Source organism: Pseudomonas sp. SYWMCR5 (genome assembly GCF_057197165.1).
In genome coordinates this window covers 170911-284808 of the sequence record NZ_JBXUNH010000001.1, presented here as the reverse complement: position 1 = coordinate 284808, position 113898 = coordinate 170911, and the positions used below count along the sequence as shown (strand labels likewise).

The 113898-nt window shown below is 63.1% G+C and carries 102 protein-coding genes and 2 pseudogenes (2 of these 104 cut by a window edge); 68 read left to right on the top strand and 36 right to left on the bottom strand.

Features of this window, described 5'->3' with window-relative positions; genetic code table 11:
- The 34 genes and pseudogenes from AC2CGW_RS01255 to AC2CGW_RS01090 all read left to right on the top strand — a co-directional run.
- Nucleotides 1-748: the 3' portion of a sensor histidine kinase gene (locus tag AC2CGW_RS01255; RefSeq protein ID WP_186666434.1), read on the top strand. Its footprint begins 470 nt before the window's first position; 748 of the gene's 1218 nt are visible here — the last part of the coding sequence; its start codon lies beyond the left edge, outside the window; its stop codon occupies nucleotides 746-748.
- Nucleotides 745-2118 (top strand): sigma-54-dependent transcriptional regulator, encoded by a 1374-nt coding sequence (locus AC2CGW_RS01250; protein ID WP_288376119.1) that lies wholly within the window; start codon nucleotides 745-747, stop codon nucleotides 2116-2118. The genes AC2CGW_RS01255 and AC2CGW_RS01250 overlap by 4 nt, the downstream gene beginning before the upstream one ends.
- A gap of 105 nt (nucleotides 2119-2223) precedes the next feature.
- Nucleotides 2224-2556 carry a flagellar hook-basal body complex protein FliE gene (fliE, locus tag AC2CGW_RS01245; RefSeq protein WP_054891884.1) on the top strand — a complete coding sequence of 111 codons (333 nt, stop codon included), beginning with the start codon at nucleotides 2224-2226 and terminating at the stop codon, nucleotides 2554-2556.
- Nucleotides 2557-2570: 14 nt separating this feature from the next.
- A complete protein-coding gene (gene fliF, locus AC2CGW_RS01240) occupies nucleotides 2571-4346 on the top strand; it encodes a flagellar basal-body MS-ring/collar protein FliF (RefSeq protein WP_186666429.1) in 1776 nt (591 codons plus the stop codon).
- Nucleotides 4339-5358, top strand: coding sequence for a flagellar motor switch protein FliG (fliG, locus tag AC2CGW_RS01235; protein WP_186666427.1), 1020 nt, complete (start codon nucleotides 4339-4341; stop codon nucleotides 5356-5358). The genes fliF and fliG overlap by 8 nt, the downstream gene beginning before the upstream one ends.
- 162 nt (nucleotides 5359-5520) lie before the next feature.
- Nucleotides 5521-6279, top strand: coding sequence for a flagellar assembly protein FliH (fliH, locus tag AC2CGW_RS01230; RefSeq protein WP_186719849.1), 759 nt, complete (start codon nucleotides 5521-5523; stop codon nucleotides 6277-6279).
- Entirely contained in the window at nucleotides 6269-7627 is a 1359-nt protein-coding gene (gene fliI / locus AC2CGW_RS01225; RefSeq protein ID WP_288376114.1) for a flagellar protein export ATPase FliI, read from the top strand. Before fliH ends, fliI begins: the two co-directional genes overlap by 11 nt.
- A gap of 6 nt (nucleotides 7628-7633) precedes the next feature.
- On the top strand, nucleotides 7634-8086 hold the full coding sequence (fliJ, locus tag AC2CGW_RS01220) for a flagellar export protein FliJ (protein WP_186666423.1): 453 nt from the start codon (nucleotides 7634-7636) through the stop codon (nucleotides 8084-8086).
- A gap of 92 nt (nucleotides 8087-8178) precedes the next feature.
- The gene (locus AC2CGW_RS01215; RefSeq protein WP_484573400.1) at nucleotides 8179-8481 is read left to right on the top strand and encodes an STAS domain-containing protein; all 303 of its coding nucleotides are present in this window, start codon (nucleotides 8179-8181) and stop codon (nucleotides 8479-8481) included.
- Between the two features lie 7 nt (nucleotides 8482-8488).
- Nucleotides 8489-10180, top strand: a complete 1692-nt coding sequence (locus AC2CGW_RS01210) for an ATP-binding SpoIIE family protein phosphatase (protein WP_186666421.1) — start codon at nucleotides 8489-8491, stop codon at nucleotides 10178-10180.
- Between the two features lie 49 nt (nucleotides 10181-10229).
- Nucleotides 10230-10577: pseudogene (locus tag AC2CGW_RS01205) on the top strand (Hpt domain-containing protein).
- A 72-nt stretch (nucleotides 10578-10649) separates the two neighbouring features.
- Nucleotides 10650-12047, top strand: a complete 1398-nt coding sequence (locus AC2CGW_RS01200) for a flagellar hook-length control protein FliK (protein WP_484573399.1) — start codon at nucleotides 10650-10652, stop codon at nucleotides 12045-12047.
- A gap of 260 nt (nucleotides 12048-12307) precedes the next feature.
- Nucleotides 12308-12805 carry a flagellar basal body-associated protein FliL gene (gene fliL, locus AC2CGW_RS01195; RefSeq protein ID WP_186666417.1) on the top strand — a complete coding sequence of 166 codons (498 nt, stop codon included), beginning with the start codon at nucleotides 12308-12310 and terminating at the stop codon, nucleotides 12803-12805.
- 11 nt (nucleotides 12806-12816) lie between these two features.
- Nucleotides 12817-13785, top strand: coding sequence for a flagellar motor switch protein FliM (gene fliM, locus AC2CGW_RS01190; protein ID WP_054891873.1), 969 nt, complete (start codon nucleotides 12817-12819; stop codon nucleotides 13783-13785).
- 45 nt (nucleotides 13786-13830) lie between these two features.
- Nucleotides 13831-14298: a flagellar motor switch protein FliN gene (gene fliN, locus AC2CGW_RS01185; protein WP_186666415.1), complete on the top strand. Its 468-nt coding sequence runs from the start codon at nucleotides 13831-13833 to the stop codon at nucleotides 14296-14298.
- Complete coding sequence (gene fliO, locus AC2CGW_RS01180; protein ID WP_484573398.1) at nucleotides 14299-14751, top strand: flagellar biosynthetic protein FliO; 453 nt, start codon at nucleotides 14299-14301, stop codon at nucleotides 14749-14751.
- Complete coding sequence (gene fliP / locus AC2CGW_RS01175; RefSeq protein ID WP_186666411.1) at nucleotides 14751-15506, top strand: flagellar type III secretion system pore protein FliP; 756 nt, start codon at nucleotides 14751-14753, stop codon at nucleotides 15504-15506. Before fliO ends, fliP begins: the two co-directional genes overlap by 1 nt.
- A gap of 22 nt (nucleotides 15507-15528) precedes the next feature.
- Entirely contained in the window at nucleotides 15529-15798 is a 270-nt protein-coding gene (gene fliQ / locus AC2CGW_RS01170; RefSeq protein WP_054891869.1) for a flagellar biosynthesis protein FliQ, read from the top strand.
- Between the two features lie 7 nt (nucleotides 15799-15805).
- Complete coding sequence (gene fliR, locus AC2CGW_RS01165) at nucleotides 15806-16582, top strand: flagellar biosynthetic protein FliR (RefSeq protein WP_186666409.1); 777 nt, start codon at nucleotides 15806-15808, stop codon at nucleotides 16580-16582.
- Nucleotides 16583-16584: 2 nt separating this feature from the next.
- Nucleotides 16585-17727 carry a flagellar biosynthesis protein FlhB gene (gene flhB / locus AC2CGW_RS01160; protein ID WP_065862046.1) on the top strand — a complete coding sequence of 381 codons (1143 nt, stop codon included), beginning with the start codon at nucleotides 16585-16587 and terminating at the stop codon, nucleotides 17725-17727.
- A 163-nt stretch (nucleotides 17728-17890) separates the two neighbouring features.
- Complete coding sequence (gene flhA, locus AC2CGW_RS01155; protein ID WP_186666407.1) at nucleotides 17891-20020, top strand: flagellar biosynthesis protein FlhA; 2130 nt, start codon at nucleotides 17891-17893, stop codon at nucleotides 20018-20020.
- 11 nt (nucleotides 20021-20031) lie between these two features.
- Nucleotides 20032-21342 (top strand): flagellar biosynthesis GTPase FlhF, encoded by a 1311-nt coding sequence (gene flhF, locus AC2CGW_RS01150; protein ID WP_411382985.1) that lies wholly within the window; start codon nucleotides 20032-20034, stop codon nucleotides 21340-21342.
- Nucleotides 21343-21417: 75 nt separating this feature from the next.
- Complete coding sequence (gene fleN, locus AC2CGW_RS01145) at nucleotides 21418-22251, top strand: flagellar synthesis regulator FleN (RefSeq protein WP_016393812.1); 834 nt, start codon at nucleotides 21418-21420, stop codon at nucleotides 22249-22251.
- The gene (fliA, locus tag AC2CGW_RS01140) at nucleotides 22248-22988 is read left to right on the top strand and encodes an RNA polymerase sigma factor FliA (protein ID WP_484573397.1); all 741 of its coding nucleotides are present in this window, start codon (nucleotides 22248-22250) and stop codon (nucleotides 22986-22988) included. Before fleN ends, fliA begins: the two co-directional genes overlap by 4 nt.
- A gap of 104 nt (nucleotides 22989-23092) precedes the next feature.
- A complete protein-coding gene (locus tag AC2CGW_RS01135; protein WP_104881405.1) occupies nucleotides 23093-23467 on the top strand; it encodes a chemotaxis response regulator CheY in 375 nt (124 codons plus the stop codon).
- Nucleotides 23468-23485: 18 nt separating this feature from the next.
- Nucleotides 23486-24274 carry a protein phosphatase CheZ gene (locus tag AC2CGW_RS01130; RefSeq protein ID WP_186666404.1) on the top strand — a complete coding sequence of 263 codons (789 nt, stop codon included), beginning with the start codon at nucleotides 23486-23488 and terminating at the stop codon, nucleotides 24272-24274.
- Between the two features lie 12 nt (nucleotides 24275-24286).
- The gene (locus AC2CGW_RS01125) at nucleotides 24287-26518 is read left to right on the top strand and encodes a chemotaxis protein CheA (RefSeq protein WP_484573396.1); all 2232 of its coding nucleotides are present in this window, start codon (nucleotides 24287-24289) and stop codon (nucleotides 26516-26518) included.
- Nucleotides 26519-26563: 45 nt separating this feature from the next.
- Complete coding sequence (locus AC2CGW_RS01120) at nucleotides 26564-27685, top strand: protein-glutamate methylesterase/protein-glutamine glutaminase (RefSeq protein ID WP_186709801.1); 1122 nt, start codon at nucleotides 26564-26566, stop codon at nucleotides 27683-27685.
- Nucleotides 27685-28425, top strand: a complete 741-nt coding sequence (locus AC2CGW_RS01115) for a flagellar motor protein (RefSeq protein ID WP_186666401.1) — start codon at nucleotides 27685-27687, stop codon at nucleotides 28423-28425. Before AC2CGW_RS01120 ends, AC2CGW_RS01115 begins: the two co-directional genes overlap by 1 nt.
- A gap of 3 nt (nucleotides 28426-28428) precedes the next feature.
- Entirely contained in the window at nucleotides 28429-29316 is an 888-nt protein-coding gene (motD, locus tag AC2CGW_RS01110; protein WP_186666400.1) for a flagellar motor protein MotD, read from the top strand.
- A gap of 50 nt (nucleotides 29317-29366) precedes the next feature.
- Nucleotides 29367-30155 carry a ParA family protein gene (locus tag AC2CGW_RS01105; RefSeq protein ID WP_186666398.1) on the top strand — a complete coding sequence of 263 codons (789 nt, stop codon included), beginning with the start codon at nucleotides 29367-29369 and terminating at the stop codon, nucleotides 30153-30155.
- Nucleotides 30155-31054: a CheW domain-containing protein gene (locus tag AC2CGW_RS01100; protein ID WP_484573395.1), complete on the top strand. Its 900-nt coding sequence runs from the start codon at nucleotides 30155-30157 to the stop codon at nucleotides 31052-31054. The genes AC2CGW_RS01105 and AC2CGW_RS01100 overlap by 1 nt, the downstream gene beginning before the upstream one ends.
- Before the next feature lie 67 nt (nucleotides 31055-31121).
- Complete coding sequence (locus AC2CGW_RS01095; protein ID WP_016393802.1) at nucleotides 31122-31601, top strand: chemotaxis protein CheW; 480 nt, start codon at nucleotides 31122-31124, stop codon at nucleotides 31599-31601.
- A gap of 1 nt (nucleotide 31602) precedes the next feature.
- Entirely contained in the window at nucleotides 31603-31998 is a 396-nt protein-coding gene (locus tag AC2CGW_RS01090) for a DUF2802 domain-containing protein (protein WP_186709803.1), read from the top strand.
- 39 nt (nucleotides 31999-32037) lie between these two features.
- On the opposite strand, the gene AC2CGW_RS01085 is transcribed toward AC2CGW_RS01090, so the two are convergent.
- Nucleotides 32038-34767, bottom strand: coding sequence for a dermonecrotic toxin domain-containing protein (locus AC2CGW_RS01085; RefSeq protein ID WP_484573394.1), 2730 nt, complete (start codon nucleotides 34765-34767; stop codon nucleotides 32038-32040).
- Nucleotides 34768-34895: 128 nt separating this feature from the next.
- Here AC2CGW_RS01085 and AC2CGW_RS01080 point away from each other — a divergent pair, with 128 nt between their 5' ends.
- Nucleotides 34896-35270 carry a hypothetical protein gene (locus AC2CGW_RS01080; RefSeq protein WP_186666390.1) on the top strand — a complete coding sequence of 125 codons (375 nt, stop codon included), beginning with the start codon at nucleotides 34896-34898 and terminating at the stop codon, nucleotides 35268-35270.
- Between the two features lie 58 nt (nucleotides 35271-35328).
- On the opposite strand, the gene AC2CGW_RS01075 is transcribed toward AC2CGW_RS01080, so the two are convergent.
- Together AC2CGW_RS01075 and fliK are read right to left on the bottom strand one after the other, a co-directional pair.
- A complete protein-coding gene (locus AC2CGW_RS01075; RefSeq protein ID WP_186666388.1) occupies nucleotides 35329-35673 on the bottom strand; it encodes an EscU/YscU/HrcU family type III secretion system export apparatus switch protein in 345 nt (114 codons plus the stop codon).
- A complete protein-coding gene (gene fliK / locus AC2CGW_RS01070; protein WP_186709806.1) occupies nucleotides 35670-37226 on the bottom strand; it encodes a flagellar hook-length control protein FliK in 1557 nt (518 codons plus the stop codon). Before fliK ends, AC2CGW_RS01075 begins: the two co-directional genes overlap by 4 nt.
- A gap of 238 nt (nucleotides 37227-37464) precedes the next feature.
- Here fliK and ccmA point away from each other — a divergent pair, with 238 nt between their 5' ends.
- The 17 genes from ccmA (at nucleotide 37465) to AC2CGW_RS00985 (ending at nucleotide 49419) form a co-directional block, all read left to right on the top strand.
- Entirely contained in the window at nucleotides 37465-38097 is a 633-nt protein-coding gene (gene ccmA / locus AC2CGW_RS01065; RefSeq protein ID WP_186666384.1) for a cytochrome c biogenesis heme-transporting ATPase CcmA, read from the top strand.
- Nucleotides 38094-38762 carry a heme exporter protein CcmB gene (ccmB, locus tag AC2CGW_RS01060; protein ID WP_186666383.1) on the top strand — a complete coding sequence of 223 codons (669 nt, stop codon included), beginning with the start codon at nucleotides 38094-38096 and terminating at the stop codon, nucleotides 38760-38762. Before ccmA ends, ccmB begins: the two co-directional genes overlap by 4 nt.
- 46 nt (nucleotides 38763-38808) lie before the next feature.
- On the top strand, nucleotides 38809-39576 hold the full coding sequence (locus AC2CGW_RS01055) for a heme ABC transporter permease (protein ID WP_186666382.1): 768 nt from the start codon (nucleotides 38809-38811) through the stop codon (nucleotides 39574-39576).
- A complete protein-coding gene (gene ccmD, locus AC2CGW_RS01050; protein ID WP_054895614.1) occupies nucleotides 39573-39749 on the top strand; it encodes a heme exporter protein CcmD in 177 nt (58 codons plus the stop codon). Before AC2CGW_RS01055 ends, ccmD begins: the two co-directional genes overlap by 4 nt.
- A complete protein-coding gene (gene ccmE / locus AC2CGW_RS01045) occupies nucleotides 39746-40201 on the top strand; it encodes a cytochrome c maturation protein CcmE (RefSeq protein ID WP_186666381.1) in 456 nt (151 codons plus the stop codon). The genes ccmD and ccmE overlap by 4 nt, the downstream gene beginning before the upstream one ends.
- An 11-nt stretch (nucleotides 40202-40212) precedes the next feature.
- Nucleotides 40213-42186 carry a heme lyase CcmF/NrfE family subunit gene (locus AC2CGW_RS01040; protein WP_411384489.1) on the top strand — a complete coding sequence of 658 codons (1974 nt, stop codon included), beginning with the start codon at nucleotides 40213-40215 and terminating at the stop codon, nucleotides 42184-42186.
- Nucleotides 42183-42719 carry a DsbE family thiol:disulfide interchange protein gene (locus tag AC2CGW_RS01035; protein WP_288376089.1) on the top strand — a complete coding sequence of 179 codons (537 nt, stop codon included), beginning with the start codon at nucleotides 42183-42185 and terminating at the stop codon, nucleotides 42717-42719. Before AC2CGW_RS01040 ends, AC2CGW_RS01035 begins: the two co-directional genes overlap by 4 nt.
- Entirely contained in the window at nucleotides 42716-43192 is a 477-nt protein-coding gene (locus tag AC2CGW_RS01030) for a cytochrome c-type biogenesis protein (RefSeq protein ID WP_186666379.1), read from the top strand. The genes AC2CGW_RS01035 and AC2CGW_RS01030 overlap by 4 nt, the downstream gene beginning before the upstream one ends.
- Nucleotides 43185-44369, top strand: coding sequence for a c-type cytochrome biogenesis protein CcmI (ccmI, locus tag AC2CGW_RS01025; RefSeq protein ID WP_484573393.1), 1185 nt, complete (start codon nucleotides 43185-43187; stop codon nucleotides 44367-44369). The genes AC2CGW_RS01030 and ccmI overlap by 8 nt, the downstream gene beginning before the upstream one ends.
- Nucleotides 44370-44381: 12 nt before the next feature.
- A complete protein-coding gene (locus AC2CGW_RS01020; RefSeq protein ID WP_484573392.1) occupies nucleotides 44382-44807 on the top strand; it encodes a hypothetical protein in 426 nt (141 codons plus the stop codon).
- A 103-nt stretch (nucleotides 44808-44910) separates the two neighbouring features.
- Complete coding sequence (locus AC2CGW_RS01015) at nucleotides 44911-45849, top strand: 2-hydroxyacid dehydrogenase (protein ID WP_484573391.1); 939 nt, start codon at nucleotides 44911-44913, stop codon at nucleotides 45847-45849.
- Nucleotides 45850-45887: 38 nt separating this feature from the next.
- Nucleotides 45888-46676 (top strand): PhzF family phenazine biosynthesis protein, encoded by a 789-nt coding sequence (locus AC2CGW_RS01010; RefSeq protein WP_186719880.1) that lies wholly within the window; start codon nucleotides 45888-45890, stop codon nucleotides 46674-46676.
- A gap of 118 nt (nucleotides 46677-46794) precedes the next feature.
- Nucleotides 46795-47199: a GFA family protein gene (locus tag AC2CGW_RS01005; protein ID WP_186666372.1), complete on the top strand. Its 405-nt coding sequence runs from the start codon at nucleotides 46795-46797 to the stop codon at nucleotides 47197-47199.
- A gap of 198 nt (nucleotides 47200-47397) precedes the next feature.
- Complete coding sequence (locus AC2CGW_RS01000) at nucleotides 47398-47736, top strand: FKBP-type peptidyl-prolyl cis-trans isomerase (protein ID WP_186666370.1); 339 nt, start codon at nucleotides 47398-47400, stop codon at nucleotides 47734-47736.
- 174 nt (nucleotides 47737-47910) lie between these two features.
- Entirely contained in the window at nucleotides 47911-48570 is a 660-nt protein-coding gene (locus tag AC2CGW_RS00995) for a hypothetical protein (protein WP_054894750.1), read from the top strand.
- 116 nt (nucleotides 48571-48686) lie between these two features.
- Nucleotides 48687-49187 carry a hypothetical protein gene (locus tag AC2CGW_RS00990; protein WP_186710971.1) on the top strand — a complete coding sequence of 167 codons (501 nt, stop codon included), beginning with the start codon at nucleotides 48687-48689 and terminating at the stop codon, nucleotides 49185-49187.
- Nucleotides 49174-49419 (top strand): hypothetical protein, encoded by a 246-nt coding sequence (locus tag AC2CGW_RS00985; RefSeq protein ID WP_186666367.1) that lies wholly within the window; start codon nucleotides 49174-49176, stop codon nucleotides 49417-49419. The genes AC2CGW_RS00990 and AC2CGW_RS00985 overlap by 14 nt, the downstream gene beginning before the upstream one ends.
- A gap of 79 nt (nucleotides 49420-49498) precedes the next feature.
- Here the strand turns inward: AC2CGW_RS00985 and AC2CGW_RS00980 are convergent, their stop codons facing one another.
- The 3 genes from AC2CGW_RS00980 to AC2CGW_RS00970 all read right to left on the bottom strand — a co-directional run bounded on the left by AC2CGW_RS00980 (nucleotide 49499) and on the right by AC2CGW_RS00970 (nucleotide 52650).
- A complete protein-coding gene (locus tag AC2CGW_RS00980; protein WP_186710972.1) occupies nucleotides 49499-50227 on the bottom strand; it encodes an aspartate/glutamate racemase family protein in 729 nt (242 codons plus the stop codon).
- 17 nt (nucleotides 50228-50244) lie between these two features.
- Nucleotides 50245-51780 carry an NCS1 family nucleobase:cation symporter-1 gene (locus tag AC2CGW_RS00975; protein WP_186666365.1) on the bottom strand — a complete coding sequence of 512 codons (1536 nt, stop codon included), beginning with the start codon at nucleotides 51778-51780 and terminating at the stop codon, nucleotides 50245-50247.
- Nucleotides 51781-52212: 432 nt separating this feature from the next.
- The gene (locus AC2CGW_RS00970) at nucleotides 52213-52650 is read right to left on the bottom strand and encodes an Lrp/AsnC family transcriptional regulator (RefSeq protein WP_063545655.1); all 438 of its coding nucleotides are present in this window, start codon (nucleotides 52648-52650) and stop codon (nucleotides 52213-52215) included.
- A gap of 132 nt (nucleotides 52651-52782) precedes the next feature.
- Here AC2CGW_RS00970 and AC2CGW_RS00965 point away from each other — a divergent pair, with 132 nt between their 5' ends.
- Both AC2CGW_RS00965 and AC2CGW_RS00960 read left to right on the top strand, forming a co-directional pair.
- Nucleotides 52783-53673 (top strand): DMT family transporter, encoded by an 891-nt coding sequence (locus tag AC2CGW_RS00965; protein ID WP_484573390.1) that lies wholly within the window; start codon nucleotides 52783-52785, stop codon nucleotides 53671-53673.
- 41 nt (nucleotides 53674-53714) lie between these two features.
- Nucleotides 53715-54644 carry a class I SAM-dependent methyltransferase gene (locus AC2CGW_RS00960; RefSeq protein ID WP_186666363.1) on the top strand — a complete coding sequence of 310 codons (930 nt, stop codon included), beginning with the start codon at nucleotides 53715-53717 and terminating at the stop codon, nucleotides 54642-54644.
- A 33-nt stretch (nucleotides 54645-54677) separates the two neighbouring features.
- Here AC2CGW_RS00960 and AC2CGW_RS00955 read toward each other — a convergent pair whose 3' ends face one another.
- The 3 genes from AC2CGW_RS00955 to hemN form a co-directional block, all read right to left on the bottom strand.
- Nucleotides 54678-55226 (bottom strand): adenine phosphoribosyltransferase, encoded by a 549-nt coding sequence (locus AC2CGW_RS00955; RefSeq protein ID WP_484573389.1) that lies wholly within the window; start codon nucleotides 55224-55226, stop codon nucleotides 54678-54680.
- Between the two features lie 53 nt (nucleotides 55227-55279).
- Entirely contained in the window at nucleotides 55280-56014 is a 735-nt protein-coding gene (gene fnrA / locus AC2CGW_RS00950) for a Crp/Fnr family transcriptional regulator FnrA (RefSeq protein WP_484573388.1), read from the bottom strand.
- A gap of 190 nt (nucleotides 56015-56204) precedes the next feature.
- Nucleotides 56205-57587, bottom strand: coding sequence for an oxygen-independent coproporphyrinogen III oxidase (gene hemN, locus AC2CGW_RS00945; RefSeq protein WP_484573387.1), 1383 nt, complete (start codon nucleotides 57585-57587; stop codon nucleotides 56205-56207).
- Between the two features lie 221 nt (nucleotides 57588-57808).
- Between hemN and AC2CGW_RS00940 the strand changes: the two genes are divergently transcribed.
- Nucleotides 57809-59038, top strand: a complete 1230-nt coding sequence (locus AC2CGW_RS00940) for a ComEC/Rec2 family competence protein (RefSeq protein ID WP_186719892.1) — start codon at nucleotides 57809-57811, stop codon at nucleotides 59036-59038.
- A gap of 23 nt (nucleotides 59039-59061) precedes the next feature.
- Here AC2CGW_RS00940 and AC2CGW_RS00935 read toward each other — a convergent pair whose 3' ends face one another.
- The 13 genes from AC2CGW_RS00935 to ccoN (AC2CGW_RS00875) form a co-directional block, all read right to left on the bottom strand.
- A complete protein-coding gene (locus tag AC2CGW_RS00935) occupies nucleotides 59062-59745 on the bottom strand; it encodes a sulfite exporter TauE/SafE family protein (protein ID WP_484573386.1) in 684 nt (227 codons plus the stop codon).
- Nucleotides 59738-59959 carry a cbb3-type cytochrome oxidase assembly protein CcoS gene (gene ccoS / locus AC2CGW_RS00930; protein ID WP_186666356.1) on the bottom strand — a complete coding sequence of 74 codons (222 nt, stop codon included), beginning with the start codon at nucleotides 59957-59959 and terminating at the stop codon, nucleotides 59738-59740. The genes AC2CGW_RS00935 and ccoS overlap by 8 nt, the downstream gene beginning before the upstream one ends.
- A gap of 54 nt (nucleotides 59960-60013) precedes the next feature.
- A complete protein-coding gene (locus AC2CGW_RS00925) occupies nucleotides 60014-62458 on the bottom strand; it encodes a heavy metal translocating P-type ATPase (protein WP_484573385.1) in 2445 nt (814 codons plus the stop codon).
- Between the two features lie 148 nt (nucleotides 62459-62606).
- Nucleotides 62607-63137 (bottom strand): FixH family protein, encoded by a 531-nt coding sequence (locus AC2CGW_RS00920; protein WP_186666353.1) that lies wholly within the window; start codon nucleotides 63135-63137, stop codon nucleotides 62607-62609.
- A 15-nt stretch (nucleotides 63138-63152) separates the two neighbouring features.
- A complete protein-coding gene (ccoG, locus tag AC2CGW_RS00915) occupies nucleotides 63153-64568 on the bottom strand; it encodes a cytochrome c oxidase accessory protein CcoG (RefSeq protein WP_065862014.1) in 1416 nt (471 codons plus the stop codon).
- A gap of 290 nt (nucleotides 64569-64858) precedes the next feature.
- Nucleotides 64859-65839 (bottom strand): cytochrome-c oxidase, cbb3-type subunit III, encoded by a 981-nt coding sequence (ccoP, locus tag AC2CGW_RS00910; protein ID WP_186666351.1) that lies wholly within the window; start codon nucleotides 65837-65839, stop codon nucleotides 64859-64861.
- Nucleotides 65836-66033, bottom strand: coding sequence for a CcoQ/FixQ family Cbb3-type cytochrome c oxidase assembly chaperone (locus tag AC2CGW_RS00905; RefSeq protein WP_054894780.1), 198 nt, complete (start codon nucleotides 66031-66033; stop codon nucleotides 65836-65838). The genes ccoP (AC2CGW_RS00910) and AC2CGW_RS00905 overlap by 4 nt, the downstream gene beginning before the upstream one ends.
- Nucleotides 66034-66038: 5 nt before the next feature.
- Nucleotides 66039-66647 carry a cytochrome-c oxidase, cbb3-type subunit II gene (ccoO, locus tag AC2CGW_RS00900; RefSeq protein WP_054894766.1) on the bottom strand — a complete coding sequence of 203 codons (609 nt, stop codon included), beginning with the start codon at nucleotides 66645-66647 and terminating at the stop codon, nucleotides 66039-66041.
- Nucleotides 66647-68089 (bottom strand): cytochrome-c oxidase, cbb3-type subunit I, encoded by a 1443-nt coding sequence (gene ccoN / locus AC2CGW_RS00895; RefSeq protein ID WP_054894767.1) that lies wholly within the window; start codon nucleotides 68087-68089, stop codon nucleotides 66647-66649. Before ccoN (AC2CGW_RS00895) ends, ccoO (AC2CGW_RS00900) begins: the two co-directional genes overlap by 1 nt.
- Nucleotides 68090-68487: 398 nt before the next feature.
- Nucleotides 68488-69429 carry a cytochrome-c oxidase, cbb3-type subunit III gene (gene ccoP / locus AC2CGW_RS00890; protein ID WP_186719900.1) on the bottom strand — a complete coding sequence of 314 codons (942 nt, stop codon included), beginning with the start codon at nucleotides 69427-69429 and terminating at the stop codon, nucleotides 68488-68490.
- Complete coding sequence (locus AC2CGW_RS00885; protein WP_054894769.1) at nucleotides 69426-69617, bottom strand: cbb3-type cytochrome oxidase subunit 3; 192 nt, start codon at nucleotides 69615-69617, stop codon at nucleotides 69426-69428. Before AC2CGW_RS00885 ends, ccoP (AC2CGW_RS00890) begins: the two co-directional genes overlap by 4 nt.
- Nucleotides 69618-69622: 5 nt before the next feature.
- Nucleotides 69623-70231: a cytochrome-c oxidase, cbb3-type subunit II gene (gene ccoO, locus AC2CGW_RS00880; protein ID WP_186666343.1), complete on the bottom strand. Its 609-nt coding sequence runs from the start codon at nucleotides 70229-70231 to the stop codon at nucleotides 69623-69625.
- 13 nt (nucleotides 70232-70244) lie between these two features.
- Entirely contained in the window at nucleotides 70245-71669 is a 1425-nt protein-coding gene (ccoN, locus tag AC2CGW_RS00875) for a cytochrome-c oxidase, cbb3-type subunit I (protein ID WP_186666341.1), read from the bottom strand.
- Nucleotides 71670-71718: 49 nt separating this feature from the next.
- Here ccoN (AC2CGW_RS00875) and AC2CGW_RS00870 point away from each other — a divergent pair, with 49 nt between their 5' ends.
- A complete protein-coding gene (locus tag AC2CGW_RS00870) occupies nucleotides 71719-72411 on the top strand; it encodes an alpha/beta family hydrolase (RefSeq protein WP_484573384.1) in 693 nt (230 codons plus the stop codon).
- Nucleotides 72412-72452: 41 nt separating this feature from the next.
- On the opposite strand, the gene ppnP is transcribed toward AC2CGW_RS00870, so the two are convergent.
- A complete protein-coding gene (ppnP, locus tag AC2CGW_RS00865; RefSeq protein WP_054894773.1) occupies nucleotides 72453-72737 on the bottom strand; it encodes a pyrimidine/purine nucleoside phosphorylase in 285 nt (94 codons plus the stop codon).
- A gap of 74 nt (nucleotides 72738-72811) precedes the next feature.
- On the bottom strand, nucleotides 72812-73351 hold the full coding sequence (locus tag AC2CGW_RS00860; protein ID WP_186666339.1) for a 3'-5' exonuclease: 540 nt from the start codon (nucleotides 73349-73351) through the stop codon (nucleotides 72812-72814).
- A 205-nt stretch (nucleotides 73352-73556) separates the two neighbouring features.
- Here AC2CGW_RS00860 and AC2CGW_RS00855 point away from each other — a divergent pair, with 205 nt between their 5' ends.
- Nucleotides 73557-74357 carry a substrate-binding periplasmic protein gene (locus AC2CGW_RS00855; RefSeq protein ID WP_186666337.1) on the top strand — a complete coding sequence of 267 codons (801 nt, stop codon included), beginning with the start codon at nucleotides 73557-73559 and terminating at the stop codon, nucleotides 74355-74357.
- A 64-nt stretch (nucleotides 74358-74421) separates the two neighbouring features.
- Complete coding sequence (locus AC2CGW_RS00850; RefSeq protein WP_186666335.1) at nucleotides 74422-75444, top strand: GNAT family N-acetyltransferase; 1023 nt, start codon at nucleotides 74422-74424, stop codon at nucleotides 75442-75444.
- Nucleotides 75445-75525: 81 nt separating this feature from the next.
- Here AC2CGW_RS00850 and AC2CGW_RS00845 read toward each other — a convergent pair whose 3' ends face one another.
- Nucleotides 75526-76059: an RNA polymerase factor sigma-70 gene (locus AC2CGW_RS00845; RefSeq protein WP_186666333.1), complete on the bottom strand. Its 534-nt coding sequence runs from the start codon at nucleotides 76057-76059 to the stop codon at nucleotides 75526-75528.
- A 317-nt stretch (nucleotides 76060-76376) separates the two neighbouring features.
- Between AC2CGW_RS00845 and AC2CGW_RS00840 the strand changes: the two genes are divergently transcribed.
- On the top strand, nucleotides 76377-89330 hold the full coding sequence (locus tag AC2CGW_RS00840; protein ID WP_484573383.1) for a non-ribosomal peptide synthetase: 12954 nt from the start codon (nucleotides 76377-76379) through the stop codon (nucleotides 89328-89330).
- 38 nt (nucleotides 89331-89368) lie between these two features.
- Here AC2CGW_RS00840 and AC2CGW_RS00835 read toward each other — a convergent pair whose 3' ends face one another.
- The 5 genes from AC2CGW_RS00835 to AC2CGW_RS00815 are packed head-to-tail and all read right to left on the bottom strand — an operon-like array spanning nucleotide 89369 to nucleotide 93669.
- Nucleotides 89369-90070 carry an ATP-binding cassette domain-containing protein gene (locus tag AC2CGW_RS00835; RefSeq protein WP_484573382.1) on the bottom strand — a complete coding sequence of 234 codons (702 nt, stop codon included), beginning with the start codon at nucleotides 90068-90070 and terminating at the stop codon, nucleotides 89369-89371.
- Nucleotides 90071-90829 (bottom strand): hypothetical protein, encoded by a 759-nt coding sequence (locus tag AC2CGW_RS00830; protein WP_484573381.1) that lies wholly within the window; start codon nucleotides 90827-90829, stop codon nucleotides 90071-90073.
- Nucleotides 90826-92025: a YcaO-like family protein gene (locus AC2CGW_RS00825; RefSeq protein ID WP_484573380.1), complete on the bottom strand. Its 1200-nt coding sequence runs from the start codon at nucleotides 92023-92025 to the stop codon at nucleotides 90826-90828. Before AC2CGW_RS00825 ends, AC2CGW_RS00830 begins: the two co-directional genes overlap by 4 nt.
- Before the next feature lie 4 nt (nucleotides 92026-92029).
- On the bottom strand, nucleotides 92030-92809 hold the full coding sequence (locus AC2CGW_RS00820; RefSeq protein ID WP_484573379.1) for a nitroreductase family protein: 780 nt from the start codon (nucleotides 92807-92809) through the stop codon (nucleotides 92030-92032).
- Nucleotides 92806-93669, bottom strand: a complete 864-nt coding sequence (locus AC2CGW_RS00815) for an McbB family protein (protein ID WP_484573378.1) — start codon at nucleotides 93667-93669, stop codon at nucleotides 92806-92808. Before AC2CGW_RS00815 ends, AC2CGW_RS00820 begins: the two co-directional genes overlap by 4 nt.
- Nucleotides 93670-94286: 617 nt before the next feature.
- Between AC2CGW_RS00815 and AC2CGW_RS00810 the strand changes: the two are divergent.
- Nucleotides 94287-94727: pseudogene (locus AC2CGW_RS00810) on the top strand (phosphopantetheine-binding protein); the annotation flags it as partial.
- Nucleotides 94728-94781: 54 nt separating this feature from the next.
- Here AC2CGW_RS00810 and AC2CGW_RS00805 read toward each other — a convergent pair.
- From AC2CGW_RS00805 to AC2CGW_RS00785, 5 genes are all read right to left on the bottom strand, one after another.
- Nucleotides 94782-97667 carry an RHS repeat-associated core domain-containing protein gene (locus AC2CGW_RS00805; RefSeq protein WP_484573377.1) on the bottom strand — a complete coding sequence of 962 codons (2886 nt, stop codon included), beginning with the start codon at nucleotides 97665-97667 and terminating at the stop codon, nucleotides 94782-94784.
- 111 nt (nucleotides 97668-97778) lie between these two features.
- The gene (gene dsbG / locus AC2CGW_RS00800) at nucleotides 97779-98537 is read right to left on the bottom strand and encodes a thiol:disulfide interchange protein DsbG (protein ID WP_484573376.1); all 759 of its coding nucleotides are present in this window, start codon (nucleotides 98535-98537) and stop codon (nucleotides 97779-97781) included.
- 1 nt (nucleotide 98538) lies between these two features.
- Complete coding sequence (locus tag AC2CGW_RS00795) at nucleotides 98539-99375, bottom strand: TlpA disulfide reductase family protein (protein WP_186708392.1); 837 nt, start codon at nucleotides 99373-99375, stop codon at nucleotides 98539-98541.
- On the bottom strand, nucleotides 99375-101105 hold the full coding sequence (gene dsbD, locus AC2CGW_RS00790; RefSeq protein WP_484573375.1) for a protein-disulfide reductase DsbD: 1731 nt from the start codon (nucleotides 101103-101105) through the stop codon (nucleotides 99375-99377). The genes AC2CGW_RS00795 and dsbD overlap by 1 nt, the downstream gene beginning before the upstream one ends.
- Nucleotides 101106-101219: 114 nt before the next feature.
- Nucleotides 101220-103148 carry a transglycosylase SLT domain-containing protein gene (locus AC2CGW_RS00785; protein ID WP_186708388.1) on the bottom strand — a complete coding sequence of 643 codons (1929 nt, stop codon included), beginning with the start codon at nucleotides 103146-103148 and terminating at the stop codon, nucleotides 101220-101222.
- Between the two features lie 235 nt (nucleotides 103149-103383).
- Between AC2CGW_RS00785 and AC2CGW_RS00780 the strand changes: the two genes are divergently transcribed.
- Nucleotides 103384-105315: an ATP-binding cassette domain-containing protein gene (locus tag AC2CGW_RS00780; protein WP_186666325.1), complete on the top strand. Its 1932-nt coding sequence runs from the start codon at nucleotides 103384-103386 to the stop codon at nucleotides 105313-105315.
- Between the two features lie 60 nt (nucleotides 105316-105375).
- On the opposite strand, the gene AC2CGW_RS00775 is transcribed toward AC2CGW_RS00780, so the two are convergent.
- Nucleotides 105376-105816 (bottom strand): universal stress protein, encoded by a 441-nt coding sequence (locus AC2CGW_RS00775; RefSeq protein WP_186666323.1) that lies wholly within the window; start codon nucleotides 105814-105816, stop codon nucleotides 105376-105378.
- Between the two features lie 109 nt (nucleotides 105817-105925).
- Here AC2CGW_RS00775 and AC2CGW_RS00770 point away from each other — a divergent pair, with 109 nt between their 5' ends.
- From AC2CGW_RS00770 to AC2CGW_RS00740, 7 genes are all read left to right on the top strand, one after another.
- Nucleotides 105926-106363, top strand: a complete 438-nt coding sequence (locus AC2CGW_RS00770; RefSeq protein ID WP_186666321.1) for a hypothetical protein — start codon at nucleotides 105926-105928, stop codon at nucleotides 106361-106363.
- A gap of 471 nt (nucleotides 106364-106834) precedes the next feature.
- Nucleotides 106835-108982 (top strand): fatty acid oxidation complex subunit alpha FadB, encoded by a 2148-nt coding sequence (fadB, locus tag AC2CGW_RS00765; RefSeq protein ID WP_186666319.1) that lies wholly within the window; start codon nucleotides 106835-106837, stop codon nucleotides 108980-108982.
- 30 nt (nucleotides 108983-109012) lie between these two features.
- Nucleotides 109013-110188, top strand: a complete 1176-nt coding sequence (fadA, locus tag AC2CGW_RS00760) for an acetyl-CoA C-acyltransferase FadA (RefSeq protein WP_186708386.1) — start codon at nucleotides 109013-109015, stop codon at nucleotides 110186-110188.
- A gap of 79 nt (nucleotides 110189-110267) precedes the next feature.
- Nucleotides 110268-110519 (top strand): DUF1653 domain-containing protein, encoded by a 252-nt coding sequence (locus tag AC2CGW_RS00755; protein ID WP_186708384.1) that lies wholly within the window; start codon nucleotides 110268-110270, stop codon nucleotides 110517-110519.
- A 100-nt stretch (nucleotides 110520-110619) separates the two neighbouring features.
- Nucleotides 110620-113229, top strand: a complete 2610-nt coding sequence (topA, locus tag AC2CGW_RS00750; RefSeq protein WP_186708382.1) for a type I DNA topoisomerase — start codon at nucleotides 110620-110622, stop codon at nucleotides 113227-113229.
- 89 nt (nucleotides 113230-113318) lie between these two features.
- Nucleotides 113319-113840 (top strand): DUF6586 family protein, encoded by a 522-nt coding sequence (locus AC2CGW_RS00745; RefSeq protein WP_186666314.1) that lies wholly within the window; start codon nucleotides 113319-113321, stop codon nucleotides 113838-113840.
- A gap of 51 nt (nucleotides 113841-113891) precedes the next feature.
- A protein-coding gene (locus AC2CGW_RS00740; RefSeq protein WP_186666313.1) for a hypothetical protein crosses the window boundary here: on the top strand, nucleotides 113892-113898 show its start. The gene runs 227 nt beyond the window's last position; only the first 7 of its 234 coding nucleotides appear in the window; the start codon lies at nucleotides 113892-113894; its stop codon lies off the right edge, out of view.

The following is a 113898-nucleotide window of genomic DNA, read 5'->3' as shown; positions in this document are numbered from 1 at the left end:
CGGCCAGTTGGTGTTGCTCAACGACCTGACTGAAACCCGTCGCCTGCAGGGGCAACTGGCGCGTCACGAGCGTCTGTCGTCGTTGGGGCGCATGGTCGCGTCGCTGGCCCACCAGATTCGTACGCCGCTGTCGGCGGCGCTGCTCTATGCCAGCCACCTGGCAGACGATGAGGGGGAGCTGGCGCTGGCAACCCGGCAGCGCTTTGCCGGCAGCCTCAAGGAGCGCTTGCACGAGCTCGAGCATCAGGTGCGCGACATGCTGGTGTTCGCCCGCGGCGAGCTGCCGCTGAGTGATCGGCTGACCCCCAAGGCGTTGTTCCAGGTGCTGCAGCAGGCTGCGCAGTCGCATGTGCAAGGGCATGCGGTGCGCTGGCAGTGTGACACGCACCTGGGCGAGTTGCTGTGCAATCGCGACACCTTGGTCGGCGCCTTGCTCAACCTGATCGAAAACGCGCTGCAGGCAAGCCCTGAGCCTGCGCGCCTGAAGGTTCACCTGTTCCGGCGCGGGCTGAGCCTGCACCTGTGCGTCAGTGACGCTGGCAGCGGAATCGACGCGCAACTGCTGGCGCGTCTGGGTGAGCCGTTCCTGACCACCAAGGCCACCGGCACCGGCCTGGGCCTGGCGGTGGTCAAGGCGGTGGTCAAGGCGCATCAGGGTAGCCTGGAGTTGCGTTCGAAGGTCGGCCGCGGCACCTGCGTGCGGGTGGTGCTGCCGCTGATCGGCGGGCAATCGACGGAGGTGTTGTGATGGTCAAGGTGTTGCTGGTCGAGGATGACCGTGTCCTGCGTCAGGCGCTGGGCGATACCCTGGAGATCGGCGGCTTCGACTACCGCGCCGTGGGCAGCGCCGAGGAAGCGCTGGATGCCGTGGCCGAGGACGCCTACGGCCTGGTGGTCAGCGATGTGAACATGCCGGGCATGGACGGCCATCAGTTGCTGGCCAGGTTGCGTCGCCATCATCCACAACTTCCGGTGCTACTGATGACCGCTCATGCTGCGGTCGAGCGTGCCGTGGAGGCGATGCGCCAAGGGGCTGCCGACTATCTGGTCAAGCCGTTCGAGCCCAAGGCACTGCTGAGCCTGGTCGAGCGGCATGCGGCGGGTCGCCTGGATGCCGAGGAAGAAGGGCCGGTGGCTAGCGAGCCGGCCAGCAGGCAGTTGCTCGAACTGGCCGCCCGTGTTGCCCGCAGTGACTCCACGGTGCTGATCTCGGGCGAGTCGGGTACCGGCAAGGAAGTGCTGGCGCGCTACATTCACCAGCAGTCGGGGCGTGCAGCGCAGCCGTTCGTGGCGATCAACTGTGCGGCGATTCCGGACAACATGCTCGAAGCCACACTGTTCGGTCACGAAAAAGGCGCGTTCACCGGTGCCATCGCGGCCCAAGCGGGCAAGTTCGAGCAGGCCGAAGGCGGCACCCTGTTGCTCGACGAAATTTCCGAAATGCCACTTGGCCTGCAGGCCAAGCTGTTGCGCGTGCTGCAGGAGCGGGAGGTCGAGCGGGTCGGCGGGCGCAAGCCGATCACCCTGGACATCCGCGTGCTGGCCACCACCAACCGTGACCTGGCGGGCGAGGTGGCGGCGGGGCGCTTCCGCGAAGACCTGTACTACCGTCTTTCGGTCTTCCCGCTGGCCTGGCGCCCACTGCGCGAGCGCAGCGCCGATATCCTGCCGCTGGCCGAGCGCCTGCTGGCCAAGCATGTCGGCAAGATGAAGCATGCGCCGGTTCGTCTGTCGGCCGAGGCGCGGGCATGCCTGCAAGCGCACGCATGGCCTGGCAACGTGCGCGAGCTGGACAACGCGCTGCAGCGAGCGCTGATCCTGCAGCAAGGTGGGGTGATCGAGGCGGCGGATTTCTGTCTGGCGGGCGCCATTCCCTTGTCGCCAGTGAGTGATGATATCACTGAGCCATCATCGCTCGAATCGTCCTCGGAGTCCAGTGGCCTGGGCGACGATATGCGTCGTCATGAGTTCCAGATGATCATCGATACCTTGCGCGCCGAACGTGGGCGTCGCAAGGAGGCCGCCGAGCGTCTGGGCATCAGCCCGCGCACGCTGCGCTACAAGCTGGCGCAGATGCGCGATGCGGGGATGGATGTCGAGGCCAGCCTGTACGGGTGAGCGCCTCTGCGGAGTGACTTTGCGAAGGCTGGCACCTTTGTTGCTTTAACCGTTTTACCCGCTGCATCAGTGTCAAAAAAATGCGGCCGCCGGAGAGAGAAGGTCATGAGCCAAGGTGTTGAATTCAATCGTCTGATGTTGGACATGCGCGCGATGCAGGCCGATGCCATGTCGCTGCCCAAGGTCGCCGCTGCGCCTGAGCTCGCCCCGGGCCAGAGCAGCTTCGCCGACATGCTCGGCCAGGCCATCAACAAGGTCAGCGATACCCAGCAGGCATCCAGCCAGTTGGCCAACGCCTTCGAGATCGGCAAGAGCGGCGTCGACCTCACCGATGTGATGATCGCCTCGCAGAAGGCCAGTGTGTCGTTCCAGGCCCTGACCCAGGTGCGCAACAAGCTGGTCCAGGCGTACCAGGACATCATGCAGATGCCGGTTTGAGGACGTATTGAGTCATGGCCGAAGCAGTCGTCGATAACGCCCCCGCCAAGAGTGGCCCGCCCGTGGCCAAGCCGCCGCTGTTCGGCATGGCGTTCCTGGAAAACATCTCGCAGATGCCCATGCTGCGTCAGGTCGGCCTGCTGGTCGGGCTGGCCGCCAGCGTGGCTATCGGCTTTGCCGTGGTGCTCTGGTCGCAGCAGCCGGATTACCGTCCGCTGTATGGCAGCCTGGCCGGCATGGACACCAAGCAGGTCATGGAAACCCTGGCCGCCGCTGATATTCCCTACACCGTCGAGCCGAATTCCGGTGCACTGCTGGTCAAGGCCGATGACCTCTCCCGTGCCCGCATGAAACTGGCCGCCGCCGGCGTGGCGCCGAGCGACGGCAACATCGGGTTCGAGATCCTCGACAAGGACCAGGGCCTGGGCACCAGCCAGTTCATGGAGGCGACCCGTTACCGTCGCGGCCTGGAAGGCGAATTGGCGCGGACCATCTCCAGCCTGAACAACATCAAGGCCGCACGGGTGCACCTGGCCATTCCGAAAAGCTCGGTATTCGTGCGTGACGAGCGCCGCCCGAGCGCTTCGGTACTGGTCGAGATGTTCCCGGGGCGCAACCTGGAAGCCGGTCAGGTGATGGCGATCGTCAACCTGGTTGCCACCAGCGTGCCGGAGCTGGACAAGTCGCAAGTCACCGTGGTCGACCAGAAGGGCAATCTGCTCTCCGACCAGTTGCAAGACACCTCGCTGACCGTGGCCGGCAAGCAGTTCGATTACACCCGGCGCATGGAAGGCCTGCTCACCCAGCGTGTGCACAATATCCTGCAGCCTGTGCTGGGCAACGACCGCTACAAGGCCGAGGTGTCCGCCGACGTCGACTTCAACGCAGTCGAGTCCACCTCTGAACAGTTCAACCCCGATCAACCTGCCCTGCGCAGCGAGCAGTCGGTGAATGAGCAGCGTGCCAGCAGCCAGGGCCCGCAGGGTGTGCCCGGTGCGCTGAGCAACCAGCCGCCGGCGGGTGCCGCCGCCCCGGAAAACGCCGCTGGCGGTGGTACGCCAGCCGGTGCCATTGCCCCGGGCCAGCCGCTGGTCGATGCCAACGGCCAGCAGATCATGGACCCGGCCACCGGCCAGCCGATGCTCGCGCCATATCCGTCCGACAAGCGTCAGCAGAGCACCAAGAACTTCGAGCTGGACCGCTCCATCAGCCATACCCGCCAGCAGCAAGGTCGCCTGACCCGCCTGTCGGTGGCCGTGGTGGTGGACGACCAGGTCAAGGTCGATGCCAATGGCGAGACCACTCGCGCGCCCTGGGGCGCCGAGGACCTGTCGCGCTTCACTCGCCTGGTGCAGGATGCGGTCGGCTTCGACGCCAGCCGTGGCGACAGCGTGACCGTGATGAACGTGCCGTTCTCCGCCGACCGCGGTGAAGTGCTCGCCGACATTCCGTTCTACTCGCAGCCGTGGTTCTGGGACATCATCAAGCAAGTGCTGGGCGTGGTGTTCATCCTGGTGCTGGTGTTCGGCGTGCTGCGCCCTGTGCTCAACAACATCACCGGTGGCGGCAAGAGTGCGGCCACCGACAGCGACATGGAACTGGGCGGCATGATCGGCCTGGACGGCGAGCTCGGCAACGACCGCGTCAGCCTCGGCGGCCCGAGCAGTATCCTGTTGCCAAGCCCGAGCGAAGGCTACGAGGCGCAACTGAACGCAATCAAGGGCCTGGTGGCCGAAGACCCGGGCCGTGTCGCCCAGGTCGTGAAAGAGTGGATCAACGCCGATGAGTGACAACCGAGCCGTTACCGCCAAGCTGAGCCGCGTCGACAAGGCGGCGATTCTCCTGCTGTCCCTGGGCGAGACCGATGCAGCCCAGGTCCTGCGCCACATGGGGCCCAAGGAAGTGCAGCGGGTCGGCGTCGCCATGGCGCAGATGGGCAATGTGCACCGCGAGCAGGTCGAGCAGGTCATGAGCGAGTTCGTCGAGATCGTCGGCGACCAGACCAGCCTGGGCGTCGGCTCCGACGGCTATATCCGCAAGATGCTCAACCAGGCGCTCGGCGAGGACAAGGCCAACGGCCTGATCGACCGCATCCTGCTCGGTGGCAACACCAGCGGCCTGGACAGCCTGAAGTGGATGGAGCCGCGTGCCGTGGCCGATGTCATCCGCTATGAGCACCCGCAGATCCAGGCCATCGTGGTCGCCTACCTCGATCCCGACCAGGCCGGTGAAGTGTTGAGCAATTTCGACCACAAGGTGCGCCTGGACATCGTCCTGCGCGTTTCGTCGTTGAACACCGTGCAACCGGCGGCACTCAAGGAACTGAACCAGATCCTCGAGAAACAGTTCTCGGGCAACTCCAATGCCGCGCGCACCACCCTGGGTGGCATCAAGCGCGCTGCCGACATCATGAACTTCCTCGACAGTTCCGTGGAAGGCCAGCTGATGGATGCGATCCGCGATATCGACAGCGACCTGTCGGAGCAGATCGAAGACCTGATGTTCGTCTTCAACAACCTGGCCGACGTCGACGACCGTGGTATCCAGGCGCTGCTGCGCGAGGTGTCCTCGGACGTGCTGGTGGTGTCGCTCAAGGGCGCGGACGAGAAGGTCAAGGACAAGATCTTCAAGAACATGTCCAAGCGTGCTTCGGAACTGCTGCGCGACGACCTGGAGGCCAAGGGGCCGGTGCGGGTCAGCGATGTGGAAGCGGCGCAGAAGGAAATCCTCACCATCGCTCGACGCATGGCCGAGGCCGGCGAGATCGTGCTCGGTGGCAAGGGTGCCGAGGAAATGATCTAAGCGATTTCGCGCACCGTGCTGACTGGCGCTGACCCTGTGGGCGCGGGCTTGCCCGCGACGGCGCCAGGCCAGGCAACGCGTTGCCCCTGCTGACGCATTCGCGGGCAAGCCCGCTCCCACGGGGATCGCGTTGGCCGAACATGGTTTCGAGAACATGACAGCATGTCCACCAAAGAACATCCCAGCGACCTGATCCGAGCCCGCGACCTCGAGGGTGTCGATGTGTGGGCACTGCCCAGCTTCGATCCGCAACCCGAGTTCGAGCCTGAGCCTGAACCCGAGGTGGTCGAGGAAGTCGAGGAAGTGCCGCTGGAGGAAGTCCAGCCGTTGACCCTCGAAGAGCTCGAGGCGATCCGTCAGGAGGCCTACAACGAAGGCTTCGCCACTGGCGAGCGCGAGGGTTTCCACAGCACGCAGCTCAAGGTACGCCAGGAAGCCGAGGAGGCACTGACGGCCAAGCTGGCAGGCCTTGAGCAACTGATGGCGAACCTGCTCGAGCCCATTGCCGAGCAGGACACCCAGATCGAGAAGTCCCTCGTGCACCTGGTCGTCCATGTCGCCCGTCAGGTGATCGGCCGCGAGCTGCGTAGCGACTCCGGGCAGATCACCCATGTGCTGCGTGAGGCCCTCAAGTTGCTGCCAATGGGCGCCGACAATATTCGCATCCACCTCAATCCCCAGGACTTCGAGCTGGCCAAGGCCTTGCGCGAGCGTCACGAGGAGAGCTGGAAGCTGCTCGAAGACGAGTCCTTGCTGCCGGGTGGTTGCCGCATTGAGACGGCCCACAGCCGCATCGATGCCACCATGGAAACCCGCATGGAGAAGGCCGTGGCGCAACTGTTCGAGCAGTCCCACGATCAATCCCTGCATCCGGCGGCACCGGATCTGTCCATTGAGCTGGATGCGCCCGATGCGCCTTGATCGCACCAGTTTCGCCAAGCGCTTGAGTGGTTATGCCGAGGCGGTGAGCCTGCCCGAGCAGCCGGTGGTCGAGGGGCGCCTGCTGCGTATGGTCGGCCTTACCCTCGAAGCCGAAGGCTTGCGCGGGGCGGTAGGCAGCCGCTGCATGGTGATCAACGACGACAGCTACCACCCGGTGCAGGTCGAGGCCGAGGTGATGGGCTTTGCCGGCAGCAAGGTCTTCCTCATGCCGGTCGGCAGTATCGCCGGTATCGCCCCGGGGGCGCGGGTGGTGCCGCTGGATGACAGCGGCCGCCTGCCGATGGGCATGAGCATGCTTGGGCGGGTGCTCGATGGCGCTGGCCGTGCCCTCGATGGCAAGGGCGGGATGAAGGCCGAGGACTGGGTGCCGCTGGATGGTCCGGTGATCAACCCGCTCAACCGCGATCCGATCAGTCAGCCGCTCGACGTGGGCATCCGCAGCATCAACGGCCTGTTGACCGTCGGTCGCGGCCAGCGCCTGGGCCTGTTCGCCGGTACCGGTGTCGGTAAGTCGGTGCTGCTGGGCATGATGACCCGCTTCACCAAGGCCGACATCATCGTCGTCGGGCTGATCGGCGAGCGGGGCCGCGAGGTGAAGGAGTTCATCGAGCACATCCTCGGCGAAGAAGGGCTCAAGCGTTCGGTGGTGGTCGCCTCACCGGCCGACGATGCGCCGCTGATGCGCCTGCGCGCAGCCATGTATTGCACGCGCATCGCCGAGTATTTCCGCGACAAGGGCAAGAATGTCCTGCTGTTGATGGATTCGCTGACCCGTTTTGCCCAGGCGCAGCGGGAAATCGCCCTGGCCATCGGCGAGCCGCCCGCCACCCGTGGCTACCCGCCGTCGGTGTTCGCCAAGTTGCCCAAGCTGGTCGAGCGCGCGGGCAATGGCGAGGCCGGCGGGGGTTCGATCACCGCGTTCTATACCGTGCTTTCCGAGGGTGATGACCAGCAGGATCCGATCGCCGACTCGGCGCGTGGCGTGCTGGACGGTCACTTCGTGCTGTCCCGGCGTCTGGCCGAGGAAGGGCATTATCCGGCGATCGACATCGAGGCCTCGATCAGCCGGGTGATGCCGCAGGTGGTGGATGCCGACCATCTGCGCCAGGCGCAGAAATTCAAGCAGTTGTGGTCGCGTTTGTCGCAGAGTCGCGACCTGATCAGCGTCGGTGCCTACGTGGCCGGTGGCGATCCGGAAACCGACCTGGCCATTGCCTTGCAGTCCAAGCTGGTGGCGTTCTTGCGCCAAGGGCTGGACGAGAGTGTCGGCATGGCCGAGAGCGGCGAGCAGTTGGGCGCGGTGTTCGCCCCGCCGGCGGGCGCCTGATAGGCCATGGCCCTGCCCAGTCGTGCCGCGCGCCTGTCGCCGGTGGTGGAGATGGCCGAGGAGGCCGAGCGTAAGGCCGTCCAGCGCATGGGCCATTTCCAGCAATTGGTGGCCCAGGCCCAGGCCAAGCTCGCCGAGCTTGAGCGTTTTCGCGAGGACTACCAGTTGCAGTGGATCAACCGCGGCAGCCAGGGCGTTGGCGGCAGCTGGTTGGTTAACTACCAGCGCTTTCTGGGGCAGTTGGAAACGGCCATGACCCAGCAGCGTCAGAGCCTGACCTGGCACCAGAACAACCTCAAGAACGCCCGTGATGCCTGGCAACAGGCCTATGCCCGGGTCGAGGGCCTGCGCAAGCTGGTGCAGCGATACCTGGACGAGGCTCGTCGGGCAGAAGACAAGCGCGAGCAGAAGTTGCTCGACGAGCTATCGCAGCGGTTGCCGCGGCAGAATCATTTCTAGCTCGACGTTGCTTCAACCCGCTGCGCTTGCGGCCTGGCTGGGCGACTGCTAAACCTTCCTGAGTCGTAGCCATCTTCGAAGGAATCGCACGCATGGCAGTCGAATCTGATTTTTCACCGGACGAAAAGCAGCTGACGATCAAGGTCAAGGGCCGTTTCGATTTTGGCAAGCATCAGGAATTTCGTGACGCCTACGAGCGCTTGGATCCGACCCCGAATTCGGTCGTGGTGGATCTCAAGGACGCGACGTATCTGGACAGCTCCGCGCTGGGCATGCTGCTGTTGCGCGATCACGCCGGTGGCGAGCGCTCGGATATCAAAGTGATCAATACCAGTTCGGACGTGCGCAAGATTCTCGCCATTTCCAATTTCGAAAAACTGTTCGACGTCAGCTGAGCCGACCATGCCCGCCGAACAGGGATTGAGGGTGCTGATCGCCGAGGACGGTGCGGCGGATCGCTTGCTGCTCGCGCAGATCGTGCGGCGCCAGGGGCACGAGGTGGTCACTGCCGAAAATGGCGAGCAGGCCGTGGCACTGTTCGCCGAAGAGCGGCCGGACCTGGTGCTGCTCGATGCCTTGATGCCGGTGATGGATGGCTTCGAGGCGGCGCGACGGATCAAGGCCATGGCCGGTGAAGCGCTGGTGCCGATCATCTTCCTCACCTCGATGAACGAGGAGCAGGGGCTGGTGCGTTGCCTGGAGGCCGGCGGCGACGATTTCATGGCCAAACCCTACAGCGCGGTGATTCTGGCCGCCAAGATCGGCGCGATGGATCGCCTGCGCCGGCTGCAGGCCACGGTGCTGGAGCAGCGCGACGAACTGGCCCGTCACCACCATCACCTGCTCAACGAGCAGCGCGTGGCCAAAGCCGTGTTCGACAAGGTCGCCCATTCCGGTTGCCTGAGAAGCAGCAATATCCGCTACCTGCAGTCGCCCTACGCATTGTTCAACGGCGACCTGCTGCTGGCTGCGTTCACACCTTCGGGCGACATGCATGTACTGCTGGGTGATTTCACTGGACACGGCCTGCCGGCGGCTGTTGGGGCGATGCCCCTGGCCGAGGTGTTCTATGGCATGACCGCCAAGGGCTATGGCCTGGTCGAGACGCTGCGCGAGATGAACGCCAAGCTCAAGCGCATCCTGCCGGTGGACATGTTCTGTTGCGCGCTGCTGCTGAACCTGAGCTTCGAGCGTGGCACGGTCGAGGTGTGGAACGGCGGCATGCCCGATGGCTATCGCTTGTCGGCCGCCGGCGAGGTGCTGTCGGTGCTGCAATCGCGGCATTTGCCGCTGGGTATCCTTGCGCCCGAGCAGTTCGACGACCGCACCGACATACTGCCGCTGACGGCGGGGGAGCGAGTGTTCCTGCTCTCCGATGGCGTGGTCGATACCGGCGATGCAAAGGATCGATTGTTTGGCGTGGAGCGTTTGCGTGAGGTGTTGGCGGCCAACCGAGACCCTGGGCAGCTGTTCGATGAAGTGATGCAGGCACTGGAGCGTTTTGGCGGTGTGCCGCGAGACGATATCAGCTTGTGCGATATCCGCATGGCTGAGCCAGGTGGCCTGGCACCCGTGGCGCCGGTGTATTCCGACAGCGGTCGTTCCAGCCCACTGGACTGGTCGTTGTCGCTGGTGCTGCATGCCGACAGCCTGAAGCGGTTCAATCCGGTTCCCTATCTGTTGCAGTTTCTTCAGGAAATCCACGGTCTGCGCCCCAGCAGTGCGGTGTTGCACAGTGTGCTCGGTGAGCTTTACTCCAACGCACTGGAGCACGGAGTCTTGGGCCTGGACTCGCGGCTCAAGCAGGATGCCGCGGGATTTGCCGAGTACTACCGCGAGCGCGGCCGGCGTCTGACAGCTTTGTCCGAGGGCTTCGTGCGAATAGCGCTGAGAGTGGAACCGATGGCGGCAGGTGGGCGTCTCACAGTGGAAATCAGCGACAGTGGCACGGGTTTTGATATCGAGAAGGTGTTGGCACGCCCGGCGTCGGAAAAAGGTTTGAGTGGGCGTGGGCTGCATCTGGTACAGCGCTTGGGCGTCCGGGCTCAATGGCTCGACCAGGGGCGGCGGGCGCGGGTTGAGTTCGGCTGGTGAGCGGCCCCGGCGATTGAGGCATAATCAAGCTTGATCAAGGAGTGAGCAAGTGACAGACGAGCATATCGATCACAAGGTCCTGAGCGACCTGCGGGAGGTCATGGAAGATGGCTACCTGCAGTTGCTGGAAACCTTCCTGGAAGACTCCGTGTGTTGACTCAGCATGTTGCACGAGGCCAAGGATGCCCACGAGCTGGGTATGGCCGCCCACAGCTTCAAGGGCAGCAGCAGCAACATGGGCGCAGTGGGCTTGGCAGGTCTGTGCCAACAGCTTGAGGAACGTGTGCGGCAACAGCCTCTGTACGGCATCGAAGACCTGATCAATCAGATTGACCAGGAATTTGTCGAGGTCCAGCGCTTCTACCGCAGCGAGCGTGAGCGGGTTTCTGCAGGCTGATGGCAAAACTGGCGCGAGTTTTGCCTGTCTTCACCCAGATACTATTTCGGTTCACTGGCGTGGAGAGTTTCAATGCCTGTCGCATCCAATCCCTTGTTGCAAGCCGGCCTCGCCAATGCGAACTCGCGGGCGACCAGTTCCGCGACGGACAAAACCTCGCAGGCAGCAGGCAATCAGGGCGGCGGCTTCGATCAGTTGATGGCGCGCCAGCAGCGTGACACGACGCCGGTGCGCAACGACAAGGCCTCGCAACCTGCATTCAAGGATAAGCGTGACTTCAGCGCCGGCGGCAAAGTCGGCAATGACAAATCCCCGTCGGTTGCCGCCAATGGCAAGAATTTGCCAGCCAGCAGCAACAAGGCCGCGCCAACCAGTGACAAGAACACGCCGAGCGACAGCACCCAGCAGGCTGGTGGCGATGATCGACAGGTTTCCACGCCTGGCAACAGTGCGCAGTCAGGCGACTCGAACTCGCTGGATGCCAACCTGGTCGCAGGGCAGGTGACCGATGCCCTGGCGGGCGCGCAGCTGATCCAGGCTCAGGCCGAGGCCGTGGCGCCCGTGCTGCAGGCCGCGATCCAGCAGCCTGCAGCGCAGGCCGAACCCTTACCTCCTGCGCTCACCGAAGAGGCCGCCAGCGACAGCGACTTCGATCCCGAAGCCGATGCCTTGGCAAACATGCCGACACTGCGCCTGGCCCTGGAGCAGAACGCCCAGGCCAAAGGGACCACTTCGGCCCATGCGTCCGCTTCGGGCGACAAGGCCGCGGCCCAGGATGACAGTGCCCAGGCCAACGTCAATACCTTGGCGAGCCTGGCGGTCAAGCCTGAGGGCGAATCCGAGCGCGGCCAATCACAGCCTGGCGAAAAAGGCTTCTCCGAGCTGTTGTCCAGTGGCCTGAAGGACGTCAAGCATGCTGACAGTGACACCCGTGTGGACGATTTCGCCAATCGCCTGGCCAACCTGACCCAGGCCGTCACACCCAAGACCGCCCACGCCGTGCCGCCGACCAACCCGCTGCACCAGCCGCTGGCGATGAACCAGGGCGCCTGGACGGAGGGCCTGGTCAACCGGGTCATGTATCTGTCCAGCCAGAACCTCAAGTCGGCCGATATCCAGCTCGAACCTGCCGAGCTCGGCCGCCTGGACATTCGTGTCAATGTCGCGGCGGACCAGGCTACCCAGGTCACCTTCATCAGTGGTCACGCCGGCGTGCGCGATGCACTGGACAGCCAGCTGTACCGCCTGCGCGAACTGTTCGCCCAGCAGGGGCTGGCCCAGCCTGACGTCAACGTCGCCGATCAGTCGCGCCAGCAGCAACAGCAAGCCCAGCAGGGTGGGTCGAACCTGTCCGGTGTCGCAGCGCGTCGGGCCGGGGAGGCGGGCGAGGACGCTGAGCTGGCCGATGCTTCACGGCCGGTGGAGCAGCAGGTGGTGATCGGCGACAGTGCGGTCGATTACTACGCCTGATCGCTCGGGGGTTGCGTCTGACACCGGTGCGGGCTTTTGTGAGCAACTGTCTTGCTCAAAATCTAGAAGCCAGCCCAAATCCCTGTGGGAGCGGGCTTGCCCGCGAAAAATACACCGCGCTGCCTGGCACGGGCTTCGCCCGTGTTCGCGGGCAAGCCCGCTCCTACCACCTCCTCAAGCCCGCTCGGCCAAATCTGGCATAACACTTGCTCTGCCACGTCATCCTTTCTTGAAACCCCGATGGACGACGGATTATTGGCATGGCGAAGAGCGACGCAGTCAAAGACCCCGCCACTAAAGGCAAACTGAAGATGATCCTGCTGCTGGTGCTGGCCCTGCTGCTGGCCGTGGGCCTGTCGGTTGGCGCCACCTGGTTCATCATGCACAAGAGCGAGCCTGCGCCTGCAGCCGATCCTGCCGTGGCCAGCGTCAAGCAAGCGGCGATCTACGAGCCCCTGGCGCCGGCCTTCGTGGTCAATTTCAACCAGAACGGCCGCCAGCGCTACATGCAGGTGAGCATCACCCTGCAGGGCCGCAACCAGGCTGACCTCGATGCGCTGAAGGTGCATATGCCGGTGATTCGCAACAATCTGGTGATGATGTTCTCCGGGCAAGGTTTCGACAGTCTGGCCAGCAGTGCCGTGGGCCAGGAAATGCTGCGCCAGAAGGCCACTGCGGTGGTCCAGGAAGTGGCGCAGAAGGAAGTCGGCAAGCCGGTCATCGACCAGTTGCTGTTCACCAATTTCGTATTGCAGTAGGAGCACACTCGATGGCCGTGCAGGACCTGCTGTCCCAGGATGAGATCGATGCCCTGCTGCATGGGGTCGACGATGGGCTGGTACAGACCGAGAGCGCTGCCGAGCCCGGTGGCGTCAAGAGCTACGACCTGACCAGCCAGGACCGGATCGTCCGCGGTCGCATGCCGACCCTGGAGATGATCAACGAGCGCTTCGCCCGTTACACCCGCATCAGCATGTTCAACCTGCTGCGTCGCTCCGCCGACGTGGCGGTGGGCGGTGTGCAGGTGATGAAGTTCGGCGAGTACGTGCATTCGCTGTACGTGCCGACCAGCCTCAACCTGGTCAAGATCAAGCCGCTGCGCGGCACCTCGCTGTTCATCCTCGACGCCAAGCTGGTGTTCAAGCTGGTGGACAACTTCTTCGGTGGCGACGGCCGTCACGCCAAGATCGAAGGCCGAGAGTTCACGCCGACCGAGCTGCGCGTGGTGCGCATGGTCCTGGACCAGTGCTTCGTCGACCTCAAGGAAGCCTGGCAAGCGATCATGCCGGTGAACTTCGAGTACATGAACTCCGAGGTCAACCCGGCCATGGCCAACATCGTCGGGCCCAGCGAGGCGGTGGTGGTCTCGACCTTCCACATCGAGCTCGATGGCGGCGGCGGCGACCTGCACGTGACCATGCCGTACTCGATGATCGAGCCGGTGCGCGAGATGCTCGATGCCGGTTTCCAGTCCGACCTGGACGATCAGGACGAGCGTTGGGTCAAGGCCCTGCGCGAGGACGTGCTGGACGTCAATGTGCCGCTCTCGGCCACCGTTGCCCGTCGTCAGCTCAAGCTGCGCGACATCCTGCACATGCAGCCGGGCGATGTGATTCCGGTAGAGCTGCCCGAACACCTGGTACTGCGCGCCAATGGCGTGCCGTCGTTCAAGGCGCGTCTGGGCTCGCACAAGGGCACCCTGTCGCTGCAGATCATCGACCCGATCGAGCGCCGCTGACGGCGAGCCGGTCGCACTACGAATTGAAAGCCTGTCGAGGACTTTATGGCTAACGAAAACGAGATCACCTCCCCAGAGGAACAGGCCCTGGCCGATGAGTGGGCGGCAGCCCTGGAAGAAACCGGTGATGCGGGCCAGGCGGACATCGATGCGCTGCTGGCAGCCGACAGTGGCCGCTCCTCCGGCGCAGGTCGCCTGCCCATGGAAGAGTTCGCCAGTTCCCCGCGGCCGAGCGAGAACGTCGGCCTGGAAGGTCCGAACCTGGACGTGATCCTGGACATTCCAGTGAGCATCTCCATGGAAGTGGGCGCCACGGAAATCAGCATTCGCAACCTGCTGCAACTGAACCAGGGTTCGGTCATCGAGCTCGATCGCCTGGCCGGCGAGCCCCTGGACGTACTGGTCAATGGCACGCTGATCGCCCATGGCGAAGTGGTGGTGGTCAACGAGAAGTTCGGCATCCGCCTGACCGACGTGATCAGCCCCAGCGAACGCATCAAGAAGCTGCGCTGAGTGAAGGGCCTGATACGCGGCGTCGCCGCCCTGGGCACATTGCTCGCCAGCGAGGTGGTGATCGCCGCGGCTGATCCCGCGCCGGTGCCGGCCAGCACGGCGACGCCGGCCGGCATGGGCGGGCAACTGGCGCAGATGGTCTTTGGCCTGCTCGTGGTGGTGGGCGCCATCTTCCTGCTCGCCTGGCTGTTGCGCCGCCTGCAGGTGGCGCAGCCGCGCGGCGGGCAGGTGATCGAGATCGTCGGCAGTCGTGCCCTCGGCCCGCGCGACCGCCTGCTGCTGGTGCAGGTGGGCAAGGAGCAGATCCTGATCGGCCACAGCCCTGGCAGCATCGAAGCATTGCACGTCATGGCCGAGCCCGTGGAAGTGCCTGCCGGCGCGCGCCAGGCGGCACCGGAATTCGCCCAGCGGCTGCTCGAGCTGATGGGCAAGGACCAGAAGGACAAGAAGTGATGAGCGGCGCGCTGCGCTTACTGTTGACCCTGGCGCTGTTGCTGGCCGCGCCCGTGGCCCTGGCCGCCGATCCGTTGTCGATCCCGGCCATCACCCTGTCCAATGGGCCGAACGGCCAGCAGGAATATTCGGTCAGCCTGCAGATCCTGCTGATCATGACGGCGCTGAGCTTCATTCCAGCGTTCGTCATCCTGATGACCAGCTTCACCCGCATCATCATCGTCTTCTCCATCCTGCGCCAGGCCCTGGGCCTGCAGCAGACACCGTCGAACCAGTTGCTCACCGGCATGGCCCTGTTCCTGACCATGTTCATCATGGCGCCGGTGTTCGATCGGGTGAATCGTGATGCCTTGCAGCCCTACCTGAACGAGCAGATGACCGCCCAGCAGGCGATCGACAAGGCCCAGGGGCCGCTGAAGGACTTCATGCTGGCGCAGACCCGGCAAAGCGACCTGGACCTGTTCATGCGCCTGTCCAAGCGTACCGACATCGCCGGTCCCGACCAGGTGCCGCTGACCATTCTGGTGCCAGCCTTCGTCACCTCCGAGCTCAAGACCGCGTTCCAGATCGGTTTCATGATCTTCATCCCGTTCCTGATCATCGACATGGTGGTCGCCAGTGTGCTGATGGCGATGGGTATGATGATGCTGTCGCCGCTGATCATCTCGCTGCCGTTCAAGATCATGCTGTTCGTCCTGGTCGATGGCTGGGCGTTGATCATGGGTACGCTGGCCGGCAGTTTCGGCGGCGTCTGAGGCCGCTCAAGGAGAGTTTTCGATGACCCCGGAAGTAGCCGTCGACCTGTTTCGCGATGCGCTCTGGCTGACGGCCCTCATGGTGGCGGTGCTGGTGGTGCCCAGCCTGCTGGTCGGCCTGCTGGTGGCGATCTTCCAGGCGGCCACGCAGATCAACGAACAGACCCTGAGCTTCCTGCCGCGTCTGCTGGTGATGCTGATCACTCTGATCGTGGTCGGTCCGTGGCTGGTGCAGAAGTTCATGGAATACATGACCGGCCTGTACAGCGGCATTCCGCAGTTGATCGGATGATGAACCCATGCTTGAGCTGAGCGCCGCGCAGATCGGCACCTGGGTCGCCACTTTCATCCTGCCGCTGTTTCGCGTGGCAGCGGTGCTGATGACCATGCCGGTGTTCGGTACGCGCATGCTGCCGGCGCGGATCCGCCTGTACGTGGCGGTGGCGATCACCGTGGTGATCGTGCCGGGCCTGCCGCCGCTGCCCGAGTTCGAGCCGTTGAGCGTGCGCGGCGTGCTGCTGTGCGCCGAGCAGATCATCGTCGGTGCGCTGTTCGGGTTTTCGCTGCAGATGCTGTTCCAGGCCTTCGTCGTTGCCGGGCAGATCGTCGCCATCCAGCTGGGTATGGCGATGGCCTCGATGGTCGATCCGGCCAACGGCGTCAACGTGGCGGTGGTCGGGCAGTTCCTGACCATGCTGGTGAGTGTGCTGTTCCTGCTGATGAACGGCCACTTGGTGGTGATCGAGGTACTGACCGAAAGTTTCACCACGCTGCCGGTGGGCAATGCCCTGGTGGTCGCGCATTTCTGGGAGATCGCCGGGCGTCTGGGCTGGGTGCTCGGTGCGGGCCTGGTGTTGATCCTGCCGGTCATCGCAGCGCTGCTGGTGATCAACATTGCCTTCGGTGTGATGACCCGCGCCGCACCTCAGTTGAACATCTTCTCCATTGGTTTCCCGCTGACCCTGGTGCTGGGGCTGGCCATCTTCTGGGTCGGCCTTGCCGACATCCTCTCGCATTATCAGCAGCTGGCCAGCGAGGCCTTGCAGTGGCTGCGTGAACTGGCACGGGCGCCCTGAGCATGGCAGAGAGCGAGAGCGGTCAGGACAAGACAGAGGAACCCACCGAGAAGCGCAAGCGCGACGCACGGGAAAAGGGTGACATCGCCCGTTCCAAAGAGCTCAACACCTTCGCTGTGACCCTGGGCGGTGCCGGTGCCTTGTTGGCCTTCGGTGGCCACCTTGCCGAAACCCTGATGACGCTGATGCGCGTGAACTTCACCCTGTCGCGCGAAGTGATAGTCGACGAGCGGGCCATGGGTGCCTTCCTGATGGCCTCGGGCAAGATGGCCATCTGGGCCACCCAGCCGGTGCTGGTGTTGCTGTTCGTCGTATCGTTCGTGGCCCCGATCGCCTTGGGAGGCTTTCTGTTTTCCGGCTCCTTGCTGCAGCCCAAGTTCAGCCGGATGAACCCGCTGTCCGGGATCAAGCGCATGTTCTCGCTGAACTCGCTGACCGAACTGCTCAAGGCGGTGGCCAAGTTCTTCCTGGTGCTGGTGGTGGCGCTGGTGGTGCTGGCCAACGACCGCGAGGCGCTGATGGCGATTGCCAAGGAGCCGCTCGAGCAGGCGATCATCCACAGCGTGCAGGTGGTGGGCTGGAGCGCCTTGTGGATGGCAGCGGGTCTGCTGCTGATCGCCATCGTCGATGTGCCGTTCCAGCTCTGGCAGACGCACAAGAAGCTGAAGATGACCAAGCAGGAAGTGCGCGACGAATACAAGGATACCGAGGGCAAGCCGGAGGTGAAGCAGCGCATTCGCCAACTGCAGCGCGAGGCGTCGCAGCGCAGGATGATGGCGGCGGTGCCCGAGGCCGATGTGATCATCACCAACCCGACGCACTATGCCGTGGCGCTCAAGTACGACCCGGAGAAGGGCGGTGCGGCGCCGTTGCTGCTGGCCAAGGGCACTGACTTTTTGGCCTTGAAGATCCGCGAGATCGGCCAGGAGCACAAGGTACAGATCCTAGAATCGCCGGCGCTGGCGCGGGCGATCTACTACTCCACGGAGCTTGAGCACGAAATTCCGGCCGGGCTGTACCTGGCAGTGGCGCAGGTGCTGGCGTACGTGTTCCAGATTCGCCAGTACCGCTCGGGTAAGGGCAAGCCGCCCGAGCCGCTGAAGAAGGATTTGCCGATTCCGCCGGACCTGCAGCGCGACAATTGATTCTGCAGGCGCGGGCTTGCCCGCGAAAAGAACACCGCGGTGGACCGCGAAAACACCGCAACAGAGCGCCTGGCCCCGCACCCAGGCAAAGTTGGAAAGCTTCTTGCAAAGCCACGCCCAAGCGCCGTCCAGGCGTCAAAGTTTTGCTTGAAGAGGATACCCGGTGGATCGCGCTCAGTTAATCAGCAACGCCCGTAACAACCTGGCCGGTCTCGGTCGGGGGAACCTGGGTGTGCCGCTGTTGCTGCTGGTGATGCTGGCAATGATGATGTTGCCCATCCCGCCGTTCCTGCTCGATGTGTTCTTCACCTTCAACATCGCGCTGTCGATCGTGGTCCTGCTGGTCTGCGTCTATGCCCTGCGCCCGCTGGACTTCGCCGCCTTCCCGACCATCCTGCTGGTGGCGACCTTACTACGCCTGGCGCTCAACGTCGCCTCGACCCGCGTGGTCATGCTCCACGGCCAGGAGGGTCACGGTGCGGCGGGCAAGGTGATCCAGGCCTTCGGCGAAGTGGTGATCGGCGGCAACTATGTGGTCGGTGCGGTGGTGTTCGCCATCCTCATGATCATCAACTTCGTCGTGGTGACCAAGGGTGCCGGGCGTATCTCCGAGGTGAGCGCGCGTTTCACCCTCGACGCCATGCCCGGCAAGCAGATGGCGATCGACGCCGACCTCAACGCCGGCTTGATCGACCAGGCCCAGGCCAAGGCGCGTCGCGCCGAGGTGGCCCAGGAGGCCGAGTTCTACGGCTCGATGGACGGTGCCAGCAAGTTCGTGCGTGGCGACGCCATCGCCGGCCTGCTGATCCTGTTCATCAACCTTATCGGCGGCATGCTCATCGGCATGCTGCAGCATGGCATGACCTTCAGCGACGCCGGCAAGGTGTACGCTTTGTTGACCATCGGTGACGGTTTGGTGGCGCAGTTGCCCTCGCTGCTGTTGTCCACTGCGGCCGCGATCATGGTCACCCGCGCCTCGGGCTCCGAGGACATGGGCAAGCTGATCAACCGGCAGATGTTCGATTCGCCCAAGGCGCTGGCTGTTTCCGGCGCGCTGATGGTGGTGATGGGGCTGGTGCCGGGGATGCCGCACATCGCCTTCCTCAGCCTCGGCCTGATGGCCGGTGGTGGCGCCTACCTGGTGTGGAAGAAACAGCAGAAGGCCAAGCTCCTGGCCGTGCAGGAAGCGCAGCGCCAACAGGATCTGCTGCCATCGCCGCAGCGCGCCATGGAAACCAAGGAGCTGGGCTGGGACGACGTGACCCCGATCGACATGATCGGCCTGGAAGTCGGCTATCGCCTGATTCCGCTGGTCGACCGCAACCAGGGCGGCCAGTTGCTGGCGCGGATCAAGGGCGTGCGCAAGAAGCTCTCGCAAGACCTGGGCTTTCTCATGCCCACCGTGCACATTCGCGACAACCTCGACCTGCAGCCCAGTGCCTATCGCCTGACGCTGATGGGGGTGATCCTGGCCGAGGCCGAGATCTACCCGGACCGCGAGCTTGCGATCAACCCTGGGCAGGTGTTCGGCACCCTCAATGGTATCGCCGCGCGCGACCCGGCCTTTGGCCTGGAGGCGGTGTGGATCGATGTGGCCCAGCGCGCCCAGGCGCAGTCCTTGGGGTACACGGTGGTCGATGCCAGCACCGTGGTCGCCACTCACCTCAACCAGATTCTGCAGAAGCACTGCCACGAGCTGATCGGCCATGAAGAGGTTCAGCAGTTGCTGCAGGTGCTGTCCAAGGCATCGCCGAAACTTGCCGAGGAATTGGTGCCGGGTGTCATTTCCTTGTCGGGGTTGCTCAAGGTCCTGCAGGCCCTGCTTGCCGAGCAGGTGCCCGTGCGTGACATCCGCAGCATTGCCGAGGCCATCGCCAACAATGCCGCCAAGAGTCAAGATACCGCCGCGTTGGTGGCTTCGGTGCGGGTCGGCTTGTCCCGCGCCATCGTGCAAAGCATTGTCGGCGTTGAGTCCGAGCTGCCTGTGATCACCCTTGAACCAAGGTTGGAACAGATCTTGCTCAATAGTTTGCAAAGGGCCGGGCAGGGTCAGGAAGACGGTGTTCTTCTTGAACCGAGCATGGCCGAGAAGTTGCAGCGTTCGCTGATCGAGGCGGCGCAGCGCCAGGAGATGCAAGGCCAGCCGGCCATTCTCCTGGTCGCCGGCCCGATCCGTGCCATGCTGTCGAGATTCGGTCGTCTGGCCGTGCCCAACCTGCATGTGCTGGCGTACCAGGAAATACCGGACAACAAGCAAGTCACCATCGTTGCCACCGTGGGCCCTAATGGCTGAGGTAGTGGGTTATGCAAGTTAAGCGTTTTTTCGCCGCCGATATGCGTCAGGCCATGAAACTGGTCCGTGATGAGCTTGGCGCCGATGCCGCGATCATCGGCAACCGGCGTATCGCCGGCGGTGTCGAACTGACGGCCGCGCTGGACTACAAGCTGTCCGCCCTGGCCCCACGCGTGCCGAATGTCGAGCTCGAGGACGAGCTGCGCAAGACCCATTCGCGCATCGCCACCGCCCAGGCCGAGCTGGACGGGCGTGGTGACGCCGAGCTCGGCAACCGGCAACTGTTTGCCGGCCTGTCGCTGACCGCGTCCGAGCCACTGGTCGAGCCGCATGTGGAAGCGCCGGTGCCTGCGCCGGCCCCGGCAGCTCCGGCGGTGGACAAGCGCGTATTCGATGCCATGCGTTCGGAGCTTTCGGGCCTGCGCGAGCTGCTCGAAGTGCAGCTCGGCTCGCTTGCCTGGGGCCAGTTGCAGGGCAGCAAGCCGCAGCAGGCCAACCTCTGGCGTCGCTTGCAGCGCCTGGGCCTGTCTGGCCCGATCGCCCGTGAACTGCTCGACCTGGCCGGTGAAATCGAAGACCCGCGCCAGGCCTGGCGCATGGTCCTGGCGCACCTGGCGCGCCTGATCGAGGTGCCTGAGGTCGAGCCGATCGAGGAGGGCGGGGTCATCGCCATGGTCGGCCCGGCCGGCATGGGCAAGACCACCACCCTGGCCAAGCTTGCGGCACGCTACGTGCTCAAGTACGGCTCGCAGCACCTGGCGCTGGTGAGCATGGACAGCTATCGCATCGGTGCCCAGGAGCAGCTCAAGACCCTCGGGCGCATCCTCAATGTGCCGGTGACCTATGTCGATCCGGGCCAGTCGCTGGCCCAGGCCCTGGAACCACTGCTGCGCAAGCGCGTGGTGCTGATCGACACCGCGGGCCTTCAGGCCAGCGATCCGGCCCTGCGCATGCAGCTCGAGTCGCTCGCCAGCCGCGGCATCGCCGCCAAGAACTACCTGGTACTGGCCACCACCAGCCAGAAGCAGGTGCTGACCGCCGCCTATCACAGCTACAAGCGCTGTGGCCTGGCCGGTTGCATCCTGACCAAGCTCGATGAAACGGGCAGCCTCGGCGAAGTGCTGAGCCTGGCCATCAGTCACGAACTGCCCGTGGCCTATCTCACCGATGGTCCGCGCATTCCGGACGACCTGCAGTTGCCGCGCAAGCACCAGTTGGTGAGCCGTGCGGTCAGCGTGCAGTTGCAGGAAGAGCCCAGCGAAGAGGCCATGGCCGACATGTTCGCTGATCTCTACCACAATCCCGATAAGCGCGCGGGTTGAAGATGAACGGCGCAGGGGGTCGACAGCGGCCCTTCAAGTGGGCGGGTCCCACGCGAGACAAGGTAAAGAACAGACATGGGTAGCATGCATCCCGTACAGGTGATCGCCGTCACCGGTGGCAAAGGTGGCGTCGGCAAGACCAACGTTTCAGTGAACCTGTCCCTGGCGCTGGCCGAACTCGGCCGCCGGGTCATGCTGCTGGACGCCGACCTGGGTCTGGCCAACGTCGACGTGCTGCTGGGGCTGACCCCCAAACGTACCCTGGCCGACGTCATCGAAGGACGCTGCGAGCTGCGCGACGTGCTGCTGCAGGGGCCGGGCGGCGTACGCATCGTGCCGGCGGCTTCGGGCACCCAGAGCATGGTGCACCTGGCGCCGGCCCAGCATGCCGGGCTGATCCAGGCGTTCAGCGAGATCGGCGACAACCTCGACGTATTGGTGATCGACACCGCTGCGGGTATCGGTGACTCGGTGGTCAGTTTTGTCCGCGCCGCGCAGGAGGTGCTGCTGGTGGTGTGCGACGAGCCTACCTCGATCACCGATGCCTACGCCCTGATCAAGTTGCTCAACCGCGATTACGGCATGAATCGCTTCCGCGTCCTGGCCAACATGGCGCAGAGCCCGCAGGAAGGGCGCAACCTGTTCGCCAAGCTGACCAAGGTCACTGACCGCTTCCTCGACGTGGCCCTGCAGTACGTCGGCGCCGTGCCCTACGACGAGTGCGTGCGCAAGGCGGTGCAGAAGCAGCGCGCAGTGTACGAGGCCTTCCCGCGCTCCAAGTGCGCCCTGGCCTTCAAGGCCATTGCGCAGAAGGTCGACAGCTGGCCGCTGCCGGCCAACCCGCGTGGGCACCTGGAGTTCTTCGTCGAGCGCCTGGTGCAGCCTACCAGTGCGGGGCCGGTGCTATGAACGCGAGCGGATTCAAGATGTACAGCAAGGCGTCCAAAGACGCCCAGTACGAGCTGGTCGAGCGCTATGCCCCGCTGGTCAAGCGCATCGCCTACCACCTGTTGGCGCGCCTGCCGGCCAACGTGCAGGTCGAGGACCTGATCCAGGCCGGCATGATCGGCCTGCTGGAAGTGGCCAACAAGTACGACGCCAGCAAAGGCGCGAGCTTCGAGACCTATGCCGGCATCCGCATCCGTGGCGCCATGCTCGACGAGGTGCGCAAGGGCGATTGGGCGCCGCGTTCGGTGCACCGCAACACGCGCATGGTCAGTGACGCGATTCGCGCCGTCGAAGCAAGAACCGGTCGTGACGCTAAAGATCACGAGGTTGCTGCCGAACTCCAATTGAGTCTCGACGATTATTACGGGATTCTGAACGATACCTTGGGCAGCCGCCTGTTCAGTTTCGACGACCTGCTGCAGGACGGCGAACACGAAGGGCTGCACGAGGACGGTGCCAGCGGCCAGATCGAGCCGTGGCGGGATCTGGAAGACGAACGCTTCCAGGCCGCACTGACCGACGCGATCGCCAACCTGCCGGAGCGCGAGCGCCTGGTCCTGGCGCTGTACTACGACGAAGAGTTGAACCTCAAGGAAATCGGGGAAGTGCTGGGGGTCAGCGAGTCGCGTGTCAGCCAGTTGCACAGCCAGTGCGCAGCGCGTCTGCGCAGTCGGTTGGGTGAATGGCGGGCACGGTGAACCCGGGTTCGATGCAGTCGTTTTCCGTGGTGCCGAATTGATTGAGCGCGCGCTTGCCAGACGAGCGCGTTTAAGACTGCTTGGAGGTCTAATTGAACAAAGATATGAAAATCCTCATCGTTGACGACTTCTCGACGATGCGGCGGATCATCAAGAACCTGTTGCGTGATCTGGGCTTCACCAACACCGACGAGGCCGACGATGGCACCACGGCCCTGCCGATGCTCGAAAGCGGTCATTACGACTTCCTGGTGACCGACTGGAACATGCCCGGCATGTCCGGTATCGACCTGCTGCGCAAGGTACGTGCCCACGACCGTCTCAAGGGCATGCCGGTGCTGATGGTGACCGCCGAGGCCAAGCGCGACCAGATCATCGAAGCGGCCCAGGCCGGCGTCAACGGCTACGTGGTCAAGCCTTTCACCGCGCAGGTACTCAAAGAAAAGATCGAGAAGATCTTCGAACGCGTCAACGGCTGAGCCATGTCTGGGGGCGCTATGGAATCAAGAAACGATTCTCTGGGGGAGTTCGAGTCGACCCTGAAGAAGCACGCCGAGCAGCTGGTGCAAAGCCTGGAGCGCGGCCAGTTCGGCGAGGCGGTGCAGCTGATCCACCAGCTCAACCAGACCCGTGACCGTGGCCTTTACCAGGAGGTCGGCAAGCTCACCCGCGAGCTGCACAGCGCCATCGTCAGTTTCCAGATCGATCCGCGCATGCCGCAGGCCGAGGAAGTGTCGCAGATCACCGACGCCACCGAACGGCTGTCCTACGTGGTCCGGCTGACCGAGAACGCGGCCAATCGCACCATGGACCTGGTCGAGCAGAGCACGCCGGTGCTCAACGACCTGGCGAGCGAGGCCCAGACCTTGTCCGTCGACTGGCAGCGCTTCATGCGTCGCGAGGTGGCGGCGCCGGAGTTTCGTGAGCTGGTCAAGCGCGTCGACAGTTTCCTGACGCACAGCGCCGAAGGTAACCGCAAGGTGGCCGGCCACCTCAACGATATTCTCCTGGCTCAGGACTATCAGGACCTGACCGGGCAGGTGATCAAGCGGGTGACCGCACTGGTCACCGAAGTCGAAAGCAATCTGCTCAAGCTCGTGTTGATGGCCAGTCAAGTCGACCGCTTTGCCGGTATCGAACATGACCACGATCAATTGCGTGCTGAAAAAGATGAAGAAAAACATCCAACTCGGGGTGAAGGTCCGCAGATTCATGCCGATAAGCGTGAAGACGTCGTGTCCGGTCAGGACGATGTCGATGATCTGCTGTCCAGCCTGGGTTTTTAGGGAGCACGTTTAATGAGCTTCGGCGCCGATGAAGAAATCCTTCAGGATTTCCTGGTAGAAGCCGGCGAAATCCTCGAGCAACTGTCCGAGCAACTGGTCGAGCTGGAAAGCCGACCTGACGATGCGGACCTGCTCAATGCGATCTTTCGCGGTTTTCACACTGTAAAAGGGGGCGCCGGCTTCCTTCAGCTCAATGAGTTGGTGGAGTGCTGCCACATTGCCGAGAACGTCTTCGACATCCTGCGCAAGGGAGAGCGCAGGGTCGATGCCGAACTGATGGATGTGGTGCTCGAAGCGCTGGATACGGTCAACAGCATGTTTGGCCAGGTTCGCGAGCGCAGCGACATCACCCCGGCCACGCCAGAGCTGCTCGCCGCGCTGTCGCGCCTGGCCGAACCGGCCAGCGCCGATGCCGTGGCACCGGTTGCCGTGGCCGCGGCCGTCGTCGAGGCACCGGCTGCCGAGGCGGACATCACCGATACCGAATTCGAACAACTGCTCGATTCCCTCGACGCGGTCAAGGCCCAGGCCGAGGCGGCCGAGCAGTCGCAGGGCGAAGCCGTTTCCGGCAGCGCTGACGAGATCACCGACGCCGAGTTCGAATCGCTGCTCGACCAGTTGCATGGCAAGGGTCAGTTCTCGCCGGAAGTCGCGGCGAGCGAGCCGGAGGCTGCAGTCGCGGCGCCGGCCGGTGACGAGATCACCGACGAAGAGTTCGAGGCGCTGCTCGACCAGTTGCATGGCAAGGGCGCTTTTGCCGCCGATGCACTGCCGAGCGTCGAAGCCACCGCCAGCACTGCCACTGCACCGGCGGCCGAACCTGTCGGCGACCATATCACCGACAACGAGTTCGAGGCCCTGCTGGACCAACTGCATGGCAAGGGCAAGTTCAGTGGCGATGCCGTTGCGGCTGAAGCGCCTGCCGTTGCCGTGGCGGCCGCACCTGCTGCCAAGGCTGAAAGCAAGCCCGTCGCCAAACCGGCGCCTGCACCCGCGCCAGCCGCCAAGCCTGCCGCCGCTGCGGCCCCTGCACGCGCTGCAGCCCCGGCTGCCGACAAGCACGGCGCCAGCGAGGCGGAAACCACGGTGCGGGTCGATACCGCGCGCCTGGATGAAATCATGAACATGGTCGGCGAGCTGGTGCTGGTGCGTAACCGCCTGGTGCGCCTGGGCCTGAACAGCGGCGACGAGGCCATGTCCAAGGCCGTGTCCAACCTGGACGTGGTCACCGCCGACCTGCAGACCGCGGTCATGAAGACCCGCATGCAGCCGATCAAGAAGGTCTTCGGCCGCTTCCCGCGCCTGGTGCGCGACCTGGCCCGCCAGCTCAAGAAAGAAATCAACCTGGAGCTGGTCGGCGAAGAGACCGACCTGGACAAGAACCTGGTCGAGGCCCTGGCCGACCCGCTGGTGCACTTGGTGCGCAACGCGGTCGACCATGGCGTCGAGACCCCCGAAGAGCGCGAGGCCTCCGGCAAGGCGCGCACCGGTCGGGTGGTCCTGTCGGCGGAGCAGGAGGGTGACCACATCCTGCTGTCGATCTCCGACGACGGCAAGGGCATGGACCCGAACGTCCTGCGCGCCAAGGCGGTCGAGAAGGGCCTGATGGACAAGGATGCAGCCGACCGCCTGAGCGAGTCGGATTGCTACAACCTGATCTTCGCTCCGGGCTTCTCGACCAAGACCGAGATTTCCGACGTGTCCGGCCGCGGTGTGGGCATGGATGTGGTGAAGACCAAGATTTCCCAGCTCAACGGCTCGATCAACATCTTCTCGGCCAAGGGCCAGGGCTCGAAGATCATCATCAAGGTGCCACTGACGCTGGCAATCATGCCGACGCTGATGGTGATGCTGGGCAACCAGGCGTTCGCGTTCCCGCTGGTCAACGTCAACGAGATCTTCCACCTCGACCTGTCGCGCACCAACGTGGTCGATGGCCAGGAAGTGGTGATCGTGCGCGACAAGGCGCTGCCGCTGTTCTACCTCAAGCGCTGGCTGGTCCAGGACCAGCAGCATGAGGAGCAGCTCGAAGGGCATGTGGTGATCCTGTCGGTCGGCACTCAGCGTATCGGCTTCGTGGTCGACCAGCTGGTGGGCCAGGAAGAGGTGGTGATCAAGCCGCTGGGCAAGATGCTGCAGGGCACCCCGGGCATGTCCGGCGCCACCATCACCGGTGACGGTCGTATCGCGCTGATCCTCGACGTCCCGAGCATGCTCAAGCGTTACGCCGCCCGGCGTATTTGATTTCGGCGGCGCGACCTGGCGGTTGCGCCGCCTAATGGAGTGTTTATGGCAGTCAAGGTCCTGGTGGTGGATGATTCCGGTTTCTTCCGCCGCCGTGTCTCGGAAATCCTCTCGGCGGACCCGACCATCCAGGTGGTCGGCACCGCGACCAACGGCAAGGAAGCGATCGACCAGGCGCTGGCGCTCAAGCCTGATGTGATCACCATGGACTACGAGATGCCGATGATGGACGGCATTACCGCCGTGCGGCACATCATGCAGCGCTGCCCGACGCCGGTCCTGATGTTCTCTTCGCTCACCCACGAAGGCGCGCGTGTCACCCTCGATGCGCTGGACGCAGGGGCGGTCGATTACCTGCCGAAGAACTTCGAGGATATTTCGCGCAACCCCGAGAAGGTCAAGCAGATGCTGTGCGAGAAGGTCCACACCATCTCGCGCAGCAATCGCCGTTTCAGCAGTTTCGCCAGTCACGCGCCAAGCCCGGTTGCCAGCGCCGCGCCCAGCACCAGCCATGCTCCGGCCAGCACCCTGGGCAGCACTGCCCCGGTTCGTGCTGCGGCACCGGTGCGCGCCGCTGCCAGCCATTCGCCGACGCCCAAGCGCAAGCCCTACAAGCTGGTGGCGATCGGGACCTCCACAGGTGGCCCGGTGGCCCTGCAGCGGGTGCTGACGCAACTGCCCGCCAGCTTCCCGGCACCCATCGTGCTGATCCAGCACATGCCGGCGGCGTTCACCAAGGCCTTTGCCGAGCGCCTCGACAAGCTGTGCAAGATCAGCGTCAAGGAGGCCGAGGACGGTGATGTGCTGCGTCCAGGCCTTGCACTGCTGGCCCCGGGAGGCAAGCAGATGATGGTCGATGGCCGTGGCACGGTGAAGATCCTGCCGGGTGACGAACGCCTGAACTACAAACCCTGCGTAGACATCACCTTCGGCTCGGCGGCCAAGACCTACGGTGACAAGGTGCTTTCGGTCGTGCTGACCGGCATGGGCGCCGACGGACGCGAAGGTGCTCGCCTGCTCAAGCAGGGCGGCAGCACCGTATGGGCCCAGGACGAGGCGAGCTGCGTGATCTACGGCATGCCCATGGCCATCGTCAAGGCCAACCTGGCTGACGCCGTGTACAGCCTGGACGAGATCGGCAAGCACCTGGTCGAGGCCTGTGTCTGATGGATGTTCTCAGCGTTATCGGCCTGATCCTGGCGTTCGTCGCCATCGTCGGTGGCAACTTCCTCGAAGGCGGGCATGTCGGCGCGCTGCTCAACGGCCCGGCCGGGCTGATCGTGATCGGCGGCACCCTGGCCGCAGCGCTGCTGCAGTCGCCGCTGTCGGCGTTCAAGCGTGCGTTGCAGATCCTGCGCTGGATCTTCTTCCCGCCACGGGTCGATCTGGCCGGCGGTATCGACCGTGTCGTCAACTGGAGCCTGACCGCGCGCAAGGAAGGCCTGCTGGGGCTGGAGGGCGTCGCCGATGCCGAACCGGACCCGTACGCACGCAAAGGTTTGCAGCTGCTGGTCGATGGCGCGGAGCCTGAGTCGATCCGCAGCATTCTGGAGGTCGATTTCCTCACCCAGGAGAGCCGTGACATCCAGGCGGCGAAGGTCTTCGAGAGCATGGGCGGCTACGCGCCGACCATCGGCATCATCGGTGCGGTGATGGGCTTGATCCATGTGATGGGCAACCTGGCAGACCCGTCGCAACTGGGTAACGGCATTGCCGTGGCCTTCGTCGCCACCATCTATGGTGTGGCCAGTGCCAACCTGATCCTGCTGCCGGTGGCCAACAAGCTCAAGGCCATCGTCATGCGCCAGTCGCGTTATCGCGAGATGCTGCTCGAGGGGCTGCTGTCGATCGCCGAAGGCGAGAACCCACGCTCGATCGAGCTGAAGCTGCAAGGCTTCATGGAGTAAGCCATGCGTCGTCGTCGCCATACCGAGGAGCACGAGAACCACGAGCGCTGGCTGGTCTCGTACGCTGACTTCATCACCTTGCTGTTCGCCTTTTTCGTGGTGATGTACTCGATCTCCTCGATCAACGAGGGCAAGTACAAGGTCATTTCCCAGGCGCTGATCGGGGTGTTCAACGACCCCGAGCGCAGCCTCAAGCCGATCCCGATCGGCGATGAACGTCCGCTGACGATCAAGCCGGCAGAACCCTTGATCAAGGACAGTGACCAGGTCGATGCGGGCCTGGGGCAGACCAGCGTCGATCCGCTCAAGACCATCACCGACCAGGTGGACGATGCCTTCGGTGACCTGATCAAGTCGAACCAGATGACCGTGCGTGGCAATGAGCTGTGGGTGGAGATCGAACTCAACTCGGCCTTGTTGTTCGGCAGCGGCGACGCCATGCCCAGCGATATCGCCTTCGAGATCATCGAGAAGGTGGCCAGGATTCTCAAACCCTTCGCCAACCCGGTGCATGTCGAAGGCTTCACCGACAATCTGCCGATCCGTACCGCCCAGTACCCGACCAACTGGGAACTGTCCTCGGCGCGGGCCGCGAGCATCGTGCGGCTGCTGGCGATGGAAGGGGTGAACCCGGCGCGCATGGCCTCGGTGGGTTACGGCGAGTATCAGCCGGTCGCCAGCAACGATACCGCTGACGGCCGGGCGCGCAACCGCCGGGTCGTGCTGGTGATTTCGCGCAACCTCGAGGTGCGCCGCAGCCTGACTGGCTCCGGCAGTGCCAATGCCACCCCGGACGCGGCGTTGCGCCGTGCTGGCACACAAAGTGCACCAGCTACGCCAGCCACGACGGTCGGGAGCAATCCCGTCAAATCTCCGTCACCGAATCTATAAAACCGTTCCCGGCGGGACATTTCGCCCATGCTGGGAGGAAGCAACGCACGATGAGAGTCTGGGCAGTAGCCAATCAAAAAGGTGGCGTCGGCAAGACCACCACTACCATCGCCCTGGCCGGCCTGCTGGCCGAGGCGGGCAAGCGCGTGGTCGTCGTCGACCTCGACCCGCACGGCTCGATGACCAGCTATTTCGGGCACAATCCCGACGCTCTGGAGCACAGCTGCTACGACCTGTTCCTGCACAAGGGCGTGGTGCCCGAAGGGCTGCCGGGGCAATTGCTGCTGCCGACCAGCCATGAGCGCATTTCGCTGCTGCCTTCGAGCACTGCACTGGCGGTGCTGGAGCGCCAGTCGCCGGGCCAGAATGGCCTGGGCCTGGTAATCGCCAAGAGTCTGGCGCAGCTGTGGCAGGATTTCGACTTTGCCCTGATCGACAGCCCGCCCTTGCTGGGCGTACTGATGGTCAACGCCCTGGCGGCCAGCCAGCAGTTGGTGATCCCGGTGCAGACCGAGTTCCTCGCGGTCAAGGGCCTGGAGCGCATGGTCGGCACCCTGGCGATGATCAACCGTTCACGCAAGCAGGCACTGCCCTTCCAGATCGTCCCGACCTTGTTCGACCGCCGCACCCAGGCCTCGCTCGGCACGCTCAAAGTGCTGCGCGACACCTACGGCGAGCAGGTCTGGCAAGGTTATATTCCGGTCGACACACGCCTGCGCGATGCCAGCCGCAACGGTGTCACGCCCTCGCAGTTCGATGGCAAGAGCCGCGGTGTGACCGCCTACCGGGCGCTGCTCAAGCACCTGCTGACGTACCGCAACGCATTGCAGGTGGCCTGATGAACCGCGCTCCGCAGATCACCAGCAAGCCGCAACTCGCCCTGCAGTCCTACCTCGACGGTCTGTTGCAGGAAGCCACTGAACCGGCCTCGGTGCCCGAGGCGCCGCTGCCGGTTGCGCAGGCAGAGGCACCTGAGCCCAGCGACGAATTCGCCGCGGCCGTGCGCGAAGAGCAGGCCCGTGATGCGCGCCGCGAACCCGCGTCGGTGGTAGCGCTCAAGCCGTTCGCCGAGCCTGTGGCCAATGTACTGCCCACGGTGTTGCCGCCGGTGCAGCCGGTGGTCAGCATGGTCGACGACCAGGTGCTGGCCGAGGCGGCCATCCCGGTGCTGACCGAAGCACAGGCCATCGAGCCGGTCGCACCGCTGGTCGAAGTTCACCTGCCGGCGCCTGCTGCACCGGTTCCACCGGCCACCGCCGATGGTCGTCCGGCCTGGGCAGCGGAGCCTTTCGAATGCCTGCTGTTCGACGTGGCCGGGCTGACCCTGGCGGTGCCGCTGGTGTGCCTGGGCTCGATCTACAGCCTGGCCGGCCAGGAGCTCACGCCGCTGTTCGGCCAACCGGACTGGTTCCTCGGCATCCTCAGTTGCCAGGCCGGCAACCTGAAGGTGCTGGACACCGCGCGTTGGGTCATGCCAGACCGCTACCGTGACGATTTCCGTCAAGGCCTGCAGTACGTGATTTCCGTGCAGGGCTACGAGTGGGGGCTGGCGGTGCATCAGGTCAGCCGCTCGCTGCGCCTGGATCCGGCCGAGATCAAGTGGCGCAGCCAGCGTGGCCAGCGCCCGTGGTTGGCCGGTACGGTGATCGAACACATGTGTGCCTTGCTCGACGTTGCCGAGCTGGCCGAATTGATCGCCAGCGGTGCGGTCAAGCAGATGAATACCAAACACAACTGAATCGGCGCCGCAGCTGCCGCGGCGACAACGAGCACACCGCCAACGGCGGATTGAGAGGGCTAGGGGAATGAAAAAGTCGTCTGCACAGGGTTCCGAAGATCCGATCCTGCAGTGGGTCACCTTCCGTTTGGACAACGAGTCCTACGGCATCAACGTCATGCAGGTGCAGGAAGTCCTGCGCTATACCGAGATCGCTCCGGTGCCGGGTGCGCCGAGCTATGTGCTCGGTATCATCAACCTGCGCGGCAACGTGGTCACCGTGATCGACACCCGTCAGCGTTTCGGCCTGATGCCGTCCGATGTCACCGACAATACCCGTATCGTGATCATCGAGGCGGACAAGCAGGTCGTCGGCATCCTGGTCGACAGCGTGGCCGAAGTGGTCTATCTGCGCCAGTCGGAGATCGAGACGGCGCCGAATGTCGGTAACGAAGAGTCGGCCAAGTTCATCCAGGGCGTCTGCAACAAGAACGGCGAGCTGCTGATCCTGGTCGAGCTGGACAAGATGATGACCGAGGAAGAGTGGTCGGAGCTGGAGAACATCTGAGGTGATCTTCGAGGCTGCGGTAATCCTTCTGGCGCTGCTGTGGGCGCTGAGCCTGTGGTTTTTCCTCAACTACAGCAAGCGCCAGCGCGAGATGGCCAGCCAGCAGGCCCAGGGCGATGCGCTACGTGACCAGCGCATCAAGGACCTGGCCAAACGTCTGGATGATTACCAGAACGTCACCGTGCGCATGGGCGAGGCCATTCACGAACTGCGCGCGGCGGTCTCGCCGCTGCCTGACAGGCTGCTGCAACTGGAGCAGCGCGATCCCAACAATGTCACCTTCTCCCAGGCCGCCAAGCTGGTGGGGATGGGCGCGAGCGTTTCCGAACTCACCGAAAGCTGCGGGCTGACCCAGGCGGAGGCTGAGTTGATGAGCAAGTTGCATCGTCGGGAATAACGGTAAAACAAGGCGATCAATCGATCGCCTTGTTTCATTTCACGTTCGTGCCCACGAGTTGCTGCCTCCCACCTTCGCCACACGACCCAGTGGCAGCAGTTCGTCGGTCAGTTTCTGAGCCTGCGGCAGGTCGACGAACAGGTACGAGTTGACCCGCGGGATACCGCACAAGTTATTGATCTGGCGCAAGGTTGCCAATCCCGGCAGGCGCTGGTCGACGACTTGGGTGAGCAGGGCGGGGCCGGTGAGCTCGCTCAACTGCTGGGCGTAGCGGTAAAAGCCGAGAGGGTCTTCGGCCACGCTGGGTTTGCTGTCGTAGAAATCGGGGCGGGCCAGGTAGCGAGTGTGCATCTCTTCGCTGATCGCTTCCAGCGTCGGGTTGCCCGGATGGCTGCCGATCAAGCTGTTGTTGAAGAGGCAGTTCATGCCCATCTTTTCGTTGGACATCGCAGGGGCCAGCAACAGGCCGTCGGGGGTGGTGCGCAGCTCGACTTGATCGACGGCTGGTGCAGGCTTGCCATCGACGATCTCGCCGGGCGTGAATAGCGTATCGTCCACGTCAATGTATACGCCACCTTCGTGATAGAGCATCTGGTAGCGCAGCACATCTGCGGCCGAGGCATAGTTGCGCGCCACGCCGCCATTGCCGTCGAGGGCCGCCTGGTACTGCGCGTGGTACTTGCTCTGGCTGAAGCTGCGGAAGAACGCTTGCTCTTCCAGCGGCAGAACCTGTACGCCGGGAGCTTGTTCGTTGAGCAGGCGCAGATTTTCCTCGAAGGCCGCAGGGGACGCATTGGACAGGAACAGGCGTAGCCGATATTCGCTGTTCTGCAGGTGGCTGGCGTTGTTGGCCAGGTTGCGAATCAGGTCCTGGTCCATCACGTTGCCGCCGACCCATAGTGAAGAGAAGGTCTTGGGAATGGGCAGGCGATTCTCGGCAAGGGTCGGAAGTTGCACCGGCAAGGGAAGGTCGATACCCAGTGCGCGCAAAGTGCTGGTGCGCATGGCGTCGGTGACCTCGCGCGGACCTTCGACGGGCTCCAGGTCTTTGCTGTGGGGCAGGGCAACATGGCGGATCGGTTCAATGCTGTTCTCATCGCCTTCGATGATGAAGGCATTCTTTTCCATGTCATAGATCATGCGCACGTTGTAGCCGCCTATGCTGGCGTCCAGGTCGTCCAGCGAACCGTCGTACTTGGGGACGCGGATCACCGAGTCGGCGACGGTCTGATCGGCCCCCGGCAGTGGCGTGACCGAGCTGTGGTTGTGGAAGTAGGGGGCGGCATCCAGTTCCGGCAGGCGTGGCGGGGTGATCGGGCTCAGTGGGTAGCCGATCTGCTCGTTCAGGCGCCGAGGAGGGACGAAGCTTTCGCTCTTGACCTCGAACAAGGTCGTGCTCTTGGCCACACCCTGGGCAACCAGCGGCAGGGCATTGAACAGGCCCCAGGCAAGGTTGCTAACGCCTGCTTGCTGGTCCTGAAGATGCTTGCCGTTGATGACCTGGTCCAGGCCCAACCCTGCCTGTGCCAGCCCGCCGATGGCGATCAAAGGTGCCAGTCCGGGAACCACCAGGGTCAGGGGGGCGACCAGATTCAGGGTGGTGTTCAGATAGCCTTGCCACCTTTTCTTCGTCACCTCGCTGTCGCTGGTGATGAGGAAGTCCGCATCGTCGTAGGTACGCTGGCGTTGGCGCTTGGCCAGGGCCTGGAACAGGTCGCCCTTGATCTTGGGATTGTACTTGCCGGGTCGGTAGTTGACGTAGGTCCGTGGCGGCCAGGTTCCGTCGTCGTTGAAAAAACCATGCTCCGGTGGCAGGTTGTGTCTGGCGGGGTAGGCGCCAAGCCCTTCCAGGGCAGTGTCCAGACCGCTGAAATCAATGCCCTGAGGGCCATCGGCGAGGCGGAAGTGGCGCTTGAGTGCGTTACGTTTACCGGCGTCCTTGCACTGTTCGCCGATCCAGTCCTTCATCGCCTCTTCGCTGGCGAATTCGAGCAGCGGCGAGCTGTTGCCAGGCATGTACAGCACGGTGAGGTCGCTTGCCACATCATTGATGTACAACAGGTCGGTGGAAGCATAGCCATAGATGCTCAGGGTGCTCAGGCGCAGCCTGCCGCGCGGTAGCAACTTGGCTGCGCGCCAGATCAGCCGTCTTGCCGGATCGCTTAGGCTGCCTTCGCTGACCTGCTTGTTGCAGGCGGCGATGAAGTTGAGCTTGCAGGATTGGCCATAGGTTTGCAGATGGGCGGCCCAATAGGTGTCGAGCAATGCCTTGTACTGCGTGTGGTAATCCAGGGCCCCGATATGGCTTTGCAGGGTTTCGGCGGAGATTGTCAGCAGCGTCGTGGAGTCGAAGCGCGAATCATCGGTGCGGCGGAACAGGCCATTGAAGACGCGGTACCAGTCACCGTTGTGGCCAATCGGTGGAGAAGGCAAGGTGTCGACGATGCGGATCTTGCCTGCAGGCAAGGTTCCGGCCCATGGGTGCTCGAACAGCGCGTCGAACACATTGTTGTTTGACTCACCCTGCCAATTCATCAGCACCGCTTCGATCAGACTGACGCGCTGGATCACCTGCGCCAGGGGTATGCCGGAACCTGGTTCACGGACATGCAGGGTCACGACCTCGATCTGATCGGGCGCCAGTTGCACGCCTTGGGCGCGCAGCCAGGTCTGTATGCTGCGGCCGACTTCATGGTCGGGACGCGGAAGGTTAGCCAGATGGTCGCGTACGTACTGCACGCCGGCGGGGTTGATTCGAGTCGAAAGCATGACATCACCTTTTGGGCAGGGGGAGACCCAGCGTGGCGCTTTCGTGGCGACGGCAGTGGTAGATATCTGCGACCCTGCCTGTGGACGGGCGTGCCATCCGCAGGTGGGCAGCGCTTTGGCTCCAACGGTTGCAGGGCGAGGGCCTCGCTGGCTTCTTCCACGGGCTGCAGCATCTGGCCAAAGGTGACGAAGCCTGGCCGACAGTAGCTGAACAGTGCATCGGGCCGGAAACGGGCGTTGCCCAGCAATGGCAGCGCATTGAACAGACCAAAGGCTTGCGCCGTCACGCCAGCGGCCTTGTCCGCGAGCGTGTTGCCGTTGATTGCCTTGTCCAGCCCCAGGCCGAACTGGGCCAGCCCTCCTGCGGCCAGCAGCGGGGTGAGTGCTGGAACCACCATGGCCACGGGGGCGAGCAGGGTCATGGCGGCATTGAGGTAGCTGCTCCAGCGCGCCTTGTCGATCTGGTGATTGCTGACGATCTGGCTGTCGGCATCGGCGTATGACCTTTGCTGCTGGCGCTTGGCAAGTTCATCGAACAGCGGTTCGGTAATGGGCGGGGTGTTAGATACTGCTGGCGTCGGGAAGGGGCAGGTGCGGTCCGGGGGTGATATCGCGCTCGCCTGGGGGCGTGTCGTCGAAATTCGCCGGTAGTTTGCCGCGCAACTGCCAGGCGAAGGCGATGATCTCGGCGATGGTCAGGTACAGGGCCTCGGGGATCTGTTCGCCCAGTTCCAGCCGGGCCAGCAGGCGCACCAGTTCGGCGTTTTCGTAGATCGGCACTTCATGTTCGCGGGCCAGGGCGAGAATCGCCTCGGCCAGTTCATCCTCGCCTTTGGCGCTCAAGGTCGGTGCCTGTGCACCGTCGTAACTCAGGGCGATGGCCTGGCGGGGGGCTTTGTTGTTCATGCGGTTTCGTCCACCCAGCGTTGTTCCAGTCGTGTGCGCGGGCCTTGCGGCGGGGTGCCGGGGTGACAGGCCAGGTCACCCACATCGAGGCCACGGGCGAGCAGGCGTTCGCGCAGGCTGCCGAGCTGGCTGTCGATCAGTTGTGCGGTCTGTGGACGCTCGGCCCACAGCTGGCCGCTGAGGCGGCCCTGGCTCAGTTGTGCCTGTACTTGCAGCGGGCCCAGTGGTGGCAGGTCGAAGGCCAGTTCGATGCGCCACAGCGACTGCAGCGGATCACGCTGCTCGCGCTGCGGGTCGGCCTGCTGCTGTGGGGTGTCCTCGCGTTGCAGCTTGGCCTGCAGCGGGATGAACTCCTGGCCGTGGCGCAAGGGGATCTCGGTTTGCCAGGTGGTCTGCTGGTTGCCGCTCTCGGTGGTGCCGGTCTGCTGCAGGCTGGCCAGTTGATGGCTTTGTACGCGCGAGATGGCGGCGGCGGCCAGGCGCAGCAATTGCTGCAGGTCGCCTTTTTCTTCCAGGCTCTGCAGCAGTCGCGAGGGCAGGGGAAAGGCACCAGGTTGAGGGCGGCTGCTGACCTGGTCGAGCATGCCCAGGGCACTGCGGGCCATGCCCGGCAGGACCTGAGCCAGGGCGGTGGCGGCCAGGGCCGGGTTGAAGGTCGGGTTGCTCGGAACACCTGGCAGGATCTGCGCCACCAGGCGCACCAGTTGTGCCTTGAGGTCCGGCGTGACAGCGGCGCCCAGCCCGCCGAGCAGCTTGGCTTCGAGAAACGCACCGCTGTTGTTCAGCGCCTGGGCGATGCTCTTGGCATCGCCCAGTTGCGTAGGGTCAGGCAGGCTGGCCAGCAGGCGTGCCGCCGTGGCACTCAGCTCGCTGTTGCCGGCAGGGGCACTGGCGATCTGCTGCAAGGCATTGAGCAAGGTTGGCAGCGAAGCCTGGCGGCTTTGTTGGGTCAGCAGTTGTTGGGCGATGGTCAGTTGATCCTGACGGCCACTCAGGGGCACGAAGCGCAGCGACTGGTCGCCTTGCACCAGCGCGCTGAGCAGGCTGCCGACCGCCAACGGGCGTGGGCTGTCGAGGGTCAGGGTGGCGCCGGCCTGGCTGCTGTTGAGCAGGCTCACCAATGAGCGGAACGCTGTGGCGCCCGGCAGCGCCTGGCTGGTCAGGACCTTGCCCTGCAGCAGGGTGCCGATCGGTATCTTGCCGGTGTCTAGCTGCGTGAGGGTAGCGATGTTGCTGGCGCTGGCCTGCTGCAAGACGACCGCCAGGCGGTTGCCGTCGGCTTGGCCGAGGGTGATCTGGCTGCCGGGGGGCAGCGGCTGGTTGGCGCTGGCCTGCACCTGGGCCTGGTTGCCGTTGGGCAGGCTCAGGCGCAACAGCATCATGAAGTCCTGGCCCACCTGGCGCAGGTTCAGCACTTCGGCCTGGGCAGTCTGGCCCGGGGGGATCAGGCCGGGTTGCGGTTGACTCAGGCGCAGCAGCTCACCGGTCAGGCTGGCCTTGGCCACCTGCGCCGCGAATGCGCTTTGTGCGCCGAGACTATTGATTTCCGTCATGATTGTATACAACCTGTCGAGCCAGCCCTCTTGGCAGCCGGGTGGCACATGTAATAATGCCGGGCGCGCTGCCACTGCCAGTATAACGGCCAGGGGCGGGGCGACTTGAGACAAGGGTGTTGATCTGCGGTGTTTCATTCGCGGGCAAGCCCGCTCCCACAGGGCCTCTGTGGGGGTGGGCTTGCCCGCGAAGAAGGCGCCACCGCTCGACACGCCACGAACAGCATAAGGCGAAACCGTGACCCTCCACCTCCAAGCCGCGAACCTTGCCTGCGAGCGCGACTGGCGACTGCTCTTCGAGCACCTGGACTTCGAACTGCGCCCCGGCGACATGCTGCAGGTCAGCGGACCCAATGGCAGCGGCAAGACCAGCCTGCTGCGCCTGCTGGCCGGGTTGATGCAGCCGACTGCCGGGCAGATCCTGCTTGACGGCCGTGCGCTGGGCGACCAGCGCCATGCCCTGGCCAGCATCCTGCTGTGGATTGGGCATGCTGCCGGGATCAAGGAACTGCTGACGGCCGAAGAGAACCTTGCCTGGCTCTGTGCCCTGCATCGCCCCGCGACCCGCGAGGGCATCTGGACGGCACTCGAGGCAGTCGGCCTGCGCGGGTTCGAGGACGTGCCTTGTCACACGCTCTCGGCCGGCCAGCAGCGCCGTGTCGCCCTGGCCCGCCTGTACCTGGACTGCCCGCCGCTGTGGATCCTCGACGAACCCTTCACTGCCCTGGACAAACAAGGGGTGGCCCAGCTCGAAGCGCACCTGGCCGCGCACTGCGAGCAGGGGGGCACGGTGGTGCTGACTACCCATCACAACCTCGAGCGCAGGCCGTCGGGCTACCGCGAACTCAACCTGGGGCAGTGGGCGGCATGAGCGTATTCCTTCTGTTGCTGCGCCGCGAAGCACGCCTGTTGTTCCGTCGCCCGGCGGAGTTGGCCAACCCGCTGGTGTTCTTTGCCATCGTCGTGGCGCTGTTCCCGCTGGCGGTCGGCCCCGAGACACAATTGTTGCAAACCTTGTCGCCGGGACTGGTCTGGGTCGCGGCCTTGCTGGCGGTATTGCTGTCGCTGGACGGCCTGTTCCGCAGCGATTTCGAGGACGGTTCGCTGGAGCAATGGGTGCTGTCACCGCATCCACTGCCATTGCTGGTGCTGGCCAAGGTGCTGGCGCATTGGACCTTTTCCGGGCTGGCGCTGGTATTGTTGGCGCCACTGCTGGCGCTGATGCTGGGGCTGCCGGTCGCCTGCCTGCCGGTGCTGCTAGGCTCGCTGCTGCTCGGCACCCCGGTGCTGAGCTTGCTGGGAGCGGTGGGGGCGGCGCTGACGGTCGGGCTCAAGCGCGGTGGTTTGCTGCTGGCGTTGCTGATTCTGCCGTTGTATATCCCTGTATTGATCCTGGGCAGTGGTGCGTTGCAGGCGGCGTTGCAGAATATGCCCGCGACCGGACACCTGCTCTGGCTGGCCAGCCTGACCGCCCTGGCCGTGACATTGGCACCCTTTGCGATAGCGGCCGGCCTGAAGATCAGCGTCGGCGAATAACGAGTCCCGGGCACCGAAGCCCGGCAAAGACCCTGGATGTACCCTGATGAAAATGAGCTGGACGTGGTTCCACAAACTGGGTTCCCCAAAATGGTTCTATGCCATCAGCGGGCGCATGCTGCCGTGGCTGACCATCGCTGCCGTGCTCCTGTTGCTGGTGGGCATCGCCTGGGGCCTCGCTTTCGCGCCACAGGACTACCAGCAGGGCAACAGTTTCCGGATCATCTACATCCACGTGCCGGCGGCGATGCTGGCGCAGTCCTGCTATGTGCTGCTGGCCGTTGCCGGTGTGGTGGGGCTGGTGTGGAAGATGAAGCTGGCCGACGTCGCCCTGCAGTGCGCCGCTCCCATCGGCGCCTGGATGACCGCAGTGGCGCTGGTCACCGGGGCCATCTGGGGCAAGCCGACCTGGGGTAGCTGGTGGGTGTGGGACGCGCGCCTGACCTCGATGCTGATCCTGCTGTTCCTGTACTTCGGCATCATCGCCCTGGGCCAGGCCATCAGTAACCGCGACAGCGCCGCCAAGGCGTGCGCGGTGCTGGCCATCGTCGGCGTGGTCAACATCCCGATCATCAAGTACTCGGTGGAGTGGTGGAACACCCTGCACCAGGGCGCCACCTTCACCCTCACCGAAAAGCCGGCCATGCCTGCCGAGATGTGGCTGCCGCTGTTGCTGACGGTGCTGGGCTTCTACTGCTTCTTCGGCGCCGTGCTGCTGCTGCGCATGCGTCTTGAAGTGCTCAAGCGCGAAGCGCGTGCCAGTTGGGTGCGCGACGAAGTGCTGAACAGCCTGGGCCGGGAGACCGTGCGATGAGTTTCGCCTCTTTCAGTGATTTCCTCGCCATGGGCCATCACGGCCTGTACGTGTGGTCGGCCTATGGCATTTGCCTGACGGTACTGGCAATCAATGTCGCCCTGCCGCTGCAGGCCCGCCGCCGCTACCTGCAAGAAGAGGCGCGCCGTCTGCGCCGGGAGAACCACCAGTGAATCCGCAGCGCAAGAAACGCCTGTTGCTCATCCTCGGCCTGCTGCTCGGCGTCGCCGTGGCCCTGGGCTTTGCCTTGAGCGCCCTGCAGCAGAACATCAACCTGTTCTACACCCCTACCCAGATCGCCAATGGCGAGGCGCCGCAGGACACACGCATTCGCGCCGGCGGCATGGTCGAGAAGGGCTCGGTGCAGCGCTCGGCCGACTCGCTCGACGTACGCTTCGTGGTCACCGACTTCAACAAGTCGGTGCCGATCACCTACCGCGGCATCCTTCCGGACCTGTTCCGCGAAGGGCAGGGCATCGTTGCCCTGGGCAAGCTCAACGCCGAGGGTGTGGTGGTGGCTGACGAAGTGCTGGCCAAGCACGACGAGAAGTACATGCCGCCCGAGGTGACCAAGGCGCTCAAGGAAAGCGGCCAGGCCGCCACTGCCGGCGAGGTCAAGCCATGAACGCTGCCCTGGTGATCCCCGAGCTTGGCCAGTTGGCGATGATCCTGGCGATCTGTTTTGCCGTGGTGCAGGCCAGCGTGCCGCTGCTCGGTGCCTGGCGCGGCGACCGCCTCTGGATGGGCCTGGCGCGCCCCGCGGCCTGGGGCCAGTTCGCCTTCCTCGCCTTTGCCTTCGCCTGCCTGACCCATGCCTTCATGACCGACAACTTCTCGGTCGCCTATGTCGCCCACAACTCCAACACCGCACTGCCCTGGTACTACAAGTTCAGCGCCGTGTGGGGTGCCCACGAAGGCTCGCTGCTGCTCTGGGCGTTGATCCTGGGGGGCTGGACCTTCGCCGTATCGGTGTTCTCGCGCCAGTTGCCGCAGGTGATGCTGGCGCGGGTGCTGGCGGTGATGGGCATGATCAGCACAGGTTTCCTGTCGTTCCTGATCATCACCTCCAACCCCTTCACCCGCCTGCTGCCGCAGGTGCCCACCGACGGTCGCGACCTCAATCCGCTGCTGCAGGACTTCGGCCTGATCGTCCATCCGCCGATGCTGTACATGGGCTACGTGGGCTTCTCGGTGGCCTTCGCCTTCGCCATCGCGGCGCTGCTCGGTGGCCGCCTGGATGCGGCCTGGGCACGCTGGTCGCGGCCCTGGACCATCGTCGCCTGGGCCTTCCTCGGTATTGGCATCACCCTAGGCTCCTGGTGGGCCTACTATGAGCTGGGCTGGGGCGGCTGGTGGTTCTGGGATCCGGTGGAAAACGCCTCGTTCATGCCATGGCTGGTCGGTACTGCGCTGATCCACTCGCTGGCGGTGACCGAAAAGCGCGGGGTGTTCAAGAGCTGGACCGTGCTGCTGGCCATCGCGGCGTTCTCGCTGAGCCTGCTGGGTACCTTCCTGGTGCGTTCCGGGGTACTGACCTCGGTGCACGCCTTCGCCGCCGACCCGTCGCGCGGTGTGTTCATCCTGATCTTCCTGCTGTTCGTGGTCGGCGGCTCGCTGACCCTGTTCGCCCTGCGCGCTCCGGTGGTCAAGAGCCACGTGGGCTTTGGCCTGTGGTCGCGCGAGACGCTGCTGCTGGCCAACAACCTGGTGCTGGTGGTGGCCGCCTCGATGATCCTGCTGGGCACGCTCTACCCGCTGGTGCTCGACGCCCTGACCGGCGCCAAGCTGTCGGTCGGCCCACCTTACTTCGATGCGTTGTTCCTGCCGTTGATGGCGCTGCTGATGGTGGTGCTGGCAATCGGTGTACTGGTGCGCTGGAAGGATACGCCTGGCAAATGGCTGTTCGGCATGCTGACGCCGGTGCTGATCGGCAGCGCGATCCTGGCGCCGGTCGCCGGGCTGATCGTCGACGACTTCGACTGGCCGGCGCTCAGCGTCTTCGCCCTGGCCGCCTGGGTGGTGCTCGGCGGTGTGCGCGACATCCTCGACAAGACCCGTCACAAAGGCCTGCTCAAGGGCCTGCGCGGCCTGCACCGCAGCTACTGGGGCATGCACCTGGCCCACCTGGGGCTGGTGGTGTGTGCCCTGGGCGTGGTGTTGTCGAGCAACAACAGCGCCGAGCGCGACCTGCGCATGGCGCCGGGCGAAAGCGTCGAGCTGGGCGGTTATCACTTCCTGTTCGAGGGCGCCAAGCACTTCGAGGGGCCGAACTTCATTTCTGACAGGGGCACCATCCGTGTGTCGCGTGAGGGGCGTGAAGTGACGGTGTTGCACCCGGAAAAACGCCTGTACACCGTCCAGCAATCGATGATGACCGAGGCCGGTATCGATGCAGGCTTTACCCGCGACCTCTATGTCGCCCTGGGCGAGCCATTGGAGAACGGTGCCTGGGCAGTACGGGTACACATCAAGCCCTACGTGCGCTGGATCTGGCTGGGCGGCCTGCTGACCGCGCTGGGCGGTCTGCTCGCGGCGCTGGACCGGCGTTATCGGGTCAAGGTCACGGCGCGGGTGCGCGAAACATTGGGCCTGTCTGGAGCGGCGGCATGAAGCGTTGGATCATGGTAGTGCCATTGGCGGTGTTCCTGCTGATGGCCGTGTTTCTGTACAAGGGGCTGTTCCTCAAGCCCGACGAACTGCCGTCGGCGATGATCGGCAAGCCCTTCCCGGCATTTTCGCTGCAGAGCGTGCAGGGCGACCGGACCCTGACCCAGGCCGACCTGCAGGGACGGCCGGCGCTGGTCAACGTCTGGGGCACCTGGTGCCCGTCGTGCAAGGTCGAGCACCCTTATCTGAACCAACTGGCCGAGCAAGGCGTGGTGATCCACGGGATCAACTACAAGGATGACAACGCCGCCGCGCTCAAATGGCTGGCCGAATTCCACAACCCTTACCAGCTCGATATCCGCGACGAGCAGGGCACCCTGGGCCTGGACCTGGGCGTGTACGGCGCGCCGGAAACCTTCCTGATCGACGCCAAGGGCATCATTCGTTACAAGCATGTCGGCGTGGTCGATGCCACGGTCTGGCGCGAGCAACTGGCGCCGCTGTACCAGGGGCTGGTCGATGAGGGGCAGCCATGAAGCGTTGGCTTGCCGCCGCCGTACTCGGCTTGAGCCTGGCCGGCATGGCCAGGGCGGCTATCGATACCTATCAGTTTCGCGACGATGCCGAGCGCGAGCGCTACCAGCAACTGACCAAGGAACTGCGCTGCCCCAAGTGCCAGAACCAGGACATTGCCGACTCCAATGCACCGATCGCCGCCGACCTGCGCCGGGAGATCTTCCGCATGCTCGGCGAAAACCAGAGCAACCAGCAGATCATCGACTTCATGGTCGATCGCTATGGCGACTTCGTACGCTACAAGCCAGCGCTGACGGCGCGTACCTGGCTGCTCTGGTTCGGCCCTGGCGTGTTGCTGGCTGGCGGCTTCGTGGTGCTGGCGGTGATCGTCCGTCGGCGCCGTAGCCCGGTGGCGCAAGGCACCTGCGAACTCTCCGTGGACGAACGCGAACGTCTCGCCAAACTGCTGGATAAAGAACAGACCCATGACTGAATTCTGGCTGAGTGCGGGCCTGCTGTTGCTCGCCGCCCTGGCTTTCCTGATGATCCCGATCCTGCGTGGCCGCCGCCAGCAGGCCGAAGAAGACCGCACCGCGCTCAACGTGGCCCTGTATCAGGAGCGGGTCGCCGAGTTGACTGCACAGCAGGAGGCCGGGGTGCTCGACGCCGGGCAACTGGCCAAGGGTCGCGACGAGGCGGCCCGTGAACTGCTGTCCGACACCGAAGGGAGCGAGGCGCCGCGTCAGGGGCATCTGGGCAAGACCCTGCCGCTGGTGGCTGCCGTGCTGGTACCGGTGATGGCGTTGGGGTTGTACCTGCATTTCGGCGCCGCCGACAAGGTCGAGCTGACCCGTGAGTTCGCCGACGCGCCGAAAACCATGCAGGAGATGACCACGCGCCTGGAGCGTGCCGTGCAGGCCCAGCCGGACTCTGCCGAGGGCCTGTATTTCCTGGGCCGCGCCTACATGGCCGACCAGCGTCCTGCCGATGCCGCCAAGGCCTTCGAACGTGCGGTCGCCCTGGCTGGTCGTGAGCCCGAGCTGCTCGGGCAGTGGGCCCAGGCGCAGTACTTTGCTGCCGACAAGCACTGGAGCCCACAACTGCAGAGCCTGACCGACGAAGCGCTCAAGGCCGACCCGAACGAGGTCACCAGCCTGGGGCTGCGCGGCATCGCTGCCTTCGAGGGCGAGCGCTATCAGGAAGCGATCGACTACTGGCAGCGCCTGCTGGCGCAATTGCCCGAAGGCGATGCCTCGCGCGCCGCCCTGCAGGGTGGGATCGACCGCGCTGCCGACAAGCTCAAGGCTGACGGCGGCAAGCCGGTGCGGACTGCGAGCCTGACCGTGCGCGTCGAGCTGGCCGCAGCGCTCAAGGACAAGGTCAAGCCGGACGACACCGTGTTCATCTTCGCCCGCGCCAGTAACGGCCCGCCGATGCCGCTGGCGGCCAAGCGAGTGACGGTGGCGCAGTTGCCGATCGAAGTGCAGTTGTCGGATGCCGACGCGATGATGCCGCAGATGAAACTGTCGGACTTCGCTGAAGTCCAACTGGTTGCGCGCGTATCGCGTGCCGGCCAGCCGACCCAGGGCGAGTGGATCGGCCAGAGCGCGCCGCTGGCTACCCGTGGCCAGCCAACCCAGCAGCTGACCATCGACCGCCCCGACCGATAAGAGATTGCCGCCATGAACCGCAGCGTACGCCTGACCTTGATCACCCTGGCCCTGGGGCTTTCCGCCTGTACGGTGCATCAGCCAGGCGAGCGCGAGTCGCTGCCACCGATCGAGACCACCCCTCCACCGCAGCAGGGGCCGGTGGTCAAGCCGCTGCCGGGCGGCCAGCCCGCACCGCAGCCTGGTGCGCCGTCCGGTATTCCCAAGCCGATGCCACGCACCTCCGCGAGCTTCGCGCCGCCGCCGGGCGGTGCCAGCCATTGGGATCCGAAGCTTGGCGTCTATGTGCTGGAGAAGCAGCCCAACACTTTCTATCGTCAGCGCACCTACTACCGTTATGACAAGGGCTGGAGCTGGTCGCTGAGCCCCAATGGCCCCTGGCAGGAGACTGACAGCAGCGGTGTGCCGGGTGGGTTGGGCAGGGCCTTCGCGCAGTAAGCATCCTTCATGCCTCTGTCGTGGGCGCGTCCCCGCGATAGAGGCCCTCGCAGTCTCCAACCGAACTGGCATAATCCCCCTCTGAATCGAACCGGAGGGTGGCATGAGCAAGACAGTCCTGGTACTGGTGGAAACCGTCGATGATTACCTGCCGCTGCTGGAACAGGCCGGTTACCGCCTGATTCGTGCCCCATCCCCGCAACGGCGTGCGCAAGCCATCGCCGAGCATGCCGAACAGATCGACGCTGTCCTCACCCGTGGCCCGCTGGGCCTGACCGGCGCGGAAATCCAGGCACTGCCCAAACTCGAAATCATCTGCGTGATCGGCGCAGGCTATGAGCAGGTCGACCTGGCCGCCGCCAAGGCCCGTGGCATTACCGTCACCAACGGTGCTGGCGCCAACGCAGGCCCGGTCGCCGATCACGCCATGGCCCTGTTGCTGGCGATGTTGCGCGACATTCCCCGGGCCGATGCCAGCACCCGGCGCGGTGAATGGAACCGGGTCATCAGCCCCTCGGTGAGCGGCAAGCGCCTTGGCATCATCGGCCTTGGTGCCATCGGCCAGGCCATCGCCAAGCGTGCGGCGCAGGGCTTCGACATGAGCGTCAGCTACCACAGTCGAACGCCGCGTGCCGATGTGCCCTACACCTGGTACGACAGCCCGTTGCAACTGGCCCAGGCCGTGGACATCCTGGTGATCGCCACCCCGGGTGGTGCCGGTACCTTGCACCTGGTCGATGCCCCGGTGCTCGCGGCGCTGGGGGGCGAGGGGTATCTGGTCAATATCGCCCGCGCGAGCGTGGTCGATACCCAGGCGCTCGTGCAGGCATTGCAGGCGGGCATCATCGCTGGTGCCGCATTGGACGTCTTCGATGACGAGCCTGCCGTGCCCGAGGCACTCAAGTTGTTGGGCAATACCGTGCTGACCCCGCATGTCGCCGGCCAATCGCCGGAAGCGGCGCGCGATACCGTTACCCTGGTGCTGCGCAATCTCCAGGCATTCTTCGCTGGCGAGCCGGTGCTCACGCCAGTACTGTCGTAACCCCCAGCTTTCGATCCCGCCTGACAAGGAGTGTGTGCATGCAACTTGAGATCTTCCAGGTCGATGCTTTTTCGGCCAAACCTTTTGGCGGCAACCCGGCGGCGGTGATCCCGCTGGAGAGCTGGCTGCCGGACGATGTGCTGCAGCGCATCGCCGAAGAGAACAACCTGTCCGAGACGGCCTACTTCGTGCGCAACGGCGAAGGCTATGACCTGCGCTGGTTCACCCCGGCCGTGGAGGTCGACCTGTGCGGCCACGCCACGCTGGCTTCGGCCTGGGTGTTGTTCGAGCAACTGGGCGAACAGGCCGAAGTGCTACGTTTCAATACCCGCAGTGGCGAGTTGCGGGTCAGGCGCGATGCTGATGGCCTGCTGGCCATGGACTTCCCGGCCAAGCAACCGGCGAAGGTAGATTTCCCCGATGGCCTGCTCAAGGCCTTGGGCCTGTCGAGCGCCCGCGCGCTGTACCGCTCGGATGACTTCGTGGTGGTAATCGACGACGCAGCCTTGATCGATCCGCTCAAGCCCGATTTCGTCGCGCTGTCGGCTTTCGATGTGCGTGGCATTGCCGTGACCGCGCCGGGCCGTGGCTTCGACTTCGTTACCCGCTGGTTCGGCCCACGCGTAGGGGTCAACGAGGATCCGGTGACCGGTTCGGCGCACACGACGCTGGCGCCTTACTGGTCCGAGCGCCTCGGCAAGCGCAGCCTCAGCTGCGAGCAGGGCGGGGTGCGCAAGGGGCAGTTGCAGTGCGAGGTGCCGGGGAATGGCCGGGTGATCATCAGCGGGCGTGGGGCACTGTATATGCGAGGGACAGTGTTCATCTGAGGCGAGGATGGCTTTGCGGGCCTCTTGTGCGGCGGTTCGCCGCTGCGACTTGCCCGCCAAGAGGTCTGTAGCTGCACCGCTATACTTTGCAGCTTCCCCACCCGTCAGGAGCCCCCCCATGTCTCACACCAAGCACGGCGCCTGCCTCTGCGGCGCCATCCGCCTGACCGCCACGGTCGACAACCTCGAAGTCAACGCTTGCCACTGCAGCATGTGCCGCACCTGGGCCGGAGGCCCGATGCTCGCGGTGCACTGCTCCCAGCCGCCCCGTTTCGAAGGTGCTGATCCCAGTGTCTACCGTTCCTCGGAATGGGCCGAGCGGGGCTTTTGCGGGCAGTGTGGCACCCACCTCTATTACCGGCTGATCGACAAGAATGAGTACGCCTTGCCGGTCGGCCTGCTCAAAGGCGATGACTGGCAGTTCACGATGCAGATCTACGTTGAACAGCGTCCGAGCTGGTATTGCTTCTCCAATGAGACCCAAGACCTCACCGGCGAGCAGGTCATGCAGCTGTTCAGCTAAGCCTGTGTCGCAACAACTCGGCGAAGCCGTGGGACTTTATGCCGGACTGCCCCTACCTGGCTGGAGACGGCAGCCATCGTGAAGGTGATCGGTGGCGTCCGGTGGTCGATGTGCCAGCACGACGTCACTCCCGGACTTGCCAAACCTTTGCATTCCTGAGAAAAGGGCGGCCTCGAAATCTGCCGCAAGGAAATGACCGTGACTCAGGAACTGCACATCACCGAGATCCAGGAAGGCGAGGGCAAGGCCGTGGTCAAAGGCGCCCTGATCACCACCCAGTACACCGGCTGGCTGGCCGACGGCAGCGAGTTCGACTCGTCCTGGTCGCGCGGCAAGCCGTTCCAGTGCGTGATCGGCACCGGCCGGGTGATCAAGGGCTGGGACCAGGGGCTGATGGGCATGCGCGTGGGCGGCAAGCGCAGGCTGCAAGTACCTGCGCACCTGGGCTATGGCGAGCGCTCCGTGGGCAGCATTCCGCCGAACTCGGACCTGACCTTCGAGATCGAGCTGCTTGAGGTGCTGACGCGGGATGATTGATGTCCAGTTGTTGCGAGGGTGACGTAATTCGGCAACATCGATGGTCCAACATGGCTGCTGCCAGGGAGGGCCAGCATGGAAGAGCCCATCAGGCGGCCGGTGCCTTGCACCGCCGCCGGCAAGGATGGTGCACAGGCAAGGATGCTCCCCGTCCTTAGCCGAACGAGCCCTGCCATGAAGTGGATGCAATACCTGCGACGCCGTCACCTGTTTCTCGGTCTCACCCTCGCTGCGGTGCTGATACCGCTGACCCTCGATGTGGTGCAAAGCCGCGACCAGCACGGTGACGGAACCCAGACACTGGTGTTCCTGCGCCATGCCGAGAAGCCCGGCGAGGGGCTGGGGCAACTGAACTGCCAGGGCCTCAACCGCGCCATCGACCTGGCCACGTTGCTGCCTGAGCGATTCGGCGCTGCCGATTACGTGTTCGCCGCCGACCCCGGCCGACATGTCGAGGAGGGCAGCGAGGATAAACGCTACAGCTACATCCGCCCGCTCATGACCATCAGCCCCAGCGCCATCCGCCTCGGGTTGCCGGTCAATATCGACTTCGGCGCCAACGACTATGACGACCTCGCCGAAGAACTGCTACGCGCCAAGTACCGCAACGCCACGGTCTACACCGCGTGGTCCCACGGCTACCTGCCAGACCTGATCAACGCCGTGGCCGGGAAGGCCCTGGGCGAGAAGCGCGTCATCACCTCGGACTGGGACGGCGACGACTTCGACACCCTCTATGTGATCACCCTGACCTGGCATGACGGTAAGGCCACGATGCTCAGTCGCAACGTACGCCAGGAGCTCGATGGCGGATCCGAAGTTTGCCCGACTTGATTCAGATGTTTTTGACTCGCTCGCGGTATCCGGGCTGACTTATTTCCAGATGACGACAAGGCACTGTCCACGGGTTTCCGGAAATCCGATTTCGGGCGTGGGGAGTGCGAGGTTGCATGGAAATCGATCGAGCTTATCGGTTTATCGGTCATCGCGGCGTGACCTTCGATGTCATCGAGTTCACTGTCAGGGCCGATAACTGCTGCTGGCTCAATACGCTGCATATTCCGACAACGGGCCGACATCAATATCGCGTGGTCGGCAAGGTGAAGGAGGTGTACGAACGGATGCAGGCCGGGCAGTTGCCCTGTGTGATGGCGGTGGCGGTTTCATTGCCGTTGACGCGCGAGCAGGGGGATGCTCTGAACTCACAGCGCTGGACAGTCGCTGCTCTGGTGTCGGCAGGGGGGGCTGCAGTCACCGGGACGTTCGCCCCGGCGTTGGTAGTTGGTGCGGCAAAGATGGGCACATTCGCTTTTGTCTCCGACCGTCTGCCAACGTTTCACGCGGGGGATGTCTTGGTATCAGTCGAGGCCAAGGTCCAGGGCGGTATTGGTCCGCAACGCAGTTCTACTTCCCTGTTACTGAAAGCTGGGGTTGAACATGTCGTTCGATGATCTGCTGCAGCCGATTTTGATCATGATCATCTGGTGGACCCTGGATCGCTGGACCGTATCACCCTGGCGCGGATGGGTAGGGCTGGCCCTTCTAGCGGGTGGCTTGGCCAGCTTTTTCTGGACCGAAATGTGGAGAGTTTTTGGTCACGAAATAATCATGTGGAAGTCAACCGCTGTATCTATCGGCATTTTTCTCATGCTGCGCAGCAACCGGCATGTCGACAAGTCGTAAGCATCACTGGGAGAGTGGGTCAGCTTGTGACAAGGCCGCCGCGCCTTCAGGATGACGATACGGCGGCCTCGAGCTGAATTTATCGCCCCAGCCGCATCGGCCAGCCCACCACCTTCTTCACCCGTGGCGTCGCATAGGTGCGCACCTTCGACGTGCTCAACCCCAGTCGCACCAGCGATTCGGCGATGGTCACCGCCGCACTCACGCCATCGACCACCGGCACGCCGGTACGCTGGCGAATCTGCTCGTCAAGCCCGGCCATGCCGCCGCAGCCCAGGCAGATCACCTCGGCCTTGTCGTCACGCACGGCGCGCTCGGCCTGTTCGACGATGGCCTCCACGGCGCGCTGCGGATCAGCTTCCAGTTCCAGCACCGCCAGGCCGCTGGCCCGTACCGAGGCGCAGCGGTCATACAGCCCTGACAGCTTCAGGCGATCCTCGATCAGCGGCACGGTGCGGTCCAGCGTGGTGACCACCGAATAGGCATGGCCCAGGTACATCGCGGTGCTGGCGGCGGCATCGGTGATGTCCACCACCGGTACATTGAGCAGCTCCTGCAAACCTTCGCGGCCATGCTCGCCATAGCCGGCCTGGATCACGGCGTCGTAGGGCTGGTCGTAGGCCAGCACCCGATCCATCACGGCGATGGCGGCCAGATAGCTCTCGAAGTTCCCCTCCACCGACTCCGCGCCGAACCAGGGCGTCAGCCCGACGATCTCGGTACCAGGCGCTGCAACGCTGCGTGCCTGTTCGGCGATGGCCTCGGTGATGGCTTCGGTGGTGTTGACGTTGGCGATCAGAATACGCATGAACGAATGTCCCTTGATCAATGGCTGCTGTGGTCGACGGCGATGGCTTCGCCGCTGACGTCGAGGTATTGGCGATTGCGCGGCGCGATGAGCAGGTAGAGTGCGGCCGCGGTCCCTGCGCCGATCAGCCAGGAGAACGGCGCGACACTGTGGAAGTGCGGTACCAGTGCCAGGACGATGGCCAGCAGGGCCGATGGAATGAAGGCCGCGACCGCGCGCAGGTTGACGCCGCGGGAGTAGTGATAGGCACCGGCCGGGTTCTCGCTGTACAGCTCCGGCACGTTGATCCGGCCTTTGCGCAGCAGCCAGTAGTCGGACATGATCACCCCGTACAGCGGGCCGAGCAGGGCGCCCAGGCCAGACAGGAAGTACACGATCACCAGCGGGCTGTTGTACAGGTTCCATGGCAGGATCAGCACCGCCACGGTGGCGCTGATCAGCCCGGCACGACGGAAGTTAAGGTGGCGTGGCGCCAGGTTGCTGAGCACGAAGGCCGGGGCGACGAAGTTGGCCATGATGTTCACCGCGACGGTGACGATCAGGAAGGCCAGGCAACCCAGCACCAGGAACAGTGTGTTGGGGATGGTGGCGACGATCTGCGTCGGGCTGTCGATTACCTGGCCGTTGATCTGGAACTGTGCGCCACACAGCACCACAGTGATCACCGCAAATACCAGGATGTTCACCGGCAGGCCCCAGAAGTTGCCGACGCGGATGGTCCGCCGGCACGGCGAGGAACGGGCGAAATCGCAGAAGTTGAGCACCAGGGTGCCGTAGATTGCCAGCCACAGCGCGCCGCCGGCAAAGATGTTGCGCCACATCTCGTAGCCGGTCAGTGGATCGGCCACCGACCAGGCGATGCGCGCATCGTTCTTGAAGAACATCCAGGCGGCGAGGCTCGCCACGGTCAGCAGGATCACCGGCCCGGCGAAACCTTCGTAGCGGCGCACCATCTCCATGCCGTAGGCGAGGATCACCAGTTGCACGATCCAGATTGCCACGAAGCACACCCAACCCAGGCTCGATAGCCCGAGAATACTGTCGTGGTCATAGGCGGCAACCTGTGGCCACACGGCGGTGAGCAGCACGCGTAGCACCACCGAGGCCAGGTAGGTCTGGATGCCGAACCAGGCGATGGCGATCACCGCGCGGATCAGCGCAGGAATCTGTGCGCCATGGATACCAAAGGCGATGCGGCTCATGACCGGGAACGGCACGCCGGTCTTCTGGCCCATGTAGCCGGAGAGGTTCATGAAGAAGTACACCAGCACAGCACCGATCGCCAGGGAGACGAGAATCTGCCAGCCGCCAAGGCCCAGAGCGAACAGCCCCATGGCGAAGGAATAATTGGCGATGTTGTGCACGTCGTTGGTCCACAGCGCGAAGATGCTGTAGCCACCCCAGCGGCGGCCCTCGATGCGGGTGGGCGCCAGGTCCCGGTTGTGCAGACGTGGGCTCAGCTCGTACGGCCCGGCGGGATTTTCCAGCGTGGTGGCGGTGGGGCTGGTGCTGGCAACGGAAAGTTCAGGGGCAAGGTCGAGACTGCTACTCATTCCGGCGGCTCCTGATGCGCTAGGACTGCGATGAGGCGGGCTTGCGCACGGGCTCGCCTTCTCGTCTGTGCAGCATTGGCATCACTGGGTTCTGGGCGCTAGCGGCCTGCGGGGCAGGCGCTGCGTGTTCTTGTGTATTTATGTTTTGTTCAAGTTGTATACAAAACACAAGTTCACTCAAGCCAGTTCCATGCCAGAGAGGGCACAGTTTCTGAGTTGCTATTACTTTGACTTTCTCCTTTTGTTTTCTAACGTTATGAAAATAAAGAACTATAAGTTGACCATTTGATCAGTATTTATTTTGCATTCAATTATTAGTTGATTTTAGAGTCAATTTTTATCGGCTTTCCGGTGTAACGTGTTGGGGCATGTCCGTAACCAGTGCACACAAAAATGGCACTCTAGGTGACATTCTTGTGTACAAGTCTTGGGTCATGCCATCGGCGGCAGGCGCCGCTTGACCGGTGTCTTCTTGATGATCGCGGTGTTGGTCTCGGCGAGGGTGTTGAGCCGGTCAAGAAGGGTGTCCAGCTGTTCCATCGAGCGCACATGCAGGCGGGCGATGAAGCAGTCCTCGCCGGTAACCTTGTCGCATTCGGTGAACTCGGGAATGGCAACGATCTGCCGCTCGACTTCCTGCAATTGCCCCGGCAGCGGCCGGATTCGCACAATGGCCTGTAACTGGTAACCGAAACAGCGTGGGTCGATTTCCACGGTGTAGCCGCGCAGCACGCCGCGTTCTTCCAGGCGGCGCAGCCGCTCGCTGACGCTGGGGGCGGAGAGGCCGCTGATTTGCGCCAGGGCCTTGAGCGAGCGGCGCGAATCCTCCATCAGGGCATTGATCAGCAGTTGGTCGATATCGTCGGTCATACTTGCCTCGTGAGGTAAAAGTGCAAAACTGCCTTGATAGTAAAGGCGATTGGTGATTCTGGCCTTGTTTATCCGCTGGAGTGCCAATATCCGCGCCAGCATACTGTTGCCATCTTCGACAGGAGGCATCAGATGGACAGTTCGATTCGTCGCGGCTCACTGGAAATGGTTGCCGCCATGCTGATATCCGGCACCATCGGCTGGTTCGTGCTGGTGTCCGGGCAGCCGGTGCTGGATGTGGTGTTCTGGCGTTGTGTCCTGGGCGCTGGCACCTTGCTGCTGATCTGCGCGTTCATGGGCTTTCTCAAGCCCGGCATCCTGACCCGCACCACTTTTCTGCTGGCGGTGCTCAGCGGGGTCGCCATCGTTGGCAACTGGTTACTGCTGTTCGCCTCCTATTCACGGGCCTCGATCGCTATCGGCACCGCCGTGTACAACGTCCAGCCGTTCATGCTGGTGGGCCTGGCGGCGGTGTTTCTCGGTGAGCGGATCACCGCAGCCAATCTGACCTGGCTGGGGCTGGCCTTTGTCGGCATGCTGGCGATCGTCAGCGCTCACGGGCAAGGGCAGGGCGGCGATGAGTACCTGCTGGGCATTGGGTTGGCATTGGGGGCGGCGTTGCTCTACGCCCTGGCGGCTTTGATCATCAAGCGCTTGAGCGGGACACCGCCGCACCTGATTGCCTTGATCCAGGTAAGCACCGGGGCACTGCTGCTGGCGCCCTGGATCGGGTTCGGCGGTCTGCCGGCAGCGCCTGCCGCGCTGGGTAGCCTGGTGACACTGGGGGTGGTGCATACCGGGTTGATGTACGTGCTGCTGTACAGCGCCATCCAACGCCTGCCCACGGCGCTGACCGGCGCCCTGTCGTTCATCTACCCGATCGCCGCGATCCTGGTGGACTGGGTGGCGTTCGGTCATCGCTTGGCGCCGCTGCAGTGGTTGGGCGTGGCGTTGATCCTGCTGGCGGCGGCAGGGATGCAGCAGGGGTGGTGGTTCAGGTCGCGCAGGGCGGCCCCGGCCTGACAAAGCAGGTAGAATGACGGTTTTTCGCTATGCGGCCCGCCATGACCTCCCCGATTCACACCCTGGAGCAGCACCTGCTCACCGCCCTCGACCCCGCGCCTGTCGAAACCCGTCGTTTGTTCCACGGCCGTGGCCGCTGCTGGCCGGGCCTGGAGCAGATCACCGTCGACTGGCTCGACGGGGTGCTGCTGGTCGCGCTGTTCCGCGAGCCGCCCGAAGGCCAGTTGGCCGAGCTCGAGGCGATGCTGCGCGCCTTCGCCGAGCGCCCGCAATGGAGCGGCCAGGCGATCCTGCTGCAGCATCGCTACCTGCCCGACAGCCCGGGCCAGTGGCTGCTCGGCGAGCCCTGCCAGCAGCGCGAGGTGATCGAGGACGGCTTGAAGTACCTGCTGGACCTGGGGGTGCGGCAGAACAACGGCCTGTTCCTGGACATGCGCTACGGCCGCCGCTGGGTGCGTGAGCAGGCGGCGGGCAAGCGGGTGCTGAACCTGTTCGCCTATACCTGCGGATTCTCCGTGGCAGCCATTGCCGGTGGCGCGCAGCAGGTGGTGAACCTGGACATGGCCAAGTCGGCGTTGTCGCGTGGGCGTGAGAACCATCGCCTCAATGGCCACGATGCTTCATGTGTCGCTTATCTCGGGCACGAGTTGTTCAAGTCATGGGGCAAGGTGCGCAAGTACGGCCCGTACGACCTGATCATCATCGACCCGCCGACCTTCCAGCGTGGCAGCTTCGTGCTCACCCAGGACTACGCCAAGATCCTGCGTCGTCTACCTGAGCTGTTGAGTGAAGGCGGGACGGTGCTGGCTTGCGTGAACGATCCGGCGATCGGCCCGGAGTTTCTCATCGACGGCATGGCGCAGCAGGCGCCGCAGCTGGTCTTTGTCGAGCGCCTGGAGAACCCGCCGGAGTTTCCCGATGCGGACCCGCAGGGCGGGTTGAAGGCGCTGGTGTTCCGCCAGCTGGGCTGAACCCGAGGGGGGTCGGGTTCGGCCCGATGGCGATCAGTATTCGGACAGCGAAAACTCGGTCAGGCAGAAGGCTGGAACGCCGGCAGCTTGCAGGCGGCGCGAGCCTTCGAGTTCGGGCAGGTCGATGATCGCTGCGGCCTCGAACACCTTGGCCCCGGTACGTCGCACCAGGTTGGCGGCCGCCAGCAGGGTGCCGCCGGTAGCGATCAGGTCATCGAAGATCAGCACCGAATCGCCATCGCATAGGCTGTCGGCGTGCACTTCCAGGAAGGCTTCGCCGTATTCGGTTTGATAGGGCTCCGACAGCACGTTGGCTGGCAGTTTGCCCTGCTTGCGGAACAGGATCAGTGGCTTGTTCAACTGGTGGGCGATGATCGAACCGATGAGGAAACCGCGTGCGTCCATGGCCCCGATGTGGCTGAACTCGGCTTCGACATAGCGCTCGATGAACTGGTCGGCGACATAGCGCAGTCCGCGTGGCGACTGGAACAGCGGGGTGATGTCACGAAAGATCACACCCGGCTTGGGAAAGTCCACTACCGGGCGGATCAGGGCTTTGAGGTCGAAGGTGTCGCTGTGCATGGGGCGGGTATCCTGGAAAAACGTCGCGCCAGTATACCCTGCCGTGGCAGCGATCAGACCTCCATCGCACCACCGGCCAGCGCGCACAGCTGGATCGGGTCGAGGATGTGCACTTCCTTGCCTTCGGCCTTGAGCAGGCCGTTCTGCTGGAAGCGGGTGAACACGCGCGACACGGTTTCCACCGCCAGGCCCAGATAGTTGCCGATTTCGTTGCGCGACATGCTCAGGCGGAACTGGTTGGCCGAGTAGCCACGAGCGCGGAAGCGTGCCGAGAGGTTGACCAGAAAGGTGGCGATGCGTTCGTCGGCGGTCTTTTTCGACAACAGCAGCATCATCTGCTGGTCGTCACGGATCTCGCGGCTCATCACCCGCATCAGTTGGCGGCGCAGTTGTGGCAGTTGCACGGAGAGCTCGTCGAGGCGTTCGAAGGGGATTTCGCAGGCCGAGGTGGTTTCCTGGGCCTGGGCCGACACCGGATAGGCTTCGGTGTCCATGCCCGAAAGCCCGACCAGTTCGCTGGGCAGGTGGAAGCCGGTGATCTGTTCTTCGCCCGCATCGCTGAGGCTGAAGGTCTTGAGGGCGCCGGAGCGTACAGCGTAGACCGAGCCGAAATTGTCACCCTGGCGGAACAGGAACTCGCCCTTCTTAAGTGGCCGGCCGCGTTTGACGATTTCATCCAGTGCGTCCATGTCTTCAAGATTGAGCGACAGGGGCAGGCACAGGGGGGCCAGGCTGCAATCCTTGCAATGGGCCTGGCTGTGGGGGCGCAGTTTGACTGGCTCGGACATTTCTTTCGATCCTTGTGATAAAGCACACATAAGCTGTAAGGGTAACCTACAGCTGGATTAGAGGCCAGCCTGCACTTTTTTGGTGCGGCTCGGCGGCGATCCGCGCAGGTGGGCGCGGATGCCTTCGACCATCCATGGTGTGCCTGACAAAGGCGAGCTGTCCATGCGGTGTAACGTCCCGGCAAATCGACTAGATGACCCGGGAAAATCGCTGGCGATTCTGCAGTGCCAGGTAGGCATCGAACACCATGCATACTGAGCGCACCAGCAGGCGGCCGGCCGGCAAGACCTTGATGCCTCGCGTGTCCAGCGTAATCAGGCCATCTCGCTGCATGGCCTGCAGTTGCGGCCAGACCTCGTGGAAATATCCGCGAAAGTCCAGGGTGAATGCCTGCTCGATCTGCTCGAAATCCAGTTCGAAGTGGCAAATCAACTGCTGGATCACGGCCCTGCGCACACGATCATCCTGGTTGCACAACAGGCCGCGCTGGGTCGCCAGTTGGGCGCTGGAGAGGGCGTCCTGGTAGGTGTTCAGGTCGCTGCTGTTCTGGCAGTAGAGGTCACCGATCTGACTGATGGCCGAAACGCCCAGCCCCACCAGGTCGCAATGACCGTGGGTGGTGTAGCCCTGGAAGTTGCGCTGCAGGGTGCCTTCTTCCTGGGCGATGGCCAGTTCATCGTCGGGCAGGGCGAAGTGGTCCATGCCGATATAGCGATAGCCGGCGGCGGTGAGTTGCTCGATGGTGTTGTGCAGCATCTCCAGCTTGAGGGCCGGGGCCGGCAGCTCGGTAGCGTCGATGCGTCGCTGGGGCATGAAGCGTTCGGGCAGGTGCGCGTAGTTGAACACCGACAGGCGGTCTGGCTGCAGGCGAATCACCTCCTCGACGGTGCGTGCGAAACCTTCCGGGGTCTGACGCGGCAGGCCGTAGATCAGGTCGAGGTTCACCGAGCGGAACTGCAGGGTGCGTGCAGCTTCGACCAGGGTGCGAGTCTGTTCCAGGCTCTGCAGGCGGTTGATCGCTCGTTGCACGGCCGGGTCGAGGTCCTGCACGCCGAGGCTGACGCGGTTGAAGCCCAGCTCGCGCAGCAGCCCCATGGTCGACCAGTCGGCCTCGCGCGGGTCGAGTTCGATCCCGTAGTCGCCGGAGTCATCGTCCAGCAGGTTGAAGTGCTGGCGCAGGCTGGTCATCAGCTGGCGCAGTTCCACATGGCTGAGGAAGGTGGGGGTGCCGCCGCCGAAATGCAGTTGTTCGACGCGTTGCTTGGGGTCGAGGTGGCAGGCGACCAGCTGGATTTCCTGCTCCAGGCGTTGCAGGTAGGGGGCGGCGCGGGCGCGGTCCTTGGTGATGACCTTGTTGCAGGCGCAGTAGTAGCAGATATTGGCGCAGAACGGCACGTGCACGTACAACGACAGCGGGCGCACCGCACGGCGGCTCTCACGCAGGGCGTGCAGCAGGTCGAACGAGCCCACTTCGCCATGCAGTTGCACAGCGGTCGGATAGGAGGTGTAGCGTGGTCCGGCCAGATCGTAGCGACGGATCAGGTCGGCGTCCCAACGTAGGTCGTCGAGCATGTGGGCAGTCCCCGGATAGAGCAGCAGTGCCCGGAGTCTAGATATATCTGTAGTAAGGGGGCTTGACCTGTATCAAGCTGCTTGATTGAGGCAGGACTGTAACGTGATGGCAACTCGCTGAATTGGAGGTGATATCGTATCGCCATTTCGCAATGGTCGTTTCGATGGTCGAGGCAGTTTGGCCGATGCGGTTACACCACAGTAACAGGGAGCGGTAGTGCATGTCGGTAGATGGAATGAATGTGCCTGTGGACCTTCCACCGGGAGGTTTTTACGCCCAGCTGGACAAAATAGATGCTATTCAGGACTACGCTCCCGGGCGCAGATGTGCAAGGTTCGTGGGTATCTCGCCGAGTGACTTCAGTTCTAGTGCATTTCTTGGGGAGTCGGGTTGCCAGACGTATATTCTCGATGTTTCCTCGAAGGTTTTGGCGAAAGCGATGCGCTTCCCAGCGTTCAACCCTATCCCTAACCGGGCGTTGCCAGACGGGGCCTTCGACGTCCTGGAGGACTTCTGGTTCTACATCAAAATAGAACCGTCTACCGAGATCACCGACAGTTATGCCTATCCTGCCTTCACCGAAGCCAGTGCTTCCTACTTCAATGTGATGACTGTACAGATCGTGGGCGGGCTGAAGTTGCCGCTCCTTGAGGCGAGCCATCCAGAACACAAGGTCGTGCGTGCTAGCCGTGCAACGCTATCGGCTTTTCATGTTGGACAAGGCATGTGCTCGCTATACAGCTACGGGGATCAGCGTTATCTGCTGGATGCCGGCGCAGGCACACCGATCAAGCGTGAGGTGTATCGACGGCGCCGGTTTCAGGATGGCACGCCGTTCATCAACGAACTGCGCACCGCTCTAGGGGAGAACGAGGTGATCGTGATCATTTCCCATGCAGATTCTGACCACTGGCGTTTACTGGAGTGGGACCTCGATTTGCTGAATCAGGCGAAGGTGATCTATTTCCCGATGGGTGTGACTAACCTGATCAGCCGCTCGAAGCAATTGATGGGCAAATTGCAGGCGTTGGCCGATCACACTTTCCGTTTCGATTCGGTAAACGCATTGAGCGTCTACAGAACGTCCCGTGCCAACACCGACAACAATGGCTCCGCGTTGGTGGCTGAAGCCAAGTGCAATGGTCGCAATGCATTGGTTCCGGGTGATTATGTCTATGAGCGGATCAAAAGTGATTCGGGGGCCGACCTTGCAGCGTTGGCCCATCAGGCCTACCACGCGGTAGTCGTTCCTCATCATGGGGATAGCGCAAGCTCACGGGAGGTTCCGACTGCCCAGAAGTCTGCAGGTCCGATTGCGTTTTTCTCTGCCGGGACTCATCCAACGTACCGGCATCCACGGCAGGTTTCCCTTGATGCACACACATTGGCGGGCTATCAAGTGGTTAACAACCCCGGATGCCCTCATATCCTGCGCCACCCACTTCTGTGACCAACCTTGCTCGCCCGCTTCAGTCAATGCCCCATCAGCCAGTGCTGGTGCGGCCCGGGCAGGGTCCACAGGCCGAACAGCATGACCATCACACCGCCCGCCAGGCGTACGCTACGCCGTCGCAGCAGGGCATTGACCCGTTCGGCGGCCAGGCCCGTGGCCAGCAGCACCGGCCAGGTACCCACGCCGAACGCCAGCATCAATGCTGTACTGTGCAGCGCATTGCCCTGGCTCGCTGCCCACAGCAGGGTGCTGTAGACCAGCCCGCAGGGCAGCCAGCCCCATAAGGCACCCAGCAGCAGGGCCCTGGGCAGGCTGGAGACCGGGAGCAGGCGCGACGCCACCGGCTGGATGTGCCGCCACAGGCCCCTGCCCAAGGCCTCGATACGGGTCAGCCCGCTCCACCAGCCAGCCAGGTACAGACCCATGGCGATCAATAGCAGGGCCGCCACCACACGCAGCACCTGCGCCATCGGGCTGCTGGCCAGGGCCCAGCCGGCCAGGCCCAGCAGCAGGCCGGCGGCCGCGTAGCTGAGCACGCGGCCGAGGTTGTAGGCGATCAGCAGGCGCAGGCGGCGGGCGCGTTGTTCGGGCGGGATGGCCAGGGTCAGGGCACCCATCAGGCCGCCGCACATGCCCAGGCAGTGGCCGCCGCCGAGCAGGCCGAGCACCAGGGCAGAACCGAGCAAGGGGAGCAGTTCAGGCACGCGGGGCGGGATCCTTGTCGTCGGGTTGCTCGGGTGTGGTCGCTTCGGGTTTCACCGCGGCCTGGTGGCGCGGATCCTGGTCGTCGAACAGGATGCTGTGGGCAGGGCCTTCGAGGTCGTCGTACTGGCCGCTGTCCACGGCCCAGAAGAAGATGTATACCGCCACGCCGACGAGCAGCAGGGCCGCGGGGATCATCACGTAGAGGGCGGGCATTGGGGTGTCCTCTTCAGACTGCAAAAGCCATGTCATGCACGATCGAACTCCTGCTCAGGCCATGACCGGACTGGGGGCAGCATTGGCCGCCTGCACTGTCGGCATACGCGTCAGGCGCAGGGCATTGAGCACCACGATCAGCGAGCTCACCGACATGCCGATCGCCGCCCACACCGGGGTGATCCAGCCCAGCGCGGCGAAGGGCAGCATGAGCCCATTGTACAGCGTTGCCCATAGCAGGTTCTCGAGGATGTTGCGCCGGGTCCGGCGCGCGAGTTCGAAGGCTTGCGCCAGGGCCTGCAGGCGGTTGGACAGCAGCACCGCGTCAGCGCAGGTCTTGGCCAGGTCGGTGGCCGAGCCCATGGCGATGCTGATGTCGGCCGCCGCCAGTACCGGGACGTCGTTGACGCCATCGCCGAGCATCAGCACCTTGCGTCCTTGCGCCTGCAGAGCCTTGACCCGCGCCAGCTTGTCGTCCGGGCGCAGGCCGCCGATGGCCTGGTCGATGCCCAGTTGCGCGGCGACTTCTGCGACCATCGGTGAACTGTCGCCCGACAGCAGCAAGGTCTGCCACCCGCGCGCCCTGCACACGGCCAGCAACTCGCTGGCATCGTCACGCAGGCGATCGTCAAGGCTGAACCAGGCCAGGGGGCCCATGCGGTTCCCCAGCAGCAGCCACTGCCCGCGTGGCTCGGGTACGGCCGGCACTTCGGCGCCGCTCAGGGCGCAGACGAAGGCGGCCTGCCCGATGCGCAGGCGCTGCTGCCCGACCTGACCTTCAAGGCCCAGGCCAGGTACGGCCTGGACATCGTCGGCAGGTTCGGCACTGCGCCCGAAAGCACGCGCGATCGGGTGTTCCGAGCGGTTCTCCAGGGCGGCGGCCAGTGCCAGGCAGCGGTCGGGTGCAAGGCTGCCCAGCGGGCGGATACTGCGCAGGGCCAGGCGTCCTTCGGTCAGGGTGCCGGTCTTGTCGAACACCACGGTGTCGATCTGGTTCAACCCTTCGAGCACATGGCCGCGGGTCACCAGCAGGCCCAGTTTGTGCAGGGTGCCGGTGGCCGTGGTCAGTGCCGTCGGAGTGGCGAGCGAGAGTGCGCAGGGGCAGGTCGCGACCAGCATCGCCAGGACGATCCAGAATGCGCGCTCGGCATCCAGGTGCCACCACCACAGACCGATGGTCAGCGCGGCAGCCAGGCTGAACAGCAGGAACCACTGCGAGGCGCGGTCGGCGATCTGTGCCAGGCGTGGCTTTTCCGATTGCGCGCGCTCGAGCAGGCGCACGATGGCCGACAGGCGCGAATCCTGGCCAAGGGCGTCGACCTCTACGGTCAAGGCACTCTCGACGTTGAGCGTGCCGCCGGTGACCCGGTCGCCAGCCCGTCGGGCCTGGGGCAGGTATTCACCGGTGAGCAGCGATTCGTCGATGCTCGAGCGGCCTTCGAGGATGCGGCCGTCAGCGGGAATCACGGTGCCCGGCAGGACCTGCACGCGATCGCCGCAGGCCAGCTCTGCCAGCAGGATACGTTCGGCACGGCCCTGCGCGTCGAGGCGCAGGCACGAGGCCGGCAGCAGGTTGACCAGTTGCGCAGTGGCCGCTGCCGTGCGCTCGCGGGCGCGCCGCTCCAGATAGCGGCCGGTGAGCAGGAACAGGGCGAACATGCCCACGGTGTCGAAGTACAGCTCGCCGCTGCCGGTGATCGCGGTCCAGATCCCGGCGCCGTAGGCCAGGCCGATGGCCAGCGATACCGAGACGTCCATCGTCAGGTGGCGGGTACGCAGGTCACGAGCAGCGCCTTTGAAGAACGGTGCACAGCTGTAGAACACGATCGGCGTGGTCAGGAACAGCGCGACCCAGCGCAGGATGGTGTGCAGTTCGGGCGACAGGTCGATGTTGAATTCCGGCCAGGTGGCCATGGTCGCCATCATCGCCTGGAACCACAACAGGCCAGCCACGCCGAGCCGGCGCAGCGCCGTGCGGTTTTCCCGGGCCAGTTGTTCGGCGGCCTGGTCGGGTTGATAGGGGTGGGCGGCGTAGCCGATGCCGCGCAGTTCGGCGATCAGCCGCGAGAGTGGCAGTTGCCCGTCGTTCCAGCTGACGTGCAGACGGTGATTGGACAGGTTCAGGCGCGCCTCGCCAACGCCTTCGAGATTGCGCAGATGCTTCTCGATCAGCCAGCCGCAGGCGGCGCAACTGATGCCTTCGATCATCAAGGTGGTTTCGGCCAGGGTGCCCTGGTGCTGCACGAAGTTCTGCTGGACGTCGGCGCGGTCGTACAACGCCAGTTCGTCCTGCAATTGCCGTGGCAGTGCCTCGGGATTGGCGCTGGTCTCGCTGCGGTGCTGGTAGTAGTGCTCGAGCCCACCTGCGACGATGGCCTCGGCCACCGCCTGGCAGCCAGGGCAGCAGAACTGCCGGGGCTGGCCAAGCACCACGGCGCTGAAGCGGTTGCCGGCGGGGACGGGCAGGGCGCAGTGGTAGCAGGGGATGGGTTGGGTCATTGGCGTCATACCTGACCTTGGGCAGCAGTGCAAAACCTGTGGGAGCGGGCTTGCCCCGCGATAGCGTCAGCCCAGGCAATGCTGTTGTCCGGGCGACCGCCATCGCGGGGCAAGCCCGCTCCCACGGGGTCGGAACTGATATGGCGTTTCATTCTTGGTGCTCGGCGCCCTGCAGGGCTTCATCGCCCAGCTCCAGCGGCACACCGTGTTCCACCTTCTCTTCCTCGAACAACCGCCACACCTGGCCCTTCTCGTTGCCGAGCAGCTCGACGAAGCGCCGGCCCTCGACCTTGTCTTCGAGCTGACCGACATAGCGCCCGGCCTCGGCACGGGCGAGCTGGACCTTGCGGTCCTTGTCCGGCTGGGTCGGCGAGATCAGGTTCAGTTCCAGGGTCTGCGGATCGCTGTTGCCGGTCAGGCGCAATGCCACCTCGCCGGTCAGCTCGTCCAGGTGCACGCTGGCCTTGAGATTCAGCGTCTGGGCCAGCAGCTCGCGGTCCAGCGAGCGGTTGATGCCTTTGCCAGCCTCGTAGTAGTTGTCGTTGACCAGGTTGTCCGGGTTGCGCACGGCGATGCTCACCATGGTCAGGCTCAGGCACACCGAGGTGGTGAGGATGCCGATGATGATCCAGGGCCAGAGGTGCTTGTACCAGGGGCTGTTGGCGGTGGCGGCAGTCATTGTCGAACGTCTCTCTCAGCGGATCTGTGGGCCGATGAAGCGGCTCTTGGCTTCAACCTGTGTGCCGTTGTCGTCGGCATCCTTGAGGATGAAGGTGATGTCGTTGGTGCTCGAGGGCAATTTCTCGGGTGCGACCGACAGCTGTACCGGCAGGCTGACGATATCGCCGGCGGCCACGCGGATCTCGCGTTGCCCGGACAGTTGCAGGCCAGGCAGGCCGGCGGCGTCGAGCACGTAGACGTGGTCGCGCTGGTCCTTGTTCATCACCTTGAGGCTGTAGACGTTCTCGATCCAGCCCTGGGCGTTCTCGCGGTACAGCACGCGGTCCTTGCTGACGTCGAAGCCCACCAGCGAACGGGTGGCGAAGGCAGTGGCCAGGGCGCCGATCATCACCAGCAGCACCAGGGCGTAGCCAATCAGGCGCGGGCGCAGCATGTGGGTCTTCTGCCCGGAAAGGTTGTGTTCGGTGGTGTAGCTGATCAGCCCGCGCGGGTAGTCCATCTTGTCCATGATGCCGTCGCAGGCGTCGATGCACGCGGCGCAGCCGATACATTCGATCTGCAGGCCATCGCGGATGTCGATGCCGGTGGGGCAGACCTGCACACACATCGTGCAGTCGATGCAGTCGCCCAGGCCCTGGGCCTTGTAGTCGACGCCTTTCTTGCGCGGACCACGGGCTTCGCCGCGGCGTGGGTCGTAGGAGACGATCAGCGTGTCCTTGTCGAACATCACACTCTGGAAGCGTGCATAGGGGCACATGTACACGCACACCTGTTCGCGCAGCCAGCCGGCGTTGCCATAGGTGGCGAGGGTGAAGAAGCCGACCCAGAAATAGGCCCAGCCATCGGCCTGGCCGGTGAAGAACTCGATGACCAGTTCGCGGATCGGCGAGAAGTAGCCCACGAAGGTCAGGCCGGTGACGAAGCCGATCAGCAGCCACAGGCTGTGCTTGGCCAGCTTGCGCAGGAACTTGTTGCCGCTCATGGGGGCCTTGTCCAGCTTCATGCGCTGGTTGCGGTCGCCCTCGGTGACTTTTTCGCACCACATGAAGATCCAGGTCCACACGCTCTGCGGGCAGGTATAGCCGCACCAGACGCGGCCGGCGTACACGGTGATGAAGAACAGCCCGAAAGCGGCGACGATGAGGATGCCCGACAGCAGGATGAAGTCCTGCGGCCAGATGGTGGCGCCAAAGATGTAGAACTTGCGTTCGGGCAGGTTCCACCAGACGGCCTGGTGCCCGCCCCAGTTCAGCCACACGGTGCCGAAGTAGAGCAGGAATAGCAGGGCACCACCGACCATGCGCAACCTGCGGAATACGCCGGTGAAGGCGCGGGTGTAGATTTTCTCTCGGGCGGCGTAGAGGTCGACGGAATCCTTTCCTTTGTTGGCAGGCGGGGTGACGTCATGTACCGGAATCTGCTTGCTCATCATCAAGTCCCACGGCAGTGGAGAAATGCCAGGGCCAGTGCATGCCGGCCGTGGTCGCGCGCCTGTGTTGGCGCTCTGCGGCCCATGATACGCCTGTGATGGCAGGGTAGGGCTTGGCTGCGACGTTTAGTCGCGTTGGGTGGTCGTTTGAATCGTGTTATGGCGAGTGTCAATTGATCCAGGTCAGCCAGTGGTGCATTTGCCGGCCTCATCGCGGGCAAGCCCGCTCCTACAAGTACCGCACCCGCCTTGTGGGAGCGGGCTTGTCCCGCGATGAGGCCAGCCCAGGCTTACTCAGCCGGTTGAGCCGGCTCCGCCTGCTGCGACAGGCTGTACACATAAGCCGCCAGCAGGTGCACCTTGTCGTTGCCCTGGATTTCGGCCTGGGCGGGCATCTGCCCCTGACGGCCGTAACGAATGGTCTGCTGCAATTGGGCGAAGCTTGAGCCGTAGATGAACGCCTGCGGGTGAGTCAGGTTGGGTGCGCCCATGGCGGGGGTGCCCTTGCCTTCAGGGCCGTGGCAGGCCACGCAGTTGGCGGCAAAGATCTTCTGTCCGTTGGCCGCGTCGGCCTTGATGCCCTCGGGCAGGCTGCGCCCGTCCAGGTTGGTCAGCACGAAGGCGGCGACATCCGCCACGCCCTGCTCGCCGATCACCTCGGCCCAGGCCGGCATCACACCATGACGGCCATTCATGATGGTGGTCTTGATGGTTTCCGGCTCGCCGCCCCAGCGCCAGTCGCTGTCGGTCAGGTTGGGGAAGCCGTAGGCTCCCTTGGCGTCCGAGCCATGGCACACCGAGCAGTTGGAGGCGAACAGGCGTGCGCCCATCTTGAGGGCCTGCGGATCCTTGGCGACGTCTTCCAGCGGCATGGCGGCGAACTTGGCGAAGATCGGCCCGAAGCGGGCATCGGCCTTGGCCATTTCCTTTTCCCATTCGTGCACGCCGGTCCAGCCCGACTGGCCATTGCTGAACTCGGTCTGCTTGTCGTTATCCAGGTAGCTGTAGCCTGGCAGGATGCCTTTCCAGTTGCCCAGGCCTGGGTACAGCGCCAGGTAGCCGAGGGCGAAGACGATGGTGCCGACGAACAGCCAGAACCACCATTTGGGCAGCGGGTTGTCGTACTCCTCGATACCGTCGAACGCATGGCCGACGGTTTCGTCGGTGATCTCTTCGCGCTGGCCCTTGCGGGTCGACAGCAGTAGCCAGGTCAAGGCGAAGATGGTGCCCAGGGTCAGGACGGTGACGTACAGACTCCAGAAGGTTGTCATTGTTGTTTGCTCCCAGAAGCATTCTTTTGCGCGTGCTCGACATGCCGGCTGGCCTCGGGATCATCCGCGAAGGGCAACTGCGTGGCCTCGTCGAAATCCTTCTTGCGCCGCGGGCTGAACACCCACAGCGCCAGGCCCACGAAGGCCACCAGCACGACGACGGTGCCCAGGCCGCGAATCATCCCGATATCCATCAGCGTCACCGTTTGCTCTTGATGAGGGTGCCAAGGCCTTGCAGGTACGCCACCAGGGCGTCCATCTCGGTCTTGCCCTTGACCGCGTCGCGGGCACCGGCGATGTCTTCGTCGGTGTAGGGCGTACCGAGGGTGCGCAGCACTTCGAGCTTCTTGGCCGTATCCTTGCCATCGAGGTGGTTTTCCACCAGCCACGGGTAGGCGGGCATCTTCGACTCCGGCACCACGTTGCGCGGGTTGTACAGGTGCGCGCGGTGCCAGTCGTCCGAGTAGCGCCCACCGACGCGGGCCAGGTCCGGGCCAGTACGCTTGGAGCCCCAGAGGAAGGGGTGGTCCCACACGCTTTCACCGGCCACCGAGTAGTGGCCATAGCGTTCGGTCTCGGCGCGGAACGGGCGGATCATCTGCGAGTGGCAACCTACACAGCCTTCGCGGATGTAGATGTCGCGGCCTTCGACTTCCAGCGCGGTGCGCGGCTTCATGCCTTCGACCGGCTTGTTGGTGACGTCCTGGAAGAACAGCGGGACGATTTGCGTCAGGCCGCCGATGCTCACGGCGATGACCATGAAGAAGGCCAGCAGGCCTATGTTCTTCTCGACTGCTTCATGCTTCATCAGTGCGCTCCCACGACGACGATCTTGGCGGCTTCATCGGCCTGCGCCGGATTGGCAGCGCGTACCGTGCGCAGCACGTTGTAGGCCATCAGCAACATGCCCGAGGCGAAGAAGGCACCGCCCAGTGCGCGGACGATATAGCCCGGATGGCTGGCCTGCAGCGCTTCGACGAAGGAGTAGGTGAGGGTGCCGTCATCGTTGATCGCACGCCACATCAGGCCCTGGGTGATGCCGTTGACCCACATCGAGGCGATGTACAGCACGGTGCCGATGGTCGCCAGCCAGAAGTGCGCGTTGATCAGGCCGACGCTGTGCATCTGCTCGCGGCCGTACAGCTTCGGAATCATGTGGTACACCGCGCCGATGGAGATCATCGCCACCCAGCCCAGGGCGCCGGCGTGGACGTGGCCGATGGTCCAGTCGGTGTAGTGCGACAGCGAGTTGACCGTCTTGATCGCCATCATCGGCCCTTCGAAGGTCGACATGCCGTAGAAGGCCAGGGAGACCACCAGGAAGCGCAGGATCGGGTCGGTGCGCAGTTTGTGCCAGGCACCGGAGAGGGTCATCATGCCGTTGATCATGCCGCCCCAGCTCGGGGCCAGGAGGATGATCGACATCACCATGCCCAGCGACTGCGCCCAGTCGGGCAGGGCGGTGTAGTGCAGGTGGTGGGGGCCGGCCCAGATGTACAGGGTGATCAGCGCCCAGAAGTGCACGATCGACAGGCGGTAGGAGTAGATCGGCCGCTCCGCCTGCTTGGGCACGAAGTAATACATCATCCCCAGGAAGCCGGTGGTGAGGAAGAAGCCCACGGCGTTGTGACCATACCACCACTGGATCATCGCGTCGGTGGCACCGGCGTAGGCTGAGTACGACTTGAACAGGCTGACCGGCAGCGAGATGTGGTTGACGATGTGCAGCATCGCGGTGACCACGATGAAGGCGCCGTAGAACCAGTTGCCCACGTAGATGTGCTTGGTCTTGCGCTTGACGATGGTGCCGAAGAACACCACGGCATAGGTGACCCAGACGATGGCCAGCAGGATTGCGATGGGCCATTCGAGCTCGGCGTATTCCTTGGTGGTGGTGTAGCCCATCGGCAGGGTGATCAGCGCGCCGAGGATCACCGCCTGCCAGCCCCAGAAGGTGAAGGCGGCCATGCCGTCGGAGATCAGCCGGGTCTGGCAGGTGCGCTGCACCACGTAGTAGCTGGTGCCGAACAGGGCACAGCCGCCGAAGGCGAAGATCACCAGGTTGGTGTGCAGCGGGCGCAGGCGTCCGAAGCTGGTCCAGGGCAGGTCGAAGTTGAGCTGCGGCCACACCAGTTGCGATGCAATGAAGACGCCGAGGCCCATGCCAAGGATCCCCCAGACCACCGTCATGATGGCGAACTGGCGGACGACCTTATAGTTATAAGCAGTCGGACTGATTGCTGTGCTCATGCTAAGGTTCCACGGTTTAGGTGTTCTTGTTGGTGGAAAAATCGGCGCCAGTCTCGATAGCCGCGATGGCTATGGCAACGCAAGGTACCCTGCGCCGACCCGTGTCCATACCCTGCCCACCACCGTCCCGTGGCGTTTCGGGTCGAACGATTGTACACAAATAAATATCTGTAATGTGTACCGTTTTTCACCTTTTTCTGATCGATCGGTCAAGCTTTTTTTTTGATGCCTTTTTGGCGCGCGGCGTCAGGCAATGCGCCGCGTCGATGGCATCGCTACAACGCGAGGCCACTGTGGCAACAAGCTTAGTTCCGTTCGGAGGGGGTGCAAGGGAGGGGGAGCGGCGCGCCCCTGCGGGAGGGCGGGCCGCCGCTCCCACAGGAGGGATTTGCGGGGTATTACTGGGCTGTCAGCGTTTCAGCATTTTCATCATGGGACAGGCTATACACATAAGCCGCCAGCAGGTGCACCTTGTCGTTGCCCTGGATCTCGGCCTGAGCCGGCATCTGGCCCTGGCGACCATAGCGGATGGTCTGCTGCAACTGGGCGAAGCTCGAACCGTAGATGAACGCCTGCGGGTGGGTCAGGTCGGGGGCGCCCATGGCGGGGGTGCCTTTGCCTTCCGGCCCATGGCAGGCCACGCAGTTGCTGGCGAAGATTTCCTTGCCCTTGGCCACGTCGGCTTTGATCCCTTCAGGCAAGCTGCGCCCGTCCAGGTTGCTCAGCACGAAGGCGGCCACATCCGCCACGCCCTGCTCGCCGATCACCTCGGCCCAGGCTGGCATCACGCCATGGCGGCCATTCATGATCGAGGCCTTGATGGTCTCGGGTTCACCGCCCCAGCGCCAGTCCTTGTCAGTCAGGTTGGGGAAACCATAGGCCCCTTTGGCGTCCGAGCCATGGCACACCGAGCAGTTGGAGGCGAACAGGCGTGCGCCCATCTTCAATGCCTGCGGATCCTTGGCCACCTCCTCCACCGGCATGGCGGCGAACTTGGCGAAGATCGGCCCGAAGCGGGCATCGGCCTTGTCCATTTCTTTCTGCCATTCGTTGACCTGGGTCCAGCCGTTCTCGTAGCCGGGCAGGATGCCTTTCCAGTTACCCAGGCCCGGGTAGAGGATCAGGTAGCCCACCGAGAACACCAGGGTGCCGACGAACAGCCAGAACCACCATTTGGGCAGCGGGTTGTCGTATTCCTCGATCCCGTCGAAGCTGTGGCCCATGGTCTGGTCGCTGGTGTCGTGGCTCTGGCCCTTGCGTGTGGCGAGCAGCAACCAGGTCAGGCCGATCAGGCTGCCGATGGTCAGTACGCTGATGTACGTACTCCAGAAGGTGGTCATTGCCCGTTACTCCTCATGGCAGGTTCCTGCCCGGCAGGGGGCAGGCGGTCGTCGTCGAAGGGCAGCAGGCGCGCTTCGGCGAAATCACGGTCGCGGCGGCGGTTGAACACCCAGAGCGACAGGCCGATGAAGGCGATCATCACCACCAGGGTGCCGAGGCCGCGGATCATGCCGATGTCGAATTCCATCGTGCTTACCTCTTATTCTTGATCGAGGTGCCCAGCACCTGCAGGTAGGCGACCAACGCATCCATCTCGGTCTTGCCCTTGACCGCGTCGCGGGCGCTGGCGATGTCCTCGTCGGTGTAGGGCACGCCGAGGGTGCGCAGTACACGCAGCTTGGTGTCGGTGTGGCTGTTGTCGACCGGTTGTGCGACCAGCCACGGGTAGGCCGGCATCTTCGATTCCGGTACCACGTTGCGCGGGTTGTACAGGTGCGCGCGGTGCCAGTCGTCCGAGTAGCGTCCACCGACGCGGGCCAGGTCCGGGCCGGTACGCTTGGAACCCCAGAGGAAGGGGTGATCCCACACGCTTTCACCGGCCACCGAGTAGTGGCCATAGCGCTCCGTTTCGGCGCGGAACGGACGGATCATCTGCGAGTGGCAGCCCACGCAGCCTTCGCGGATGTAGATGTCACGGCCTTCCAGTTGCAGCGCGGTGTAGGGCTTCATGCCCTCGACCGGCTTGTTGGTGACGTCCTGGAAGAACAGCGGGACGATCTGCGTGAGGCCGCCGATGCTGACGGCGAACACCATCAGCAAGGCCAGCAGGCCGACGTTTTTCTCGATGACTTCATGTTTCATCAGGCGTGTCTCCTCAAGCCAGCTGGGCGTTCGCAGGGGCGGCGTCGAGCGCTGGCGAACGCACGGTGCGCCAGGTGTTCCAGGCCATCAGGAACATGCCGCTGAGGAAGATCGCCCCGCCGACGAAGCGCACGATGAAGCCGGGGTGGCTGGCCACCAGGGTTTCGACGAACGAGTAGGTGAGCGTGCCGTCGCTGTTGACCGCGCGCCACATCAGGCCCTGGGCGATGCCGTTGACCCACATCGAGGCGATGTAGAGCACGGTGCCGATGGTCGCCAGCCAGAAGTGCGCGTTGATCAGGCCGACGCTGTGCATCTGCTGCTTGCCAAACACCTTGGGAATGGTGTGGTACAGCGCGCCGATGGAGATCATCGCCACCCAGCCCAGGGCGCCGGCGTGGACGTGGCCGATGGTCCAGTCGGTGTAGTGGGAGAGGGCGTTGACGGTCTTGATCGCCATCATCGGGCCTTCGAAGGTCGACATGCCGTAGAACGCCAGCGACACCACGAGGAAGCGCAGGATCGGGTCGCTGCGCAGTTTGTGCCAGGCACCGGAGAGGGTCATCATGCCGTTGATCATCCCGCCCCAGCTCGGTGCGAGCAGGATCAGCGACATGATCATGCCCAGTGACTGGGCCCAGTCGGGCAGGGCGGTGTAGTGCAGGTGGTGGGGGCCGGCCCAGATGTACAGGGTGATCAGCGCCCAGAAGTGCACGATGGACAGGCGATAGGAATACACCGGTCGCTCGGCCTGCTTGGGCACGTAGTAGTACATCATCCCCAGGAAGCCTGCGGTCAGGAAGAAACCTACGGCGTTGTGGCCGTACCACCATTGCACCATGGCGTCGGTGGCCCCGGCGTAGACCGAGTACGACTTGGTCAGGCTGACCGGCATCTCCAGGTTGTTGACGATGTGCAGGATCGCCACGGTGAGGATGAAGGCACCGAAGAACCAGTTGCCCACGTAGATGTGCTTGGTGGTGCGCTTCATCAGCGTGCCGAAGAACACGATGGCGTAGCAGACCCAGACGATGGTGATCAGGATGTCGATCGGCCATTCCAGTTCGGCGTATTCCTTGGAGCTGGTGTAGCCCAGTGGCAGGCTGATTGCCGCCAGCAGGATCACCAGTTGCCAGCCCCAGAAGGTGAATGCGGCCAATTTAGGCGCGAAGAGGATGGTCTGGCAGGTGCGCTGCACCGAATAATAGGAGGTGGCGAACAGGGCACAGCCACCGAAGGCGAAGATCACTGCGTTGGTGTGCAGCGGTCGCAGACGGCCGAAGCTGGTCCAGGGGAGGTCGAAGTTGAGGCTCGGCCACACGAGTTGCGCGGCGATGAAGACACCGAGCCCCATGCCGACGATGCCCCACACCACCGTCATGATGGCGAATTGGCGGACCACCTTGTAGTTGTAGGCGGTACTGCTGGTTGTGTTCATGTATGGGTTCCCATCCACGGTTATAGGCAGGCTAAACAGCGAGGCAAGCATGAAAGATGGGCAATGTGCCGGTATTGACGGGGATCAATGGGCCCAAGTGGGAAATGTCCCAGGCTTGCGCGTCGATCCTCCGCAAATCCGAGGCGATCAGGGGCGTTCCTGCACACTGATCCTGGCCCACGGCGCGGGGGCGCCGATGGACAGCGCGTTCATGGACGAGATTGCGCAAAGGCTGGCGGGGCTTGGGGTCGGGGTGATCCGCTTCGAATTTCCCTACATGGCCGAGCGCCGGATAAACGGCGGCAAGCGTCCGCCCAATCCGCAGAAGGTGCTGCTCGAGTGCTGGCGCGAGGTGTATAGGCAGGTGCGACCATTGGTCACGGGTATCTTGGCCATTGGCGGCAAGTCGATGGGCGGACGGATGGCCAGTTTGCTGGCCGATGAGTTGGAGGCGGATGTGCTGGTGTGCCTGGGGTATCCGTTCTATGCCGTGGGCAAGCCGGAGAAACCGCGGGTCGAGCATCTGGCCGGGCTGAAGACGCCCACGCTCATCGTCCAGGGCGAGCGGGATGCACTGGGCAATCGCGAGGCGGTTCAGGGGTATGAACTGTCAACGGCGATCGAGGTGAACTGGCTGGTGGCGGGGGATCATGATCTGAAGCCGCTGAAAGCTTCAGGGTTCAGCCATGAGCAGCATCTGCAGGCGGCGGCTGAGAAGGTGGCGGGGTTTCTGAAGGGTTAGCGCTGGATTCTTCGCGGGCAAGCCCGCGAAGAGCCTGATGCTTAGTCGCGATACTCGCACAGGTAAGCGGTATCGACCTTCACCTGCAGCTGGAACTTGCTGTCGGCCGGCACATTGAACTTGTCGCCTGCGTTGAAGGTTTCCCAGTTGTCGCTGCCCGGCAGCTTGACGATCAGGGCGCCGGACACCACGTGCATGATCTCGCGCTTGGCGGTGCCGAACTCGTATTCGCCCGGGGCCATCACGCCCACGGTGGCCGGACCTTCTTCGCCTGCGAAGGCGATCGACTTGACGGTGCCGTTGAAGTACTCGTTGACCTGGAACATGGGCGACTCCTGAACAGAAGGGCTGAAAAAAGGCTGGCCAGTATGCCCAAGCCCTGCGCGCTCGTCATCTGCTTTCAGGTGAGGCTCAAGGGCAGCAACCGTGCGGTATTGCGTGCATCCTCCAGCGCCCGGTGCTGTTGCCCGACGAACTGCATGCCGGCCAGTTGCAGTGCACCGTTCAGGCCGGTGGGACGCTGCAGGTGACGGGCCTTGGCGAAGCGCTGCTTGAGATTGATGTGCGGCAATTGCGCCAGCAGGCTGTTGACCTGGTGCTGCTGCCATTCCTGCAGCAACTGCTGGCGGTCGTAGTCGCCCCAACTGACCCAGGCCTGCAACTGCGCCCGATGATGGCCCAGCCAGCGTTCGAACTGCTCCCAGATCTCGGCGAACGACGCCGCGCTGTCGATACTGGCCTGGCCGATGTGCGTCAGCTCACGGCAGAAGGGTGTCAGTTGCGGACGCCGCCGCGGCTTGACGAAGCGCTGGAAGTGATCGACCTCGCGACCTTCGCGAGTGACCAGGCTTGCGCCGATTTCAATGATTTCCATCTCGGTGACCGGCCAGCCACCGTCGTCGGTGGTGGCTTCCAGGTCGATGACCAGCCAATGGCCCATACCAGGCTCCCTTGCAAGACGCTGTGGTCCGCGGCGTCGGACGAGAGGGCAGGGCCGCGGGCCCCTAGAGCGTAGCCAATCCAGAACCCTTACGGCATCCCCTGGCAGAATGCCGCTATTTTGGCATAACCAGCGGTTGTGCCCTGACAGGAAAACGCCTAGCTTAGGCGCATCAAGGTCCAAACCCGTGATTTGAGTGCCTCACTTGACGCCACCGCCCGCCCTCAAGGCCCTGTCATCCCTGATGATGCTCGCTGCACTGTGGCTGGCAGGGCCGGCCTGTGCCGCCGACGTGGTGGAGGTGCGGATCGGGGCCGCGCATTTCCCGCCTTACACGGTGCGTCCGGAGCAGGGTGCCGATACAGGGTTGCTGCCGCAGTTCGCCGAGGCGCTGAACCAGCTCCAGGCTGGTTACCGTTTCGTTCTGGTGCCAACCTCGATCCCGCGCCGCTTCGGTGATTTCCAGCAAGCGCGCACCGACATGGCGATCTTCGAGAACCCGCAATGGGGTTGGCAGCAGATCCCGCACACGGCGGTCGACATGGGCCTGGAAGATGCCGAGATCTTCGTCGCCCATCGTCAGGCCGGGCGTGACCAGCATTATTTCGATGACCTCAAAGGCAAGCGCCTGGCGTTGTTCAACGGCTATCACTACGCGTTTGCCGATTTCAATCCCGACCCCGAGTACCTGAAGAAGACCTTCCGGGCCATCCTCTCGTACTCCCACGACAGCAACCTGTCGATGGTGCAACGCGAGCGCGCGGACATTGCCCTGGTGACCCGCTCGTACCTGAGTGACTACCTCAAGCGCAACCCGACCAAGGACAGCGAGCTGCTGGCCTCGGAGCGGGTCGATCAGGTCTACCATCACTACGCACTGCTGCGCCCTGACGCGCCGATCCGCGCCGAAGCCTTCGCCCAACTGATGCAGCGCCTGCGCGACAGCGGTGAGCTGGCGGCGCTTTTCGGCCCTTATCGGATCACCGTGCAAACGCCGCGCAATTAAATTCCCGGGCGGCGATCACGTTCAGACACTTGAGTGTGATCCCATTTTTGCGTGAGCCATGACCATGCCTTTCGATGCCGCTTCGACGCCGCTTTCCCTTCCGCGATGGCACAGCCTGCAAGGCGACGAGACCGCTTCCCGGTTGAGTCTGACCCTGGAGGGCCGCCCGCTGATCCAGGTGCGCCTGGTGCCCGCCGACCCCGTGCAGGTTCACCTGGAAACCGTCTGCCCGGATCGCGGCGCCCAGGCCCTGTGGGCCGCCTGCTACTGGCTGCTGTCGCGCGACCCCGCCTGCCAGCGCCTGGCCTGGCATTTGCCGAAGACGCCAGCGTGGCTGCCGGCGCTGCTGGCGAGCGGCTTGCTGGTCGCCAGCGAGCAAGCGGACGTATTGATCTGCGAGCGGGCGCTGTTCTGGCAGTTGCCGCAGCCCTGGCTTGGCGAGGTACAGAGCGGTGTCTACCCGCAGCAGATGCAGATCAGCAACGGCAAGCGCCATCCGCGCCGCGCGCCCAAGCCCCGGGGCGAGGTGTATCGCCGTTTCGATGCGCGCCTGGGGGCGTGGGTGTCGCTGCGCACCCTGGAAGTCGAGCAGGACCTGGCCCGCTTCAACCGTTGGCAGAACGAGCCGCGGGTCGCGCACTTCTGGCAGGAACAGGGCAGCCTGGAGCAGCACCGCGAATACCTGAGCAAGCTCGAGGCAGACCCGCACACCCTGACGCTCATCGGCTGTTTCGACGATGAGCCGTTCGCCTACTTCGAAGCCTATTGGGCCAAGGAAGACCGCATCGCGCCGTTCTATCCGGCCGATGACTACGACCGCGGTATCCACATGCTCGTGGGCGAACAGGCGCACCGTGGCCCGCACAAGGTGGCGAGCTGGATGTCGGCGCTGGTGCACTACCTGTTCCTCGACGACCCGCGCACCCAGCAGGTGGTCGCCGAGCCGCGCGCCGACAACGGCAAGATGATCGGCTACATGCACGATCAGTGCTTCCACTGCGAGAAAGAGTTCGATTTCCCGCACAAGCGGGCGGCGTTGATGATCCTGGGGCGTGAGCGATTCTTCGATCGCTGCGCGCTGGTCTAGCGGCACGCAGGGCGTGGGCCGCTGGGCGGCCCGGCCACGCTGGGCAGGTACTGTGCGCTGTGCGCGGTACCTGTGAGGCGGTCAGCCCTCGGCCTGGCGGCTGTTCTTGCGGCAGTGGATCAGCGCGTCGCGGATCATGAAGTTGACCAGCGTCGGCGAGACCCCGAGCTCCTTGGCGATGTCTTTTTGCGGCACGCCGTGCAGGCGGTACATCTCGAACGCGTAGCGCGTGCGCTGGGGCAGCTCGTTGAGCGCTTCGGCGATGTGTTCGAGGGTCGCAAGGTTGATGTGGGTGGATTCTGGCGAGGCATTCTGGATCACCACATTCATGCCTTCTTCCTCGCTACCCGAGTACTTCAGCTCCATCGCCTGCTTGCGGTAGTGATCGATGGCCAGGTTGCGCACGATCTGGAACAGATAGCTGAGCTGGGCCTTGAACGAGGACGTGATCTGCGGCGCGGAACCGAGCCGGAAGAAGGCATCCTGCACCACATCCTCGGCGCGCGACCGACAGCCCGTGATACGGGCGGCAATCTTGACGAGGATGCTGCGATTGTCGACGAACGCCTGGAGTAATGGTGAATCGCACTTACTTGTGGATAGTTGTTCCGCCATGGAAATCACCTTGTCTCTGTGGGGAAAGGGAGCACACCGTTTGGCGATGCTTCCTACGACGTGCGACAAACTATTCATAATGATAATGATTGTCAAATACAGAAGTAAGTGAGTCTCTATTCGATTGCGGTCTAAGCTCCACCCCCTCCATGACCCCTGTGTGAACGTCGTCGGCAGGCCAGCGACGTTTCTAATTATTTCTCCGGCCCATCCGTTCCCCTGTGTACATCCGGCCGCCGACTGCCGCCCGCCCTGCGTGCCTTGCGCACCTGGCCCGGCCCCGGCCCGACTTACCCAGACACTGGCAGGAACACTCCATGACGGACGCCTTCGAACTCCCGCTCACGCTGGTCCAGGCCCTGGCGCAACGCGCCGCGGCGACCCCGGACCGGATCGCCTTGCGCTTTCTGGCCGACGATCCCCGCGAACAGGCGGTGCTCAGCTACCGCGAGCTGGACCAGCGCGCCCGTACCATCGCCGCCGCCCTGCAGGCCCGTGCCGCATTCGGCGACCGCGCGATCCTGCTGTTCCCCAGTGGTCCGGACTATGTCGCGGCGTTCTTCGGCTGCCTGTATGCCGGGGTGATCGCAGTGCCGGCCTATCCGCCGGAGTCTTCGCGCCAACACCATCAGGAGCGCCTGCTGTCGATCATCGACGATGCCCAGCCGCGTCTGCTGCTGACGGTAGAAGCGCTTCATGACAGTTTGCAGGGCCTCGACGCCCTGGCGACGGAGGCAGCCCCAGGCCTGCTGGCGGTGGACCGCCTGGCCCCGGAATTGGCCGACGACTGGCGTGAGCCGGCGCTGGCCGGCGAGCACATCGCCTTCCTGCAGTACACGTCCGGCTCCACCGCACTGCCCAAGGGGGTGCAGGTCAGCCATGGCAATCTGGTGGCTAATGAGCAGTTGATCCGCCAGGGCTTCGGCATCGACCTCAACCCCGACGACGTGATCGTCAGCTGGCTGCCGCTGTACCACGACATGGGCCTGATCGGCGGCTTGCTGCAACCGATCTTCAGCGGCGTGCCCTGTGTGCTGATGTCGCCGGGCTACTTCCTTGCCCGGCCCCTGCGTTGGTTGCAGGCGATCAGCGAATACGGCGGCACCATCAGCGGCGGCCCGGATTTCGCCTATCGCCTGTGCAGCGAGCGGGTCAGCGAAGCGGCCTTGGCCGGGCTCGATCTGAGCCGCTGGCGCGTGGCCTACTCTGGTTCCGAGCCGATCCGCCAGGACAGCCTCGAAACCTTCGCCAGCAAGTTCGCCGCCTGCGGCTTCCAGGCGAGCAGCTTCTTCGCCAGCTACGGGCTGGCCGAAGCCACGCTGTTCGTCAGCGGCAGCCGACGCGGCCAGGGCATCGGCGCGCTGGAGCTCGATGCCGAGGCCTTCGCCGCCAACCGCGCCGAGTCTGGCAAGGGCAGCGTGCTGATGAGCTGCGGCTATCCGCAGCCGGGCCATGCGGTGCGTATCGTCGAACCGCAGCAACTCGCTGTGCTGGGCGATAACCGGGTGGGTGAAATCTGGGCCGGTGGCCCAAGCATTGCGCTGGGCTACTGGCGCAACCCCGAGGCCACGGCACGTACCTTTGTCGAGATGGACGGCCAGACCTGGCTGCGCACCGGCGACCTGGGCTTCATGCGCGATGGCGAGGTGTTCGTCACCGGGCGGCTGAAGGACATGCTGATCGTGCGTGGCCAGAATCTCTATCCGCAGGATCTGGAGAAGACCCTCGAACGTGAGGTCGAGGTGTTGCGCAAGGGGCGCGTGGCGGTGTTCGCCGTGGACGACCGGGGCGAAGAGGGCATCGGCGTGGCGGTGGAAGTCAGCCGCAACGTGCAGAAGGCAATGCCCCCCGAGGCGCTGATCAAGACCCTGCGCCAGGTCATCGCCGACGCCTGCCGCCAGGCGCCGGCGGTGGTGTTGCTGCTCAATCCGGGGGCACTGCCCAAGACCTCCAGCGGCAAGCTGCAGCGCTCGGCTTGCCGCCTGCGCATGAACGACGGCAGCCTCGATTGCTACGCCCGCTTCCCGGCCGATGAAGCATCCGCCGAGCAAGGCACCTCAGGCGATGCCCTGCAGGCGCGCATCGCGACAGTGTGGCGCGAACTGCTCAAGGTGGAGGCGGTGGCGGCGGACGATCACTTCCTGCTGCTGGGCGGCAACTCCATCGCCGCCACCCAGGTCACCGCGCGGCTGTCCGACGAGCTGGGCATCACGCTCAGCCTGCGTACCTTGTTCGAGGCGCCGGTATTGGCCGACTACAGTGCCGCGGTGGCTTGCGTGCTGGAGCAGGGCGGGCAGGGAACCGGCGCCATCGCCACCCTCGACCGCGCCAAGGCATTGCCGCAGTCGCTGGCGCAGAACCGCTTGTGGTTGCTGTGGCAACTTGAGCCCCAGTCCGCTGCCTACAACATTCCAGCCGGCCTGCACCTGCGTGGCGAGTTGGACGAGGCGGCGCTGCAGGCGAGCTTCCAGGCGCTGGTCGAGCGCCACGAGTCCCTGCGCACGCGTTTCAGCGAAGTGGCTGGCGAGGCCCTGCAGCATGTGCTGGCGCACGCCGAATTTACCTTGCAGCGTGCCGATCTCGAGGGGCTGGACGCCAGCGAGATCGCCAACCGTCGCGAACATGAGGCCCGCCAGCCGTTCGACTTGCGCGAGGGCCCGCTGCTGCGTGTGACCCTGGCACGCCTGGGCGATGAGGAGCACCAACTGTGGGTGACCCTGCATCACATCGTCGCCGACGGTTGGTCGCTGAATATCCTGCTCGAAGAGTTCGCCCGACTCTACGCCGCACACTGCCAGGGCCAGCAGGCTAGCCTTGCGCCCCTGGCGCTGGGTTACGCCGACTACGGCACCTGGCAGCGCCAGTGGCTGGCAGAGGGCGAGGCTGCGCGCCAGTTGGAATACTGGACGGCGCAACTGGGCGACGACTTGCCGGTGCTCGACCTGTGCACCGACCATCCGCGCTCGGCACTGCGCGAGCAGCGTGCCGCGCGCCTGAACATGAAAGTGCCAGCCAAGCTCGGCGAAGCGCTCAAGGGCCTGGCCCGTGACCAGCAGGCGAGCCTGTTCATGGTCCTGCTGGCGGGCTGGCAAGCCTTGCTGCAGCGATACAGCGGCCAGTCCGACATCCGCGTCGGCGTCCCCAACGCCAACCGCCCGCGCCTGGAGACCCAGGCCATGGTCGGCTTCTTCATCAACACCCAGGTCATGCGTGCCGAGTTCGACGGCCGTACGCCGTTCGACCAGTTGCTGGCCCAGGTGCGCGAACGCACCCTTGGCGCCCAGGCGCACCAGGACCTGCCATTCGAACAACTGCTCGAAGCACTCCCACAGGCTCGCGAGCAGGGCCTGTTCCAGGTCATGTTCAACCACCAGCAGCGCGACCTGTCCGCGCTGCGTCGCCTGCCCGGCCTGCTTGCCGAAGAACTGCCCTGGCACAGCCGCGAGGCCAAGTTCGACCTGCAACTGCACAGTGAGGAAGATCACCAGGGCCGGCTGACACTGGCCTTCGACTACGCCGCCGAGCTGTTCGAAGCCAGCACGGTCAAGCGTCTGGCCCAGCACCTGCTGGCGCTGCTCGAGCAGGTCTGCGCGCAGCCGCAACTGGCTGTGGGCGAGGTACAACTGCTGGATGAGCCAGCCCGCGCACAACTGCTCGCCTGGGGCCAGGCGCCGGTCGAGCCCGCCAAGACCTTGCTGGTCGAGCAGCTCAACGAACAGGCACGCCTGACACCGGAGCGCATCGCCCTGGTGTGGGAGGGCGGTCAGCTCGACTACGCCAGCCTGCACCAGCAGGCCAACCGTCTGGCCCAGTACCTGCGTGACAAGGGTGTCGGCCCGGACACATGCGTGGCCATCGCTGTAGAACGCTCGCCGCAACTGCTGGTCGGCCTGCTGGCGATCCTCAAGGCGGGCGGCGCCTATGTGCCGCTGGACGTCGACTACCCGGCCGAACGCCTGGCCTACATGCTCGCCGACTGTGGCGCGGGCCTGCTGCTGAGCCAGAGCAACTTGCTCGAGCGCCTGCCCCAGGTCGAGGGCGTCAGTACCATCGCGCTGGACCAGTTGCACCTGGACACCTGGCCCAGCCAGGCCCCAGGCCTGCACCTGGAAGGCGAGCACCTGGCCTATGTGATCTATACCTCCGGCTCCACCGGCCAGCCCAAGGGCGTGGGCAACACCCACGCGGCCCTGGCCGAACGCCTGCAATGGATGCAGGCCACCTATGCGCTGGACGAGCACGACGTGCTGATGCAGAAGGCACCGATCAGCTTCGACGTGTCGGTGTGGGAATGCTTCTGGCCGCTGGTCACCGGCTGCCGCCTGGTGCTGGCCGGCCCCGGTGAACATCGCGATCCACAGCGCATCGCCGCGCTGGTGCAGCAGCATGGCGTGACCACACTGCACTTCGTACCGCCGCTATTGCAGGTGTTTGTCCAGGAACCGCTGGCCGCAGGCTGCACCAGCCTGCGGCGGCTGTTCTCCGGTGGCGAGGCGTTGCCTGCCAGCCTGCGCGACCGAGCCCTGGCGTTGCTGCCCCAGGTGCAGTTGCACAACCGTTATGGCCCGACCGAGACCGCGATCAACGTCACCCACTGGCACAGCCAGCGCGAGGATGGCGAGCGCTCGCCCATCGGCCGTCCGCTGGCCAATGTGCTGTGCCGTGTGCTGGATGATGAATTCGAACTGACCGCACCGGGCGTGCCGGGCGAGCTGTGCCTCGGTGGCGCAGGCCTGGCCCGTGGCTACCTCGGGCGCCCGGGCCTGACCGCCGAGCGTTTCGTGCCGCAGCCCGATGGCGACGGCCAGCGTCTGTACCGCAGCGGCGACCGCGTGCGCTGGCTGGTGCACGACGGTGCGCTGGAATACCTCGGGCGCCTCGACCAGCAGGTCAAGGTGCGCGGCTTCCGCGTTGAGCCTGAAGAGGTCCAGGCGGTGCTGCTGGCCCAGCCAGGTGTCGAGCAGGCGCTGGTGCTGATCCACCGGGACGCCGTCGGCGCGCAGTTGGTCGGCTACTACAGCGGTGTCGAGCAGAGTGCCGCCTTGCTCGCTACCCTCGGCGCGCAACTGCCCGCCTACATGGTGCCAGCGCAGTTGGTTCACCTGGCGCAGATGCCACTGGGCCCGAGCGGCAAGGTCGATCGCAAGGCGCTGCCGGCGCCGGTCTGGCAGCAACGCCAACACGTCGAACCGCAGTCCGCGCTGGAGCAGCAGGTGGCGGCGATCTGGCGCGAGGTGCTGAACCTGCCCCGGGTAGGCCTGCAGGACGACTTCTTCGCCCTTGGTGGCCACTCGCTGCTGGCCACCCAGGTCGTTTCGCGCTGCCGTCAGGCCTGCGACGTCGAACTGCCGCTCAAGGCGCTGTTCGAGGCCAGTGGGCTGGGCGCCTTCTGCGCCGAGATCGCGCGGATCCGCGCCAGCGGTGGGTGCAACCTGCAGGGCGAGATCGCCCGAGTCGACCGCCGTCAGGCCGTGCCGCTGTCGTACTCGCAACAGCGCATGTGGTTCCTATGGCAGATGGAACCGGACAGCCCCGCATACAACGTCGGCGGCATGGCGCGTCTACGCGGCGCGCTGCATGTGGACGCCTTCGAACGTGCCCTGCAGGCGTTGATCGTACGCCACGAAACCCTGCGCACCACCTTCCCCAGCATCGACGGCAAGCCCTACCAGTGCGTGGCCGACGACAGCAGCCTGCACCTGGACTGGCAGGACTTCAGCACGCTGCCGGCCGACAATCGCCAGCAACGCCTGCAGCAACTGGCTGACGAACAGGCGCACCAGCCGTTCGACCTGGAGCGTGGTCCGTTGCTGCGCGCCTGCCTGGTCAAGGTGCAGGAGCGTGAGCACTATTTCGTCCTGACCCTGCACCATATCGTCACCGAGGGTTGGGCGATGGACATCTTCGCCCGCGAGCTGGGCGAGCTCTACGAAGCCTTCGTCGACGAACGCGAATCGCCGCTGCCGCCGCTGCCGGTGCAGTACCTGGACTACAGCGTCTGGCAGCGCCAGTGGCTCGAAGGCGGCGAGGGCGCGCGCCAGCTCGACTACTGGAAAGCACGCCTGGGCGACGAGCACCCGGTGCTGGCACTGCCGACCGACCGCCCGCGCCCCGCGGTGCAGAGCCATCGCGGCGAGCTGTACCGCTTCGACCTCGACCCGGCGCTGGTCGAGCGTGTGCATGCGTTCAACAGCCAGCGTGGGCTGACCCTGTTCATGACCATGACCGCCTCGCTGGCCGCCCTGCTGCACCGCTACAGCGGCCAGCGTGACCTGCGTATCGGCGCGCCGGTGGCCAATCGCATCCGTCCGGAAAGCGAGGGGCTGATCGGTGCCTTCCTCAACACCCAGGTGCTGCGTTGCGAACTGGATGGGCAGATGAGCGCCGCCGCGTTGCTCGAGCAGATGCGCCAGACCATCATCGACGGCCAGTCGCACCAGGACTTGCCGTTCGAACAATTGGTCGAAGCCCTGCAGCCGCCGCGCAGCAGTGCCTACAACCCGTTGTTCCAGGTGATGTGCAACGTGCAGCGCTGGGTTTTCCAGCAAAGCCGCACACTGGCGGGCATGCAGGTGGATTACCTGGTCAACGACGCCAGCGCCACCAAGTTCGACCTGTACCTGGAAGTCACCGACCTGGACGGCCGACTGGGCTGCTGCCTGACCTACAGCCGCGACCTGTTCGATGAGCCGCGCATCGCGCGCATGGCCGAACACTTGCAGCAGTTGCTGGCTGCGATGCTGGACGATCCGCAGCAGCGCCTGTGCGAACTGCCGATGCTGTCGGGCGCCGAGCAGCAGGAGCTGGTCGGTCAACTTCAGGGCGAGCAGGACTTCGACCTCGACCAGACCCTGCACGGGCTGTTCGCCGCCCAGGTCGAGCGCACGCCCCAGGCACTGGCGCTGACCTTTGCCGGCCAGCACCTGAGCTACGCCGAACTCGATCAGCAGGCCAACCGGCTGGCCCGTGCCCTGCGTGAGCGGGGTGTCGGCCCGCAGGTGCGGGTGGGCCTGGCGCTGGAGCGCTCGACGCAGATGGTGGTCGGCCTGCTGGCGATCCTCAAGGCCGGTGGTGCCTATGTGCCGCTCGATCCGGAATACCCGCTCGAGCGCCTGCACTACATGATCGAGGACAGCCGCCTGGGCCTGCTGATCGGCCAACGCGACTTGCTCGCGACCCTCGGCGAGCTGCCGGCCGGTGTGCTCACCTGGAGCCTGGAGGACGACGCCGCATCGCTGTCTGCCTACAGCGATGCGCCACTGGACAACCTCAACCTGCCGCAGCACCAGGCGTACCTGATCTACACCTCCGGCTCAACCGGCAAGCCCAAGGGCGTGGTAGTCAGCCATGGCGAGATCGCCATGCACTGCCAGGCGGTGATCGCCGACTTCGGCATGCGCAGCGACGATTGCGAGCTGCATTTCTATTCGATCAACTTCGATGCTGCCAGCGAACGCCTGCTCACGCCGCTGTTGTGTGGGGCACGGGTGGTGCTGCGTGCCCAAGGGCAATGGGGCGCCGAAGAGATCTGCGACCTGGTGCGCGAGCAGCAGGTGAGCATTCTCGGTTTCACCCCGAGCTACGGTAGCCAGTTGGCGCAGTTCCTGGCCGCGCGTGGCGAGCAACTGCCGGTGCGTCTGGTGATCACCGGCGGCGAGGCGCTGACGGGCGAACACCTGCAGCGCATCCGTCAGGCCTTTGCTCCGCAGCAGTTCTTCAATGCCTACGGCCCGACCGAAACCGTGGTCATGCCGCTGGCATGCCTGGCACCCGAAACCTTGTCAGCCGATGCGGGCAGCGTGCCGATTGGCCGCATGATCGGGGCGCGCATCGGCTACATTCTCGACGAGGACCTGGCGCTGTTGCCCCAGGGTGGCATTGGTGAGCTGTATGTCGGTGGCGCGGGCCTCGCCCAGGGCTATCACGACCGTCCGGGGCTGTCGGCCGAACGTTTCGTCGCCGACCCCTTCAGCCATGGCGGTGGCCGGCTGTATCGCACCGGCGACCTGGTGCGCCTGCGCGCCGACGGGCTGGTCGAGTACATCGGCCGGGCTGACCAACAGGTGAAGATCCGTGGTTTCCGCATCGAGCTGGGCGAGATCGAAAGCCGCCTGCAGGAGCACGCCGATGTCGAGGAGGCCGTGGTCCTGGCCCTCGACCTGCCGGGCGGCAAGCAACTGGTGGGCTACCTGGTCTGTGATCAGGCCAAAGGTGGCAGCGAGGCCCAGGCGCACCTGCGCGAGGCGGTGAAGGCCCATGCCCGCCAGCACCTGCCTGACTACATGGTGCCTGCGCACCTGGTGCTGCTCGAGCGCCTGCCGCTGATGGGCAATGGCAAGCTCGACCGGCGGGCGCTGCCAGCGCCGGACCTCGAGCAGGCACACCAGCTTTACCAGGCGCCGACCAATGAGCTGGAGACGCAGTTGGCGCGGATCTGGTGTGAGGTGCTCAACGTTTCCCGCGTGGGGGTACAGGACAACTTCTTCGAACTGGGCGGTGACTCGATCCTGTCGATCCAGGTGGTCAGCCGCGCCCGTCAGTTGGGCCTGCAGTTCACCCCGCGCGACCTGTTCCAGCACCAGACCATCCAGACCCTGGCAGCCGTGGTCACCCATGGCGCGGCGCCGACGCATGTGGAGCAGGGGGCGCGTCAGGGCCGTATCGGTCTGACCCCGATCCAGCATTGGTTCTTCGACAGCGAGGTGCCACAGCCACAGCACTGGAACCAGGCGGTGCTGCTGCAAGCACGCAAGCCGCTGCACGCCGAACGGCTGGAGACTGCACTGGCGGCGCTGGTGCAGCATCACGACAGTCTGCGCCTGCGCTTCCTCCAGGCCGCAGATCGCTGGCAGGGCGAATACGACCAGGCGAGTGCCCAGCCGCTGCTGTGGACGGCGACAGTCGCTGACTTCAGTGATTGCCAGGCGCTCTATACCGACGTGCAGCGCAGCCTCGACCTGCAGCAAGGGCCCCTGTTGCGCGGCCTGCTGCTGACCGATGGCGCAGGCGAGCAACGCTTGCTGCTGGCCATCCACCACCTGGTGGTCGACGGCGTGTCCTGGCGTGTGTTGCTCGAAGACCTGCAGGCGCTGTATTGCGGTGAAACCCTGGCGGCCAAGACCCATGCCATGGGCGACTGGTCGGCGCGCCTGGCCAGCTATGCCGGCAGCGACTCGCTGCGTGACGAGCTGGACTGGTGGGAGGGGCAACTGGGACGTGTGCGCCGCGAACTGCCGTGCGATCACCCGCAGGGCGGCAACCTGCACCGCCATGCCCGCACCCTGGCTATCGAGCTCGACACCGAGCAGACCCGCCAACTGCTGCAGCAGGCACCAGCGGCCTATCACACCCAGGTCAACGACTTGCTGCTGACCGCCCTGGCCCGCACCCTGAGCCACTGGAGCGGCGATGAGCAGGTGCTGGTACAGCTTGAGGGGCATGGTCGCGAAGGGCTGTTCGAAGACATCGACCTGACCCGCAGCGTCGGCTGGTTCACCAACGCCTATCCGCTGAGCCTGAGCCCGGCAGCCGGTAACGACGATGCCGCGCGCAGTGCTTCGATCAAGGGCATCAAGGAACAACTGCGCCAGGTGCCGCACAAAGGGCTGGGGTATGGCGTGCTGCGCTACCTGGCCGATACTGCGGGGCGTGAGCGCATGGCGGCGTTGCCACAGGCACGCATCACCTTCAACTACCTGGGGCAGTTCGATCAGCAGTTCGACACCAATGCCGTGTTCCAGCCGCTGGATACCCCGGCGGGCCTGGCCCATGACCTGGATGCTCCACTGCCCAATTGGCTGAGCGTGGATGGCCAGGTCTATGGTGGTGCCTTGCAACTGCGTTGGACCTTCAGTGCCGAGCGCTACGACGAAACGACCATCGCCGAGCTGGCCGAAGCCTATCGCCAGGAACTGCTGGCGCTGGTTGCCCACTGTCTGGGCGAGGGCAACGGTAGCTTCACGCCGTCGGACTTCCCGCTGGCCCAACTGACCCAGGAGCAGATCGATACCTTGCCGGTGCCGGCAGCCGAAATCGAGGATGTCTACCCGCTGACGCCGATGCAGGAGGGGCTGCTGCTGCACACCCTGCTAGAACCGGGCACCGGCATCTACTACATGCAGGACCGCTACCGCATCAACAGTGCGCTGGACCCCGAGCGTTTCGCCCAGGCCTGGCAGGCGGTGGTCGCACGCCATGAGGCGCTGCGCGCATCGTTCAGCTGGAACGCGGGTGAAGCGATGCTGCAGATCATCCACAAGGCGGGCAAGACCCAGGTGGACTACCAGGACTGGCGCGAGCTGGACGACGCCAGCCAGGAGCAACGCCTGCAGGCCCTGCACAAGCAGGAGCGCGAAGCCGGATTCGAGTTGCTGCGCGAGGCACCGTTCCACCTGCGCCTGGTGCGCGTGGCCGATGAGCGCTACTGGTTCATGATGAGCAACCATCACATCCTCATCGATGCCTGGTGCCGCTCGTTGCTGATGAACGATTTCTTCGAGATCTACCAGGCGCTGGGCGAAGGCCGTGCCGCGCAGCTGCCGGTGCCGCCGCGCTATCGCGACTACATCGGCTGGCTGCAGCGCCAGGACCTGGACGAAGCACGCCAGTGGTGGCAGGCCAACCTGGCCGGTTTCGAACGCGCCACGGCGATCCCCAGCGACCGCCCGCTGCGCCATGACCACGCCGGGGACGGCATGGTCGTCGGCGATTGCTACACCCGCCTCGAGGTGAGCGAGGGGGCGCGTCTGCGTGAACTGGCGCAGGCTCATCAACTGACCGTCAACACCTTTGCCCAGGCGGCCTGGGCACTGGTACTGGCCCGCTACAGCGGCGAGCGCGACGTGGTGTTCGGGGTGACCGTTGCCGGGCGCCCGGTGAGCATGCCGCAGATGCAACGCACGGTCGGCCTGTTCATCAACAGCATCGCCTTGCGTGTGCAGTTGCCGGCAGCCGGCGAGCGCCAGAGCGTGCGTCAGTGGCTGCAAGGCCTGCTCGATCGCAACATGCAGTTGCGCGAATACGAGTACCTGCCGCTGGTGGCGATCCAGGAATGCAGCGAGCTGCCCAAGGGGCAGGCGCTGTTCGACAGCCTGTTCGTGTTTGAAAACGCGCCGGTCGAGAGCAATGTGCTTGACCACGCCCAACACCTGAACGCCAGCTCCGACTCGGGCCGTACCCACACCAACTTCCCGCTGACGGCGGTGTGCTACCCGGGCGATGACCTGGGCCTTCACCTGTCGTTCGACCAGCGCTACTTCGACTACCCGACCGTCGAGCGCCTGCTGGCCGAGTTCAAGCGCCTGCTGCTGGCGTTGGTCGAAGGCTTCGAGGGTGAGGTGCAGGCACTGCCACTGCTGGGGGCCGACGAGCAGCGCTTCCTGCTCGAGGACTGCAACCGCACCGAGCACGCCTACACCCTGGAGCAGAGCTACGTCGAGCTGTTCGAGGCGCGCGTCGCAGCGCACCCCGAGCGTATCGCTGCCCGTTGCCTGGAGGCGTCCTACGACTATGCCGGGCTCAACCTGGCCGCCAACCGCCTGGGGCATGCCCTGGTCGCGGCCGGTGTGAACATCGATCAGCCCGTCGCCTTGCTGGCCGAGCGTGGCCTGCCGCTGCTGGGCATGATAGTTGGCAGCTTCAAGGCCGGTGCGGGGTACCTGCCGCTGGATCCGGGCCTGCCCTCGGCGCGTCTGCAGCGTATCGTCGAGCTCAGCCGCACGCCAGTACTGGTGTGCAGCGCCGCCTGTGCCGAGCAGGCGGGTCAGTTGCTCGACGAGCTGAGCGGGGCGGTACGGCCGAAGCTGCTGGTGTGGGAGGATATCCAGGCCAGCCAGGTCGCGGGCCACAACCCGGGTATCCACAGCGGGCCGGACAACCTGGCCTATGTGATCTATACCTCAGGCTCCACCGGGCTGCCCAAGGGCGTGATGGTCGAGCAGCGCGGCATGCTCAACAACCAGCTGAGCAAGGTGCCGTACCTGGCGCTGGACGAACACGACGTGATCGCCCAGACCGCCTCGCAGAGCTTTGACATCTCGGTGTGGCAATTCCTGGCAGCACCGCTGTTCGGGGCCAGTGTCGAGATCGTGCCGAATGCCATTGCCCACGATCCACAGGGCTTGCTGGCGCATGTCCAGGCCCGTGGCATCACTGTGCTGGAAAGCGTGCCTTCGTTGATCCAGGGCATGCTGGCCAACGACCACCAGGCGCTGGATGGCCTGCGCTGGATGCTGCCGACCGGCGAGGCGATGCCTCCGGAGCTGGCCGCCCAGTGGTTGGAGCGCTATCCGCAGATCGGCCTGGTCAACGCCTATGGCCCGGCCGAATGCTCTGACGATGTGGCGTTCTTCCGCGTCGATGCCGACTCGACCCGCGGCAGCTACCTGCCCATCGGCACCCCGACCGACAACAACCGCTTGTACCTCTACGGCGAAGAGCAGACGCTGGTACCGTTGGGCGCGGTAGGCGAGCTGTGCGTGGCCGGCACGGGTGTCGGTCGTGGTTATGTTGGCGATCCGGTGCGTACGGCCCTGGCCTTCATCCCGCATCCGCATGGCGCGCCGGGCGAGCGCCTGTATCGCACCGGCGACCTGGCGCGGCGCCGTGCCGATGGTGTGCTCGAATATGTCGGGCGTATTGACCACCAAGTGAAGATCCGCGGCTACCGTATCGAGCTTGGCGAAATCGAAGCGCGCCTGCATGAGCAGCCGCAGATTCGCGATGCGGCAGTCGGTGTCCAGGAGGGCGCCAATGGCAAGCATCTGGTTGGCTACCTGGTCGCCCACCAGGGCGTGGTGGCCGATGCGGGTCTGCTCGAGCAGATCAAGCAGCGTCTGCGTGCCGAGTTGCCGGAGTACATGGTGCCGCTGCACTGGGCCTGGTTCGATAACCTGCCGCACAATGCCAATGGCAAGCTCGATCGCAAGGCGCTGCCGGTCATCGAGATCGGTGGCCAGCACAGCCAGGACTACCTGGCGCCGCGCAGCGAGCTGGAAGAGACCCTGGCCGCTATCTGGGGCGAGGTGCTCAAGGCTGAGCGGGTCGGGGTGCGCGACAACTTCTTCGAACTAGGCGGGCATTCGTTGCTGGCCACGCAGATTGCCTCACGCGTGCAGAAGCGTCTGCAACTGAATGTGCCGCTGCGGGCGATGTTCGAGTGCAGCACCGTGGAAGAGCTGGCGGTGTATGTCGAAGGGTTGCAGGGCAGTGCGCTGGATGAGGATAAGGTGGATCGGTTGAGTGATCTGATGGCGGAGCTCGAGGGGCTTTGAGCAAAGAGGGGCGCGATGCGCCCCTCTTTTGTTGACGGTCAATTATTGGCATTGATAAAGGCCTCGTCGAATGTTGTTGCATGATGGCGAGTGAGGAATTGCTCTGCACTATCGAAGGCTTCCAACCGACGTTGAGTGAGCATGTAGAAGCGTCGACAATGCGCGGCTACCTCCTCTGGGTAGTGTGACGAGACCAGTACGCTCGCGCCGTCTGCGCATGCTCGGCTGATGCCTAGCCATATGAAATATCTGAACTCAGGGTCTACACCGGCAGTAGGTTCATCGAGAATAATCAGGTCGTTGTCCATTAACAGGAGCGTCAGCGTAAAGAAGCTCCGAATTTCTCCGTAACTACAGGTCGAGGCCTTTTTTTTGGAAATGTCGTGATATCGCTTCGACAGTGAGGTCGACCATTTGGCAAGCCGAGCCTCCAAATTGGACTGGCACGGTGGGATATGTGCATTTAAATGAGTGATGAGTCGGGAAACTTCGTGCATGCGAAGTGTAGGTGGCGGTGTAAGGGTCTGACTCAGGTACGCCTGACGCTTGGCCGAATTGATAATTCGGCCTTGCACTGGCGTCCTGAGTTTGCAGATGAGATCAAATAGCGTGGTTTTTCCCGCGCCGTTGCAGCCGAGAAGCCCCAAGCACTCACCAGACCTCAACGACAGGTTGATATTCTCCATAAGGGGTTTGTCGGGGTAGGCGAACGTCAAATTCTCTATCTTGAGTACAGGCATTTAATAACGACTCCAAACAGGTTGTATTCTAAAGTGCCGTGCGGTCAGATAAAGTGCTGGAAGCAATAATAAAAGCACCAGAGAAAAGCTAGCCAAGAGGGAAGAGCGCCCGAGGATTACCTGTCGACTGATGGCTAAAGGGTTGAGGAGGGTAATCCAGGATGGCGCGGCGCTCTCGTGAACGCCGCCGAGGTAGCCCGATAGCAACATGAGAAACGAGAGCAGTGAGAAGATAGTGCTCGCTGTGCTGAATCGAATAGGAAGCGCGGCAATAAACAGGCCAATCACCGTAAAGCCCAAATAGCTAACATAAAAACATATTAGTAGATGGAAGAGTTCGGGGGGCGAATAGCTTCCATAGAGTGGTTTGGTGATGATGTAGAAGAATGCCGAATAACCCAGGCTGATGAGCGAATAGCAGAGCGTGTGTGAGGTAAGGAACAGTCCTATTGCATTGGGTTGGTAGAGGAATGATCGATTGAAACCACTCTCTCTCCTACCGATAAGATAAAAGCTAAAGCCAAAAAAAGCGACGCTTGCAGAAATGTAGGAATAAAACCAAGCGGCGGCAGAAATGTAGTCATCGTAAACAGGGGAGGGAGATAGTTTGGCTTGGGTGGTCAGGGTGAACATCAAGCAAGGTGCCAGGGCAGTCCACAATAATGTGGTGGGGTCCCTCAAGTGTTCAAGTGTCAGTAGCTTTGTAAGTTGACAGGTGTTGATGACCCAGCTGTGTATGTTGTTTTCGGCTGTATTCATGGGAATGGAACCATGCTAGATAATTGGTGGGTCAATATTTCTTCGGAAAATTCGTGTGAGTAGGTGTTGCGAGTGTTGAAGTTTGTAGAGTTATTCATGTGAAGAAAAAAATGCGGCGAGAAATATTTGCAAAAGTACAGTGGTGAGTGTTTTGTGTGTGTGCTGGAGATGTAGAGATAGCCGTCAAGCCTTAAGTCGGTCAACGCTTTTTTTAGGTTGTGCAGGTTGAGCGGGGTGGGCGCTGTATTGGTATCACGTGGCCGGAAGAGAATGTTGGAAGTTATATTTTTATAGGTCTCATGGTGGTTGCAAGACAGAAAGTGTTTGAGGTAAGGGTCCTCAATGTTGCTCGATTGATCGGCTTCATCGAATGTTTGCATAAATCTAAATGTCTGCCAAAGCTCAAGAATTGATTTTTCTAGCGCTTCGCTCAGTGTGCTTGCGTATGACATTCCTGCACAGTATCGTACTTTTTCGTGTTGATACTTCGAGTTTCCGTAGCATAGGAGAACACAGTGTCCTGGAAACCGTTGGTCACTCAGATCGAGTGCACATACTTCGCCTGATTTTTTCAGTTCGTCCAATAGGATTGCACTGCTCCGTTCACTAAGGGCTTTATGGCATTTTTCGTGATTTATTATTCCTGTACAACTTTTGGTAAGCCAAAATCGAAGCAAAAATTGTCGCTCTATTGATTCCTTTAATGCACCTACCATTGCATTTTCTAGAGTGATGTGCGTACTGCAGCCGCAGGTGTCTCTGATAGGATAAATGCAGTCGTCTATCTGATTGGTACGTGAAAAGATAGAAATACATGCAGTGGGAACCTTACAAGCTGTGAGATCTTTTAGTCGGTACGCCCGTGTGAGATCAAAGTGGTGGGATTCCAGATTGATATAAAAATCTTTGGATGTGGTTTGGGTGAATGCATCTATAAAGCTTTTGCATTCTTCGCGGGTTAAGACAGAAGCAAGACTGCCCGACTCATGAACAGGGACGTCAAGATAAAAGTGTTTTCTTTCAAACTGCTCCCCGATTGCAGAAGAAATAACAGTGTTTGACCAGCTGCTACTTGAGCCGTACGTTCCCCAACGACTTCCGCACTCTACGCTGTGTGGAAAGTGAGTGGCTGCATTGGGACGAAGTAATTCGAAATCAGCAAAGGAAGGGGAGTGTACATCTCTGAAGTGATTCATAGTCTCATCCTATTAACTGAACGCAGGCAGGTAAAAACAATGATGGGTTAAGATGAAGTTCCTTTGTCACCTGGTGGTCTGTGAAGCCAGACCAAGGCCGACTTCTAAAATGGTTTTCTTTACAGCAAAGATCCACGAGCATGTACATGGATCCTGTTTCCATGAGCGCCAGGCGATATCCTCGATAGCGGTATTTGAACAAGCTTTTTGGAACATAGATGAAGTATATCAACGCCAGTGTCGGAGTTCCTATGTCGTTCACAAGTGGAGTGATAGCGCGAGACAGGTTGGTGCAATTGATCTTGGGGCTATGTACTTCTAATGCTCTGGAGTCTGGTAGTAGGTGCAGTGCGCCACTGTCGCTTGGCCAGTTTTTTATTGAATTATTTAAGTTTACGCAAAAAACCTCTACTGGATAGAGTGCTCCTCCACTCGGGTAGCCTCGCTTATGAGTGTTTTCTTTGGAAACTAACGGCCTTAGTAAGTTGAGTACGTTTTCGAAGGTTATCACTCGGCTTTCAAAGTGTTCGCAAGAATCCAAGCGACGAAGAGGGTGAGGCGCTGGGAGCGGCGGAATATTGCCGTGATGCTCGGTTTCAAGGGTGTCAAGCTTGAGTTCGTTGCCTGTGAGCTTTTTGAGATCCATCTCGGGAATGTGATGCAGAGTGCTGAGATGCCGTGTAGCTTCATGCAGTGTATAATTCCCCTTTGAATGAAAAATTAGTGTTTCATCGAGCACGTTGTGAGGCATGAATTTCAAATATTGATCATGGTTGACGATCATGGCTTTGGCTCCAAGCACTGGCAAAAGGGCCAATGAATACTAGTGTCTTCAATGATGTGCCCGGTTTCTAGGTTTAGTGTTCTGGAAGCAAGTACTCTATCTTGGGTTATTTTGAATTTTGGCGCTTCAGTCATCTTAGATACAAATACTGTGAGCATGCCGAGTATGAGGGATTTCTGTAGGGCATCAATATTAGCTGTAGGTAGATCAATATCGTTTAATTGACAGAATGACCAGATTTTTGACCAGTGATGGTGGCTTGGTTTCAGTCGTTCGTAGTAAGCTACTCGATCAAGCGTGCAAAATGCGCAAGGGTTTCCGATAGAAGGGACGTGGCACTCTGTTAAATGGAAAAAGTTTCCACTAGCGAATCCTATCACTGCGCCGCAGGTTGGATTTCTATCCAATATCTTTATGTAAGCTTCTCTAAGTTGGTTGGGGTTTATTTTTAGAAATGCAAAAATAAATATTTCTTTCGATCGTCCGTCTGGTATATCGCACGGTGAAGATTTGGAAGGGTTGATCGATATATTTGAGTGTTTCAGGTGTGCTTCTATTTCTTGGCTGATAGGTATGTCGGTGAATAATGTTGCGCTGTTGAAGTAGGGGTGGCTGGTTTTTTCTTCGATTACTTTTATTGATTTTAGAAATTCAATTGCTGGTATGGGTTGAAGCTTTTCATTGGTGGCCAGCTGTTCAAGTTTTTTAGTGTCTATGTAGTTTGAAGGGGCTTCCTTGAGCTTTTGGAGTATGTTGATGATTTTTGTTTCATGGATTTTAGTAAATCCGGCGGCTGAAAATATAATTGGAGCGGGTTCGAAGTTAAGTATTTCGTAGTTGTGAACTCTAATGAATTTCATATGCTTTCCAGAGTTTTTAGACGGGCACCTTGTGTGAGCAAAGGTGCCCGCATTTCTATTATTTTTCTTGGGTCGTATCTACACGGATGGCATTACCGCCACTACCCCCGCTTCCTCCGCTGCCCCCGCTACAACCGCCGCCACCGCCGCAGCCGCCACTACCGCCACAACCGCCAGCACCTCCAGAACCACCAAAAAACTCTGCTTCTACATCGCAGTGGTCCTCGGAACTCAACTTCATGAGGGTTACGCCAAATTGCTCGTTCATTTTTCACCTTTTTTGTTAGACCCCGCAGTTGGGGTGGTGAAAGGTTTAGTTGTCATTTAAGGCGTGGTCAATAGAGGTCACTTTTCTTTTTGTCGGGTGGGTGTTTAATAGGCTATTTTTTTGTGGGTAATTTCTTGCGTGAGGTCCTAGGTAACCTATGAAAAACGTGTAAGAGAATTCCTATGAGCTGGAATCTCTTGCTTCTTGTTTTTTGCTGTACGCCAATTCGATGTGCGCTGTAGGTGGCTTCTAGTTCTGTTGTGAGTAATTTGCTTGGTTTTTATGTTCTTCTAGTCATGGTTTTTACTTGAAGTTATTTCAAAGTGCTACGTAACAGAACTCTGCCTTCCGTCTGCGTACCGGGTTACTGGAGTACATGGTGCCGCTGCACTGGGCCTGGTTCGATAACCTGCCGCACAATTCCAATGGCAAGCTCGATCGCAAGGCGCTGCCGGTCATCGAGATCGGTGGCCAGCACAGCCAGGACTACCTGGCGCCGCGCAGCGAGCTGGAAGAGACCCTGGCCGCTATCTGGGGCGAAGTGCTCAAGGCTGAGCGGGTCGGGGTGCGCGACAACTTCTTCGAACTGGGCGGGCACTCGTTGCTGGCCACGCAGATTGCCTCACGCGTACAGAAGCGTCTGCAACTGAACGTGCCACTGCGGGCGATGTTCGAGTGCGGCACCGTGGAAGAGCTGGCGGCGTATGTCGAAGGGTTGCAGGGCAGTGCGTTGAATGAGGATAAGGTGGATCGGTTGAGTGATCTGATGGCGGAGTTGGAAGGTTCGTAACAGGCCACGACACCAGCGCGGGCAAGCCGCGCTGGTGTCGTGCTGTATTTAACGCTATGCGTTGTTGATGCTCTTTCTACGCATGCTACGCCTGGAATCGCCCATTCTTTTTCTTACCGTCGAAGAGTTACTTGACAGCGTTGAAGAGCTACTGGATAGGCTTGAGCGCCGACTGGAGTTTGAATCATCGTTGGGGGTGTCAGGAAATAGTGTCTCCCGGTTGAGAGTATTCTCTTCGCTCGATGTGCTGTGCGTGCGAGCCAGTGTCGTCCCTTGTTGAGTATCATTTGTATCGGGGTCGTCAATATTGATGGCGAGGTGCTGCGGTGCAGAGAAGTCCTCTTCTGCGTTGGTATGTGCCGATGGAGCAGGCAGGGCGGCCATCTCTATAGCGTCGTGCGTATTCGGGCGCTGTTCCCCATGTCTGGGAGAGTGTGGTCTGCTAATGGCGTTCTGGTGAACGAAGTTTTCGCCCCCCGCGGGGTTTTGATTATCGGGTGATTGAGCATCATTTTCGAACGGGGGAGCCTCGTCAGATTCCAACTGAGTACGGCGAATTTGTTCAGCTTCACGTTGTTTCTTAAACAGCCGATATTGTGCAGAATGTTGGGTCCCGATCGCTGTCATGGAGGAAAACAAGGTTAAATATTGCACGGAGGAATCATTGGGGGAGATCCAGCCCAAGAACATTAAAGTAATCACAATAAAGATGTTAAGCACCCTTAGTCCGCTGGATGCAACATGGAGGCGGCCACCCGATTCTCTCCAGTGCTTCCATAAGGGAGCTGTCAGTGATGTTCCGTTTCTCTCTGCATCTTTGAGTTGGTAGTAGAGGGGTTGGTTGTTCGTGATAAGCGTCGCTATGTTCAGCAGAAGCAGCCAGATGGCAAATATTTCTAAGAGTACAGTCATAAGGGTCTCTGCTGGAGACATCCCCGTAGCGTCACGAAAGCGCAGTGGATTATTTCTATTCGTCCGATACAGATTCGGGCCATCAATAAGCCCACCGGGATCGGCACTCAGCCATCGGCCCAACCCCGTCTGATAGTATCGCCAGCCGTAGTAGTAAAGACCGCTGGCATCGAGCTCCTTGCCGGCATGACGCGACGTACGTTGGGTTAATCCGTCGACTTCCGCTGCTTGCTCATCCAGACCAGCTGTTTCGCCATAGGGGGTGTATTCCTCACGCGAGACGATGTTTCCCACCTCGTCCGTTTCTCCCGCACTGCTGCCCAGATGGTCGCTAAACCCATAGCGCAGGTTAACATCGGTATTCAGGCGATTTTGAATCCAACGCACCTGCTCTATTTCGATGATTACCACATGCTTGAGTGCCAGGGGCTGGCCTTCGAGCGTGCGCAGGCGTACTTCGCAGTCATCGACGTAGGTCGTCAGGGTGGTCTGAATTCCGTTGGCCGTGTGCACAGTACTGATCTTGCGACGTCGGGTGCCGCCATTGGCGTATCGGTATTGCTCGATATCATCTGCCGCACCGCTGGCGCGTTTGACCAGCGGCACCTGGCCCAACTGGTGATCGGCCAACCAAGCCAGTGCCCGGCCATCGACCAATTGTTTCTGCAGGCCGCCAGGCAGGAAGCCGTTGTCTGGTGTCAGTCCGTGGCTCTGGGGCATTGCGCGGTTGCTCTGGGTCGACACACGCAGGTGCTGGGTGCGCTGGCCGGCACCACCGTTGTGACTCAAGGTGACCAGGTTGTCACCGTCGTCGTATTCATAGCGTTCGCTGTAGGGTGTCCAGACTTTGCCGCCCTGGCGGTCGGACGGTCCGAAGGAGGGGGACCAGTAGGTGCCGACCGGGCTGCGCTCGCGCCCGCTTGCCTCGATCAGGCGGTAGAGGGTGTCGTAGGTGTATTTGCGCAGGCCGTCGGCCTGCTGGTTGTCATGCCACTGAGGGTCGGCACCTTGGTCATCGAGGGCGAGGATGTTGCCTGCGGGATCGTAGCCATAGTGCAGGTCGCTGATCAGCAGATAGCCCTGCGCATGGTTACTTGGGCGCTCCGTGCGATGTTGAATCAGGCGCTGACTGGTGGGCGAGTAGTCGTAGAGGTCGACCACACCATTGCCAGACATCTGCGCCACGACCAAGCCATCGGCCCTGCGTGTGACAGCCGCGAGCGCCACGGCCTCCTTGGCACCCTGACGCAAATGCATCTGGCGTACTGCGCCACTGACGTCCAGTGTCTTCGAGCTCGTTACCCCGGCCGCGTTGGTGCGTACCAGCATATCGCCCGCTGCGTTGTATCGGTTAAGGGTAATCAGTACGTCCTCTTCCAGATCATCTTCACTGCTGCCCGCCCAATCGGGTTGTTCAGCTTGAGGCTGCAGCAGTTGTTGCCGGGTTTCGAGAGGTGCGCTGGTCAGTGATAGCAAGGCTGTGAGAGTCAGGCCTGCGTTGTCGAAATGCTTGAGCGTCGCGCCTGCCAGGTTGCGCTGGCGTTCGGGGGCAGTGGCGGGTGCATACACCAGGCGCTCGCGCATACGGGCGATGCCAGCGGCCGGATGTTCGAAGATCGCGCTTTTGCGCCCGCCTTGTTCAGGGGCTTCGTAGGTATGTCTGTGGTGGGTGCCCTGGGCGTTGCAGGTCCACAGCGGCCGACCAGTGGCATCATCAAGCGACAGTGAGGTATCGCCGTCGGTCGTATGCAGCTTCAATTGTTGGCCGCCGAGGCTGGTTACCGTCGTAGCATCGGCCAGCGTCGGTGCCCCTGCCGATACCTGCAGCGCTCGGGCACCGAACTGGCGGACGGTGCGGGTCAGTGGGTCTGCATGGGTGCGGTTACGCAGCAGTTTTGCTGCGGGTATGTCTGCTCCATCCTGTGGGGAGCGCAGCAGGCGCAGCGTCACCGTAGCGCCTGCGGCACTGGACAGCACCGTTACGTCCGGAGTTTCGGCATGGTAGCGCGCAGCGTTTATGGCAGGCATCGGCAATCCCTCGTCTCATCGCCTCCAGTTCACCGATCGCGCAGACGCGAGCGTTCGATAAGGCGAGTCTAGGGAGGCTGCGTCGGTCTTGCACCTGACAGATTTATCAGGTCAACGCTTGCCCAGAATCTTGCCGAGCATTTCCGGGCGCGGCGCGCCCTGTTGGCTCTGCAGTTGTCCGTGTTCATCCTGGTAGAAGATCGCGGGCGTCGCGCCCAACCCCATTTCTTCCATCAACGCCTGGTTGGCTGCGAGTTGCTTCTGTGTGGCTTCGGGAATTGTGTCCAGTGCCTTGAGCGTGCTGGACTTGCCGGCGCTTTCGTGGTCTTGCAGTGCCTTGGCAGGGTCTTTTGCCGACAACAGCGCTGCGGATTTGCCCGGGCTGTCCGGGCGGATGATGCCGACCATGATATGGCGCAGTTGCACCTTGCCCGACTCGACCCAGGGCCGCGCCTGTTGCCAGAACATGTTGCAGTACGGGCAGTTGGGGTCGCTGAACAGGTAGACGATACGTGGCGCATCGGTCTTGCCGTCCTGGATCCAGGCGGTCTTTTCCATCTTCGCCCAGATTTCCTTGCTCATCGGTGTGTAGACCAACTTGTCCAACGGTTCGGCGCTCAGGTCCTGGCCTTGTTCATCGAAAAGGCTGCCAACCAGCACGTGCTTGCCGTCGGGCGTCAAGTACAGGGCGATGCCGTTGTTGTGGTACTCGGCGGCATAACCGCGCAGGCCATTGGGCGCGTCGAAAGTACCCTTGATTACCGCGCCCTTGGCTTCCATCTGCTGGATCGCCTTTGGCCAGGGCTCGGCCTGCGCCAGGGGCGCGACGAGCAGGGCCAGGGAGAGGGGCAGGAGAGCAGTCAGTCGCATGTCATTTTCCTTGTACGGCGGGGGCGGGCGCTACGGCCCGCTCTAAAGGCTCCAGGGCGTTGTGCAGGCTGGCGCGGGATAGCTCGCCGAGGTGGCTGCCGACCAGGCGTCCCTCGGCGTTGTAGAACAGGGTGGTGGGCAGGGCCATGGAGCCGACCCGTTGCGCCAGTTGCCCGCTGCCGTCGAACAGCACGTGATTCAGGCTCAGGCCGGTCGTGGCCAGGAAGGTACTGACGCTCTCTGGTGTTTCGCCTTGGTTGACGAACAGGAAGGTCACGTCGGGGTAGTCGCTCTGGGCCTGTTGCAGCACAGGCATCTCACGCCTGCACGGTGGGCACCAGGTGGCCCAGATGTTGATGACCAGTGGTGTGCCGCGGTAGCTGTGCAGGGCCACCGATTCGCCGCTGGCGTTTTGCAGGCTCAGTTCGGGCAGCTCGGTGCCTTTGCTGTACAGGTGGCTGCCCAGGCTCGCCAGCCCCCAGAACAGTGCGCCGCTGAACAGCGCCCAGCCCAGCGGGCGGCGCAGCCCCGGTCGGCGGCGACCCTGCCACAAGGCAGCAGCGATGAGTCCCGCCAGGCCACTCCAGAGCTGGAAGCCGCCATCGCGAATGTCGATGATCTGCACAGGGTCATCGCGGTACATCGCCCAGTACTCCAGGACGAAGCCCGCACGGGCGCAGAGGAGCCCGACCAGAAACAGGTTGAACAGCGCCGATTCGGGGCTCTCGCCGCCACGGCGAGCGACCCACCAGCCGACCAGGCAGGCGATGCCCAACGCTGCAAGCAACAGCAGGTGGTTCAAGGCCATGGTCAGCGGCCCCAAGGTTACCGTCAGCATCAGCCTTGACTCCTGGTCTGGGCCCAGTGTTGCAGGAATGCACCGGCGTCGATTTCACCGGTGATGCGTCGGGCGCGCCGCTCGTCACCTTCCGGGCCGATCCAGATCAGGCTGGGCGGGCCTGGAACCTGGTAGCGCTGCAGCAATTCGCGGCTGGCGGGGGTGTCGGCGGTGACATCCAGGCGCAGCAGTTGCACGCCGTCGAGGCTGGCCTGGACATCGCCGCGGGCGAACACCTGTTTCTCCATCACTTTGCACGATACGCACCAGTCGGCGTAGTAGTCGACCAGCACCCACTGGTTGCGTGCCTTGGCGGCATCCAGTTCACGCTGCAGGTCCTGTGGGGTGTTGACGGTGATGACCCGTGCATCGTGGACATTACCGGCGGTTGTCGTGCCGCCGCCGGTGAAGGGCTGCAGCGGTTGCCAGAGATCGTTGCCTCCTGCGGCGGCACCGACCAGCAGCAGGCCACCCCAGAGGCTACCGAGTAACGGTAGGGCGCGCAGCGCCGGTAGACGCTGCAGGGCAGGCCAGGCCGCCCAGGCCAGGGCAATCAGCCAGGCGCCGACCAGTGCCAGCAGCAGCGGCTCGGGCAGCAGGCTGCGTAAGGTGTACAGGGCCATGGCCAGGAAGACGAAGCCGAACACGCCCTTGACCAGGTTCATCCAGGCTCCGGGGCGTGGCAGGTAGCGGTTGCCCAGGGTGACCAACAGCAGCAGCGGTACGCCCATGCCCAGCCCCAGGCTGAACAGCACCAGTGCGCCTTGCACCACATCGCCGCTCTGGGCGATATAGAGCAGGGCACCGGCCAGTGGCGCGGTCATGCACGGCCCCATCAGCAGGCCAGAGAGCGCGCCAAGCAACGCTGCGCCATACAGGTTGCCGCCACGTGTTCCCTGACCTGCACGATCGAGGCGATCACGCACGGCGGCGGGCAGTTGCAGTTCGAAGGCGCCGAACATCGGCAGGGCGAGCAACACGAACAGACCCGCCAGGCTGCCCAACAGCCAAGGTTGTTGCAGCCACGCCTGGAGGCTCGCGCCGAGCAATGCCGCGACCACACCCAAGGCGGCGTACACCAGCGCCATGCTCAATACATAGACCCCGGCCAGCACCCAGCCGCGTCGGGCACTTGCGCCATTGCCCATGACCAGTCCGGCGAGGATGGGCAGCATCGGCAGGGAGCAGGGGGTGAACGCCAGCAGCAGTCCCAGGCCGAAGAAGGCCAGCAGGCTCCAGGCCAGGCTGCTGTGTTGCAGGCCGCTGGCCAGGGCCTGGTCGCTGGCTTGTCCGCTGTCGGCTGCGGCTGGCGCAGAGAGCGCAGGCTGGCCGCCCAGGTCGATCACCGTAGTTTGCGGTGGATAGCACAGCCCGGCATCGGCGCAGCCCTGCCAGCCCAGTCGCAGTTCTCCAGTGGCATTGGCGGGCAGCAGCAATTGGAGTTCGGTGCGGTAGACGGCGCTATCACCGAAGAACTCATCGTGATGGTTGAGGGCAGGAGGCAGTTGCGGTTGCTGATCGACGGGAATGCCGTCGAATTTGAGGCGCTTCTGGTAGAGGTAGTAGCCGTCCTTGATTTGGAAATAAAGGCGCATCTGCCCGGAGGGCAGGCGATCCTGACTCAGGACGAAAGCCTGGTTCACCGGCAGGAAATCCGACTTGGGAGCGAAGGGATTGGCCTGGAGCGGGCCGGCGAGCAGGAATGTCAGGAAGAGCAGGAGAACACGCATGTCGACGCCTTGGCAGTGCATTGAGTGCACCATGCTGGAGCAGGCTGATTAACCGAAAGTTAACCCGGTTCGACATGAGGCCCTGCCGGTTGTTCCGGCAGGGCCTTGGTCGGGTCACATGTCGTCGAAGTAGCGCTCGTGCCAGTCCACCAACGGTTGTGGTGCGTTCAGTTTCTGGCCATAGATCACCGAGTAGGACAGCACGTTCTGCACATACTGACGTGTCTCGTCGAACGGAATCGACTCGACCCAGACATCGAAGCTCAGGTGCTTGGCGCCCTTGAGCCACTGACGTACGCGACCGGGGCCTGCGTTGTAGGCGGCCGACGCCAGCACGCGGTTGCCGTTGAACTGGCCGTGTACCTGGCTCAGGTAGGCGGCGCCGAGCTGGATGTTCTTGTCCGGATCGAGCACCTGCGCAGGTGAGGCCAGGGGGATGCTGAACTTGCGCGCGGTCTCCTTGGCGGTTCCTGGCATCAGTTGCATCAGGCCGCTGGCGCCCACCGGCGAGCGGGCATCGTCCATGAAGGCACTTTCCTGGCGGGTGATGGCGAACACCCAGCTGGAGTGCAGGCCGCGGACCTTGGCTTCACGTACCAGGGTATCGCGGTGAGCCATCGGGAAGCGGATGTCCAGGTCGTCCCAGTACTTGGCCTGGCTGATGGTGCGAATGGCCGGGAAGTACCAGCGCAGGTCGTAGGCCAGGCGGGCCTGGGCGACCATTTCGTCACGGTTGAAGTGGCGGCTGACGTGGTACCACTCGCGGCGCCCTTCGACGATCTGGCCACGGGCGTGGAACTCCAGGGCGCGGCGCACGCCGGGGGTGTTGCGCACCTTGTTGATCAACTGCTGGCTTAGCACCAGAGGCTTGTTGTTGAGCTGGTAAGGTGTCTGCGCGCGGTCGGCAGCAAGGAAGCCATAGAAGTCGCGCTCACGCGAGACATTCTTGTAGAGCAGTGGGATCTGCGGGTTGTTCGGTTGTGCCAGCTCCAGGCTGCGCGCCTGCCAGTAACGCCAACGGCTGCTGTCGGCCAGATCCTGGGGCAGGCGGCGGCTCAGTTCGTAGGCTTCTTCCCAGCGCCCGAGACGCAGGAGCAGGCGCATGCGCCATTCGCTGACGGTGTTGTCGCGCAGTTCCGGGTCGTAGCGGGTCATCAGGTCGAGGGCGCGCGGATCGTAGCGCCGCGCTAGCGTGAGGCCGATCTCGCGGGCGATGGCGACCTTCTCGTCGCGGGAGAAATGCATGCGTTGTGCGTAGTCGTCGAGCAGTGCCATGGCTTGCTCGGGATCCTGCCGCGCCAGGCGGCGCAGGCCGAGGCTGACCACATCGGACATCGCCTCGTTGACCGGGGTGAAGCGCGAAGGCTGCTTGAGCAGCTCGGGCTTTTGCGCCACGTCGACCAGCAGCTTGCCCTGTGGGCCGAGTGTGGTGAGCGTTTGCACCAGGTTGTTGGCCAGGCTGTAGTTGCGCGCCTCGGCCGCCAGTTTGGCGCGCTGCCAGCGGCGAGCCTCGGTGAGCTGGCCTTCTGCGGCCCACAGGCCGAACAGGGTATCGCAGGCCGCAGGTTGCGACTTGCCGACGTTCCACAGTTTTTCGGCGGTGGCGAAGCCTTCGGCGCGCAGCCCGTTGGTCAACTGGTACTGGCCGTTGAGGCAGTCCAGTTCTGTGAAGTTCAGCTTCGGGTCATAGTATTTGGCGAAGGTCTTCCAGTCGCCGCGTTCGGCCTGCCAGCGCAACCAGCGCAGTTTCATCCAGTTGGCCTGGGGCAGGTCGCCGTGCTTGGCGAGGAAGCCTTCGATTTCCTCGTTGCTGGCAGTCTTCAGCCGCGCGGTGAGTTCGTCGTAGGCCAGGTAGGGTGTGAGCGGATAGTCGCTGAGCGCTTGGGCATAGCGCAGGTAGGGGCCCTTGTCGCCTTTGGCGAGGGCACGCTTGGCCTCGTCGTAGTACTGGCGCTGCTGGGTGATGTCGATGGCCTGTGCAGCACTCGCGGTCGTGGCGGTGAGCACCAGGCAGGAAACGAATTGGAACAGGCGGCTGCGCATGATACGTCCGGGCAGTTGAACCATGAAAAGTGACGGCGAAGCCAGCACTGTTGAAATCTTGTTTCCTTAGCTTAGCCGTTTGCCTGCGGTGGATGAAAGCATTGGGCTTGTATCGAATCGTTAACGCCGACCACGCGTCGCCAAGCGCGCGCCGTCATCGCATCTGGAATGTCACGCAGGGGCGAAGTAGGCGTGAAAGTCAGGTAGAATGCGCGCCCGGTTTTTGGAGATGATCATGACCCTGCTCAAATTCAGCGATGTGTCCCTCGCGTTCGGCGCCATGCCGCTGCTGGACAAAGTGTCCTGGCAGATCGCCCGTGGCGAGCGGGTGTGCATCATCGGCCGCAACGGCACCGGCAAGTCGAGCATGCTGCGCCTGGTCAAGGGTGAGCAGAAACCCGACGAAGGGGAAATCTGGCGTGCGCCGGCACTGAAGATCGGTGAGCTTCCGCAGGAGTTGCCGGTGGCCGACGATCGCAGTGTGTTCGATGTGGTCGCCGAGGGCCTCGACGGCGTCGGTGCGCTGCTCGCCGAATATCACCACCTGAGCCAGAACATCCAGAATGATGCCGACCTGGACAAGCTGATGCATGTCCAGCACGAGCTGGAGGCCCGCGACGGCTGGCGTCTGCAGCAGGTCGTGGAGAGCACCCTGAGCCGCCTGCAGCTGCCGGCCGACAAGACCCTCGCCGAGCTGTCCGGCGGCTGGCGCCGTCGCGTGCTGCTGGCTCAGGCTCTGGTGTCCGAGCCTGACCTGCTGCTGCTCGACGAACCGACCAACCACCTGGACATCGGTGCCATCGCCTGGCTCGAAGAGGCCCTGAGCGGCTTCAACGGCGCCGTGTTGTTCATCACTCACGACCGCTCGTTCCTGCAGAACCTGGCCACGCGGATCCTCGAGCTGGACCGCGGCGGGCTGATTGACTGGAACGGCGACTACGCCAGCTTCCTGGTGCACAAGGAGGCTGCGCTGGCCGCCGAGGAAACCGCCAATGCGCTGTTCGACAAGCGCCTGGCCCAGGAAGAGGTCTGGATCCGCCAGGGCATCAAGGCCCGGCGTACCCGTAATGAAGGTCGTGTGCGTGCCCTCAAGGCCCTGCGCGTGGAGCGCAGCGAGCGTCGCGAGCGCCAGGGCAGGGCGAACATCCAGATCGAGGTCGCCGACAAGTCCGGCAAGCAGGTGATGGTGCTGGAAAACGTCAGCTTCGCGCACCCTCAGGGGCCGAAGCTGGTCAAGGATTTCTCCATGGTCCTGCAGCGCCAGGACCGCATCGGCCTGCTCGGCGCCAACGGCACCGGCAAGACCACCCTGCTCAAGCTCATGCTGGGTGACCTGGAGCCGACCGCCGGCAAGGTCGATCGCGGCACCAAGCTGGAGGTGGCCTACTTCGACCAGATGCGTCACCAGCTCGACCTCGAGAAGACGGTGATCGACAACCTCGCCGAAGGTCGCGACTTCATCGAGATCGATGGTCAGAATCGCCACGTGTTGAGCTACCTCGGAGACTTCCTGTTCAGCCCCCAGCGTGCACGCACGCCGGTCAAGGCGCTGTCTGGTGGTGAACGTGCGCGTCTGTTGCTGGCCAAGCTGTTCAGCAAACCGGCCAACTTGCTGGTGCTGGACGAGCCGACCAACGACCTGGACGTCGAGACGCTCGAGCTGCTTGAGGAAGTGCTGTCCAACTTCAAGGGTACGGTACTGATGGTCAGCCACGACCGGGCCTTCCTCGACAACGTGGTCACCAGCACCCTGGTGTTCGAGGGTGAGGGCAAGGTGCGTGAGTACGTGGGTGGCTATGAAGACTGGATCCGCCAGGGGGGCTCGCCGAAGCTGCTGGGCGTGACCGAGAGCAAGGGCGGCAAGTCCGAGCTCAACAGTGCGGTGGTCGAGAAGGTTGCGGTCGAGGTCGCCCCGGAGCCCGTGGCGCCTGTGGTGGCCGACAGCAGCAAGAAAAAGCTGAGCTACAAACTGCAGCGTGAGCTGGAGATGCTGCCTGGGCAGATCGATGCGCTGGAGCAGAAGATGGCGGTGCTGCAGGAAGAGGTGAATGCGCCTGGCTTCTATCAGCGGCCGATTGGCGAAACGTCGGACGTGCTGGCCAAGCTCGAGACGTTGCAGGCTGAGCTGGATGTGCTGGTCGAGCGCTGGGCCGAGCTGGAAGGTTGAGTCGATCGAGCCGGCCCTATCGCGGGACACGTCGCAGCGATAGGGCCGGCTCGGGCTATATCATTCTTTCTTCTGCAACCGCACCGCCAGCACATCGCACGGTGCTCCATGCAGGACGTCATTGGCCGTGGAGCCCAGTAGCAGCGCCAGGCCATGGCGGCCATGGCTGCCGACCACGATCAGGTCGCACTTCTGATCCTTGGCCAGTTGGTGGATTTCCTGGCGCGGCTGGCCGTAGGTCAGGTGCGAATCGCCGCGATTGATGTCTGGATATTTGTTGAACAGGCGATCCATGCGTTCCTTGGCCTGGTCGAACTGCTGTTGCTGCAGTTGCGACAGGTCCATCGGCACGTCGCCACCAAATGCCATGGCCATCGGCTCGACGATATGCACCAGCGAGACCTTGGCGTTCGACGGTTTCGCCAGTGCCATGGCACGTTTGATCACTGGGTCGCATTCTTCGGTCAGGTCGACGGCAACCAGAAGATGTTCGTAGGACATGAGCGGCACTCCTGACAATCGCAATAGTGAAAGTATGGTCGCTTTCTGGCAGGCCTTGCGTGAAAAAGACTAACCCGCTCATTTGCAACGCTTTATGGGAACTACAGATATGACGGTATGGCTGGTGGTGTCAATCCTTGCGCTGATTCTCAGCCCGCTGGCCTGGTTGCGACCGTCGCGCAAGCAGAGCGAACAGATGAGCCTGCGCCTGGAGGGGCGGCGCATGGGTCTGGCGATGCAGCTGGCGCCCCAGGAGTGGCCGCACTGGCTGGAAAACCAACCGCCAAGCCCGTGCCCACAGTACTACCGCGGGCGGCGCAAGGGGCGAGAGGATAGCTGGTGCTACTGGCAGGTCAGCCCGGGCGTGTGGTGGAACAAATGGCGCGAACCCTGCCAGGAGCCACGTCTGGCGGAGTGTTTTGCGCGGTTGCCGGCCAGTGTCTACAAGGTGGAGGCCGATACCCGCATGATCGCCTTGTACTGGAGCGAGCGCGGCGAAAAATCTGTATTGCAGGATATTGCCCACACCCTCGAAACCCTCGCCTGAGGCATGCGCAAAAAAAAGTGGGAGCAGGGCAACCCTGATCCCACAGTGGTGAAGCTGGCCAGGCAGGCCGGGAAAACATTCGATTCGAGGGCAGTGTAGACCCTTGTCTCCAATGTGCACATGAAAAATCAGCAGGCTGGCAGCGCAACTGACCCCACCAGCCATTGGCCGATCGTCGACATGAATGATCGACAATCACTGTCATCATGTTTTATCCCCTGGTGTTACAAAATGACTGGAAAGTCGCGTTTTCCGGGTGCTTTCGAGCATTTGACAACGCCGACCTTTTCGGAGAATGTGTGCGTACCCAAATCAAACGGGCGTATGAATTGAGCGTTTGTATGTTCACATCGCTCGTACAGAATCCCGACTAGCGCGCTGACGGGTGTGCCTGGGGGAGGGGCGTAAAGCCGGCCTTCCTGCCAGTGATCGGCGTGTACAGTTCAGCTTCCATATCGTGGAGATCAGTTGATGATTTACGAAGGTAAAGCCATCACGGTTAAGGCTCTTGAAAGCGGCATCGTCGAACTGAAGTTCGACCTCAAGGGTGAGTCCGTCAACAAATTCAACCGCCTTACCCTGAACGAGCTGCGTCAGGCCGTAGACACCATCAAGGCCGACGCCTCCATCAAGGGTGTGATCGTCAGCAGCGGCAAGGACGTGTTCATCGTCGGTGCCGACATCACCGAATTCGTCGACAATTTCAAGCTGCCCGAAGCCGAGCTGGTGGCCGGCAACCTGGAAGCCAACCGTATCTTCAGCGACTTCGAAGACCTCGCGGTGCCAACCGTCGTGGCCATCAACGGCATCGCCCTGGGCGGCGGCCTGGAAATGTGCCTGGCGGCGGATTACCGCGTCATGTCCAGCAGCGCCAAGATCGGCCTGCCGGAAGTCAAGCTGGGCATCTACCCGGGCTTTGGCGGCACCGTTCGCCTGCCGCGTCTGATCGGCTCGGACAATGCCATCGAGTGGATCGCCTCGGGCAAGGAAAACCGCGCCGAAGACGCCCTGAAAGTGGGCGCCGTCGATGCCGTGGTCGCCCCTGAGCTGCTGCAGGCCGGTGCCCTGGACCTGGTCAAGCGCGCCATCAGCGGAGAGCTGGACTACAAGGCCAAGCGTCAGCCCAAGCTCGAGAAGCTCAAGCTCAACGCCATCGAGCAGATGATGGCCTTCGAAACCGCCAAGGGCTTTGTCGCCGGTCAAGCCGGCCCGAACTACCCGGCTCCGGTCGAAGCCATCAAGACCATCCAGAAGGCCGCCAACTTTGGCCGTGACAAGGCCCTGGAAGTCGAAGCCGCAGGCTTTGCCAAGCTGGCCAAGACTTCGGTCGCCGAGAGCCTGATCGGCCTGTTCCTGAACGATCAGGAGCTCAAGCGCAAAGCCAAGGCCCATGACGAGATCGCCCGTGACGTGAAGCAGGCTGCCGTACTCGGCGCCGGCATCATGGGTGGCGGTATCGCCTACCAGTCGGCGGTCAAGGGCACGCCGATCCTGATGAAGGATATCCGTGAAGAAGCCATCCAGCTGGGCCTGAACGAAGCGTCCAAGCTGCTTGGCAAGCGCGTCGAGAAAGGTCGCCTGACCCCGGCGAAGATGGCCGAGGCACTCAACGCCATTCGCCCGACCTTGTCGTATGGCGATTTCGCCAACGTCGACATCGTCGTCGAGGCCGTGGTCGAGAACCCAAAGGTCAAGCAGGCGGTGCTGGCCGAGGTGGAAGGGCAGGTCAAGGAAGACGCGATTCTGGCGTCGAACACCTCGACCATTTCGATCAACCTGCTGGCCAAGGCCCTCAAGCGTCCGGAAAACTTCGTTGGCATGCACTTCTTCAACCCGGTGCACATGATGCCGCTGGTCGAAGTCATTCGTGGCGAGAAGTCCAGTGAAGTGGCGGTCGCCACCACCGTGGCCTACGCCAAGAAGATGGGCAAGAACCCGATCGTGGTCAACGACTGCCCGGGCTTCCTGGTCAACCGCGTACTGTTCCCGTACTTCGGCGGCTTCGCCAAGCTGGTCAGCGCAGGCGTCGATTTCGTGCGCATCGACAAGGTCATGGAGAAGTTCGGCTGGCCGATGGGCCCGGCCTACCTGATGGACGTGGTCGGCATCGACACCGGCCACCATGGTCGCGACGTGATGGCTGAAGGCTTCCCGGATCGCATGAAGGACGATCGCCGCTCCGCCGTCGACGCCCTGTACGAAGCCAATCGCCTGGGTCAGAAGAACGGCAAGGGCTTCTATGCCTACGAAACCGACAAGCGCGGCAAACCGAAGAAAGTCGCCGACGCGTCCGTGCTGGACGTGCTCAAGCCGGTGATCTTCGAGCAGCGTGAAGTCAGTGACGAGGACATCATCAACTGGATGATGGTGCCGCTGTGCCTGGAGACCGTGCGCTGCCTGGAAGATGGCATCGTCGAAACTGCAGCCGAGGCGGACATGGGCCTGGTCTACGGCATCGGTTTCCCTCCCTTCCGCGGTGGTGCGCTGCGCTACATCGATTCGATCGGTGTTGCCGAGTTCGTTGCCCTGGCCGATAAGTACGCCGATCTGGGTCCGCTGTACCACCCGACTGCGAAGCTGCGTGAAATGGCCAAGAACGGCCAGCGCTTCTTCAACTGAACGGCCACGAGCTAGAGCGAGATTATTGATATGAGCCTGAATCCAAGAGACGTGGTGATTGTCGACTTCGGTCGCACGCCGATGGGCCGTTCCAAGGGTGGCATGCACCGCAACACCCGCGCCGAAGACATGTCGGCGCACCTGATCAGCAAGCTGCTGGAGCGCAACGACAAGGTCGATCCGAAGGAAGTCGAGGATGTGATCTGGGGCTGCGTCAACCAGACCCTGGAGCAGGGTTGGAACATCGCGCGCATGGCGTCGCTGATGACCCCGATCCCGCACACCTCCGCCGCCCAGACCGTCAGCCGCCTGTGCGGCTCGTCGATGAGCGCGCTGCACACCGCTGCCCAGGCGATCATGACCGGCAACGGCGATGTATTCGTGGTCGGTGGTGTCGAGCACATGGGGCACGTCAGCATGATGCACGGCGTCGACCCGAACCCGCACCTGTCCTTGCACGCCGCCAAGGCTTCCGGGATGATGGGCCTGACTGCGGAGATGCTCGGCAAGATGCACGGCATCACCCGTGAGCAGCAGGACCTGTTCGGTCTGCGTTCGCACCAGTTGGCTCACAAGGCCACCGTCGAAGGCAAGTTCAAGGATGAGATCATCCCGATGCAGGGCTATGACGAGAACGGCTTCCTCAAGGTTTTTGACTACGACGAAACCATTCGTCCCGAGACCACCCTCGAGGGCCTCGCTGCGCTCAAGCCGGCGTTCAACCCCAAGGGTGGCACTGTCACCGCCGGTACCTCGTCGCAGATCACCGACGGTGCCTCGTGCATGATCGTCATGTCCGGCCAGCGTGCCATGGACCTCGGTATCCAGCCATTGGCCGTGATTCGTTCGATGGCAGTAGCCGGTGTGGATCCGGCGATCATGGGTTATGGCCCGGTGCCTTCGACTCAGAAAGCCCTCAAGCGCGCGGGTCTGACCATCGCCGACATCGATTTCTTCGAGCTCAACGAAGCCTTCGCCGCACAGGCCCTGCCAGTGCTGAAGGATCTGAAAGTGCTCGACAAGATGGATGAGAAGGTTAACCTGCACGGCGGCGCCATCGCCCTGGGCCACCCGTTTGGTTGCTCCGGTGCACGGATTTCCGGCACCTTGCTCAACGTCATGAAGCAGAATGGCGGTACGCTGGGTGTGGCGACCATGTGTGTCGGCCTGGGTCAGGGCATCACCACTGTCTTCGAACGCGTCTGATCGCTTCGCGGGACAGCAGCCGGGGCCTAGTGCCCCGGTTTTTTGTTTTTTACAGGATTTGTTCAAGAGGGTGGGCAGCATGCAGATACAACCAGGCGTATACCGGCATTACAAAGGGCCTGAGTACCGTGTCTTCAGCGTTGCGCGGCACTCGGAGAGCGAAGAGTGGATGGTGTTCTACCAATGCCTGTATGGTGACTATGGTTTCTGGGTGCGTCCACTTTCGATGTTCCAGGAGTCGGTCGAGGTTGACGGCGAGCAGGTGCCACGCTTTGCTTTGGTCAAGGCCGAAGAGGGGCTCGCGGCACTGGCCGGGAAGCCCTGCGAGTGATCGACCGCGCTTGACCTCACTCTTTTGCCACTATATATAGCGGTGCCGCGTCCGGCACCTGACGCGTTTTTCATCTTCAGATTCAGGAATACTCCGATCCATGGGCAAATCGCTGGTCATTGTGGAATCCCCGGCCAAGGCCAAGACCATCAACAAGTACCTGGGCAGCCAGTACGTGGTGAAGTCGAGTATCGGCCATATCCGAGACCTCCCCACCAGCGGTTCGGCCAGTACGGCCAAGGAACCGGCGGCCAAGCGCGGCAAGACCGCGGGTGAGGCTCCGGCGCTGACGCCAAAGGAGAAAGCCCGGCGCCAGTTGGTGGCGCGCATGGGCGTCGACCCGGAGGCCGGCTGGAAAGCCAAGTACGAGATCCTTCCCGGCAAGGAGAAGGTGATCGATGAGCTGCGCCGCCTGGCCAAGGATGCCGACACCATCTATCTCGCAACCGACTTGGATCGCGAGGGGGAAGCCATTGCCTGGCACCTGCGCGAAGCCATCGGGGGAGATGACAGCCGTTACAAGCGCGTGGTGTTCAACGAAATCACCAAGAAGGCCATCCAGGAGGCGTTTTCGCAGCCTGGCGACCTGGATATCGCTCGGGTCAATGCCCAGCAGGCGCGGCGCTTCCTCGATCGCGTGGTGGGCTACATGGTTTCGCCGCTGCTGTGGTCCAAGATCGCCCGTGGCTTGTCTGCCGGTCGTGTGCAATCGGTAGCAGTGAAACTGGTGGTCGAGCGTGAGCGCGAGATCCGTGCGTTCAATCCCGAGGAGTATTGGGAGGTCCATGCTGACCTGGGTACTGCGAAGAACGCCAAGGTGCGCTTCGAAGTGGCGCGCGAGAACGGCGAAGCCTTCAAGCCGTTGAACGAAGCGCAGGCCATGGCGGCGCTGGAGAAGCTCAAGGCTTCCAGTTACAGCGTGATCAAGCGTGAGGATCGCCCGACCAGCAGCAAGCCGTCGGCGCCCTTCATCACCTCGACCTTGCAGCAGGCGGCAAGCAATCGCCTGGGCTTCGGGGTAAAGAAGACCATGATGATGGCCCAGCGTCTGTATGAAGCCGGTTACATCACCTATATGCGTACCGACTCGACCAACCTGTCGACCGATGCCGTTGAAATGGCGCGCAGCTACATCGAAAGCGAGTTTGGCAAGCAGTACCTGCCGGCCGCTCCGGTCGTCTACGGCAGCAAGGAAGGGGCACAGGAGGCGCACGAAGCGATTCGTCCGTCCGACGTCAACACCCATCCGACCAAACTCAGCGGCATGGAACGCGATGCCGAGCGCCTGTACGAGCTGATCTGGCGCCAGTTCCTGGCCTGCCAGATGCCACCGGCGCAGTACCTGTCCACGAGCGTCACCGTGGCGGCTGGCAACTTCGAGTTGCGTGCCAAGGGGCGTATTCTCAAGTTCGACGGTTACACCCGCGTATTGCCTCAGCAGGCCAAGCCGGGCGAGGACGACGTGCTGCCGGAAATGGGGCAGGGCGAGACGCTCAAGTTGATCCAGCTCGATCCGAGCCAACATTTCACCAAGCCGCCAGCGCGCTTCACTGAAGCGAGCCTGGTCAAGGAAATGGAAAAGCGCGGTATCGGTCGTCCGTCGACCTATGCAGCGATCATTTCCACCATCCAGGACCGCGGTTACGTGACCCTGCACAACCGCCGCTTCTACTCCGAAAAGATGGGCGACATCGTCACCGAGCGTTTGTCGGAAAGCTTCTCTGATCTGATGGACTACGGTTTCACCGCCGGCATGGAGGAGAACCTCGATGATGTGGCCCAGGGTGAGCGTGACTGGAAGAACGTGCTCGATGAGTTCTACGGCGATTTCAGCAGAAAGCTGCTGGCGGCCGAGTCCGCCGAGAATGGCATGCGTGCCAACCAGCCGACCCTGACCAACATTCCATGCAAGGAATGTGGTCGCCCCATGATGATCCGTACCGCGTCCACCGGAGTGTTCCTCGGCTGTTCGGGCTATAGCCTGCCACCGAAAGAGCGCTGCAAGGCTACTGTGAACCTGGTGCCGGGCGACGAAATCGCGGCGGATGACGAAGGTGAGTCCGAGTCGTTGGTGCTGCGCGGCAAGCACCGCTGCCCGATCTGTTCGACGGCGATGGATGCCTATCTGCTCGACGAGAAGCACAAGCTGCATATCTGCGGTAACAACCCGGATTGTGCCGGCTACGAGATCGAGGAAGGCAGCTACCGTATCAAGGGGTACGAAGGGCCGAGCCTTGAGTGCGACAAGTGCGGCAGCGAGATGCAGCTCAAAACCGGCCGCTTCGGCAAGTTCTTCGGTTGCACCAACCCGGCGTGCAAGAACACCCGCAAGCTGCTCAAGAGCGGTGAGGCGGCGCCACCGAAGATGGACAAGGTGGAGATGCCGGAGCTCAAGTGCGAGAAGGTCGATGACACCTACGTGCTGCGTGACGGTGCCTCGGGCTTGTTCCTGGCGGCAAGCCAGTTCCCGAAGAATCGCGAGACCCGTGCGCCATTGGTGCTTGAGATCATCCCGCACAAGCACGAGATCGACCCCAAGTACCACTTCCTCTGCGATGCGCCGCAGAAGGATCCGGACGGTCGTCCGGCGGTGATCCGCTATAGCCGCAAGACCAAGGAGCAGTACGTGCAATCCGAGGTAGACGGCAAGCCGACAGGCTGGAAGGCGTTCTACGACGGCAAGGCGTGGAAGGTCGAAGACAAGCGCTGATTCTTCGGTGTTTTGATTAGGGCCGCTTTGCGGCCCTAATCATTTATGATGCAGCTATTCGCCTTGCTGCCTATGGGAGGTCATCCGAAATGGCCCAGGAACTCTACACCCGCACCAACCAGAAACTGTTCTTTGCAGGCCTGGCCCTCGAGTCCATGGCCAAGGCAGGGCAGAGCCAGGCCATGAACGCCCAGGGCCTGATCCAAGCTGAGCGCGAAGCGGCGTTGTTCCATCTGTATGGGGCGTTGCTCGGGCTGTGTCACGAGATTGCTGGTTTCTATCGCTTGCCGCAGGCGAAGGCGTCCCGTGCGGAGCTGTTGCTTGACGATGAAACGCTGAAGACCGTTGCCATTCCGGAAATGGCCGAGATGCTTGAGCTGGCACGCCAGCCGCAAACCTGGCTGGCGCAGTTGATCAAGGCTTATGCCGATTTGTTCCAACCACCGGTCGCGAAGAAAGTCGCCAAGACCGATGTCACCCAGCCGTTGATTCAGGCCGTCAATCTCGATGAAGTCGAGGAAATCGTGCTGTCTCGGGAACAGTTGGAAGAATGGCGGCAGAACCTCAAAGGGCTTGTAAGACGTTTCCGGGAAGCGTTGAGTGAGTGCTGACAATCTGCGCGGCTGGTACACTACTCGCCTTTCGTGAACAGCAGGCCCTTTATGTCAA

Excerpts from the sequence above, each read along its gene's own strand:
- AC2CGW_RS00830 (WP_484573381.1), bottom strand. The coding sequence starts at position 90,829 with ATGAATACAGCCGAAAACAACATACACAGCTGGGTCATCAACACCTGT.
- fliJ (WP_186666423.1), top strand. The coding sequence starts at position 7,634 with ATGGCCCTGCCCAGTCGTGCCGCGCGCCTGTCGCCGGTGGTGGAGATG.
- ccoO (WP_054894766.1), bottom strand. The coding sequence starts at position 66,647 with ATGAAGCATGAAGCAGTCGAGAAGAACATAGGCCTGCTGGCCTTCTTC.
- AC2CGW_RS01105 (WP_186666398.1), top strand. The coding sequence starts at position 29,367 with ATGAGAGTCTGGGCAGTAGCCAATCAAAAAGGTGGCGTCGGCAAGACC.
- AC2CGW_RS01115 (WP_186666401.1), top strand. The coding sequence starts at position 27,685 with ATGGATGTTCTCAGCGTTATCGGCCTGATCCTGGCGTTCGTCGCCATC.
- fliK (WP_186709806.1), bottom strand. The coding sequence starts at position 37,226 with ATGACGGAAATCAATAGTCTCGGCGCACAAAGCGCATTCGCGGCGCAG.
- dsbG (WP_484573376.1), bottom strand. The coding sequence starts at position 98,537 with ATGCGACTGACTGCTCTCCTGCCCCTCTCCCTGGCCCTGCTCGTCGCG.
- AC2CGW_RS01120 (WP_186709801.1), top strand. The coding sequence starts at position 26,564 with ATGGCAGTCAAGGTCCTGGTGGTGGATGATTCCGGTTTCTTCCGCCGC.
- ccoS (WP_186666356.1), bottom strand. The coding sequence starts at position 59,959 with ATGCCCGCCCTCTACGTGATGATCCCCGCGGCCCTGCTGCTCGTCGGC.
- AC2CGW_RS01200 (WP_484573399.1), top strand. The coding sequence starts at position 10,650 with ATGCCTGTCGCATCCAATCCCTTGTTGCAAGCCGGCCTCGCCAATGCG.
- AC2CGW_RS00985 (WP_186666367.1), top strand. The coding sequence starts at position 49,174 with ATGTCGTTCGATGATCTGCTGCAGCCGATTTTGATCATGATCATCTGG.
- fliN (WP_186666415.1), top strand. The coding sequence starts at position 13,831 with ATGGCTAACGAAAACGAGATCACCTCCCCAGAGGAACAGGCCCTGGCC.
- AC2CGW_RS00905 (WP_054894780.1), bottom strand. The coding sequence starts at position 66,033 with ATGGATATCGGGATGATTCGCGGCCTGGGCACCGTCGTCGTGCTGGTG.
- AC2CGW_RS00970 (WP_063545655.1), bottom strand. The coding sequence starts at position 52,650 with ATGACCGACGATATCGACCAACTGCTGATCAATGCCCTGATGGAGGAT.
- AC2CGW_RS00940 (WP_186719892.1), top strand. The coding sequence starts at position 57,809 with ATGTCGGTAGATGGAATGAATGTGCCTGTGGACCTTCCACCGGGAGGT.
- AC2CGW_RS00860 (WP_186666339.1), bottom strand. The coding sequence starts at position 73,351 with ATGGGCCATTGGCTGGTCATCGACCTGGAAGCCACCACCGACGACGGT.
- AC2CGW_RS00755 (WP_186708384.1), top strand. The coding sequence starts at position 110,268 with ATGCAGATACAACCAGGCGTATACCGGCATTACAAAGGGCCTGAGTAC.
- AC2CGW_RS01020 (WP_484573392.1), top strand. The coding sequence starts at position 44,382 with ATGAACCGCAGCGTACGCCTGACCTTGATCACCCTGGCCCTGGGGCTT.
- AC2CGW_RS01135 (WP_104881405.1), top strand. The coding sequence starts at position 23,093 with ATGAAAATCCTCATCGTTGACGACTTCTCGACGATGCGGCGGATCATC.
- AC2CGW_RS00775 (WP_186666323.1), bottom strand. The coding sequence starts at position 105,816 with ATGTCCTACGAACATCTTCTGGTTGCCGTCGACCTGACCGAAGAATGC.
- AC2CGW_RS00960 (WP_186666363.1), top strand. The coding sequence starts at position 53,715 with ATGACCTCCCCGATTCACACCCTGGAGCAGCACCTGCTCACCGCCCTC.
- AC2CGW_RS00815 (WP_484573378.1), bottom strand. The coding sequence starts at position 93,669 with ATGAAATTCATTAGAGTTCACAACTACGAAATACTTAACTTCGAACCC.
- motD (WP_186666400.1), top strand. The coding sequence starts at position 28,429 with ATGCGTCGTCGTCGCCATACCGAGGAGCACGAGAACCACGAGCGCTGG.
- AC2CGW_RS00820 (WP_484573379.1), bottom strand. The coding sequence starts at position 92,809 with ATGATCGTCAACCATGATCAATATTTGAAATTCATGCCTCACAACGTG.
- fliA (WP_484573397.1), top strand. The coding sequence starts at position 22,248 with ATGAACGCGAGCGGATTCAAGATGTACAGCAAGGCGTCCAAAGACGCC.
- AC2CGW_RS00845 (WP_186666333.1), bottom strand. The coding sequence starts at position 76,059 with ATGGCGGAACAACTATCCACAAGTAAGTGCGATTCACCATTACTCCAG.
- AC2CGW_RS01125 (WP_484573396.1), top strand. The coding sequence starts at position 24,287 with ATGAGCTTCGGCGCCGATGAAGAAATCCTTCAGGATTTCCTGGTAGAA.
- AC2CGW_RS00795 (WP_186708392.1), bottom strand. The coding sequence starts at position 99,375 with ATGCTGACGGTAACCTTGGGGCCGCTGACCATGGCCTTGAACCACCTG.
- fliR (WP_186666409.1), top strand. The coding sequence starts at position 15,806 with ATGCTTGAGCTGAGCGCCGCGCAGATCGGCACCTGGGTCGCCACTTTC.
- AC2CGW_RS01015 (WP_484573391.1), top strand. The coding sequence starts at position 44,911 with ATGAGCAAGACAGTCCTGGTACTGGTGGAAACCGTCGATGATTACCTG.
- AC2CGW_RS00870 (WP_484573384.1), top strand. The coding sequence starts at position 71,719 with ATGAAAGATGGGCAATGTGCCGGTATTGACGGGGATCAATGGGCCCAA.
- fliL (WP_186666417.1), top strand. The coding sequence starts at position 12,308 with ATGGCGAAGAGCGACGCAGTCAAAGACCCCGCCACTAAAGGCAAACTG.
- ppnP (WP_054894773.1), bottom strand. The coding sequence starts at position 72,737 with ATGTTCCAGGTCAACGAGTACTTCAACGGCACCGTCAAGTCGATCGCC.
- ccoN (WP_186666341.1), bottom strand. The coding sequence starts at position 71,669 with ATGAACACAACCAGCAGTACCGCCTACAACTACAAGGTGGTCCGCCAA.
- AC2CGW_RS01085 (WP_484573394.1), bottom strand. The coding sequence starts at position 34,767 with ATGCTTTCGACTCGAATCAACCCCGCCGGCGTGCAGTACGTACGCGAC.
- fadB (WP_186666319.1), top strand. The coding sequence starts at position 106,835 with ATGATTTACGAAGGTAAAGCCATCACGGTTAAGGCTCTTGAAAGCGGC.
- fadA (WP_186708386.1), top strand. The coding sequence starts at position 109,013 with ATGAGCCTGAATCCAAGAGACGTGGTGATTGTCGACTTCGGTCGCACG.
- AC2CGW_RS01010 (WP_186719880.1), top strand. The coding sequence starts at position 45,888 with ATGCAACTTGAGATCTTCCAGGTCGATGCTTTTTCGGCCAAACCTTTT.
- fliI (WP_288376114.1), top strand. The coding sequence starts at position 6,269 with ATGCGCCTTGATCGCACCAGTTTCGCCAAGCGCTTGAGTGGTTATGCC.
- AC2CGW_RS00980 (WP_186710972.1), bottom strand. The coding sequence starts at position 50,227 with ATGCGTATTCTGATCGCCAACGTCAACACCACCGAAGCCATCACCGAG.
- AC2CGW_RS01095 (WP_016393802.1), top strand. The coding sequence starts at position 31,122 with ATGAAAAAGTCGTCTGCACAGGGTTCCGAAGATCCGATCCTGCAGTGG.
- fliH (WP_186719849.1), top strand. The coding sequence starts at position 5,521 with ATGTCCACCAAAGAACATCCCAGCGACCTGATCCGAGCCCGCGACCTC.
- flhB (WP_065862046.1), top strand. The coding sequence starts at position 16,585 with ATGGCAGAGAGCGAGAGCGGTCAGGACAAGACAGAGGAACCCACCGAG.
- ccmB (WP_186666383.1), top strand. The coding sequence starts at position 38,094 with ATGAGCGTATTCCTTCTGTTGCTGCGCCGCGAAGCACGCCTGTTGTTC.
- ccoN (WP_054894767.1), bottom strand. The coding sequence starts at position 68,089 with ATGAGCACAGCAATCAGTCCGACTGCTTATAACTATAAGGTCGTCCGC.
- AC2CGW_RS00885 (WP_054894769.1), bottom strand. The coding sequence starts at position 69,617 with ATGGAATTCGACATCGGCATGATCCGCGGCCTCGGCACCCTGGTGGTG.
- dsbD (WP_484573375.1), bottom strand. The coding sequence starts at position 101,105 with ATGCGTGTTCTCCTGCTCTTCCTGACATTCCTGCTCGCCGGCCCGCTC.
- ccmD (WP_054895614.1), top strand. The coding sequence starts at position 39,573 with ATGAGTTTCGCCTCTTTCAGTGATTTCCTCGCCATGGGCCATCACGGC.
- AC2CGW_RS00805 (WP_484573377.1), bottom strand. The coding sequence starts at position 97,667 with ATGCCTGCCATAAACGCTGCGCGCTACCATGCCGAAACTCCGGACGTA.
- fliF (WP_186666429.1), top strand. The coding sequence starts at position 2,571 with ATGGCCGAAGCAGTCGTCGATAACGCCCCCGCCAAGAGTGGCCCGCCC.
- fliP (WP_186666411.1), top strand. The coding sequence starts at position 14,751 with ATGAGCGGCGCGCTGCGCTTACTGTTGACCCTGGCGCTGTTGCTGGCC.
- AC2CGW_RS00840 (WP_484573383.1), top strand. The coding sequence starts at position 76,377 with ATGACGGACGCCTTCGAACTCCCGCTCACGCTGGTCCAGGCCCTGGCG.
- ccoP (WP_186666351.1), bottom strand. The coding sequence starts at position 65,839 with ATGACAACCTTCTGGAGTCTGTACGTCACCGTCCTGACCCTGGGCACC.
- AC2CGW_RS00835 (WP_484573382.1), bottom strand. The coding sequence starts at position 90,070 with ATGCCTGTACTCAAGATAGAGAATTTGACGTTCGCCTACCCCGACAAA.
- fleN (WP_016393812.1), top strand. The coding sequence starts at position 21,418 with ATGGGTAGCATGCATCCCGTACAGGTGATCGCCGTCACCGGTGGCAAA.
- AC2CGW_RS01035 (WP_288376089.1), top strand. The coding sequence starts at position 42,183 with ATGAAGCGTTGGATCATGGTAGTGCCATTGGCGGTGTTCCTGCTGATG.
- AC2CGW_RS01100 (WP_484573395.1), top strand. The coding sequence starts at position 30,155 with ATGAACCGCGCTCCGCAGATCACCAGCAAGCCGCAACTCGCCCTGCAG.
- AC2CGW_RS01075 (WP_186666388.1), bottom strand. The coding sequence starts at position 35,673 with ATGAACAACAAAGCCCCCCGCCAGGCCATCGCCCTGAGTTACGACGGT.
- AC2CGW_RS00990 (WP_186710971.1), top strand. The coding sequence starts at position 48,687 with ATGGAAATCGATCGAGCTTATCGGTTTATCGGTCATCGCGGCGTGACC.
- AC2CGW_RS00770 (WP_186666321.1), top strand. The coding sequence starts at position 105,926 with ATGACGGTATGGCTGGTGGTGTCAATCCTTGCGCTGATTCTCAGCCCG.
- fliG (WP_186666427.1), top strand. The coding sequence starts at position 4,339 with ATGAGTGACAACCGAGCCGTTACCGCCAAGCTGAGCCGCGTCGACAAG.
- AC2CGW_RS01005 (WP_186666372.1), top strand. The coding sequence starts at position 46,795 with ATGTCTCACACCAAGCACGGCGCCTGCCTCTGCGGCGCCATCCGCCTG.
- fliQ (WP_054891869.1), top strand. The coding sequence starts at position 15,529 with ATGACCCCGGAAGTAGCCGTCGACCTGTTTCGCGATGCGCTCTGGCTG.
- AC2CGW_RS00850 (WP_186666335.1), top strand. The coding sequence starts at position 74,422 with ATGCCTTTCGATGCCGCTTCGACGCCGCTTTCCCTTCCGCGATGGCAC.
- AC2CGW_RS00965 (WP_484573390.1), top strand. The coding sequence starts at position 52,783 with ATGGACAGTTCGATTCGTCGCGGCTCACTGGAAATGGTTGCCGCCATG.
- AC2CGW_RS00785 (WP_186708388.1), bottom strand. The coding sequence starts at position 103,148 with ATGCGCAGCCGCCTGTTCCAATTCGTTTCCTGCCTGGTGCTCACCGCC.
- flhF (WP_411382985.1), top strand. The coding sequence starts at position 20,032 with ATGCAAGTTAAGCGTTTTTTCGCCGCCGATATGCGTCAGGCCATGAAA.
- AC2CGW_RS00920 (WP_186666353.1), bottom strand. The coding sequence starts at position 63,137 with ATGACTGCCGCCACCGCCAACAGCCCCTGGTACAAGCACCTCTGGCCC.
- fliE (WP_054891884.1), top strand. The coding sequence starts at position 2,224 with ATGAGCCAAGGTGTTGAATTCAATCGTCTGATGTTGGACATGCGCGCG.
- AC2CGW_RS01030 (WP_186666379.1), top strand. The coding sequence starts at position 42,716 with ATGAAGCGTTGGCTTGCCGCCGCCGTACTCGGCTTGAGCCTGGCCGGC.
- AC2CGW_RS00925 (WP_484573385.1), bottom strand. The coding sequence starts at position 62,458 with ATGACCCAACCCATCCCCTGCTACCACTGCGCCCTGCCCGTCCCCGCC.
- AC2CGW_RS01210 (WP_186666421.1), top strand. The coding sequence starts at position 8,489 with ATGCCCGCCGAACAGGGATTGAGGGTGCTGATCGCCGAGGACGGTGCG.
- fnrA (WP_484573388.1), bottom strand. The coding sequence starts at position 56,014 with ATGTCCGAGCCAGTCAAACTGCGCCCCCACAGCCAGGCCCATTGCAAG.
- AC2CGW_RS01130 (WP_186666404.1), top strand. The coding sequence starts at position 23,486 with ATGGAATCAAGAAACGATTCTCTGGGGGAGTTCGAGTCGACCCTGAAG.
- AC2CGW_RS00955 (WP_484573389.1), bottom strand. The coding sequence starts at position 55,226 with ATGCACAGCGACACCTTCGACCTCAAAGCCCTGATCCGCCCGGTAGTG.
- fliM (WP_054891873.1), top strand. The coding sequence starts at position 12,817 with ATGGCCGTGCAGGACCTGCTGTCCCAGGATGAGATCGATGCCCTGCTG.
- AC2CGW_RS00825 (WP_484573380.1), bottom strand. The coding sequence starts at position 92,025 with ATGAATCACTTCAGAGATGTACACTCCCCTTCCTTTGCTGATTTCGAA.
- hemN (WP_484573387.1), bottom strand. The coding sequence starts at position 57,587 with ATGCTCGACGACCTACGTTGGGACGCCGACCTGATCCGTCGCTACGAT.
- ccoO (WP_186666343.1), bottom strand. The coding sequence starts at position 70,231 with ATGAAACATGAAGTCATCGAGAAAAACGTCGGCCTGCTGGCCTTGCTG.
- AC2CGW_RS00745 (WP_186666314.1), top strand. The coding sequence starts at position 113,319 with ATGGCCCAGGAACTCTACACCCGCACCAACCAGAAACTGTTCTTTGCA.
- ccoG (WP_065862014.1), bottom strand. The coding sequence starts at position 64,568 with ATGAGCAAGCAGATTCCGGTACATGACGTCACCCCGCCTGCCAACAAA.
- ccoP (WP_186719900.1), bottom strand. The coding sequence starts at position 69,429 with ATGACCACCTTCTGGAGTACGTACATCAGCGTACTGACCATCGGCAGC.
- ccmI (WP_484573393.1), top strand. The coding sequence starts at position 43,185 with ATGACTGAATTCTGGCTGAGTGCGGGCCTGCTGTTGCTCGCCGCCCTG.
- AC2CGW_RS00780 (WP_186666325.1), top strand. The coding sequence starts at position 103,384 with ATGACCCTGCTCAAATTCAGCGATGTGTCCCTCGCGTTCGGCGCCATG.
- AC2CGW_RS01055 (WP_186666382.1), top strand. The coding sequence starts at position 38,809 with ATGAAAATGAGCTGGACGTGGTTCCACAAACTGGGTTCCCCAAAATGG.
- topA (WP_186708382.1), top strand. The coding sequence starts at position 110,620 with ATGGGCAAATCGCTGGTCATTGTGGAATCCCCGGCCAAGGCCAAGACC.
- AC2CGW_RS01215 (WP_484573400.1), top strand. The coding sequence starts at position 8,179 with ATGGCAGTCGAATCTGATTTTTCACCGGACGAAAAGCAGCTGACGATC.
- AC2CGW_RS00995 (WP_054894750.1), top strand. The coding sequence starts at position 47,911 with ATGAAGTGGATGCAATACCTGCGACGCCGTCACCTGTTTCTCGGTCTC.
- AC2CGW_RS00975 (WP_186666365.1), bottom strand. The coding sequence starts at position 51,780 with ATGAGTAGCAGTCTCGACCTTGCCCCTGAACTTTCCGTTGCCAGCACC.